Source organism: Yokenella regensburgei ATCC 49455 (genome assembly GCF_000735455.1).
Classification (GTDB): domain Bacteria; phylum Pseudomonadota; class Gammaproteobacteria; order Enterobacterales; family Enterobacteriaceae; genus Yokenella; species Yokenella regensburgei.
On the sequence record NZ_JMPS01000029.1, the window covers coordinates 1 to 105,508 of the forward strand.

Below are 105,508 nucleotides of genomic sequence, written 5' to 3' on the forward strand. Positions count from 1 at the left end.
GACTTTACCTTTGGCAGCAAGATCTCCTCGTGCACCAGGCAGGACGAGAACCACCGTTGCCGGGCGAAAGCACCGGGTTCGCGTTTCGAATCAGGAGCAGTTCGCCATCGCGCTCGCACTATTCACTACAGGATTAATAGGTTTCGTCGGCGCAGGTCTCTATTTCCTTGCCCAGGAAGGTTGGATCCTTTTATAGCGGCGGAATAAGCCCTTCCATGCAGCATCTCTCCTGAGCCCCGGCCTTCGCCGGGGCTTTTTTGTGTCACCCTGTTGATACTCATTTGTTAATTATTTGTAATTTAGATCACAAAAAAGAAACATTGGCGTTCGTTTTGTACGCAATTCTCAAAAATGTAGATATTTTTAGGTTATGGCTACGAAATGAGCATTCCCTGACTCTCTACCCTGAGGATTGATCCTGATGAACGCACTCTCCGCCGTTAAACCAAACGCTGATGATTTAGGCAGTAGTTTTACCGGATTTACGCTTACGCCTTCCGCACAGTCTCCGCGCCTGCTGGAGCTGACTTTTAACGCCCAGACCACCGCACAGTTTCTGGATGCCGTGGCTCAGTGGCCGGTACAGGCGCTGGAGTACAAATCCTTCCTTCGTTTTAAGGTTGGGCAGATCCTCGACAATCTGTGTGCAAATCAGCTGCAGCCGCTGCTGATTAAAACCCTGCTGGACCGCGCCGAAGGGGCGCTGCTGATTAACGCCGTCGGAGTAGACAACGTGGCCCAGGCCGATGAGATGGTGAAGCTGGCAACCGCGGTGGCGCACCTGATTGGTCGCTCCAACTATGATGCTATGAGCGGTCAGTACTATGCCCGCTTCGTGGTGAAAAATGCGGATAACTCAGATAGCTACCTGCGTCAGCCTCACCGGGTGATGGAGCTGCACAACGATGGTACCTACGTCGAAGAGCAGACTGACTACGTGCTGATGATGAAAATCGATGAGCAGAACATGCAGGGCGGTAACTCGCTGCTGCTGCACCTCGACGACTGGGAGCATCTGGAACAGTACTTCACTCATCCGCTGGCGCGCCGCGCGATGCGCTGGGCCGCTCCGCCGAGCAAAAACGTCAGTCACGATGTGTTCCATCCGGTGTTCGACGTGGATAGCCAGGGTCGTCCGGTGATGCGCTATATCGACCAGTTCGTGCAGCCGAAGGATTTTGAAGAGGGGACCTGGCTCAGCGATTTGTCAGATGCCATCGAAACCAGCAAAAGCATTCTCTCCGTTCCGGTTGCGGTGGGTAAGTTCCTGCTTATTAACAACCTGTTCTGGCTGCACGGCCGCGACCGCTTTACGCCGCACCCGGATCTGCGCCGTGAACTGATGCGCCAGCGTGGTTATTTTGCCTACGCCACTAACCACTACCAGACTCACCAGTAAATGTCGCCCGGCGAAGGAATTGAGCGGATGTATGATTTTGTGATTATCGGCGGCGGCATCATTGGTATGTCGACCGCCATGCAGTTAATCGACGTTTACCCGGATGCCAGCATCGTGTTGCTGGAGAAGGAATCTGGCCCGGCCTGTCATCAGACGGGCCATAACAGCGGCGTGATCCATGCCGGGGTCTACTACACCCCCGGCAGCATGAAGGCGCAGTTTTGCCTCTCCGGTAACCGCGCGACCAAAGCGTTCTGCGATGAAAATGGCATTCGCTACGACACCTGCGGAAAAATGCTCGTCGCCACTTCGGCGCTGGAAATGGAACGCATGCGCGCGCTGTGGGATCGTACCGCCGCCAACGGCATTGAGCGTGAATGGCTGAGTGCGGAAGAGCTGCACGAGCGGGAGCCGAATATCACCGGCCTTGGCGGGATCTTCGTTCCTTCAAGCGGCATTGTCAGCTACCGCGAAGTGACCGCGGCGATGGGCAAAATCTTCGAGGCCAAAGGCGGCAGAATTGTTTACCAGGCCGAGGTCAGCGCGCTGAAAGAGCACGCCAGCGGCGTGGTGGTGCATACCCAAAACGGCCAGGAGTTTGAGGGCTCAACCCTGATTAGCTGTTCTGGCCTGATGGCTGACAGGCTGGTGAAAATGCTCGGTATCGATCCGGGCTTTATCATTTGTCCGTTCCGTGGTGAATATTTCCGCCTGGCGCCGCAGCACAACCAGATAGTTAACCACCTGATTTATCCCATCCCGGATCCGGCGATGCCGTTCCTCGGCGTACACCTGACCCGCATGATTGACGGTAGCGTGACGGTCGGGCCGAACGCGGTGCTGGCGTTTAAACGTGAGGGCTACCGCAAACGTGATATCTCCCTAAGCGACACGCTGGAAATCTTAGGCTCACCGGGCATTCGTCGCGTGCTGCAGAACAACCTGCGATCGGGCCTTAATGAGATGAAAAACTCGCTATGCCGCAGCGGTTATCTGCGCCTGGTACAGAAATACTGCCCGAGCCTGACGTTAAACGATTTGCAGCCGTGGCCCGCGGGCGTGCGTGCGCAGGCGGTATCTCCACAGGGCAAGCTGATTGACGATTTCCTCTTTGTTACCACCGCGCGCTCGATCCACACCTGCAACGCGCCTTCACCGGCAGCCACGTCGGCTCTGCCGATTGGCGCCCATATCGTGAGCAAAGTACAAACACTGCTGGAAAACCAGCATAACCCAGGACGCACGCTACGTGCGGCACGTAGCGTTGACACATTACACGCCGCATTTACCCGTTAAACACCCACAACTGGAAGCCATCATGCAACTTTACGATTCAAGCTTATTTCATCAGCAGGCCTTTATTGCCGGAGAATGGCGCGATGCAAACAGCGGCGAAGTGATCACCGTGACTAACCCGGCCAACGGCCAGAAGCTTGGCAGTGTCCCGAAAATGGGCGCGGTGGAAACTCGCGAAGCCATTGAAGCGGCTAACCGTGCACTACCCGCCTGGCGGGCACTAACGGCGAAAGAGCGAGCCAGCATTCTGCGTCGCTGGTTCGATTTGATGATGGCAAACCAGGACGATCTGGCAACGCTGATGACCCTCGAGCAGGGGAAGCCGCTGGCAGAAGCGAAGGGCGAAATCAGCTACGCCGCCTCCTTTATTGAATGGTTCGCGGAAGAGGGTAAACGCATTTATGGCGACACCATTCCCGGCCACCAGGCTGACAAACGCCTGATCGTGATTAAGCAGCCTATCGGCGTGACCGCGGCTATCACGCCGTGGAACTTCCCGTCGGCGATGATCACCCGTAAGGCAGGGCCAGCACTGGCCGCAGGTTGCACCATGGTGCTGAAACCCGCGAGCCAGACGCCGTACTCCGCGCTGGCGCTGGCGGAGCTGGCAAAACGCGCCGGGATCCCGGATGGCGTGTTCAACGTCGTGACCGGTGCCGCAAGCGCCGTGGGCAATGAACTTACCAGCAACCCGCTGGTACGTAAGCTCTCTTTCACCGGCTCAACCGAAATTGGCCGTGAGCTGATGGCGCAGTGCGCGAAAGACATCAAGAAGGTTTCGCTGGAGCTTGGCGGTAACGCGCCGTTTATCGTGTTCGATGATGCGGACCTCGATAAAGCGGTGGAAGGAGCGCTGGCCTCTAAGTTCCGTAACGCCGGGCAGACCTGCGTTTGCGCCAACCGGTTGTACGTGCAGGATGGGGTTTACGAGCGCTTTGCCGAAAAATTACAGCAGGCGGTTGAGAAGCTGCAGTTGGGTGATGGCCTGCAGCCGGGCGTGACCACCGGGCCGCTGATCGATGAAAAGGCGGTGGTGAAAGTGCGCGAGCACATTGCCGATGCGGTCGCCAAAGGTGCCTGCGTGGTGACCGGCGGTCAATCGCACGCGCTTGGCGGCAACTTCTTCCAGCCAACGATCCTCGTCAACGTGCCGGATAACGCCAAAGTGGCGAAAGAAGAGACCTTTGGCCCACTGGCGCCGCTGTTCCGCTTCACCGACGAAGCCGACGTTATTCGTCAGGCCAACGACACCGAGTTTGGCCTGGCCGCCTATTTCTACGCCCGCGATTTGAGCCGCGTTTTCCGCGTTGGCGAAGCGCTGGAGTACGGCATTGTCGGCATCAACACCGGCATTATCTCCAACGAAGTGGCTCCATTTGGCGGGATTAAAGCCTCAGGTCTTGGTCGTGAAGGGTCGAAGTACGGCATCGAAGACTATTTAGAAATCAAATACATGTGCATTGGCCTGTAACCCGAACGCAGAAGAGGATTCAAGATGGGGCAATCATCGACTTCACATGATTTAGGGGGCGGGCTGAAATCGCGGCACGTCACCATGCTGTCTATTGCTGGCGTCATCGGCGCCAGCCTGTTTGTAGGATCAAGCGTGGCCATTGCAGAGGCGGGTCCTGCGGTGCTGCTGGCTTACCTGTTTGCTGGCTTGTTGGTGGTGATGATCATGCGCATGCTGGCAGAAATGGCCGTTGCCACACCGGATACCGGCTCTTTCTCAACCTATGCGGATAAAGCCATTGGCCGCTGGGCGGGGTATACCATCGGCTGGCTGTACTGGTGGTTCTGGGTGCTGGTTATTCCGCTTGAAGCAAACATCGCCGCTATCATTCTGCACTCCTGGGTGCCGGCGATACCGGTCTGGCTGTTCTCGCTGGTGATAACGCTTGCGCTCACCGGCAGTAACTTGCTCAGCGTGAAAAACTACGGCGAATTCGAGTTCTGGCTGGCGTTGTGTAAGGTTATCGCGATCCTGGCGTTTATCATCCTCGGGGCTGCGGCCATCGGCGGCTTTTACCCCTATGCCGAAGTTAGCGGTATTTCTCGTCTGTGGGATCATGGCGGTTTTATGCCGAACGGCTTTGGCGCGGTGCTCAGTGCCATGCTCATCACCATGTTCTCATTTATGGGGGCGGAGATTGTCACTATCGCGGCGGCGGAGTCCGATACCCCGGATAAGCATATCGTTCGTGCCACCAACTCGGTTATCTGGCGTATTTCCATTTTCTATCTGTGCTCCATCTTCGTGGTGGTGGCGCTGATCCCGTGGAATATGCCGGGGCTTAAAGAGGTGGGATCGTACCGTTCGGTGCTGGAGCTGCTGCACATACCGTATGCGAAACTGATCATGGATGGGGTCATTTTGCTGTCGGTGACGAGCTGCCTGAATTCGGCGCTGTACACATCTTCCAGAATGCTCTACTCCCTGAGCCGTCGCGGTGATGCGCCAGCCGTCATGGGCAAAACCAATCGCAGCAAAACGCCGTACATGGCGGTGCTTATCTCTACCGGCGCGGCGTTTTTGACGGTTATTGTCAACTACTATGCTCCGGCGAAGGTGTTTAAGTTTCTTATCGACAGCTCCGGTGCCATTGCGCTGCTGGTGTATCTGGTCATTGCCGTCTCGCAGCTGCGGATGCGCAAGATCCTGCTGGTGAAAGGGGACGACATTAAGCTGCGAATGTGGCTCTACCCGTGGCTGACCTGGCTGGTTATCGCCTTCATCATCTTTGTCCTGGTGGTGATGTTGTTCCGTCCGGCGCAGCAGCTGGAGGTGGTTTCCACCGTGGTGTTGGGGCTGGGAATTATTTGTACCGTGCCGATTATGTCGCGCTGGAAAAAACTGGTATTGTGGCAAAAATCGCCGCTGCACAACACGCGTTAGGGGAGTATCCCGGCGTGAGCCGGGATATCACCAGATAAGCAGGAGCTTTAACCATGACCGTAATGCCTCAACCGACGGCCATAGATGGATACCGGTGGCTTAAAAACGACATTATTCGCGGTGTTTATCAGCCCGACGAAAAGCTGCGTATGAGCGGGCTCACGGAGCGCTACGCGCTGGGCGTGGGGCCGCTGCGGGAAGCGCTTTCGCAGCTGGTGGCCGAGCGTCTGGTGACGGTGGTCAATCAGAAGGGCTACCGGGTTGCGCCGATGTCTGAGCAGGAGCTGCTCGATATCTTCGACGCCCGCGCCAACATGGAGGCAATGTTAGTCGGCCTCGCCATCGAGCGCGGAGGCGATGAGTGGGAAGCTGAGCTTCTCGCCCGCGCACATCTGCTGAACAAGCTGGAATCGACGGACGCCAGTGAAAGCATGCTGGATGAGTGGGATCTGCGCCATCAGGCGTTCCACACCGCCATTGTCGCCGGATGCGGCTCGCAGTATCTGCTGCAAATGCGGGAACGACTCTTCGACCTGGCCGCGCGCTACCGCTACATCTGGCTGCGCACTACCGTACTTTCCGTCGAAATGCTGGAGGATAAACATGTCCAGCACCATACCCTTCTTGAAGCCATTCTTGCCCGCGATACCGCACGTGCCAGCAACCTGATGCGTGAACACTTGTTAACGCCAATCCCTATCATTCAGCAGGCGATGCGCGACTGAACCGCGGCCGATAAATATTAATTAATTATAATAATATAATTGAGAAATTCTAATATCGGCCTGTTTTTGGCGTTATATAAAGCGCGGGCGTTGCAACATATATCGCCTGTGTTATATTTCAGCCGTCCCGCACTTTGACTATAGTGTTAATATTGTTATTTATTTAATAAGTAACGTGCTGGCTTTAATTCATTATTTTATTCACTTTATTCATCGTGACTGCGGTGAATAAACACATAAGGTTTTATCCCTATGATGACAAGACGCTCTTTCGTCAGGCAGGGCCTGATGGCTTCCGCAGGTATGCTGGTGGCGGGAACCGTGGGCAGCAGTTTCAGCAGCATCGCGTTTGCCCGCGAGGTTAATCTCTGGCAAATGCCAGATGAAGGAGCGCCTCACACGGCTACCTGGATGGCATTTGGCGCCAGTGAAGCTATCTGGGAGCCGTATTTATTACCGGTGGTGCGCGAGAATCTGGCAACGGTGGCAAAAACGATAGCCGCATTTGAGCCGCTGAATATGCTGGTACGGGAAGAAGATTATGATATTGCGAGCAGGCTCTGCGGACCGTCGGTAAATCTTATTGAGCATCCGATAGACGATCTATGGATGCGTGATACCGGGCCGGTATTCGTAAAAAACGGCAGCGGCGGTCTTGCTGGCGTGGGCTTTAATTTTAACGGCTGGGGCAATAAGCAGGAGCACGAGCAGGATGCTGGCGTCGCAGCGTTCGTGGCGAAAGAAGCCAGCGCGACGTTTATACGTTCGTCGCTAATACTGGAAGGCGGTGGAATAGAAGTGGACGGTGAAGGGACGGCAATTATTACCGAAAGCTGTGTTCTGAACCCGAACCGCAATCCGGGCGTCAGCAAAGCGGCGTGCGAGGCGGAGCTGATGCGTCTGCTGGGGCTTAAAAAAATCATCTGGCTGCCGGGCATTGCCGGAAAAGATATCACCGACGGGCATACCGATTTTTATGCCCGCTTTACTCATCCGGGTACGGTGGTGGCCGGGCTTGAGCAGGACTCGTCGATGTTTGATTACGCCGTCACCCGGCGCCATCTGGAAATATTACGCAGCGCGACGGATGCCAAAGGCCGACGCCTGAAGGTGGTAGTGCTGGAAGGGCCTGCGTCAGTACGGCAAAAATACGCGAGCGATGACTTTGCCGCGGGATATATAAATTTCTACGTCTGCAACGGGGCGGTGATTGCGCCAGAGTTCGGCGATAAACGGGCTGATCGTAATACCCGGGACATTCTGCAGGAACTGTTTGCTGACCGCGAAATTATTCAGCTGAACATCGATGGTATCGCCGCGGGCGGCGGCGGTATTCACTGCACCACCCAACAGCAGCCCCGTTAAGCAGGGCGGGCGAGGCGGTACACCGGAACCTGCCGCGTGGTGCCGGTCAGGCTGTCGCTCACTTCGACCTCACCGGTGACGATGGTCAGACCCGACGTTCTGAGGGTGGCGACTTCGGCGGCAATGCGCTGACAGCTGAGCCAGAACAAACCGTCGAGCGCGTTGACCGCAAGCCCGGCCTCCAGCGCCAGCCTTAACCGTTCTCGCGGCAGCTTGCTCTGGGTGGCAACCTGCTGGAAGGGCGCCGCCGTAACGCCGTCTTCTGCAACCCGGCGGATGCGGTGAGAAAAGCGGTAGCGGAATTCGTCAGGCACGGTCTGAAAGTCTTCATTCAGGCTGTAGACGCAGCCGCGTTTGCTGGTATTAATCACGGCGTTTTTCTGGTTCAGCGCGAACTCGCCGCGTAGCTTATCGATTAACTGCGGGGCGCGAACCAATAGCAGGCGGAAAGGGAGTTCGAAACTGGTAACGTAATCGACGTTCAGCAGGGCGATGCGCAGACGTGATTCGCTGCCGGCCTTCTCCTGGCGACACTCCTCCAGCACCTCTTCCCACTGGCGGGTCAGGCGGGGAGCTTCATCGATGGCGGTGAAATGGTACTTCTCAATCTGGTAGTCGATGCGTCCGGTCATCAGCTTCCTCGTGGATAAGCGCTTTTCATCGCTCACCATACCCTGATATGTGCCGTTCTGAAATCCCGTCGTAGCGCCAGTAAAAAAATAACCCAGCCGGAGGGCTGGGTTATTCTGGTGTTTTGCGGTTAACCGAGGAATTTGCCTTTCAGCAGGTTCATTCCCGCAGACAGCAGGTCAGACTGCGGGGCTTCGCCGTCAGGTGAAACGCCGTCGACAATCTTAGGCAGGTATTCGGCAATCATCGACGATGCGGCGTCGGTATCAATCCCGAGCTTCGCCGCCAGTTCCTGAATAGCAGGAGAACCGAAAACGGAGGTGATTTGATCGGCGGAAACCGGCAGATTAGCCCCACCGCTAATCCACGATTCGACCACGCCACCCAGACCTTCGCTCTGGAACTTCGCCAGGATCCCCTGAATACCGCCCTGGTTTTCGATCCACGACAGAATGGCCGTTATCTGTGACCCTTCGCCGGTTTCACCACCCAGCATGCCAGTGAGTTTATCAAATAGTCCCATGATGGGCTCCACGTAGTGTCAGTATGAAAAAAGCGTTATTTCGCTGGAATAATCAGCACCTGGCCGGGATAAATTTTATCCGGGTGCTTCAGCATCGGTTTATTGGCTTCGAAGATCCGCTGATAGTCGTTGGCATTGCCATAAACATGTTTTGAGATGGCGCTGAGGGTATCGCCGGATTTCACCGTATAGTAGGTGCTTTCGGCACCACTTTGCGCGACGCTTGCGCTGTCGTTGACTTTGCTTATTCCTGCCACGTTGCCAATGGCAACCAGGATCTTCTCTTTGAGCTCCTGAGAGGCGATATCGCCGGTCACCGTTGCAGTGCCGTCGTCCGCCACCTGAATATTCGCTTTTTCTGCCCCCGGCAGGCCGAGGTTATCGATATGCTTTTTCAACTCATCGGCCTGAGATTTCGTGTCTTTGCCTGACACCGCATCCCAGAGCTTCTCCCCAGCTTCTTTCACAAAGTTAAACAGTCCCATATTTTCTCCTTACGTGATGAGTCTCTCAAACAGAAACATCATAAGGGTAGCCCAAAATCAGCGTGATGCTTTGCGGAAATAAAAAAGCCGGGAAATCCCCGGCTTAGCGTCAGCGTATGGTGAAGTTACCGCTGCGTACATCCTGCACACTGCCGGTTCTGGATCTGCTGGAAGAAGTCGTTGCCTTTATCATCCACCAGGATAAATGCCGGGAAGTTTTCGACTTCGATTTTCCATACCGCTTCCATGCCAAGCTCCGGCCACGCCACGCACTCCAGGCTCTTGATGCTCTGCTGCGCCAGTACCGCCGCCGGGCCACCGATGCTTCCCAGATAGAAACCGCCGTGCTGGTGGCAGGCGTCGGTCACCTGCTGGCTGCGGTTGCCCTTTGCCAGCATGACCATGCTGGCGCCATGGGACTGCAGCAGGTCGACATAGGAGTCCATGCGTCCTGCCGTGGTTGGGCCGAGTGAGCCAGAAGCGTAGCCCTCCGGCGTTTTCGCCGGGCCAGCGTAGTAGATTGGATGATCTTTGACGTACTGCGGCAGCGCCTCACCGTTGTCGATGAGGGCTTTGAGTTTGGCGTGGGCAATATCGCGCGCCACGATGATGGTGCCGGAAAGCGACAGGCGGGTCGAAACCGGGTGCGCCGACAGCTGCGCCAGGATAGCCGACATCGGCTGGTTCAGATTGATGCTGACCGCGTCGCCTTCGCCCTGCTCGCGCAGGTGTTCGGGGATGAGGCGGGCCGGATTGTGCTCCAGCTTTTCAATCCAGATCCCTTCGCGGTTGATCTTCGCCTTAATGTTACGATCCGCAGAGCAGGAGACGCCCATGCCCACCGGGCAGGATGCGCCGTGGCGCGGCAGGCGGATCACCCGAATATCATGGGCGAAGTATTTGCCGCCGAACTGAGCGCCAAGCCCCAGGTTCTGCGCTTCCTGCATCAGCTCATGCTCCAGCTGTACGTCGCGGAACGCCTGGCCGTGCTCGTTGCCTTCCGTCGGCAGGGTGTCGTAATAGTGGGTGGAGGCGAGCTTCACGGTCTTCAGCGTAGATTCCGCCGAGGTGCCGCCAATCACGAAGGCGATGTGGTACGGCGGGCAGGCTGCGGTGCCGAGCGAGCGCATTTTCTCGACCAGGTAATTTTTCAGTTTTGCCGGGGTAATGAGCGCTTTGGTTTCCTGGTACAAATAGGTTTTGTTGGCGGAGCCGCCGCCTTTGGCGATGCACAAGAACTTGTACTCGTCGCCGTCGACGCTGTAGAGGTCAATCTGCGCCGGCAGGTTGGTGCCGGTGTTCACCTCGTTGTACATATCCAGCGGCGCGTTTTGCGAATAGCGCAGATTGTCTTCGGTATAGGTGTTGTACACCCCACGGGCGAGGGCGGCTTCGTCACCGCCGCCGGTCCATACGCGTTGGCCCTTTTTACCCATGATGATGGCGGTACCGGTATCCTGGCAGGTTGGCAGAATGCCTTTGGCGGCAATCTCCGAGTTGCGCAGGAACTGCAGCGCCACGTATTTGTCATTTTCGCTGGCATCGGGATCGTGAAGAATAGCTGCAACCTGCTGCTGGTGTGCCGGGCGCAGCATAAAGGAAGCGTCGTGGAAGGCTTGTTGCGCCAGCAGGGTCAGCGCTTCAGGTTCAACTTTTAGTACCGGCTGTCCGTCAAACTCGGTGACGGAAACGTACTCATTGCTGAGCAGATAGTATTCGGTATCGTCTTTCGACAGCGGGAACGGATCCTGGTAAACAAAAGGTTTATTCGACATTGTCACATACTCCATAAAAGAAAAGCCGCCGACGGTTGCCCGCCAGCGGCTCTGAATCAGAACATCATGCTCATCCACGGATAGCCAATCAGCAGCAGCGCGGCGAGGAAGATGGCGCCAAAGATGGTGCCGAGCCGCCAGTAGTCTTTGGTCGGCAGGTAGCCGCTGCCGTAGTAAATCGGGCTTGGGCCGGTACCGTACGGGGTGATAATCCCCATCACGCCGAGCGAGGTCACCATCAGCAGTACGAAGACTTCCATATTCATGCCCGGAATGGTGGCGGCGATGGTCAGCATCGCAGGCAGCAGGGCGGTGGTATGCGCCGTGGTGCTGGCAAACAGATAGTGCAGCAGGTAAAACGCCAGCAGCAGGACGATGGTTGCGGTACCCGGTGAGATGCCGCCCATCAGCGCACCACCTTCTTTACCGAGCCAGGCAATAAAGCCGGTAGAGGAGAGGCCATCGGCAAGGGCAACCAGGGTGGCGAACCAGACGAAGGTATTCCACGCCGGTTTGTTGCCGGTGATATCGCTCCACTCCAGCACGCCGGTCCACAGCATCAGCACAATAATCAGCAGGGCGGCCATTGCCGGTTCAATCCACTCGGCGGCGAAGATCCACATCATCAGCGCACAGCAAACGAAAATCAGCAGCAGGATTTCGTTACGCGACAGTTTCCCCAGTTTCTCCAGCTCACGGCTGGCCCACAGCGGCACTTCATCATTCACTTTTACTTCAGGTGGGTAGAACCAGTAAGCCAGCAGCGGCATGGTCAGCAGCAGCAGGATCCCAAGCGGCAGGAAGGCGATGAACCAGGTCCCCCAGCTGATGCTGATCCCGACGATGCTTTTAACCAGCGCCAGCGCCAGCAGGTTCGGCGCCAGCGCCGAGAGGAACATGGAGCTGGTGATACAGGCGGCGGTGATGGCAACCCACATCAGGTAAGAACCAATACGGCGCGCGCTCGGATCGTTAGGTTTAGAACCATACAGCGGTGGCAGGTTGGCGATGATAGGGTAGATAGTCCCACCGCTACGCGCGGTGTTAGACGGCGTAAACGGTGCCAGCAGCAGATCCGCGAACATGATGGCATAGCCGAGCGTCAGGCTGCGACGACCGAGGTATTTCACCAGGATCAGCGCCAGACGGCGACCGAACTGCGTTTTGTCGTAGCCCGCCGCGAACATAAAGGCACCAAAAATCAGCCATACGGTTGAGTTACCAAAGCCGCTGACCGCCCACTTAAAGGAGGCGCCTGCCAGTTTAAAGTGCGGGTCGGCGAGTTGCTCCGGGCTGAACAGCAGCCACTGGCTACACAGCGCGATAACCACGACGCCGGTAAGACCGATAACCGCGCCGGGCAACGGCTCAAAGATAAGACCGACAATCACGCCAACAAAGATGGCGAAGTAGTGCCAGGCGTACGGCGGTAACCCTTGCGGAACCGGGACGAAGAGCAGAAGCACTGCCACGATGATGGGCAGCGCCATCATGATAAGCCGGGAAGATTTTCCGGCTGTGCCTGACGCAGGTGCAGGTGTTGCAGTTTTTAGTTTCATAATACACGTCTGTAAGTAGTTAAGAATTCGGTTGCGATGCGAACATGCCTTATTGCTTTCTTTAGTTACAATAGCTTTTTTAATTAATTTTTAAGCGTTAAAGGTGTTCGATAAATAACGGTTTAAGCTGATTTCATAATCGGCTTAAATATAAATTCTGGTTAATTCTATAATGCATTTTCAGACGCCGTTTCATTTGATCTGGATCACAAAGTTACCGCTAATAACGATTTTTAATGTAAAAAATAATACCCACAAAGATTGGTATGGTTATGGCCTATAGTCGTACGGTTTTTAGTCTTATGGCGTCGTGCATATATAGGGTTTTCCTGCATAAAATTACTTTAATATATTGATTGTAATCATTTTTGTTGTGCATTGATTCCAGCTTGCTGTTTTGTGGTAAGTAATGAAGATGTTGCATGTTTTTAATTTTTGGTAAACGTAATGCGCAGATATTAATAATGCTTTGTGGGTACTGGTGTTATTGCTGGTATTAAATAGTTTAATAACTAGAGTAACTACTTTGGTAACTAAAAAAAGCCTTATATTAATATCATGAGATCGGAAAGAAATATAACGAGAGTAAACACCGATAACGAATTCTGAATTTCAATTTTAAATTTTCTGGAGTTTTTATTATGACCAGTGACGAACGTATTCTGAGTCCATTTACGCTACCCAACGGGGTTATGCTGAAAAACCGTTTGTTAATGGCACCAATGACCACCTGCACCGGTTATTACGATGGCACCGTCACCAGCGAACTGGTGGAGTATTACCGTGCCCGTGCGGGCAGCATCGGAACCATCATTGTGGAATGCTGCTTTGTCGATAACGATGGTCTGGCGTTCCCGGGCGCTATCGGTATCGATAACGATGAGAAAGTCGCAGGCCTGGCGAAAATCGCCGAAGCCATTCAGGAGAAAGGCTCAAAAGCGATTCTGCAGATCTATCACGGTGGCCGGATGGTCGACCCGCAGCTTATCGGCGGCCGCACCCCCGTTGGCCCAAGCGCGGTCGCGGCACCGCGTGATGGCGCTGCGACTCCGCGAGCGCTCTCGGCTGCAGAAGTTGAGGCAATGATTGGCAAATTCGGGGACGGCGTTCGTCGCGCTATTCAGGCCGGCTTTGACGGCGTGGAGATCCACGGCGCGAATACCTACCTTATCCAGCAGTTTTATTCACCAAATTCTAACCAGCGTGATGATGAGTGGGGCGGCAGCCGCGACAACCGCGCAAAATTCCCCCTCGCCGTGCTGGATATCACCCACAAAATGGCGCGCCAGTACGCTGACGATGCGTTCATCATCGGCTATCGCTTCTCGCCGGAGGAGCTTGAAGAGCCGGGTATCCGTTTTGATGACACCTTGTATCTGCTGGAAAAACTGGCCGCGCGAGGCGTTGATTACCTGCACTTCTCCCTTGGCGCTTCCCTGCGCCCGTCGATTGTTGAAACCGAAGACCCGACGCCGCTGATTGAAAAATACTGCGCACGGCGCTCGGCTACCCTCGCTGAAGTACCGGTGATGGGCGTGGGCGGAGTGGTTAACGCAGCCGACGTGACTTCCGGTCTTGACCATGGCTATGACCTGATGGCCGTTGGCCGTGCCTGTATTGCGTATCCGGACTGGACCGATCGTATCGCCAGCGGCGAGAACCTCGAACTGTTTATGGACAGTACCCAGCGTGAAGCGCTGAACATCCCGCAGCCGCTGTGGCGCTTCTCGCTGGTAGAAGCGATGATCCGCGACATGAGCATGGGCGATGCGAAATTCAAACCCGGCCTGTTTGTCGAAACTGTCCAGGACGATAGCCGCGAGCTGGTGGTTAACGTTAGCCTTGAAAACGATCGTATTGCCGATATTGTTCTGGCCGGGGAGCCTGCTCAGAGCGTGGAGTTCACCACCAGTTTTGAAGAGATCCGTGAGCGTATTCTGACCGCCAACACCCCGCATGTGGATGCGATAACCGGTGCGACCAGCCAGAGTGAAGCCGTTAAAAAAGCGGTGGCGAAAGCGATGGTGAAATCGAGCAAAGCGCTGGCCGCAGAAGAGGGTTGTGCAACGGATACGCCGAAACCGTATGACGTGGTCGTCATTGGCAGCGGCGGGGCAGGTTTATCGGCGGCGATCCAAGCCCATGACGACGGCGCCCGCGTGCTTATCGTTGAGAAAATGCCGACCATTGGCGGGAACACCATTAAGGCTTCCGCCGGGATGAACGCCGCAGAAACGCGCTTCCAGCGGGTGAAAGGCATTGAGGACAGCAAAGCGCTGTTCTACGCCGAAACCCTGAAGGGCGGCAAGAACAAAAACAACCCGCAGCTGCTGCAGCGCTTTGTCGAGAACGCGCCAGAGGCGATTGAGTGGCTGGCGACGCGCGGCATTATGCTGAACGACATCACCACCACCGGCGGGATGAGTATCGATCGCACCCACCGTCCGCGCGACGGATCCGCGGTGGGTGGCTACCTGATTAGTGGCCTGGTGCGTAACGTCACCCGTCGTGGTATTGACGTGATGCTTGATACCAGCGTGGATGAGATCCTGCTGACCGAAGGTGAAGTCAGCGGCGTGCGGCTGCTGAACGATGAGCAAGAGCAGATTACGGTACAGACCAGAAGCGTGGTGGTAGCCACCGGTGGATTCAGTGCTAACAGCGCCATGGTGGTGAAATACCGCCCGGATCTGGCGGGGTTTGTTACCACCAACCATAAAGGCGCTACCGGCGGCGGTATCGCGCTTCTGGAGCAGATTGGTGCCGGAACCGTGGATATGGGCGAGATCCAGATCCACCCGACCGTGGAGCAGAACACGTCGTATCTGATTTCCGAATCTATCCGCGGCGGCGGCGCTATTCTGGTGAATCAGCAGGGGAACCGTTTCTTCAACGAGATGGAGACCCGTGATAAGGTCTCGGCGTCCATCATCGCGCTGCCGGAGCACTACGCTTACATCGTGTTTGATGAGCACGTGCGTGCCAAAAACAAAGCAGCGGATGAGTATATCGCGAAAGGCTTCGTCACCAGCGCCAGTTCGCCGCGTGCTCTGGCGGCGAAACTGGGAATGGACGAACATGCTTTCCTGGCAACGCTCGAGCGCTACAACGGCTTTGTGGAAAAACAGCATGATGATGACTTTGGTCGTACCACCGCGCTGCGTAACCCGATAAACGAAGGACCGTTCCATGCTATCCGCATTGCGCCGGGCGTCCACCACACCATGGGCGGTGTTACCATCACCACCGAGGCAGAGGTGCTGAACACTGAGCAGCAGGCTATTCCGGGGGCGTATGCCGCAGGTGAAGTGGTTGGCGGTATCCACGGGGGCAACCGTATCGGCGGCAACGCCGTCGCGGATATCATTATCTTCGGCACTCTTGCAGGACACCAGGCCGCGCTGCGCGCCCGGAACTAAATGAGGAAGGACTTCGCGATGCCAACCGACTCTCGGGTATACAGTTATTCCGCCGTGCTGATGGGTTCTCCCATTCTGCTCAAGCTGTTTGTCCACGATGAAGCGCTGGCTTCGCGAGTTTTCCAGCTCATTAAACGCTATGAAGATTTGCTGACCGTTAACCGCCAGAGCTCGGAGGTGATGGATATCAACCACGCCGCCGGGCTGCATCCGGTGAAGGTGAGCCGCCCGGTGTTCGAGCTCATCCGCTGTGCGAAAGCGGCGAGTATGCTGCCGCAAAGCGCGTTCAACCTGGCGATTGGGCCACTGGTCAAACGCTGGCGGATTGGCTTTAAAGGCGATGAAGTGCCCCCAGCGGCGGAGATAGCCGCGCTGCTGGCGCTGACCCGGCCGCAGGATGTCATTCTCGATGATGCCGCAGGCAGCGTGTTTCTCACAAGGCCTGGCATGGAACTCGATCTCGGCGCCATCGCTAAGGGCTACATTGCCGACCGCGTGCGCGATTTCCTGCGCCGTAGCGGCGTGGAAGAGGGGCTGATTAACCTCGGGGGTAACGTGCTGACCCTGGGCTCTCCCGTGGGTGAATGGGGCATTGGCTTAAAGAAACCCTTTGCCGCCGCGCAGGAGACGCTGGGCACTATCACCGTCAACCATCAGTCGGTGGCGACATCCGGCACCTATGAGCGCTTTTTCGAGCAGGACGGCCGCCGCTATCATCATCTTCTGGACTCGCGCAGCGGCTACCCGCTGGATAACGAGCTCGACAGCGTCACCGTGGTTTCCGCTGATTCTCTGGATGGCGATATCTGGACCACGCTGCTGTACGGGTTGGGCGTGGAGAAGGGATGTGCGGCGCTGGAAAAGCGCCACGATCTTGAAGCGATTTTTGTCACCAAAGACAGGCGGGTGGTGCTGTCGTCGCAGCGGAATTTTCATTTCACGCTGCAGGACGACAGCTACCGGCTTACTGACAGAACTGCTTAAGCAACCCGTACTGTTCGGCCAGCAGGCGATAGCGATACACCGGACGGCCGGTCGCACCATAGTGAATGCTGGTGAACAGGATATTGATCTGCGCCAGCCAGATAAGATACTTACGGCATGATACCCGTGAAATATTCACCGCATTCGCCAGATCGTCGGTGGAAAACTCCACTCCCGGATGAGCGTCAATCCACTGGCAAATAGTGCGCAGCGTCTGTGGTGTGAGCCCCTTCGGCAGACGGCGCGCGTCAGCCACTTCCGGCGCTCCACCGTGCAGCAGGCGATCGACATCCGACTGCTCATGGTATTTGTGCGCACCCAGCAGATTCTTCTTTTCTTTCCACGTCGTCAGCGCCTCTTCAAAGCGCGGGAACTGGAATGGTTTAATCAGATAATCCACCACGCCATAGTGCAGTGATTTCTGGATAGTGGCGGCATCGGCGGCGGAGGAGATCATAATCACATCAATGGGCCGACCGCTGGCGCGCAGGGTTGGCAGAAGATCCAACCCGTTATCCTGCTGCATATACACATCCAGCAGGACCAAATCGATATTCTGCGCGGGATCGGTCACTATCTCCTGTGCCTGGCGCAGCGTAGACGCGGTTGCCACACACTGAAATCCGGGCACCCTGGCAACGTAGCAGCGGTTCAGTTCTGCCACCATGGCGTCATCATCGACGATGAGTACATTTATCACACGATATTCCTTACTGTGGTCCCCAGGGGAGATGTACAAAAAATTGGGTAAAGACGCCGGGTTCAGACTCTACGGCGAGCGTACCGCCGAGGTTTTCGACCTGCTGACGGGCGAGGAACAGCCCCACGCCGCGGTTTTCGCCTTTGGTTGAGTAGCCTTTATCAAAAATAGCCTGAATATGCTCAGGCGAAATGCCGGGGCCATCGTCGCTGACTTCCACGCTAAGCCAGCCGTTCTGATAGTGCATGAGCACGCTCACCTCACCATCTTCCTGCCCGCTCATCGCGTCCAGCGCGTTTTCGATTAGATTGCCGAGCGCGGTAATCAGTACGGTGACCTGCTCTTCGTGCTCGTTATCCGGCACCATGCAGTCGTCAGAGAGCGTCAGAGTAAACCCGGCCTCTTTGGCGCGGTTCATTTTGCCCAGCAGGAAACCGGCGATCACCGGCGATTTCACCCGCAGCTGAATGGCGCCAATGTCGGTCTGATAGTTATGCGCTGTCTGCAGGACATACTCTTCGAGCTTGTCATAACGCTTCATGTGCAAAAGCCCCAGCACGACGTGGAGCTTGTTCATAAATTCGTGGGAGTGGCTGCGCAGCGCGTCAACGTAGTTCACCATGCCGTCGAGACGCTGCAGCAGTTGGCTGACTTCGGTTTTATCGCGGAAAGTGCTGATAGCGCCGATCACCGTGTTCTGATTGCGCACAGGGACGGTATTGCACAACAGCAGTCGTCCGTTGCAGCCAATTTCGCGGTCCTGCTGGGCCATCCCACTCTCCAGCACTTCTTTAAGCGGAACCAGCAGGGGAGTGCTGGCGTTATCCGCCGGAGCGGCCCCGGGAGCGGCGAACAGCATCTGCCGCGCCGCATGGTTAATCAGTGTGACCCGGCCCTCTGCATCGACCGCCATCACGCCTTCTTTCAGCGACTGCAGCATGGCCTGACGCTGCTCGAACAGGGTGGAAATTTCGTAAGGTTCAAGGCCGAATAAAATACGTTTCAGCACGCGTACCAGCGCTAAAGTCCCGAGCGTACCGACCAGCGCGCTGAACAGCAGGGTCCAGAAAATGCTCCAGCGCGCGCGGTCAATCTGTCCATCGACTTTGCTGAGTGAAATCCCAACGGCCACCACGCCAATCTGCTGGTGGCGAGCATCGTACACCGGGGTGAAGGCGCGTAACGCCTCGGCGAGCACTCCGTGGTTCACCGCCACGTTCTCGTGGCCTTCCAGCGCCGGGGTGATGTCATTACCGATGAACCGTTTGCCAATCTGTTGATTTTTCGGGTGTGAGAAGCGACGGCCGTTCATGTCGGTGACGACCACAAACAGCAGGTCGTTGCGCTGCTGAGTCGCGAGAGCGATGGGCTGAATGATGTTGCTGTCCGGGGGCAGGGTGAGCCCGCGCTGTACCTCCGGGCTGTCCGCCAGCGTCCGGGCGATAGCCAGTGCCGTCTCCTTGACACCGTCACGCGTGGCATTGCCGAGCTGCAGAAAATAGAGCACGAATACCACCAGCAGCACGGAACCGGTAACGCAACCAACCATCAGCGTCACGGCAGTACTGAGCTTCATCGGACGCTTTTGAGGGGTCATCAGGATCTCAACGCTTTATCATAAAACGGTAATTATCGCCGATGACGAGAAATTCTTAAAGCCATGCTGAAAGCGCGTGAATAATCCGGGTTGTCCCGGCGTTTCGTGACCCCATTCGCAGGTCAATCATAAAAATAACTTTATAGTAGGAAAGAACCCATACAAAGGAGGTTGTTATGAGCATTGAGCTAACCGGTTCAGTCACGGAACGACGCAACGTCAGCACGGTTGATATCGACCGTTTGTCCACAGAAGACATGCTGGCCACCATCAATAAGGAAGATAAGCACATTGCTGACGCGGTTGCCTCCTGTCTCCCCGCTATTACCCGTTTAGTTGATAACGCTGCTGCGACGCTGAGCCGTGGCGGTCGCGTGGTGCTGGCCGGTGCGGGTATTTCAGGCCGTGCTGCGGTACTGGCCGCCAGCGAGTACGCGCCGGGCAATCATCATCAGGTGCTGGGGCTGATTGCCGGGGGACCGCAGGCGATGCTGGAAACCCTCGAAGCCGCAGAAAAAGACTACGATCTCGGCGTGCAAAACCTGAGTGAAGTGGATTTTACCGCCAACGACATGCTCATTGGGCTTAGCGTGAGCGGAAAAACGCCGTGGACGTGGGGCGCGCTGCGCCATGCCTGGTCGCTGGGCGCTCGGGTCGCGGTGATCTCGCCTGATAGCGAAAGTGAAGCGGCGCAGCTTGCAGATATTGTGGTGGCGGTGCCAGCCGGTGCGGAAGTGATTGCCGGTTATGGTAATCCGAAAGCACACCTGGCGCAGAAAATGGTCCTCAATATGCTGATGACCGGGCTTGCCATCCGCTCTGGACGGGTTTATAGCAACCTGCGGGTGGATGTGGAAGGCGACAGCATGCGCTGGCAGGAGCGGCAGATTGCCATCGTGATGGAAGCGGGCGGTTGCCAGCGGACCGAGGCGAAAAATGCGCTGGAGAGCTGCCACTACCACTGTAAAACCGCCATTCTGATGGTGCTGACCGGGCAAAACGCCTGGGAGGCCAATGCCTTACTCGCTGGGCACAACGGTTTTGTGCGCCTTGCCCTGCGTGACGCCCCGGTAATGACAAATTAATGCCGCATACTGGCGCGGTCTGCAGCGGCCGCGCCAATCATTTGACTCGCCTCCTTGCGACATTCTCCCCTAAGTGTTAAAAGGTGCCCCTTCGAAAAAAATGACAGGGGAAAGACGTGAATAACGCGTCATCAGCATCTGACCAGACGTCAGCGGATGCGTCGTCGTCGCAAGAGCCGACGCTTCATCGTGGATTACAGAACCGCCATATTCAGCTTATCGCCCTCGGCGGCGCCATTGGTACCGGGCTTTTCCTCGGGATTGGGCCCGCTATTCAGATGGCGGGACCAGCCGTACTGCTGGGTTACGCCATCGCCGGGATCATCGCTTTCCTGATCATGCGCCTGCTGGGCGAAATGGTGGTCGAAGAGCCGGTTTCCGGGTCATTTGCCCACTTTGCTTATAAATACTGGGGCCCGTTCGCCGGCTTCCTCTCCGGCTGGAACTACTGGGTGATGTTCGTGCTGGTTGGCATGGCTGAGCTTACCGCCGCCGGGATCTACATGCAGTACTGGCTACCTGACGTCCCCACCTGGGCGTGGACCGCGATTTTCTTTGTGCTGATTAACGCCGTTAACCTGGTCAACGTGCGCCTGTATGGCGAAACCGAGTTCTGGTTTGCGCTGATTAAAGTGCTGGCGATCATCGGTATGATTGGCTTTGGCCTGTGGATGCTGTTCTCCGGCAACGGCGGCGAGCACGCCAGCGTCGACAACCTGTGGAAGTACGGTGGCTTTATGGCAACCGGCTGGCATGGGCTGATTCTTTCCCTCGCGGTTATCATGTTCTCCTTCGGTGGGCTTGAGCTGGTGGGCATTACTGCCGCCGAAGCCTGTGACCCGGAAAAATCGATTCCAAAAGCGGTAAACCAGGTGGTGTACCGTATTCTGCTGTTCTATATCGGCTCGCTGGTGGTGCTGCTGACGCTCTACCCGTGGGTAGGCGTACAGTCAGACAGCAGCCCGTTCGTGATGATTTTCCATAATCTGAACAGCAGCGTGGTGGCTTCTGCGCTGAACTTTGTCATTCTGGTGGCATCGCTGTCGGTGTATAACAGCGGCGTTTATTCCAATAGCCGTATGCTGTTCGGTCTCTCCGTACAGGGTAACGCACCGAAGTTCCTCACCCGTATCAGCCGCCGCGGCGTACCGGTAAATTCGCTGCTGCTCTCGGGGGCGATTACGTCGCTGGTGGTGCTGGTGAACTACGTGCTGCCGAAGGAAGCTTTTGGTTTGCTGATGGCACTGGTGGTGGTGACGCTGCTGCTGAACTGGATAATGATCTGTATGGCGCACCTGAAGTTCCGCTGCGCCATGCGCCGCAAAGGTCGTGAGCCGAAGTTTAAGGCGCTGATGTCGCCTGCCAGCAACTATCTGTGCATTGCGTTTCTGCTGATGGTGCTGGGGCTGATGTGCACCATCGACAGCATGCGCACCTCGGCGATGCTGCTGCCGGTGTGGGTGCTCTTCCTCTTCGCGGCGTTTAAACTGCTGCGCCGTAAGGCCTGATGAAAACGGGCGCTTCTCGCGCCCGTTCATTTATCTCACCATACTTCCTGCCAGCGCCCGGATATCGTTGCCGGTTGGCGACTGATGGATCCGTAAACCAAACTCATCCACGACCGCGAAAATATGGTCGAAGATATCGGCCTGAATGCTCTCATATTCCGCCCATACCACGGTGTTGGTAAACGCGTAGATCTCGATCGGTAAACCGTTGTTATCCGGCGCCAGCTGGCGAACCATCAGCGTCATATCTTTACGAATGCGCGGGTGGTTGCGTAAATATTCGTTCAGATAGGCGCGGAAGGTGCCCACGTTGGTCATTTTGCGCAGGTTAAGCACCGACTCGCCGAGGCCGTGCTGCGCATTCCACTGGTTAATTTCCTCGTGGCGCGAATCCATGTACGGCTTCAGCAGGCGCGCCTGAATCAGTTTCTGCTGCTCTTCGGCATCAAGAAAATGAATGCTGGTGGTATCGAGGTTAATGCTGCGCTTAATGCGGCGACCGCCGGAGGCCGACATTCCGCTCCAGTTTTTAAAGGAATCAGACACCAGCGACCAGGTGGGAATGGTGGTGATGGTGTTGTCCCAGTTGCGCACTTTTACCGTGGTCAGGCCGATATCGGTCACGGCCCCGTCAGCGCCGTACTTCGGCATTTCCAGCCAGTCGCCGAGGCGCAGCATGTCGTTTGCCGACAGCTGGATCCCCGCCACCAGCCCGAGTATAGGGTCTTTAAAGACCAGCATCAGCACCGCGGCCATCGCGCCGAGGCCGCTAATCAGAATGGTCGGTGACTGTCCCAACAGCAGCGAGATAATCAGGATCCCGACCAGAATGGCGCTCACCAGTTTGATGCCCTGGAAGATCCCCTTCAGCGGCAGCTGTGATGAGAACGTCAGCTTCTGCGACAGGTTAAACACGACGTCGAGTAACGAGAAAAACGACAGCAGCGCGTAGAGCATGATCCACAGCTGAGCGCAGGTGATAAGGATACTGGCGGCATCACTGCCTTTTTGTAGCCACAGCATGGCCTGGATCTGGACAATAATCCCCTGCAGGGTAAAGGCCAGGCGGTGGAAGAGCTTATTCTGGGTGATAATCTGCAGCCACAGATGCTGGCTGGCCTGAGCCCGTTTTTCGAAGGTCCGCAGCACAATCCGATGCAGTATCAGATGCACAATAATCGCGGTGAGAAAGATGATGCCAAAGATAATCGCCAGCGTACTGGTGTGATTAATTTTAATGCCGAGTGCTTCAATCGCGGATATCAATTCCTGCATAACGTCTCCTGTTCAATCAGCATTTATCATGACCGTTGAGCGCTTATTATGCAAACCAGGCCCGGGCGGGCCTGGTCAGGTGTGCTACTTCGCGGTTGCACCGATTAACACCCGGCAGTTCAGACGCTGGCGTTGCCAGAGCCCGAATCCCCCCAGCACAACCATCATTAACACCTCGACGCCGAGGAAACCGACAATCGCCTCGCGGTAGCTGCCGCCGCTGTGCTGCTCGAGGGTCAGAAACAACGTGCCTAACACCGCCGGGCCGAGCCCCAGCGAGGATTGTTGCAGAGTGCTCAGCAGCGCGCTGCCCGCACCGGCATCGCAGGCGGAGATATCGCGCATACCGATGCGATAAAAGGTGTTCACAATCAGCGCCTGACCATAACCGACAAGCGACGTTGCAGGCACCAGCGTCAGGGTGGAAGTACGCTGGCCGTAATACCAGAACGTAAGCATCAGAAGCAGCAGGCCGCTAATTTGTACCGTAATGCCGGTCAGCAAAATGCGCCCCATGCTGTAGCGTGCGATCAGACGCGGGGCGTACAGCGCAGAGACAAAATAAGCCACGCCAAGGGCGATGAAGCTATTGCCGGATTGCCACGGAGCCATCCCGAGACCAGCCTGCATGGTCAGCGCCATACAGAACATAAATCCAGACCAGGCGCTGAAAAATAGCAGCGCAATCACCGTTCCGATACGTACGCTGTTCATGCGCAGCAGGCGAGGCGGCAGCAGCGGCTGTTCGCCACGCTGTTCTTTACGTTGGGCGCTCGCCCACATCAGCACCAGCAGCGGTGCGGTTGCTGCCAGCATCAGCTGCAGCGTCAGCGGCCAGTGCATCTCCGGGCCCAGCGCCAGAGGAAACAGCAGGCAGCAAAGAAGGGCCGCCAGCAACAACGTTCCCTGCCAGTCAATGCGTGCCGGTGTCTCCCGGCGCGTTTCCGGCACATAGCGGCGGCTTAGTGCCAGCACCAACAGGCAAATAGGCACGTTGATAAAAAAGGCGTTACGCCAGCCGAGGCCACCGATATCCGCTGATACCAGCCAGCCGCCGCCCATCTGCCCCACGATAAACGCGATGCCGCCGATACCGCCGTACAGGCTGATGGCGCGGGCATGAGCGCTCCCCCGCAGGGTGACGTGCAGGGTGGCGAGTATTTGCGGCACGATGAGCGCTGCACCTGCGCCCTGCAGCGTGCGGGCAGCCAGCAGCTCGTTCACGCTTCCCGCCATCCCGCAGAGCAGCGAAGCAATACCGAACAGCGCTACGCCCCACATAAACAGGCGACGACGGCCAAAGTTATCGCCAAGTTTGCTGCCCATCGCCAGGCACACGGCGAAGGCGACCCCGTAGAGGGCGACAATCAGCTCCAGTTGTGTGGCAGAGGTGTGTAGTGACAGGGTAATGGAGTCCAGTGCGACGTTGGTGATTGAGGTATCGATAAGCGGCAACATCTGCCCGCTGAGCAACAGCAGCAGGCCCGCTTTTCCGGGAGAAACAAGGGGTGAAACAGCAGATGAATTCATGTTAGCTCCATTGCGTCATTCTGATAATGGACGTAGCATCGCTGAACTATAAAACGGGTACCAGTTCCTGCTTATACTGGTACTGGCACTACTATGCTGGGGGGAGCGATGAGCATAATGATCCCAACGGAGCCGCACACAACGGCACAGGACGATCGCCGTAAACAGTTAGGGGCATTTTTACGCGCCCGGCGTGAGAGCCTCGACCCGCAGCGCCTCGGGCTACCGCGCAGCGGGCGTCGTCGCACGCCGGGACTGCGGCGGGAAGAGGTCGCGTTTCTTGCCGATGTCGGCGTGACCTGGTACACCTGGCTTGAGCAGGGCAGAGAAGTGAATCCGTCGGCGGCGGTGATGGAGGCGGTGGCGGCGGCGCTGAAGTGCAGCCCGCTGGAGACTCGCCACCTGTTCGTGCTGGCGGGTTTGCCCCCGGTGGAGTCGCTCAACGTGCCGCAGTGCGAAGGTATCAGCGCCGGTACCCGGCGCATGCTCGACAGCCTGATGCCACAGCCGGCGAGTATCCAGAAACCTAATTTTGATATCGTGGCGTGGAACGACAGTTTTTGTCATCTGATGGGCGTTGATTTCAGTACGTTGCCGGAAGAAGACCGCAACTGCATCTATCTTTATCTTACTCACCCGGCATGGCGTAGCCGCCTGGAGAACCGCGACGTGCTGCCGACCTTCGTCTCTTACTTTCGCGCGGCGATGGCGGAGCATCGCGGAGACGCGGCGTGGGAAAACCAGCTGGCGCGCTTTTTTGCCGCCTCTGCTGAGTTTGAAGCGCTGTGGCATCAGCGTTATGAGGTGCGTGGCGTAGAAAACCAGATCAAAACCTTTAATCATCCGCAGCTTGGCGTATTCAACCTGCAGCAGATGTACTGGTATTCCGCACCGCGAAACGGTTCGCGGCTGCTGGTCTATTTACCGGTGGATGATGCCGGAGAGAACGCGCTTGCGTGGCTGGCGCAGCAGGCTCAATAACTTATTGTGACACAGGGAATCAGGATGAACGTTACCCGTAAGCAGGACCGCATTATCCGTCGCGCGCTCGACGAATGGGAACAACAGGGGCAACTGACCGCCGAGGATAAGCAACGGTTGACCGGTTCACTACACCCGGCAACGTTCGACTGGCAGCGCCTGAGCAAATACGCCTTCTGGACGGCGCTCGCCTGCCTGCTGATAGCGCTGGCAAGCCTGTTTGCCGACAGTGAACTGATGGCCTGGTTTATCGGCCTGTTCTACTCCACCGATCTCGCGCGGATTGGCGTTCCGTTGCTGCTGGCGGTGGGTTGCTACGTCTGGGGATTCCGCCGTCAGCGGCGAGAAACGCAGTGGCACTACAGCACGGAAGCTATCCTGTTTCTCGGCGTTGTGTTTACGGCGGTAATGCTCTGGCAGGTGGGGGAAAAGCTCGATAACGGCAGCGGTCATGTCGCGCCGCTGTTTCTGCTGGGCTGCGCCATCTATGGTCTTATCGGCTTTTTTGGCCGTTCCGGGTTGGTATGGCTGTTCTTTCTGCTCTCGCTGGGCAACTGGTTTGGTGCCGAAACGGGGTATATGTCTGGCTGGGGAGCCTACTGGCTTGGGATGAACTACCCGATTCGCTTCGTGCTGTTTGGCGCCGTGCTGCTGCTGGCCTGCTACCTGCTGAAAGGCTGGTTGCAACAACGCAGGTTATTCACCGTCAGTAAAGCGATGGGGCTGACCTGGCTCTTTATCGCCCTGTGGATCATGTCGATTTTTGGCAACTATGATATCGATAGCTGGAGCGCGGTCACCCGCGAAGCGCTGCTGCCGTGGGCGCTGCTGTTTGCCGTAGCGGCAGGGATTTGTCTGTGGATTAGCTTCAAAACCGACGACGGGATGCTGCGCGGTTTCGGTCTGACCTTCCTTGCCATCAATCTCTATACCCGCTTCTTTGAATACTTCTGGGATAGCCTGCACAAGGTGCTGTTCTTCCTGATCCTCGCCGTTTCGCTGGCAGTGCTGGGCCGCTATGCGGAGAAAATCTGGCATGCGGGGGAGAAGCGATAATTTTCTGAAGCGCGGTTCAGGAACGACAGCCGCATTCGGACTTGTTTCATCTTTTTGTTTACGCTCTGCTCTGACGAGGTAATTTAGCTTTTAATCTAAATTGCCTTATATGTTAATATTGTCAGGGAAGAAGAGATATGTTCAGGCTTATTGTGCATGAACGCGTCAGGGCAGAGCTACAAAGCCTGCCAGCTGTCGTACAGGCGAAAATGATTCACCTGTTGGATAAGCTGCGACAGGATCCACTGGTCCTGCGAGAGCCTTATAGCAAACCGCTTCGCGATGGGTTGTTTGAGGTTCGAACGCTGGGGGCGATACAGAGTCGTGGCCTCTACGCATTTCAGCGTGGCAGAGTCATTTTTCTCCTGCGCGTTTTTGTAAAAAAGAGCCAGAAGATGCCTGCAAGCGAAATAGCGCTGGCGTTGAAGAGACTCAGGGAGATGCTAAATGAGCAAGAAAATCATTGAGTGGGATGTATTACGCGCGGATCTGCTGGCGCAAAGCGATGTACAAGTTGCTTTCGATGCACTGGAGCGAGAAGAACGGTTGCGGAAAATGTTATCCGAATGGCGGGCTCACGCCGGACTTACCCGTTCTCAGGTCGCGCAGCGGATGGGAGTCAGCGCTCCCACGGTGTCAAGAATGGAAGCCAATGTGACCCGAGCCAGTCTCGATACGCTAACGCGCTACGCCATTGCTTGCGGCATCAAACATCCGCAGATCCTGCTGTATTAGTACCGCACGCCTTGTGGCGTGCGGCCGCAGATTAAACCTCAGTCAGCGTGACGCTTTGTGGCAGACGAGATTTCGGCAGTGCGGCGTTGAAATCTTCCACGCTGTGGTGTCCCACCGGGACGATAACCACGCTGGTGAAGCCTTTTGCTTTCAGACCGAACTCTTCATCCAGCACGGCGGCGTCGAAACCTTCGATCGGCACGGCGTCCAGACCCATTGCTGCCACACCGAGCAGGAAGTTACCCACGTTCAGGTAGACCTGTTTTGCCATCCAGTGCCCGTCATCTTTTAAATCTTTACGATGCAGATCGGCAAAGAAGGTGCGGCCCTTATGGTTGCCCGCTTTTGCTTCCGGGGTGGCGAAACGACCATCGCGGTCTTCCTGGTCGACCACCAGCTCAAGCCAGGCGTCGTCCATTGCGGTTTTAGCCGCAAACACCACCACGTGAGAAGCATCAAGAATTTTACGCTCGTTGAAGGAGAAACCACCGGCGGCGGCTTTGGCCACGCGCGCTTTACCGGCGTCTGTGCTCGCCACGATAAAATGCCACGGCTGCGAGTTGGTGCTGGACGGGCTGTATTGCAGCAGGGTCTTCAGGTTTTTCTCCTGCTCAGCAGTCAGTTTTTTGCTCGGATCGAAAGCCTTAGTCGAGTGGCGTTTCAGGGCAACAGACACGATATCCATAACGATTCCTCAATATTTTGTGCACCCGGGGTGCGATTCGTTTACGCAGATTACAGGGCGAAGGGGGGCATGATAAGGGGCAAAAAAACGATAACACTTATCGTTTTACCAACAAAATCAGCCCGGGCGTAGCCGTTTCTGATCTTTTTTTGGCAGTTTATCCACGACCAGATGCCAGGAGTCGGCGATCAGTTCGGCGAGCAGATCTTCGCTGATATCTTCCCCCGGCGTCACCGTTATCCAGTGCTTTTTGTTCATGTGATAGCCGGGTTCGATACTGCGGTAGATCTGCTGGTTAAGCAGGGATTTTTGCGGGTCGGCTTTGAGATTAATCAGCGTACGCCCGCGGACGGTCATCGTCAGCATGAAGATGCGGTTGCAGACTTTAAACACGTCATACTCCGGCCCGAACGGCCAGCAGTGCTCGGTGAAGGGATGCTCCAGTGCCAGGCGGTGGGCGATAGCGTGGAAGGTGCTGGCCTCCATCAGGGATTCTCCTCTGCCAGCGCCAGCCACATGGTCTCAAAACCGACGGCGATAAAATCATCGGCGCGCTGCGGCTCGTTGCTCGCGTATTCAATGGTGGCTTCCGCAAGCGCCAGAAACAGCGCATCGCCAAAGGCCTGATACTCTGCCGTCAAGAACAGTGGGCGCACCGAACGCTCACAGAGCTGGTGCAGCTCCGGGAACATGCTATTTACCTGCTCTTTGGTGTCTTCGGTGATTTTTTCACTGAGCGCCATGCGGCGGATCGCCTTATGGCGCATGGGGTTGCGGATCCCCCAGTCGATGTAGCTGTTCCAGATATTGCGGGTATGCTCTTTAGAGCTGGTGGCGTTAGGATCGAGACGCGAAAGCATCGCCTCAATCAAATCGGCTTTGATATGCAGATAAAGTACGTTCAGCAGGTCGTCTTTGGTGGCGAAATAGCGAAACAGGGTGCCTTCGGCCACGCCAGCGCCGCGGGCGATGGTCGCGGTTGAGGCCGCAATCCCTGACTGGGCAAACGCGGCGGTAGCCGCCTCCAGCAATGCTTGTTTTTTATCTTCACTTTTCGGACGAGCCACTACACTTTACCTCTCTGACGCCTAAACCCCAGATTGAAACATGCAGGATACTTACACTTCAACGGGGAATGTCAAAAATTGAAAATCGGCTTGACGACTTTCGCTCTCTTTCTATAATGAGTGCTTACTCACTCATAATCAAGTCTTACTCAGACGTTCCAGGTGGATGGAACGGTTTTTGCTGGTCGGGAAATGAAGCGACACTATTTCAGCGTGGTTGTACTCATGTTAATTGCATCTGCAACGAGTTTACCGTTTGTGCTTAATCCCGGTTTCGGGCAAGCGCCGCAGGGCGCGCAGCGTGGGGCGATAGAGAGCTCGCCGCACTACCGTGACGGCCAGTTTCAAAATCAGTTACCCACCCCCGGCTTTACCAGCGATAAAAACATGCTGGCGGCCTGGTGGGAGTTTTTGACCGCAAAACGTGAGAACGCACGCCCGGCGCAGCCGCTGCCGATGGTGAAAACCGATCTTGCCAGCCTGCCACGTGAGCGAGAGGTGATGATCTGGCTCGGCCACTCCTCCTGGTATTTGCAGCTGGCGGGCCAGCGCATCCTGATAGATCCCGTGTTCAGCGATTACGCCGCGCCGTTCAGTTTTCTGAATAAAGCCTTTGCCGGAGAGTATCCGTGGAAAGCGCAGGATATGCCGGAGATAGACCTGCTGATTATCTCCCATGACCATTACGACCATCTTGATTACGCCACCATCAAGGCGCTGATGCCGAAGGTGCGCCGGGTGATTACGCCGCTGGGCGTGGGTTCGCACCTGCGTTACTGGGGTATGGACAGCAGCATTATTAGTGAGGCGGACTGGAACCAGCACATCACGGTGACGAATAACCTGACGGTACACGTGCTGCCCGCCCGCCACTTCTCCGGGCGCGGGCTCAAGCGCAACCAGACCCTGTGGGGCAGCTTTATGTTTGTTACCCCGGAGCAAAATATTTACTACAGCGGTGACAGCGGCTATGGCCCGCACTTTAAGGCCATCGGTGAGCAATTTGGCAAAGTCGACCTGGCGATTATGGAAAACGGGCAGTACGACCAGGACTGGAAGTACATCCACATGATGCCGGAAGAGACGGCGCAGGCGGCGGTTGATCTCAATGCAGAAGCGGTACTGCCGGGGCACTCCGGGCGTTTTGTGCTGGCAAAACATACCTGGGACGATCCGTGGAAGCGCCTGACCGCTGCGAGTCAGGACAAGCACTACCGTTTACTGACCCCCGTTCAGGGAGAACCGGTAAACCTTCACGACCGTAGCCAGCAATTTCAAGCGTGGTGGGAGTAATCCACCCCGTTTTTTAGCAGAGGGGAGAGCAGTATGACCATTTCCACTCAGGTGATTGAAACCATCGTTGAATGGATAGACGACAACTTGCACCAGCCATTGCGTATTGACGATATTGCGCGTCATGCGGGGTACTCAAAATGGCATCTACAACGGCTGTTTTTGCAGCATAAAGGCGAAAGCCTGGGGCGCTATATTCGTGAACGTAAACTGCAGTCGGCGGCGCGCGATCTCCGCGACACTGACCAGAAGGTGTACGACATTTGCCTGAAGTACGGGTTTGACTCCCAGCAGACCTTTACCCGCATTTTCACCCGCGCTTACAAACAGCCGCCGGGTGCCTGGCGTAAAGCTCATCACGGCAACGCGCATTAATCTACACCCCTTTCTCACCTGGAAGGGGTGGTTTCTCTGTATCGAAAATATCTCCTGATACCAGGGGGAGCGTGAGCCTTGCCTGCAATCCAGAGGCAAAATGTACCGAGCGGGCAAGGGTGATACTGCCGCCGAGGCGCTGCACGCAGGTCTTTACAATCGATAATCCAAGACCGGATCCCGGTTGTTGCGTGCCTTCCAGCCGGTAGAAGGCGTCAAACACCCGTTCGATCTTGTTCTCATCAATCCCTGGACCATTATCCTCAACCTCAATGACCATCTTGTTCCCGTCCTGCGTCAGCCGCAAATCGACCTGCCCGTTTTCCGGGGCATAGCGCACGGCATTCTCCACCAGGTTTTTTAACGCCGTGTAGAGGGTGTTTCGATCGGTCAGGAGTTGCGTATTTACCGGTAGCGGCTCGACCACGCCAATATCAATATGCTTATCCGCTGCCAGCGGCAACAGGGCTTCGATAACCTGCCTGAATAGCGCATCGATCGCGACGTTTTCTCTGAGTGACTCCGCTGGGGCCTGCTGTTCTCTGGCCAGCGCCAGCAGTTGCTCAAGCAGATGATGTGTACGCTTTAATCCCTGACGCAGCGCACTCAAGCGGCTCTGCGCTTCGCTGGACATTTCCGAGGCTGCCAGTCGTTCGGCCTGCAGAGAAAGCGCGGTCAGCGGCGTGCGCAGCTCGTGGGCTGCATCGGCAATAAACCGTTGCTGGTTCTGCATCGCCACGTCGACTTTGTTGAGGAGATTATTGATACCGTTGACGAAAGGGCGGATCTCCTCCGGAACGCCCTGTGCTTCCAGCGGCGTCAGACATTGCTCATCCCGGCGATGCACATCGTTTGCCAGGCGAACGACCGGGCGAAAGGTTTTTCTGATAAGGTCGTGGGTGACCAGCAGCAGGATGGGCAGCAAAATAGCGAAAGGAATAAGCGTGAGGAGCGCGCTGTTCAGGGCAATTTCATTTCTCACGCTGGTCGGTTGAGCAATCGCAACCCAACGCTGCGCGGTGAGCGGATGCACCAGCACCCGCCAGGCGCCGTCGGCGGTCACAATATCCTGAAAACCTTCTTTGAACGGCGGGCGCAGGTGGAAGGTGTTGTTTGCCACCGGCGTCTGTTGAACCTGTGTGGTGAGGTACTCCACGATTATCCGGGCGTCGTTATCGCCTTCCGGTCGCGGGCTTACGCTATGTTGAGCGCCATCGTTGCCTGCGGAAGAGGTTACCAACGTGGCCAACTGCACCAGGGTGTTGTCCTGCAGCTCATGGGCTTCATCGAGCGCAAAGTAGAACGTGAACCCGCCTGAAATAAGGGCTGTTGCGAAGATGGCGACGCACAACGCGGCGGATAAGCGCCGCTGTATCGAGTGGGTTACCCGTTTTTTGAGACCTGCCATCCGACTCCCCTGATGTTTTTAATGGCTTCGCGGCCCAGTTTCTTTCTCAGGGCATGAATAAGAAACTCGACGGCGTTGCTTTCGACCTCTTCACCCCAGCCGTAAATGCTGTCCTCCAGCTCCCGGCGTGAGAAGATCCCTCCAGGGCGCATCATCAGCGCCGCGAGCAGGGCGTATTCCCGGCTCGATAAGACAAAGCACGCTTTGCTGGCGACAAGGCACACTTCATGGGTGGCGGGATCCAGCGTCATCATGCCATTGCTCATCACCGGCGAGCGGCTCCCCGTCTGGCGGCGGATGACCGCCCGGATCCGCGCCAGCAGTTCACTCATTTCGAAAGGTTTGAGAATGTAGTCATCCGCGCCGCCATCCAGCCCTTTCAGCCGATCGGGCAGCGCATCGCGGGCGGTGAGAATTAATACCGGTACGTTGGCATTTTTTTGCCGCACACCGCTCAGTACGGCAAAACCGTCTTTATCCGGTAAACCGAGGTCGAGCAGCACCGCATCGTAGGGCTGAGCGGCAAAACCGCTCAGGGCATCGTTGCCGTTTTTCACCCAGTCTACGGCGTAGGCGGCGTCTTTCAGCGAGCTTTCCAGCACTTCGCCAACCATTACATCGTCTTCAACCAGCAGTATTCTCATGGATTAGGGCTCAAGCGAATCGATTTTCATCCGGTATGTAAGGTAGCCAATCAGACTAATGATAGCCAGCAGGAACAGGACGCTGGTCCCCGTTGTGCCAAGCCCAATGCCACCGTTGGCCGGAGGCTGTGACAGCAGGTCACCACAGGAAGCGCCAAACGGGCGGGTCAGGATGTAGACAATCCAGAAACACAGTACGCTGTCGGCGCGAAACAGATAATAGCTGGTGGCGGTCATCAGGATCATCGTGCCGAACATCACTGCCGCGTTCAGATAGCCGAGGCCCAGTCCTTCCGCCGCCCAGTCGCCTGCGGCGGTGCCGAGCGAAAAGGTCACCAGAATGGCGGTCCAGTAAAACGCCTCACGTTTAAAGGTGTTGATACTATGGATGGATAAGGTTTTCTCTTTGACATACCAGATGCCGAAGACCACCAGCAGCAGAGCGGTAAAAACGAGGGTCGAGAGCGCGAGCGGTACGCCGAAATGGTCCGTCAGGTTATCGGTGACCAGCGTACCAAACACGCTGATTAACAGCACCGTCGACCAGTAGAGCACCGGAATGTAGCGATCGGAGCGCATCTGGAAAAACAGCACCACCACAAACAGCAGGCCAGTAAACAGCGACGTATTAGTCAGCCCCCAGCCCAGATTGCCATTCAGAAAGTCGGCGGCGGTTTCCCCGACGGTGGTGGACATCATTTTAATCAGCCAGAAGAGAAGGGTGACTTCCGGGACTTTGTTCATTGAAAACGATGAGGGGGTGTTAATTGTGGAAAGCATGATTCCTGCCTCAGGCATCTCTGTGCCGGTAAACTCAGGTAAATAACGCCAGAAGCGTCGTTGAGGTGGTTGAGTTTACCGGTGAAAACTTAGAGATGACTTAGGCGGCGTCGGAGAGCGAAAACCAGCGTCTCCAGATATAGCGAATGACAAAATACTCCACCACGCCCAGCAGTAAAAACCACAGACAAAACAGCAGAGTGTACAGCTGATTGAGATCCATCAGGTGGAACTGAACCACCAGCTTTTGCGCCAGCACCAGCCCGAGAGAAGGGGCCGGCAACAGCAGGCAGGAAAGAAAGGCCAGCAGCAAGATACCGGCGGCGGTCATCAGCGATTCCAGCGGGTGTTTCATCAGAGGTTAATTATCCGTTAAAGAAAACTCATGCTGCGTAATGTACCGCATAACGCAGCAGAAGTTGAGATTAGCCCATCCGGTGTTCCCCTCGCGCCAAAGCCGGGCGGTCGAAAAAACGCTGGATCACGCCTTCTGCCATAAAGGCGGCGCGGTCCGACATATGGGCGATAACGTCGGCATCGTGGCTCACCAGCAGATAGGTCATGCCGTGCTCCTGCTTGAGTTTATTCAGCAGGTTAAGGATTTCAGCCTGTACCGACATATCCAGCGCCGAGGTGGGCTCATCAAGCAGCAGGAGCTGCGGGCGCAACAGCAGCGCCCGGGCAATAGCGACACGCTGACGCTGACCGCCGGAAAGCTGGTGCGGGTAGCGCTCTTTGGCGTCCGCAGGCAGGCCCACTTCTTCCAGCGCCGTTGCCACACGCCTATCAAGGTGAGTTTCGCCCTGAATGTGCAGCGGCTCGGCGAGCGTGCGGTACAGCGTATGGTTAGGATGCAAAGAGGCGTAGGGATCCTGAAACACCATCTGCACATTACGCCGCAGCGCCCCTTGAAAACGGGTGCCGGGGACAATCGCCGAACCCAGCAGCGACACGTCGCCCTGCCACTCCCGCTGTAACCCGGCCAGCACCCGTAAAATGGTGGATTTACCGCAGCCCGACTCGCCTATCAGGCTGAAGGTTTCCCCGGCCTGCACGCTGAGCGTGGCATTTTTCACCGCAACTTTGTCGACGAAGCGGACCTGAAGCGCGTTGATATCAACGATGGTCATGCGGTTTCTCCGTGAAGCTCAGACTACGGTCAAGAGTAGGAAGCGATGTACCCCAGGTGCTGGCGCTGGGACGGCAGTTCCACAGCGTTTGGGTGTAGGGATGCGTCGCGTGCGCCAGCGCATGTGCCGGCATTTCGTCAACCTTTTCCCCCTGGTACATTACCAGCACGCGGTGGCAGTGCTCTGCTACCAGCGGCAGGTCGTGGCTTATCAGCAGCATCGCCATTTGACGCAGTTCGCACTGTTCAACCAGCAGTTCGAGGATCTGGTTACGCAGGCGGGCGTCGAGTGCCGAGGTGGGTTCATCGGCAATCAGCACCTGCGGATCGTTGATGAGGGCGATGGCAATCATCACCCGCTGGCCCATCCCGCCGGAAAGTTCGCCGGGGTAACGCTGCAATACCCGGGGATCGAGACCCACGGCGGCAATAGCCTGCTGGATTTTCTCTTCGCGCTGGGCGCGGTTCAGGCGCTGATGAAGGGTTAACGCTTCGCTGATTTGTGCGTGAATACTTTTCACCGGGTTCAGCGCGTAGCGTGGATCCTGCAGCACCATCGCGATACCGTTGCCGCGCAGCCGCTGCCAGTCGCGCCCGCTGAGCGTCAGGAGGTCGTTATCCAGCACCTGCAGCGTTTCGGCGCTGACCACACCGGGTTTACGTACCAGCCCCATCAGGGCTCTGGCGGTCATCGATTTACCGGAGCCAGATTCGCCCACCAGCGCCAGGCGTTCGGTGCCAAGGGTAAAGCTGAGGTGGTTAACCACTCGGGCACCGGGATAGTCAATATTCAGCCCCTGAACGGACAGCCGTGGTTCAGTCATGTTGTGGCTCCAGAACGTCGCGCAGGCCATCGCCCAGCAGATTAAAAGCCAGGCTTGCGAGCAAAATAGCACCGCCAGGGATGGCGGCAACCCACCACTGATCGAAAATTACCTGCATACCGTCGGCAATCATGGCCCCCCATTCCGCCATCGGCGGGCGGGCACCGAGCCCGAGGAAGCCAAGTCCGGCGGCGGCGAGGATAATGCCGGCCAGATCGAGCGCCAGGCGGACAATCGCCGAGGGCAGACACAGCGGTAAAATGTGGCCCACCAGCAGGCGCCAGCCCCGGATACCCATCATCTCGGCCGCCGCGAGATAGTCGCTATGGCGCAGGCGCTGGATCTCGCTGCGTGCCTGGCGGGCGTAGGCGGGCCAGGTGGTGAGCGCCAGTGCCAGCGCGCCGCTGACCAGCCCCGGACCCAGCATCGCGACAAAGGCGAAGGCGAGGATGAGGCGTGGCATCGACATCACTACGTCGGTAAAACGCATCAGGATCCGCTCCAGCCAGCCGCCGTAGTAGCCGGAAAGAATGCCCACCAGCAGGCCGACGGGTAGGGTGATTATTGTCACCAGCGCCACCAGACCCAGTGCCGGACGGGTGCCGTACAGCAGGCGTGATAGCAGATCGCGCCCGTAGCTGTCGGTCCCGAGCCAGTGCTGAGCATCAGGTGCCTGCAGGCGCGCGGCGGCGTCCTGCCAGTTGGGATCCTGTGGCGCAAGCCACGGCGCAAAAAGGGCGATTGCCAGCAGCAGCCCGACCAGAATCAGCCCGCAAAAGGCAGCAGGAGAGCGGCGCAGGCGCTGTAAAAATAATGATACCGGCATCAGCGCACCCTCGGGTCGGTCAGCTTCACCAGCAGATCGGTGAGATTATTGATAAGCACAAAGCAGACGCCTATCAGCAGCGTTCCGCCCATAATGGCGGTGGTGTCCCCGGCGAACAGCGCCGTGGTGAGGTAGCGGCCAATGCCCGGCCAGGAGAAGACGGTCTCGGTCAGCACCGCGCCCTCCAGCATGCCGGTCCAGGAGAGGGCTATCACCGTCAGCAGCGTGCCGCGAATATTGGGCAGGACGTGGCGCAGCAGGATCGTCATTTCCCCGGCCCCTTTGGCGCGTGCCAGCAAGATGTACTCTTTATTCATCTCACTCAGACAGGCGGAGCGGGTGAGGCGGGTAATGCTCGCAAGGGCATAGTAGGCCAGCAGCAGCACCGGTAGCACCAGGTGGCTGAGGGCGTTTTTGAACGCCTCGTGGTCGCCAGAAAGCCAGGTATCGATAAGGACAAAGCCGGTTTTTGCCTCGACGGTGAACTGATAGATATCGTCGAGTCGCCCTGGCCCCGCGCTCCACTGCAGCTTCGCGTAGAACAGCGCCAGCATCAGCAGACCGAGCCAGAAAATAGGCACTGAGTTGCCGAGCAGAGTAAAGGTGCGCACCGCAAGATCCAGCGGTGAGCCAACATAGCGGGCGCAGAGCACCCCGGCTATTACCCCTGAAAATGCGCCAATGACTAACGCCAGCGTCGCCAGCTCAAGAGTGGCGGGGAAGGCCGCCAGCAGATCGTGCAACACCGGCTGCCCGGTGGCGCTGGCGATGCCCAGATCGCCGTGGGCCAGATTCTGCAGATAGTGCCAGAACTGGACGGGCAGCGAACGGTCAAGGCCAAGCTGGTGGCGAACCTGATCGTAAGTCGACTGACTGGCGTGATCGCCGACTATCTGCAACACCCGGTCGATCGGGGAGAGCGCGGAGAGCGCAAACGTGACGAGCAGCAGCCCGAAAAGCGTCAGCAACAGGGTCAACAGACCCTGCAGCACGCGCGTCACGTGGGTGGAGAACTGTGGCATTGGGGATCTCTTGTTGCCCGATTACTTCGTCACTTTGTCATACCAGACCATGTCGGCGTTCAGCCCCTGCTGATAACCCTTCACCGCATCACGCACGACTATCTGGGTTTTGCCCTGGTCGATGAAGACGTACGGTGAACTGCGCTGGAGTTCTTCCTGCATTTTCTTGTACAGGTCCAGTCGTTTGGCCGGATCCGGCTCGGCGACGGCGGCGAGCGTCTGCTGGTTCAGCTCGGGAATTTTCCAGCCGTTAAGTCCGGCTACGGTGCTGGATTTTCCGTCGTTCCACGCAAAAGCGCTGGCGTTTGAGTGGGCATCGAAGTAGTCCGGGATCCACAGACGAATTGCCGCCTGATGCTGCTTCGCGCGTACGCGGGCATACACCTGGCTACCGGCGGCCGGGAGTAAGTCGACCTTCACGCCGCCCTGGGCAAAACTGGCCTGCATCGACTGGGCGATGGTGATAAACGGCGGTTTGTTTTCCACATCGAGAGTGAAATGGGCGTCTTTAATCCCGGCTTTTTCCAGAATCGCTTTCGCTTTTTGCGGATCGAACTTGAACGGATTGTTATCAAGCGCGCCCGGTAAACCAACCGGCAGGAAGCTCTGGTGCACAAAGTACTGACCCTTCAGCAGGTCTTTGGTGATGCCTTCGTAGTCTACCAGCCAGCGTGCGGCTTCCCAGAATGCCGGGTTGTTCAGGAGTGGGTTAGCGCTGTTGGTGGTGTTGAACGCCAGATAATTTTGCTCGGCGGAAGGAATGCTCAGCACTTTTACGCCAGGCTTGTTTTGCAGTGCCGCAATCTGATCGGCACCTAAATCGCGCGCGACATCGGCGTCACCCTGCTGGATAAGCAGGCGGCGGGAGGCCGGATCCGGCACGTTTTTGATGATGATATTTTTAAGTTTCGGCGCACCACCGGGGGCGGATTCGTTGGCGTCGAGCACAATCGCCTGGTGCGGCTGATACACGCGCATTTTGAACGCGCCGCTGCCGGCGGAGTGCATCTTAAGCCAGCTATTACCGAAGTCGTCGCCCTTCACGTTGGCGCTGACCAGCTTCTCATCGACGATAGAGGCGATGGGGGTTGAGAGAATATTCAGCGCCACCGCCGGGCTGACGTCGGCGGTCCAGTGCAGCTGTAGCGTATGATCGTCGATTTTCTTCAACTGACCGTCGATGTTGTCCGGCTGCCAGCCGAGCACGTTGAGGATAAACGCCGGTGATTTATTGAGCTTCACCGCGCGTTGGTAAGAGAAAATGACGTCTTCCGGACGCAGCGGGTTGCCGGAGGCGAATTTAGCCTCTCCCCGGAGCTTCACGGTCAGGGTTTTGGCGGCCGGATCGGCCTGCCAGCTTTCAGCCAGCACCGGGGTGATTTTTTCCGGGTTGTCGCGATCGGGTTGTACCAGGCGCTGATACAGGCTCGGGACGGTCTGAATACTGGAGAGTTCGTTTGCCTCCGCCGGGTCAAGGCTGACGATATCGTCAAGACCCTGGGCAACGACCAGCGTATTCGGGGGCGTTGCGGCCCAGGATGGGGCCGACAGCGCGGCCAATACCACGATAGATAACAGTTTTTTAGCCATGAGCAATCCCTGAAAAATGATATTGTGTGATTATTATGCTTTGCTACGTTAGGGCTCGATTGAAAATCCGTAAAGTCATAATTCAGAAATGCTTATGCGATAAATGCATAACCAAGAAGTAGAAAGCATGAGTCGCCAGATATCTCTTTAAAAGGAGCACTATGTGACGGAAATAAATGAATATGGTCAGGAGGTTGGCGCCCCGTTGCCACAATGGCAGGGGGCTGAGCAGTTGCGCCGAAAGACGCTGACGGGCCGCTATTGTCGGCTGGAAACGCAGTGTGCCCAGACGCACGCCGCAGATTTGTATGATGCCTACGCGCAGGCTGAGGATGAGCGTGACTGGACGTGGCTTGCAAGCCGGCGCCCGCAATCGGTCGCGGACACTCAGACCTGGCTATTACTGAAAACCGCCGACCCTTCTCTGGTGCCGTTTGCGGTGATCGATAACCGTAGCGACAGGGCGGTAGGGCTGGTGTGTCTGATGGCTATCGATCGCGCCAACGGCACGGTGGAAATCGGCCACGTGACCTGGTCGCCGCGAATGAAAAATAGCGTGCTGGGTACGGAAACCGTCTGGCTATTACTACGCGAAGCCTTTGCCTGCGGCTACCGGCGCGTGGAGTGGAAATGTGATTCGCTCAATACCGCCTCAAGACGAGCGGCAGAGCGTCTTGGTTTCACTTTTGAGGGGCGTTTTCGCCAGAAGATCGTGCGTAAAGGACGTAACCGTGACAGCGACTGGCTCTCCATCATTGATGGTGAATGGCCCGAGCGTGATGCGGTGCTTCAGGCCTGGCTGGAAGCGAATAATTTTACCTCAGAGGGTCAACAGCGGCGCTCGATGCATGACGTGCGCCAGGCTTTAAGCGCTACGCCGCGCACAGCAGAGTAAGTACCCGCTCCGCCTCAACCTGCCAGTGCAGCGTGAAGGCGGTGCCTTTGGGGAAGCCCGCCAGCGGCTCGGTGAGCGCCAGAGTCATGGTGAGAGGCGTCAGCGCGACCACCTCGGCGCAGGTAAAATCCAGCAGTTGGTTGACCCGGTAATGCAGCGCCTTGTACAGACTCTCTTTCGCGCTGAAAGCCAGCGTGACGGCGGTGGCGAAGGGGAGTGAGTGCAGACGCTGGCGTTCCGCGTCATTGATAACGGTTTGCCAGCACTCACTTGCTATTGATTCCTCCATGATATTTTCGATATCAATGCCGACCAGCGCCCGGTCGTTATTCACCACGACGGCGACCGCCAGACTCGCGCTATGGCTAATACTCCCGCGAACCTCACGTGGCCAGAGTGGTTCACGCTGCGGCCCGATGCCCGGAATATCGACGCGGCCGGTAAGCGCCTTCAGCGCATGGGCTGCGGCAATACGCCCGGCCAGATGTTCGGCTTTGCGTTTGATGGCGGCGTGGCTGAGCTGTGCGTGGTGCGGAAGCCACAGTAAGTCGTGCTCAAGAAAGGTGGCGGCATCGAATTCCAGTTGATGAACTTCGGCACCGGCTAGGCAAAACGTGGTGTGCTGATTTTGCATGAAGCGTCTCACAGGCCCCCTCCTCGCGGAGAGGGCTGGATTAACAATTAATAACGTATCAGAAGTGCGTGTTCACACTCATAAACCAGGTACGGCCGGATTCATTATAGGTTTCTGCACCCGCACCGTACATATAGCCGGTGTTGCCGCCGGTGGTCTGGGCATTACCTGCGCGCCAGTGGCGTTTATCGAAGAGGTTGTCCACACCCGCCGTCAGACTGACGTTTTTGGTGGCATCCCAGGTGGCGCTCAGACCAACAATGCTGTACGGGCTGACTTCGTTTGTCTCGCTGCCGGTGGCCGGTTCACCCTTGTAGTTGTACTTCTTCGGCTGCTGTTTGCCGTACCAGGTGAAGGTGGACTGCACGGAGAGATCCTGCTGGATCTGCCAGCTTAGCGTCGAGTTCAGCGTGTACTCCGGAATGATGGAGAGACGATCGCCGGTCTCTTTGTTTTTGCTCTGCAACATGTAAGTGACGTTGTTGGTCCAGCTGACGGTCTCGCTGACCGGTACGTTCAGCGTCCCTTCCAGTCCCTCTACCACCGCTTTAGGCACGTTTTCCCACTGGTAGATATCCGTTTTCGTGGTGCCTTTGGCGGTCTGACCGATTGGCGCATAGCCCGCTTCAATCTTGTTGCGGTAGTCGTTACGGAACCAGGTGATACCGGCTAACCAGCCATCACGTTTGAATTCCAGGCCAATCTCTTTGTTGATGCTGTTTTCGGCCTTGAGGTCGTCGTTACCCATCATGTAGCAGCCGACGCCGTTACCGCTGGCGTAGCAGCCCTGGCCTTTGCTGTAGAGGATATAGTTCGGGTTGGTCTGATACAGGCTGGGTGCTTTATAGGCGCGGGCGATACCCATTTTCAGCGTAAAGTCGTCACCTAAGCCCTGAGACAGGTTCAGCGCCGGGCTCCAGTTGTTGCCCACGATGCTGTGATGGTCAAAGCGCAGCGCCGGGGTCAGCATGGTGGAGTCGGTGACTTCCATGTTGTCTTCCGCGAACAGCGAGAAGATCTCGGCCTGGGAATACGGACTGCGTCCGGTGCTGCTGGAGTTCGGGATATCGCCACCCATGAAGGTCTGGGTGTTGGAGGACATATCCTTCATGCGCTGCTGGTTCCACTCGCTACCGAGGGTCAGGTTCTGATTTATCACGAAATCGAGGGGCAGGTTGACTTCGCTGTGCAGCATCAGATCGGAGAGATCGATATCTGAGAAGCTGTTACTGCTGAAGATCCCCTCGGTGCCGCCGGCCAGGCCTTCGCCTTTACGCGAGTTACGCGTGCGCTCGTATTGCACCCAGTTGCTGGTGGTGACGCCGCTGTCCCAGCCGCCGTTCCAGGTCATGGAGTAGTTCTGGCGGTACAGGCGGTTAGTCTCTTTACCGTAGTTCTCTTTCACCAGATCGTTGGAGTTGGTGTTCTGGGTATCGCCAGAGTAGAGGTTGCCCTGGCGGCTGTAGCCCGCCTGCATTTCAAGAGACTGCATCGGCGCAAAGTCCCAGTGCAGTACCCCGTTAATATTCTTGTTGGTGACCCCTTCACGCCCGGCTGGCAGGGTATCGGCGTAGATACCGGTACGTTCTGACTGATGGCCCTGGTTGATATCCCAGGCATCGGCCTGCGTTTTATCAAGGTTGCCGTAGAGGTTAAAGCTAAAGCCTTCGCCCATCGGGCCGCTCAGGCTGAAGTTGGTACGCTTGGTGGAACCTTCGTCTTTGTGCTCCGGGGCGTTGAAGTAGGTATTCCACGAGCCGTGCCACTGGCCATCACTTTTCTTGGTGATGATATTCACCACACCACCGGCGGCACCGTTACCGTAGCGGGCTGCGGCCGGGCCACGAATCACTTCAATGCGTTCAATCATTTCTGGCGGTACCCAGCCGGTATCACCGCGGGTGTCACGCTCGCCACGCCAGCCGAGGCGGATAGAGTTGCGGCTGGTGACCGGTTTTCCGTCAACCAGAATCAGCGTGTTTTCCGGACCCATACCACGGATATCGATCTGGCGGTTGTTGCCGCGCTGACCGCTGGTGGAGTTACCGGTCAGGTTCACGCCGGGCATGGTGCGGATAATTTCCGAGATATCGCGAGCGGGCGGATTTTTACGGATTTCATCGGCGGTGATCGTCGACACGCCTGGCGCCTGCAAGTTCTGCTCGGCGGCGGTCACGACCATGGTTTCTTCTGCATGCAGTGGTAATGCAACCCCGTAAATTCCCAGAGAGACCAGAACGGCCAGGGATGTGATTTTGTTATTCATTGTGTGTCCTGCTATGAAAGTTCTTAATAAAAAAACGCGCGGCATAACGCTATTGCAAATGCAAATAGTTATCAATAATATTATCAATATATTTTGCGTTGTAACACAAAACGCATTGCAAACATGGGGTTAATGTGTCTGAGTTGTTAACAACGGGTAGCGAAGCCTGGTGGGAAAGCAAAAAAGGACCGCAATGGCAGCCGGAAGGGGATGACTATCGGGTCACGTTCTGGTGGCGCGATCCTGCGGGTAGCGAGCAGACTTCCGCTATTCAGCGGGTGTGGATTTACATCACCGGCGTCACCGACCATCACCAGGGCGCCACCCCGCAAACCCTTGAACGCCTGCCAGGAACTGACGTCTGGCAGTGGCAAACTCTGCTGCCTGGCACCTGGCGCGGCACCTACTGCTTTATCCCCTCCGTGCGCGACGACGATTTTCCCCCTGAAGCCTTTAGCCCTACTCCCGAGCGCGGGGCGCTACGCAGCGGCTGGGCGAAACTGCTGCCGCAGGCGATTGCCGACCCGCGTAATCCGCAGGGCTGGAGAGGGGGGCGCGGACATGGCGTATCGGCACTTGAGATGCCTCAGGCCCCGGTACAGCCCGGCTGGAATACCCCCGCAGAGTGCTTTACGCCGCCGGTCAACCTGACCTGGCGCAGCACACGCCTGAACAACACCCGACGGGTATGGGTGTACACCACCGGCAGGAGTGATGACGCCAGTCGACCGCTGGCAGTACTGCTGGACGGGCAATTCTGGGCCGAGAGCCAGCCGCTCTGGCCGGTGCTCGCCGGACTCACCGCGCAGGGGAAATTACCCCCGGCGGTGTACGTACTGATTGATGCCATTGATATCGCCACCCGTGGGCGAGAACTTAGCTGCAAAGATGATTTCTGGCAGGCGGTGCAGCAGGAGCTGTTGCCTCAGGTGCAGTGCATCGCGCCGTTCAGCGACAGGCCCGAGCGCACCGTGGTGGCCGGGCAAAGTTTTGGTGGTCTGGCGGCCATGTACGCCGGACTGAAATGGCCGCAGCGCTTTGGCTGCGTGCTGAGCCAGTCCGGCTCGTTCTGGTGGCCGCATCGTCACGAACAGCAGGAAGGCGTGGTGCTTGAAAAGCTCAAACATGGCGAACTCTCGCCGCAGGGTTTGCGGATCTGGCTTGAGGCCGGGAAGCGTGAACCGGTTATCTATCGCGCCAATCAGGCGCTGTTATCGCAACTGCAAAAAACGCCGCAGCCGGTTTTCTGGCAGCCATTTGATGGCGGGCACGACGCGCTGTGCTGGCGAGGCGGGCTGACGGCCGGGCTGATGGCACTCTGGCAGCCGGTCATTCAGGCAGGGATATAAAAGGAGTTTGGTATGCAAGGCAGTAACCCTTTCGACGATCCGCAGGGACAGTTTTACATTCTGCGTAACGCCCAACTGCAGTACAGCCTGTGGCCGCAGCAGTGCGACCTTCCGGCTGGCTGGCAGGTGATGCTCGAACCACAGCCGCTGGAGCAGTGTAATGCCTGGCTTAGCGGACAGGTTACCACGCTGACACCCGCTCATTACGCCACCGCAGGGAGCGCCGCATGACGAAGACTTTACCGTTGGTTGCCGCACAGCCGGGGATCTGGATGGCAGAGCAGCTCTCAACGCTACCGAATGCATGGAGCGTGGCGCACTATGTGGAGCTGAACGGTGAGCTGGATGCCCCGCTGCTGAGCCGGGCGATTGTCGCGGGTTTATCGCAGGCGGATACGCTGCGTCTGCGTTTTCAGCAGCAGGAGGGCGAGGTCAGCCAGTGGATTGACGATGCCATGGTCTTCAGTACCCCTGAGTGCCTCGATCTGCGCCAGCAGGAAGACGCCGAAGCCGCGGCGAAGCGGGTGATGCAAAACGATCTCAAGCAAAACCTGCGTGCTGATGGGAATAATCCGCTGGTGACGCACAAACTGCTGCGCGTGGCCGATGACCGCTGGTTCTGGTACCAGCGCTACCATCACCTGCTGGTTGATGGCTTCAGCTTCCCGGCTATTACCCGCCAGATTGCCGCGATTTATCGTGCCTGGCAGCAGGGTGAGGCGACTCCGGAATCCCCGTTTACCCCGTTTGAAGAGGTGGTTGCCGAGTATCAGCAGTATCCACACAGCGAAGCATATCAGCGCGATAAGCGGTTCTGGGCGGAGCAGCGCGCGGCGCTACCGTCTCCGGCGTCGCTATCGCCGCTACCGTTCCCCGGACGGGCTACCACCACTGATATCTGGCGTTTTCACTTAACGGCAGACAGCCGCGACTTTGGCAAGCTTGCCAACGCGACGGGCTGTCAACGCGCGGATCTGGCACTGGCGCTGGTGGCGCTGTGGCTGGGTCGTCTGTGCGGGCGTCAGGAATATGCCGCCGGGTTTATCTTCATGCGCCGCATGGGTTCCGCGGCGCTCACCTCCACCGGCCCGGTGCTGAACGTGCTGCCGATGGCGGTGCGGCTCGACGCCGCTCTGACGGTGGCAGAGCTCGCGCAGCGCCTCGCCGCGCAGCAGAAAAAAATGCGTCGTCACCAGCGTTATGATGCCGAACAGATTGTGCGCGACGCCGGGAGAGCCGCCGGTGATGAAGCCCTGTTTGGCCCGGTATTGAACGTCAAAGTGTTTGAGTATCAGCTGGATCTACCCAACGTTTCGGCGAAAACCCACACGCTGGCGACCGGCCCGGTGAACGATATCGAACTGGCGCTGTTCCCGGATGAGCACGGTGGACTGTCGATTGAGATCCTGGCGAACCAGCAGCGCTACGACGAAGCAACGCTGCGCGGGCATATCGACAGACTGAGCGCCATGCTGCGCCAGTTGGCGGATAACCCAAACCTGCGCTGCGGCGATGTCGATCTGCTCAGTGCGGAAGAACACCAGCGGCTGGCGACCATTAACGACACCGCCGTGATGCTGCCGGAAACCACCCTCAGCGCGCTGGTGGCGGAGCAGGCGGCGAAGACACCGGACGCGATAGCGCTGGTGGATGCCCGCTGGCAGTTCAGCTACCGCGAGATGCGTGAACAGGTGGTGGCACTTGCAGAACTGCTGCGCGCCCGAGGCGTGAAGCCTGGCGATAGCGTGGCGGTGGCGCTGCCACGATCGGTATTTTTAACCCTCGCGCTGCACGCTATTGTTGAAGCCGGGGCGGCCTGGTTGCCGCTCGACACCGGTTATCCGGACGACAGGCTGCGAATGATGCTGGAAGACGCACAGCCATCGCTGCTTATCACCTCAGAGGACCAACTTTCTCGCTTCTGTGGCGTTGAGATGCTGTGCTACAGCGAACCGCTGCCGGTCACCGACGGGGCGCCGCTCTTGCTTTCCCGTCCGGAACATACCGCGTACATCATCTTTACCTCCGGCTCCACCGGGCGTCCGAAAGGCGTGATGGTGGGGCAAACCGCCATCGTTAACCGTCTGCTGTGGATGCAGGAAAGCTATCCGTTAACGGCAAACGACGTCGTGGCGCAGAAAACGCCGTGCAGCTTTGACGTCTCGGTCTGGGAGTTCTGGTGGCCGTTTATCACCGGTGCAAGGCTCGTGATGGCAGAGCCGGAAGCGCATCGTGACCCGCAGGCGATGCTGCAGTTTTTCGAACACTATGGTGTCACCACCACCCACTTTGTCCCCTCGATGCTGGCGGCGTTTGTCGCTTCGCTGACGGCGGAAAACCGCAATGGCTGCCGGAGCCTGCAGCGGGTATTCTGCAGCGGTGAAGCGCTGCCTGCCGAACTGTGTCGCGAATGGGAACAGCTGACCGCTGCCCCGCTGCACAACCTCTACGGCCCGACGGAAGCGGCGGTGGACGTGAGCTGGTATCCGGCCTGTGGCCCGGAACTGGCGGCGGTCACCGGCAACAGCGTGCCGATAGGTTTCCCGGTCTGGAATACCGGTCTGCGGATCCTGGATGGCATGATGCGCCCGGTGCCGTTCGGTGTGGCAGGCGATCTGTATCTCACCGGCATTCAGCTGGCGCAGGGCTATCTGGGGCGCCCGGACCTGACCGCCAGCCGTTTTATTGCCGATCCTTTCGTCCCGGGCGAGCGTATGTACCGCACCGGTGACGTTGCCCGCTGGCTGGATAACGGGGCGGTGGAATACCTTGGCCGCAGCGACGATCAGCTCAAAATTCGCGGTCAGCGCATTGAGCTTGGTGAAATCGACCGGGTGATGTCGGCGCTGCCGGATGTTGTTCAGGCGGTGGCGCATGCCTGCGTATTTAACCAGGCCGTGGCAACCGGCGGTGATGCCCGCCAGCTGGTGGGGTATCTGGTTTCTGAATCCGGCCTGCCGCTGTCGCTTGAGGCATTGCAGACGCAATTGCGTCTGCAACTTCCTGCTCATATGGTGCCGGTGGTGTTGTTGCAGCTGGATGCATTACCGCTCAGCGCTAACGGTAAGCTGGATCGCAAGGCGCTGCCGTTGCCGCAGCTCACGCAAAAAGCGGCGGGACGGGCGGTGTCATCTGATGAAGAAGTGGCGGTGGCTGGCGCGTTCAGCGAGCTGCTCGGCTGCCAGGTGAACGACGTGGATGCTGATTTCTTCGCGCTTGGTGGACACTCGCTGCTGGCGATGCGTCTGGCCGCCATGCTGAGCCGCACCTTCGCCCGACGGGTAACGCCGGGGCAGGTGATGGTCGCCTCTACGGTAGGGCAGCTCAGCGCGCTGCTGGCGGCTGAGGACGATGGTCGCGCGGAGCGTCTCGGGTTTGAGACCATTTTGCCGCTGCGTGAAAGCGATGGCCCGACGCTGTTCTGCTTCCACCCGGCCTCCGGCTTCGCCTGGCAGTTCAGCGTGCTGGCGCGCTATTTGAGCGAGCGCTGGAACATCACCGGTATTCAGTCTCCGCGTCCTGATGGCCCTATGCAGAATGCGGCTAACCTCGACGAAGTGTGCGAGCACCATCTGGCGACGCTGCTGGAGCAGCAGCCCCGGGGGCCGTATTACCTGCTCGGCTACTCGCTCGGAGGGACGCTGGCGCAGGGTATTGCCGCTCGTCTTCAGCAGCGCGGTGAAACGGTCGCTTTCTTAGGCCTGCTGGATACCTGGCCGCCGGAGACGCAAAATTGGGCGGAGAAAGAGGCTAACGGTCTGGATCCTGAGGTACTGGCGGAAATTGCCCGCGAGCGGGAAGCCTTTATCGCCGCGCAGCAGGGGCAGGGATCGAGCGAGCTTTTCAACGCCATCGAAGGTAACTACGCCGACGCGGTGCGTCTGCTAACCACCGCGCACAGCGTACCGTTTGCGGGTAAGGCAACGTTGTTCGTGGCGGAGCGCACTCTGCCGGCAGGTATGAACCCGCAAACGGCCTGGGCGCCGTGGGTGGAGGCGCTTGAGGTGTACCGTCAGGACTGTGCCCACGTGGATATCATCTCCCCGCAGGCGTTTGAAAAGATTGGGCCGGTGCTGCGCGAGCTGCTGGGCTAAATCAGGTTTCCCTCTCCCGCTGGGGGAGGGAATACTTAACGGTGACGGCCAAGCGGGATCACCAGCGGCGTTCCGGCAATCGGATCGTCAATGATGGTACAGCGCAGGCCGTAAATTTTCTCAATCAGGTCGGTGGTGACGATGACTTTTGGGTCACCTTCGGCAACTATCTTGCCATCGCGCAGTGCGATGAGATGCGTGGCATAGCGGCAGGCCTGGTTTAAGTCGTGCAGTACCGCCGCCAGCGTATAGCCCTTCTCGCGATTTAATTCGCTCAGCAGTTCCAGCAAATCTATCTGGTGGCTGATATCAAGCCAGGTGGTTGGCTCATCCAGCAGCATAATCGAGGTTTCCTGTGCCAGCACCATGGCAATCCATGCCCGCTGCCGCTGCCCGCCGGAGAGCGTATCGACGCTCTGCTGGGCCAGTTCGGTAATGCCGGTCGCCTGCATCGCGCGGCTGACCGCCTCGTCGTCTTCCTGCCGCCAGCGACTGAACATCGGCTGGTGGGGGTAACGCCCGCGCGCTACCAGCTCCTGCACCGTGATATCTCCCGGTGTCGTGGCGTTTTGCGCCAGCAGACCAATACGGCGTGCCACCTCTTTACTGGGGTAGTGCGAGATGTGTTCGCCATCGAGCCAGACGTGACCGCGCGCTGGCGTCATCAGACGGCTTAGGGTACGCAGCAGCGTTGATTTACCGCAGCCGTTTGGGCCAATGATCGCCGTGAAGTGACCGTCCGGAATGGCCACGTTAAGCTGCTCGGCAATGGTTTTCTTGCCCCAGGCGAGGGTTAACTGGTCGCCGCGCAGTCGGGCAGTGGTATCGGTCATTTTTTACGAGACTCCTGAATTAACAACACGATGAGGTAGATGCCGCCGAGGCTGACGGTGACCACCCCACCGGGAGCTGATACGGTAAAAAGATTTTTTGGGCGCAGAAATCGGCAAGCGACAGCAGTAGCGCGCCGCACAGCGCCGACTGGGTAAGCCCCCAGCGTGCGGTGCCGCTCAGGCGATGCGCGATATGTGGAGCGACCAGCGCAATGAAGGATATGGGGCCTGCAAGCGCCGTGGCGGCGGCGGTTAGTACCACCGCGACCAGCATCAGCAGCAGCCGCGAGCGCTCGACCCGCACTCCCAGCGCACAGGCGCTGTCGTCACCCATCTCCAGCAGACGTAAACGGCGTACCAGCAGCGTAGCGCCCACCAGCGCGAGCAGAATAAGCGGTGCAGAAGGCCAGGTCTTCGCCCAGGTGATGCCGTTGAGCGAACCGGCGTTCCACAGCCCGGCGGTCAGCGCCGTCTCAAGAGAGGCGCGCAGCAGTAGCCAGGTATTGAAGGCAATCAGCATCGCACGCACGCCGATACCAATGATAATGAGGCGGAAAGTATCGATACCGTTGCGCCACGCCAGCGCCCACACCACGACAGAGGTCAAAATACCGCCCGCCATCGCCGCCAGCGCAATGGCGGTGAGATCCTGACCGAACAGCACCATCGCCACCAGCACGCCGCTCCATGCGCCGGTGTTGAAGCCCATCACGTCCGGGCTGCCCAGCGGGTTACGCATCAATGACTGAAATATGGCGCCGCTGACCCCAAGGGCGGCACCAATCAACAGCGCCATCAGCACTCGTGGCAGACGCCATTCGGTCACCACGAGGGTAATACTGCGCGGTGCATCGCCCATCAGCGCAGCGAAAACCTGGCTGAGCTCCAGCGTCACCGCTCCGCTGCAAAGCCCCCACAGCGCGATACCGGTTCCTGCCAGCAACAGCAGCAGGCAGCTTACGACCAGCCGACGAGAAGGTGCGGTCATTGGGCACCTCCTTTCGGCTGGCGGCGTACCAGCCAGATAAGCACTGGCGCACCAATAAAGGCGCTGACCACTGATACACGCAGTTCACCCGGCACCAGCAGGCGGCCAGCAATATCGGCGAACAGCAGCAGGGCAGGTGTCGCGAGCAGCGTCACCGGCAGCGACCAGCGGTGATCGGCGCCGACTATCCAGCGTGCGACGTGCGGCATCATCAGGCCGATAAAGGCTATCGGGCCGACGAGGGCGGTGGCGCTGCCGCTCAGCACGGCAATGGCCAGCAGGCCGATAATTTGGGTTCGGGCGACGCGGCTACCGAGCGCGGTGGCGGTATCGGTGCCGAGACTCAGGCTGTTCAGCGACCGGCTCAGGCCGAGTGCGACGGCACCGGCAATCAGCGCCGGCAGCAGCACGGCCTTCAGGGTAACGAGGCTGCGGATATCAAGCGAGCCGGCCTGCCAGAAACGCAGTTGATCGTAAACGTCGGGGTTGAGCAGGGCGATCCCACTGGACAGCCCCTCCAGGACCGCACCAAGGGCAACGCCAGCGAGGGTTAATCGTACCGGGCTTAGCTGACCGCCACCCTGGCTGCCGGTAAACGCCACCAGGAGTGATGCTGCCAGCGCGCCGCCGAAGGCCATCGCCAGCTGTTCCTGCGGCGACGTCAGCCCCCAAACTGCAGCGCCGAGGACGATTGCAAAGCTGGCCCCGGCGTTAACGCCGAGGATCCCCGGGTCGGCGAGCGGATTACGGGTCAGGGATTGCATTAATGCCCCGGCCAGGCCCAAAGCACCGCCGGCCAGTAATCCGGCAAGGGTTCGCGGCAGTCGTGCGTCAAGCACGATGGTACAGTCGGCGGTCTGGCAGGTGCCTGAGAGGGCATCGTAAATGATGCTTACCGGGAGCGGTTTAGCGCCAATAAGCAGGCTGAGTGCAGCGGCAAAAACGAGCAAAAGCAATAAACCGGGAACGGCAATGGCGCGCAACGCGGTTTTAGAACACGACATAGGCAACATCCATGAGTATGATAATGATAGTACTTATCGTTATCGATCTTATTTGTATATGTTACCATGCACCACCATGAATCTGGTAAGGAATTAGCGCAAGGCGCCTCATGAATCGACAATCCTGGCTACTCAATTTAAGCCTCCTGAAAACGCATCCGGCCTTTCGTGCCGTGTTTATTGCTCGCTTTATCTCCATTCTTTCTCTCGGGTTATTGGGCGTGGCTGTCCCGGTACAAATTCAGACAATGACCCACTCCACCTGGCAGGTGGGTCTCTCGGTGACGCTGACCGGCGGGGCGATGTTTGTCGGCCTGATGGTGGGCGGCGTGCTGGCGGATCGCTACGAGCGAAAAAAACTGATCCTGCTGGCGCGTGGGACCTGCGGTATTGGTTTTCTCGGGCTGTGGCTGAATGCGCTGTTGCCTGAACCCTCACTGCTGGCGGTATACCTGCTGGGGCTGTGGGATGGCTTCTTTGCCTCTCTTGGCGTGACGGCGCTGCTGGCCGCAACGCCGACGCTGGTCGGGCGCGAGAACCTGATGCAGGCCGGAGCGATCACGATGTTGACCGTCCGCTTAGGTTCGGTGATTTCGCCGATGGTTGGCGGGCTGCTGCTGGCGACCGGCGGCGTGGAGTGGAACTTCCTGCTGGCGGCGCTCGGGACCTTCATTACGACGCTCACTCTGTTGCGTTTACCGCTGCTGCCACCGCCACCGCAGCAGCGTGAACATCCGCTGAAATCACTGCTCGGTGGGATCCGCTTTTTATTCCAGAGCCCGCTGATTGGCGGCATTGCGCTGCTGGGCGGATTGCTGACCATGGCGAGTGCTGTTCGGGTGCTGTATCCGGCGCTTGCGGAGGGCTGGCAGATGTCGGCTTCGCAGATTGGGTTGCTGTACGCGGCGATCCCGCTCGGCGCAGCGCTGGGGGCGCTGACCAGCGGGCAGCTGGCGCAAACTTCACGTCCAGGGCGGGTGATGTTGCTGACGACGGTTGCTTCTTTCGTGGCGATAGCGCTCTTTAGCGTAATGCCGCTGTGGCTGGGAGGCGTGGTATGCCTGGCGCTATTCGGCTGGCTCAGCGCTATCAGTTCTCTGCTGCAGTACACCCTGATCCAGACACAAACACCGGAGGCGATGCTCGGGCGTATTAACGGCCTGTGGACCGCGCAAAACGTCACCGGGGACGCTATCGGCGCGGCGGTGCTCGGGGGGCTTGGCGCCCTACTGACGCCGGTATCCGCCGCCAGTACCAGCGGCTGGGCGCTGGCGATCGTGGGTTTACTGCTGGTGTGGCTGCTGGGTGAGCTGCGACGTTTTCAGCGCGAAGGGCCTGAATCTCTCACCCCCGCAAAGCCGTTAGCCAAATAATTTCTCCAGCCGCTGGAGTACCAGCATGGCGCTGTAGTAGTCGAGGCGGAAGGTTTCGGTGCCAAGGGCGTATACGCGCTTGTGCTGTACCGCTGGCAGATGTGCCAGCAGCGGGTTGTCATAGATGGCATCGACGTCCTTCTGGTCGCCGGCAAACAGGAACAGTGACTCACCGTTAAGTCCTGCAGCCAGATTTTCACCGCCCAGCTGAAGAATATCGTGGCGCTTACCCTGGCTCTGGCTGGTATGCAGATCCGCCGGTAAAGGAGCAAGGGTAAAACCGAGCTGGGTCAGGAGTTTGCCCTGCGCGGAGTCGGCGGTCCACAGGTTAGCGCTGTGCGCAGCGGCGGTATACACCAGCGCGCTCACCGGCTGCGGGGGTAGCGTCATTTTGGTTTTCAGCGTCGCAAGCTGTTGGGTGAAACTATTGATCCGCGCGGCGGCCTGTTTCTCATGACCGGTAATGGTACCGAGCTGCGTCAGCAGCGCCTGCCAGCTCTTATCGTCGTAGTTGATGATGAGCGTAGGGGCAATGGCGGAGAGCTGGTCGTACAGCGCGATGGCGGAATCGCCGCCGGTGGCGCTAATGAGAATAAGATCTGGCATTTGCGCCGCTACCGCTTCTGCGCTGGGTTCGCCGATATACAGGCGCGCGAGCTGGCGAGATTTTGCTTCAGTGCTCCACTGGCGCAGAAAACCCTGGTCGTCGGCAACGCGGTTGTTTGGCGTGGTGGCGCCGCTGGCAACTATCGGCGCATCAATCGCGAGCAGGGAACCCGTCAGGGTCACGCTGGTGGAGACAATTCGCGTAGGTTGGCTTGAAAGGGTATGGGTGCCGCGGCTGTCGGTTACTTGGCGCGGCCAGTCGGCGGCATACGCTGAGGCAAATCCGAAAAGAAAAAGTGCTGAAATCAGTAAGGTACGGGACCACATAGAACAAAGTTTCACGAATTAATGTCCTGTTTTTATTGGAGTGAATGCGTCTCATTTTCACAATCCTCTCTCCGGGTTGCAAGTGTTCATCGTGCAATATGCGGGTTGAGCGGTTGACATCATACGCATTTACTTTTAGCTTACCGAACCAAAATATAAATGATAATCATTATTAATATCTTTATCGTTTCGGAGGATGATATGGAAACGTCATTGGCTGAGGATGTGCTGGACGAGACGACAACGCTGTCGCCCGATAGCTTCTTCTTCATGTCCCCGTACCGCAGTTTTACTACCTCTGGCTGCTTTAGCCGTGTGTCGACCCCCGTTGAGGGCGGCGACGATCTGAATAGCGCTTTCCAGCAAAGCATCAGTACGGCGTTCCGCGAGGCAAAAGCCGCCGGGATCCGCAAACCGGTGATGGTCGGGGCAATCCCGTTCGATACTACGCAGCCTTCCGCGCTATTTATTCCACAGCAGTGGCAAACCTTCTCCCGTACCAGCCGACAGCACGCTGCTCGTTACGCCGCGGCATTGCCGGAGATGAACGTCACCGAGCGGCAGGAAATCCCGCCTCAGGACGGGTTCATGTCGATGGTCGCCAGCGCCGCCGGGCTTACCGCTACGCCGGAAGTGGACAAGGTGGTGCTTTCCCGCCTGATAGAGATTTCGACCGATGCGCCGTTAGACAGCGGTGCGCTGCTCGAACGTCTGATTGCACAGAACCCGGCGAGCTACAACTTCCATATCCCTCTGCCGGACGGCGGTGTGCTGCTGGGGGCAAGCCCGGAGCTGCTGTTACGTAAAGAGGGCAGGCACTACAGTTCGCTGCCGCTGGCCGGTTCTGCGCGCCGCCAGCCGGATGACATGCTGGATCGCGAGGCGGGCAATAAGCTGCTGGCATCGGAAAAAGATCGCCACGAGCATGAGCTGGTTACCCAGGCGATGAAGGCGGTGCTTGCACCGCGCAGCAAAATACTGGAGCTGCCGGATTCCCCACAGCTGGTGACGACGCCAACCCTGTGGCATCTGGCGACCCCTATCGAAGGGATTGCTCATGACGAAGAGAATGCGCTGTCGCTGGCCTGTTTGCTGCACCCGACTCCGGCGCTGAGCGGTTTCCCGCATCAGGTGGCAAAACGTCTGATTAGCGAACTGGAACCCTTCGATCGTGAACTGTTCGGCGGCATCGTCGGCTGGTGCGATGACGAAGGTAACGGCGAGTGGGTGGTGACCATCCGCTGCGCCCGCGTGCGTGAGAACCAGGTTCGCCTGTTTGCGGGCGCCGGAATTGTTCCGGCTTCTTCACCGCTTTCCGAGTGGCGCGAAACCGGCGTGAAGCTTTCCACCATGCTGAACGTTTTTGGCCTGCACTGAGGAGCGAGTATGACTATTCCGTTTACCCGCTGGCCGCAGGAAGCTGCCGCTCGCTACCGGGAGAAAGGCTACTGGCTGGATCTGCCCCTCACTGACATTCTGACCCGCCACGCTGATAACGACGCCATCGCCGTGTACGATGGTGAACGCACCTTCAGCTACCGCGAGCTCAACCAGGCGGCTGATAACCTCGCGGCCCACCTGCAACGTCAGGGGATAAAATGCGGCGAAACCGCGCTGGTGCAGCTTGGCAATGTGGCGGAGTTTTATGTCACCCTCTTTGCGCTGCTGCGCCTTGGCGTGGCACCGGTTAACGCGCTGTTCAGCCATCAGCGCAATGAGCTTAGCGCCTATGCGCAGCAGATTGCGCCGACGCTACTCATCGCCGACCGCGAGCACGCGCTGTTTGCCGACGATACCTTCCTCAATACTTTTGTCGCAGAGCATCCTTCGTTACGCCTGGTGCTGCTACGTGGGGATATGGGGGAACATGCTCTCGAAGCCGCGATGGCACAGGCGAGTGACGCGCTGGTACCGACGCCTTCACCCGCCGATGAGGTGGCGTTCTTCCAGCTCTCCGGCGGCAGCACCGGTACACCGAAGCTTATCCCGCGCACTCACAATGACTACTACTACAGCATTCGCCGCAGCAATGAGATTTGTCATTTTGATGCGCAGACCCGCTATCTCTGCGCGCTGCCGGCAGCGCATAACTACCCGATGAGCTCGCCGGGCGCGCTGGGGGTGTTTCTTGCCGGCGGCGCCGTGGTGCTGGCGAGCGATCCGAGCGCCACCCTGTGCTTCCCGCTCATCGAAAAACACCAGGTCAACGTTACGGCGCTGGTCCCTCCGGCGGTCAGCCTGTGGCTGCAGGCGATCAGCGAGTGGGGGAGCAATGCTTCGTTACGCTCTCTGAAGCTGTTGCAGGTGGGCGGCGCAAGGCTTTCTGCCTCGCTCGCGGCGCGGATCCCGGCGGAAATCGGCTGTCAGCTGCAGCAGGTGTTCGGCATGGCGGAAGGGCTGGTGAACTACACCCGCCTGGACGACAGCGAGGCACGCATCCTTAACACCCAGGGTTGCCCGATGAGCCCGGACGATGAAGTCTGGGTTGCGGATGAACAAGGTAACCCGTTACCGCTCGGTGAAGTCGGGCGTCTCATGACCCGTGGCCCGTACACCTTCCGGGGTTATTTCCGCAGCCCTGCACATAATGCCGAAGCCTTCGACAAGAACGGTTTTTATGCTTCCGGCGATCTTATTTCTATCGACAAAGACGGCTATATCACCGTTCAGGGACGCGAGAAAGATCAGATCAACCGCGGCGGCGAGAAGATCGCGGCGGAAGAAGTTGAGAATCTGCTGCTGCGTCATGAGTCGGTTATCCATGCGGCGCTGGTCAGTATGGAGGACAGCCTGCTCGGCGAGAAAAGCTGCGCGTACCTGGTGACTACGACTCCGCTGCGGGCGGTTGCCGTGCGTCGTTTCCTGCGTGAGCAGGGCGTCGCGGAATTTAAGCTGCCGGATCGCGTGGAGTGCGTAGAAACGCTGCCGCTGACCCCGGTTGGCAAAGTGGACAAGAAAAAATTGCGTCAGTGGCTGGCGGTAAACGCTTCAGCCTGAAGGAGACAACAACATGGCTATTCCTAAACTGCAGGCCTATGCCCTGCCAGGCGCCGATGACATTCCGGCGAACAAAGTTGACTGGGCCTTTGAGCCTGAGCGCGCCGCGCTGCTCATTCACGATATGCAGGAGTACTTCCTCAACTTCTGGGGTGAGAACAGCCCGATGATGGAAACCGTCGTCGCCAACATTGCGGCCCTGCGTCAGTACTGCAAGCAGCACCATATTCCGGTGTATTACACCGCGCAGCCGAAAACGCAAAGCGATGAAGATCGTGCGTTGCTGAACGATATGTGGGGGCCGGGGTTAACCCGTTCCCCGGAGCAGCAGCAGGTGATTGCCGCACTGGCGCCCGATGAGGCTGATACCGTGCTGGTGAAGTGGCGCTACAGCGCATTCCATCGCTCTCCGCTGGAAGAGATGCTGAAGCAAACCGGGCGCAATCAGCTGATTATCACCGGCGTGTATGCGCATATCGGCTGCATGACCACCGCCACCGATGCGTTCATGCGCGACATTAAACCGTTCTTTGTGGCCGACGCGCTGGCGGATTTCAGCCGCGAGGAACACCTGATGTCGCTCAACTACGTAGCCGGTCGTTCAGGCCGGGTGGTGATGACGGAAAATCTGCTGCCGGTACCGCTTTCAAAAGCGGCGTTGCGCACCACCATTCTGCCGCTGCTCGATGAATCCGACGTACCGCTGGATGATGAGAATCTGATTGATTATGGCCTCGATTCGGTACGCATGATGTCCCTTGCCGCCCGCTGGCGCAAAGTGCACGGCGATATCGATTTTGTGATGCTGGCGAAGAACCCGACGATTGACGCCTGGTGGACGCTGCTCTCTCGCGAGGTGAAGTGATGGCCGGGTTTGATTTTCACGGCAAACACGTTTGGGTAACCGGCGCGGGCAAAGGCATTGGTTATGCTACCGCGCTGGCGTTCACCGAGGCGGGTGCCAGCGTTACCGGTCTCGACCTGACCTTTGACGGTGAGCATTACCCTTTTGCCACTGAAGTGCTGGACGTCGCCGATGCCGAAGAGGTGGCGCTGGTAAGCCGCCGTCTGCTGGCGCATCAGCCCCGCCTGGATGTGCTGGTGAATGCCGCCGGGATCCTGCGCATGGGCGTGACCGATGCGCTGAGCCAGCAGGACTGGCAGCAGACTTTTGCGGTCAACGTTGGCGGCGCCTTTAACCTGTTTCAGAACACCATGGCACAGTTTCGCCAACAGCAGGGTGGGGCAATGGTCACTGTAGCATCTGATGCCGCCCACACGCCGCGCATTGGTATGAGCGCCTATGGCGCCTCGAAGGCCGCGTTGAAAAGCCTGGCTTTGACGGTGGGACTGGAGCTTGCCGCCAGCGGTGTGCGTTGTAATCTGGTGTCGCCGGGATCGACCGATACCGATATGCAGCGCACGCTGTGGCGCAGCGACGACGCCGAGCAGCAGCGCATTCGTGGGTTCGGCGAGCAGTTTAAGCTCGGCATTCCGCTGGGCAAAATTGCCCGCCCGCAGGAGATTGCCAGCACGGTGCTGTTCCTGGCTTCCGACCAGGCGAGCCATATCACGCTGCAGGATATTGTGGTCGACGGCGGCTCGACGCTGGGGGCTTAGATGATCTGGAAACGTCATTTAACGCTCGAAGCGCTGAACGAAACCAGCCGCCACACCATGGTTGAGCATCTGGGGATTGTCTATACCCGTCTCGGTGATGACATGCTGGAAGCGGAAATGCCGGTGGATGCCCGCACGCATCAGCCTTTTGGCCTGCTGCACGGCGGGGCTTCGGCGGCGCTTGCAGAAACGCTGGGTTCGATGGCGGGATACCTGATGACCCGCGACGGCCAGTGCGTAGTGGGAACCGAGCTTAATGCTACCCATCATCGCCCGGTTTCTCAGGGCAAAGTGCGCGGCGTGTGCCAGCCGTTGCACCTGGGGCGGCAGAGTCAGAGCTGGGAGATTGTGGTGTTTGATGAACAGGGCAGGCGCTGCTGCACCTGCCGGTTAAGTACGATGGTGATGGGTTAAAGCATTGATATAACCCGGCGAAGCAGGCGGATACGTGGTTCAATGGACGCAATATCCAGCCACTCCGCCGGACTGTGGAAACCTGCGCCGACCGGGCCAAACCCATCCAGCGAAGGGATCCCCAAAGCGGCGGTGTGGTTAGCATCGCTACCGCCGCCTACCGCCTGCCAGGTCACTTTTACGCCTTCTTCCTGACCTGCAAGCTCGACGAGGCGCATCAGCAGCTGTGTCTCTTCGCTGGCTGCCATCGCCGGTTTGTGGTTAATACGAGTAAGCGATGTGGTGACCCCGTCGAGGAATCCTTCGGCACACAGCGCTTCCAGCGCCTTATTCACCCGCTCATACTCATCGTTTTCCCAGAAGCGTACGTCCAGCTCTGCGACGGCGTGGTCTGCAACCACGTTGGCAACGCTGCCGCCAGAGATAACGCCCACATTCAGCGTGGTGCCGCGTGGGATATCACTTAACGCATTGATGGCGAGAATACTGTTAGCCAGCGCGGTTACCGCAGAACGGCCTTTCTCCGGCTCGTTACCGGCATGTGCTGCGACGCCGCTGAAGGTGAGACGATAGCCCGCCATACCTTTACGTGCTTTAACCAGTGAGCCGTCGGCGCGTGCGGCCTCGCAAACCAGTACGCAGCGGGAACGTTTGGCGATTTCCCCTATCCACTGGTGTGAATGGACGCTGCCGGTCTCTTCATCCGGATTCATGGCAATGGCGATAGATAATCTTTCCAGATGAGTGTTGCTGAGGCTGCGCATCGCCCACAGAATATTGAGCAGACCGCTTTTCATATCGGATACGCCCGGCCCGTACAAGCGTTCGCTATCCTGAGTAAGCGGGCGTTCAGCCACGGTACCCTGCGGGAATACAGTATCCAGATGGCCAACCAGCAGCACGTCATACTCTTTGGCTTCTGGCTTGTTGGTGACAAACACGCCTGGGCCAACTTTATCTCCAAGATCAACACGCTGGGTGTGCCAGCCTTCCTTCTGCCATAGGGTTTCCATGACGCCCGCGACGGTAGCAACACCGGAGAGGGTTGCGGTGCCGCAGTCGACGTTGACCAGTGATTTTAGCTCTTCAATATAGCGTTCAAGATTCATATTGCGTCCTGTTCTAGATAATAATGCGCATCAGCAGCATGGCTAAAAAGGCGTTGATGACTGAGATAACAATCATCAGTGGGATCCGTTTGGCGCGGGTGCCGATGACACCGAGAATGCGGCCGATATACTGCACCTGCGAACCCATCAGGTAGATGGCGGGAGCGAGGATCGCCAGATGTTCGCCGGTGAGAATGCCTTTATCGAACAGACCGATAGCGACCCCGATCCCGCCTCCCATCGACATCCAGCCGCCGATTAACACCGCAGCCGCTTCGCCCGGCAAACCGAAAAGCCCCATCAGCGGAGCGAAAATCATGCCCAGGCCCTTCAGTGCCCCGGTGATCTCCAGAGCTTTAATAATGATGAATGCCATCACGACGTTGGGCAGGGTACTGCTGGTGGCTATCCCCCAGCCTTTACGCGCGCCTTCAACAAAAACATCGGTAATGACCGGTTTAGATGGCGATACGCTCATGAGGCTTCTCCTTTTGCCTGAGTAGGGGCGGGGGCATCTTTGGCGCTAAAACGCACAACCAGACGCAGCATATTGGCGCCGACAATTTTCATGATGAACATGACGGCCACGCAGGCGCCGATAGAAGTAGGAACGGCCGCGGTGCCATCAATGGCAACCAGGGTGAAGAGGATTGCACCGGAGGAAAAGAAGTTGGTGATCATTGCTCCCGCTGAAAACTGAAACATGGCGAAAACGTCTTTTTCATTTTCGCTGATTTGCCCTTCATCAGACAGGTTGCGGGTGAGAGAGGCTCCGACATCGGTGCTTTGCAGGCTGCCGATCAGTGCAAGCCCGGTGGTGCCCGGAATACCAAGCAATGGTCGTAATAGCGGCGTGAGCAAACGACGTGCGGCGCGCAGGGCACCATAGTGCTCGAGAACGTTGATCATCCCGAGCGCAAACATCACCGCCGGGATCAGACCAAGAGCAAACAGAAAACCATCCATCGCGCCGCTGCCGCCGGTTCCGCGGAAGGCGCTGGTGGCGGTGGTCAGGGTGCCATCATCAAGCGATGCTTTACTGACGACTTTGCCGAAAGCACCGTTGAGCGTGGTGAAATCAAATACGCCGTACCACTCTTTTCCTCCCAGCAGGCCGGAAAAGAAGACGGCAGCAAACGCCAGGGCGAAGTACGCGCCTGGCCCAACCTTGTAGTCCTCAGGTGTTGAACTTTTCATATCCATGTCCTTGTTTATATGCGGATCCGCCTGCTTATTCTGGCGAGGATGGGAACAAAAAAAATGATACAAATCATTTCGTGACGGTATTAGATCGAGCAAAAGCAAAAACTGTGACAGGGAGAGCTTGTACAGTGAAAGGCGTTGCTACGGCGTGAAAGTGATCGACTTAACAATGTGATGTAAAAAGATGGTGATATGTCTGTTTTAATTGGTTGTTGTGTTGTTAATTTTTGACCGAATGTTATAGATACAAAATGTAACAACTCACCTCTCCACTCATGGAAACAACACAATGAATAACTCAGGGAAATACCTTGTCTGGGCATTGCTTTCCGTTGTCGGAGCCTTTGCCCTCGGCTATATCGCCCTCAATCGCGGTGAACAAATCAGCGCATTGTGGATTGTCGTGGCATCGGTTTGTATTTATCTCATCGCCTACCGTTTTTATGGCCGCTACATTGCCAAAACCGTGCTGGCGGTAGATCCCACGCGCATGACGCCCGCCGTGCGTCACAACGACGGTCTGGACTATGTGCCGACCGACAAGAAAGTGCTGTTCGGTCACCATTTTGCCGCCATTGCCGGGGCAGGCCCGTTAGTCGGCCCGGTGCTGGCAGCGCAGATGGGCTATTTACCAGGGATGATCTGGATCCTCGCCGGCGTGGTGCTGGCCGGTGCGGTACAGGACTTCATGGTGCTGTTTGTCTCCACGCGCCGCGACGGGCGTTCGCTTGGTGAGCTGGTGAAAGAGGAAATGGGCCCCACCGCTGGGGTCATTGCCCTCATCGCCACATTTATGATTATGGTGATAATCCTCGCGGTGCTGGCAATGATCGTGGTGAAAGCGTTGACTCATAGCCCGTGGGGAACGTATACCGTCGCCTTTACCATTCCGCTGGCTATTTTCATGGGAGTCTATATTCGTTTCCTGCGTCCCGGGCGGATCGGCGAGGTTTCCGTTATCGGTCTGGTGCTGCTGGTTTTTGCCATTATCTCTGGCGGCTGGGTAGCAGAAAGCCCGACCTGGGCGCCGTGGTTTGACTTCACCGGAGTGCAACTGACGTGGATGCTGGTGGGGTACGGGTTTGTGGCGGCGGTGCTGCCGGTGTGGCTGCTGCTGGCACCGCGTGATTACCTCTCAACCTTCCTGAAGATTGGTACTATTGTCGGGCTCGCGATTGGCATTTTGATTATGCGCCCAACGTTGACGATGCCGGCGCTGACCAAGTTTGTTGATGGTACAGGTCCGGTATGGACCGGTAATCTGTTCCCGTTCCTGTTCATTACTATCGCCTGTGGCGCGGTTTCTGGCTTCCATGCGCTGATTGCCTCCGGTACGACGCCTAAGATGCTGGCGAGCGAAGGGCAGGCTTGCCTTATCGGCTACGGCGGTATGCTGATGGAGTCGTTTGTGGCGATCATGGCGCTGGTGGCGGCCTGTATTATCGACCCTGGCGTCTACTTTGCCATGAACAGCCCGATGGCGGTGCTGGCGCCGGCAGGCACCACTGACGTTGTTGCGTCGGCGGCACAGGTGGTCAGCAGCTGGGGCTTCACCATCACGCCAGATACGCTTAAGCAGATTGCCAGCGAAGTGGGTGAGCAGTCGATAATCTCCCGCGCAGGCGGAGCGCCGACGCTGGCGGTGGGGATGGCGTATATTCTGCATGGTTCGCTGGGCGGCCTGATGGATGTATCCTTCTGGTACCACTTTGCTATCCTGTTTGAAGCGCTGTTTATCCTGACCGCCGTCGATGCCGGTACCCGTGCGGCGCGCTTTATGCTGCAGGATCTGCTCGGGGTTATCAGCCCGAACCTGAAACGAACGGACTCACTGCCTGCGAACCTGCTGGCAACGGCGCTGTGCGTGCTGGCGTGGGGCTATTTCCTGCACCAGGGGGTGGTCGATCCGCTGGGCGGTATTAATACCCTGTGGCCGCTGTTTGGTATTGCCAACCAGATGCTGGCTGGAATGGCGCTGATGCTTTGCGCGGTGGTGCTGTTCAAGATGAAGCGTCAGCGTTATGCCTGGGTGGCGCTGCTGCCGACGGCGTGGCTGCTGATCTGTACTCTGACGGCAGGCTGGCAGAAGGCCTTCAGTCCGGATGCTAAGATTGGCTTCCTGGCAATCGCTAATAAGTTCCAGGCGATGATCGACAGCGGTAATATTCCGTCGCAGTACACCCAGTCGCAGCTGACGCAGCTGGTGTTTAATAACCGTCTTGATGCCGGACTGACCATTTTCTTCATGGTGGTCGTTGTGGTACTGGCGCTGTATTCTCTGAAGACCGCGCTGGCGGCGCTGAAGGAAGACAAACCGACGGCGAAAGAGACGCCATACGAGCCGATGCCGGAGAACCTGGATGGGATCGTAAGCCAGGCAAAAGGGGCGCATTAACGCCTCATCGTAACCCTCTCCCCTGAGTGGGAGAGGGGCTAAAAGCGAGAAATGAAAAATGTTCGACACGCTCTCTAAAGCAGGAAAATATCTGGGCCAGGCGGCGAAAATGATGATTGGTGTGCCCGACTATGATAATTACGTCGAGCATATGCGAGTCAATCATCCGGATCAGACGCCGATGACCTATGAAGCGTTTTTCCGCGATCGTCAGGACGCCCGTTACGGCGGCAAAGGCGGGGCGCGCTGCTGCTAGAGATAAAGGCTGATTTGTTGCTGGGTACAACCGTAAATCGCCGCCAGTTTTTCGCGGGTGCGTTTTTGCGGGCGAGAGTCGGTAGACTCCAGCTGAGAAATGGCAGATTGGGTGATACCAAGTTTTTCAGCCACTTCCTGCTGTGATAAACCACTGGCGATACGCCAGGCCGCCTGCAGACTCACGTTCTGGGTATCCATGATGCTAATGATATTGGCTGGAATACCGACGTTATCGTACTCATCGGCCTCATATGGGATCTCTTCCCACTCATCACTATCATTGCTCCCGGCAATAGCAGCCTGACCGAGACGCATACGGAACCACATGTCGTAGGGAATAACGACAAACTGCGGCTCACCATTTTGATCGTTAATATATTGCACATCCATAAGTGACACTCTCCTCATGCAGATACGTGGTGGAGGTTCGACGTTTGACTGCCACAACGTAGCAGATGTCCTGCCGCTCCCCCTGAACGGTGAAGATGATCCGGTAGTCCCCTACGCGCAGCCGAAAATGGTCTTCCGGATATGCTAACCGCTTTAGGTCAACGGGCGGCGCGCTTTGGTCGCCAATATCGAAAAGCCGTTCTTTCAGCCTGTCCCGATAACGTACATCTATCTTTGCTAATTGCTTACAGGCGGCTCTGGACCACATAAACCTCATTTCGACCTCCACGTTACAGTATAAGTAAATTATTAGATAATTAGATTTTCTAAATAACTAATGAAGGCAGAGTACTTAATGGCGCGCGGGGCCAAAAGGGAGGGATGTCGAGGCTGGGAAGCATCACGGAAAAAAGTTAACGAAGGTACTGGAAATTGCAGGTGCTATGGAAAGCCGCTCGCAGAAGCGAGCGGGGGCGCGGATGCACCCCCAACGTTATTATTTGACCGTCCAGGCCTGTGAGAAGTGGCGGTCGGCGAACAGCTCCAGCAGACCACTTACCTGTTTTAGCCGCAGGACTTCATCACTATCCATACCCAGCTCCAGGCCGATTTTTTTATCTTCCCAGCCCAGCAGCGACAGCTCACGGACGATGTCGGACATCGCGTTTATCTGATGGCGACCACGGGCGCGGTTATGGCGGATTGTCGAGGCCATGTGGGCGTCTGGTTTATCATGCTCGCCGCTCAGGCAGGTGACGGGAAGATAGCCTTTCAGCTGCTTTTTCAGCACGGGTTTTGATTTTGCCAGCTCCTGGCGATGGAAGCCGTCGATGATTTCAAACCGGTGATCGGTATGCTGAACTGCGACAATGGGCTGGGTAAAACCGTCGGTTTCTAATGATTTCTGCAGCAGCCGTTTTTCCGGTGGGGCAACGTTGTTCGGGTTGTAGTCATTAGGTGAAACCGTCTCCTGTTTGACCCACAGGACGCAGTCAATGGGCTGGTTCTGAAACGGACTTTGATGATGAAGCGCGAGACGGAAGGCGTTAATGGCTTCGATGCGTTCATTCTCAGGCAGGTTGCTGAGATACTCTTCCATCTGTTGAATTAGTCTTTGTTGCATAAAATTCCCCATTCCTTGCGTTTTTTATTAACTCGCTCGCTATAGCGCTGGTAGTTACCCGGCTTGGTGGGGCTGAAGGAGAGCATGCGGCACCAGTAATCGTTGTTTAACATGACCTTGCAGATCCGGCGCCAGGAAGGGATATCTTTCGAGCCAATATCTCCTGGTTGGGTATCTGGAATGGTTTCCCCTTTTTTCTGGTACCAGTGCAGATAGACGGCGATCTTGTTGCGGTAATGTTCGGCGGTTTTTTGCGGCATGCTGTCCAGCAAGAACAACGCATAGCTTTCCCAGCTGTGATTTTGCGGTTTCTCGAGTTTGCGGTGGCCGTAAAATTGATTGTCGAGCCCGGCATAGGTACCGCCGCTTTGTACCCCGCTGACACGTTCACACATGCTGGCCCAACGTTCGGGTTCCAGAACATGGTACAACCACAGCCCTTGTCGTTGTTCCGGGCCGAAAGGTTCACAGATGCGCATATAGCGAAAGGGGACCCCGGCCTGGTACATGAGGTCGTAGAGCGGGTTGTAGCTGCGCTTCGTTTTCGCAAACCAGGTCCAGATATCCGCCGTTTTCCAGTCGTATATTGGATAGACATACCAGGTATGTCCTCCCGGAGCGACGCTGGTCCATGGCATATCATCGGCAAAACGCTGTTTGCGTGCGCTGGCGATAGCTAAAAAGCGGTTGTAGGACTCGTCGGCACGAATCCCCACTAACATCGCGGCCGGACGTTTTTCAGCAAACCAGGCCGCAAACTCGCGGACGAAAGCTTCAAACGTCATGCCAGCGTGGTAGAAGGGAAAATAGTCTTGCCCGGTAATTGCATCTGCTGGTGGTGTGCGTACCCAGTCAGCTGCAGGATCCCAGCATTGCCATTCAGGCTGGAATTGCGAGAGAGCATTCTGGGTGGTTAGCGGTAATGCTACCCACCAGAATTTTTCTATCACATCAGCGTAGCACTCACGCATTTTCTCAATATGGGTGATGGTGCAGGAGAATTGCGCCTCCCAGTCAATAAACAGCACATGTATTTTTTTATTCAACTGACGCGCCAGCAGCGCCGTCAGGTGCAGCATGACGGTTGAATCTTTCCCTCCGGAGAAGGAAACGCAGACCTTAGGTAAATTCTCCAGAGCCCAGGTAATGCGCTCTGTGCTGCCCTCCAGAACGGTCTGGTTGAGAGGAAGTTTGTAAAGCGACATAGTCAGTTTCCGTACAGGAAAATATCCAGAATTTCATATAATATAGATCGTTTCGCTTTTAGTTGATATAAATGATTGGTCAACCGAAATCTATCAATAAAATTAATAAACAATTAGAAACACATTCAAATGTTTAATGTATTGAGAGATGTGAACTAGTGCTGATTCACCTGATTTATAAAATCTACAAATGCCTTGCTGTTGAGGGATGCACGGTTGTACATCATAAATATGTCAACGCTTGGCAGGGTGAAGGGGGTCGCTATTTCCTGTAGTTTCAGGCTGTCTTTATAATAATCGAAGGCTACTTTAGGGAGCAGGCCCAGCAGGTCAGAATGGGAAATAATATTAATAATTGAGATCAGTGAATCGCTACGGAAAGTGATTTTTCGATTCATGAACAGCATTTCGCTCTGATCCTGAAGGCGCTTAGCCCCGGGCTCAGAGGTGATATAGTAGGTGAACTCTTCTTCAAGCACCTTATCCAGCGCTAAACCGCTGTAGACCCGAGGGTGGTTTTGACGACAGGTTAGTACGGCGGGTGTCGTAACGTACAGTTCGGAAACAATGGAGCGGTTATTGATAGGAAAGAGTGAGAAAATAATATCGGCTTTGCGAAAGGCCAATAAATCTTCCGCAGACTCCTGTGTGATAAATATATCCCGATGCTCGATCTCGTAATTGTTTTGCTTACGTAATGTGGTAATAGGTTCCAGCATCCCTCCGGCGAGTAATAATTGCGAACAGTAAATAACAAAGCTCTTTTTCAGGGCAGTGGTATGCATAATATTGATAGTTTGTTCTATCTGATTGAGGTTTTCCTCAAGATAGCGGTGCAAATTGACGCCCATCGTTGTCGGGGTGATGCCTTTACCGGAACGAATAAACAAAGGGTCGTTGAATTGGGTGCGTAAGCGCTGGAGCGACTGGCTAACGGCTGAGGGCGTGATAAAGAGAGTTTCTGCCGCTTTACTAATACTGAGGTGCTGGTAAATACACTCAAAAACGATCAACAGATTGAGATCAAACTTTTTTAGATTATAGAGGTTAGCCATTGGGATTCCTTTTTCTGGCAAAGATATTAGTTAAATACAAACCATCGCCATTCCAGGCGACATGTTGTTGTTTTCTTTAATATATGCGACTAAAAACAAATGCCTTGATGAATCAGTATATTCGATAAATGAAATTTTGCTAAGGATCATTTGTAGTTAATCAGAGCAAGGGTAATGGATTCTTACTCTGATTAACTTATTGTATATTATGGTTTTTCACCAAGCATTGCTTTGAGTTGTTCGGCATCAGGCAAACCAACTACCTGCTGAAGTTCTTTTTCATTATTCATGTAATAAATAGCGGGGGTGGCGTTAGCGCCTAATGCGTCCATGAGGTGTTGATTCTCATTAAGAATTTTCATCTGTGCCGGTGGAACGGCTGCAGGGACGTTAAGGGCGAGCTTGCCGCCAGATTGTTCGTAATCGTGCCAGGTTTTGGACGGGTCTTTGGCACTCATTATGGCCGCTGCCGTCGCCGGGCTTTCGGGCTTGATTACACCCACCATCAGGGTTCTGAGCTGAACCTTCCCTGATTCCACCCATGGGCGTGCCTGTTGCCAGAACTGCTTGCAATACGGGCAGAACGGATCGGCAAACACGTAAATAATCTGCGGGGCGTCTTTTTTGCCATCGAGGATCCAGCTCGCTTTTTCCATGCGTTGCCAGAGCTCGCGTCCTGCAGGAGCGTAGATCTCTTTCTGAATGATTTTTTCGCTCAGGTTGCTGCCTTTCTCATCATACATATAGCCCGAGATGGCATGTTTGCCGTCGGGTGTGACATAAATCGTCACCCCCATGTCCTGATACTTCCCGAGATAGCCCTTCATGCCGCCCGGCGCATCGAAAGGTTTAATGATGGTTATGCCTTGCTTTTCGATGGCTTTAACCGCGTCGGGAAGCTCCTGCGCAAAAGCGAAGCCGGGGAGCAGGCTCAGAAGTAGCACATGTTTCAGCATTATCATCCTCATCAATTGAAAAGCCAGGCCTTAGCCTATCACAGTCATAGGAAAGACCAGGTTTCCAGTTATTGCCCTTTTACGGGACGAATGGTGTAATCGCTGCGCTTTTACGACCTTTGCGAAGGAAGTGGAGAGCGCAACGCACTGAACCGGTCTCACGGTTCGGGTAACGAGGCCACCTGTTTTCAGGTGGCCTTTTTACGTTCAGGGTTTCCGAACGTGTTGTTAGTCAGCGCTTATTGATTTGATAAAGGAAACGCATTAGCCGTACCCGGCAAAGTTCGTTACCTTTGCTGTCAACGAAAACACGGAGGAAGTACAGATGTCTTTAATTAATACTAAAATCAAACCTTTCAAAAACCAGGCGTTCAAAAACGGTGAATTCATCGAAGTTACCGAAAAAGACACCGAAGGTCGCTGGAGCGTCTTCTTCTTCTATCCGGCTGACTTCACCTTCGTTTGCCCGACCGAGCTGGGCGACGTGGCTGACCATTACGAAGAACTGCAGAAACTGGGCGTAGACGTGTATTCCGTTTCTACCGACACCCACTTCACCCATAAAGCATGGCACGGCAGCTCTGAAACCATCGCTAAAATCAAATACGCGATGATCGGCGACCCGACCGGGGCGCTGACCCGTAACTTCGACAACATGCGTGAAGATGAAGGTCTGGCTGACCGCGCAACCTTCGTTGTTGACCCACAGGGTATCATCCAGGCTATCGAAGTGACCGCTGAAGGTATCGGCCGCGACGCGTCTGACCTGCTGCGTAAAGTGAAAGCTGCTCAGTACGTTGCTTCCCACCCGGGTGAAGTGTGCCCGGCGAAATGGAAAGAAGGCGAAGCGACGCTGGCTCCGTCCTTAGATCTGGTCGGCAAAATCTAAGCCTGACCCCATCAGCAATCAATGGGCGCATCTGCGCCCATTTCAAGAAAACCACCATGATGCAAGTTGCGTTCAGATTGCCGACATAAGGCAATTTGCATGATGACGTTTTTAGAGAGGGAAGAATAATGCTCGACACCAACATGAAAACCCAGCTCAAGGCTTACCTTGAGAAACTGACCAAACCTGTTGAGCTGATTGCGACGCTTGATGACAGCGCAAAATCGGCGGAAATCAAGGAACTGCTGACAGAAATCGCCGAGCTTTCTCCGAAAGTGACGTTTAAGGAAGACAACACGCTGGCGGCACGTAAACCGTCCTTCCTGATAACCAACCCAGGTTCTGAACACGGGCCACGCTTTGCCGGTTCTCCGCTGGGGCACGAATTTACTTCACTGGTGCTGGCGCTGCTGTGGACCGGTGGGCATCCATCGAAAGAAACGCAGGATCTGCTGGCGCAAATTCGCGATATCGACGGTGATTTCGCGTTTGAGACCTACTATTCGCTTTCCTGCCATAATTGCCCGGATGTGGTTCAGGCTCTGAACCTGATGGCGGTGCTGAATCCACGTATTAGCCATACTGCTATTGACGGCGGAACGTTCCAGAGCGAAATCACCGATCGTAACGTGATGGGCGTTCCGGCTGTTTTTGTTAACGGCAAAGAGTTTGGTCAGGGGCGTATGACGCTGACCGAAATCGTGGCGAAAATCGACACCGGTGCTGAAAAGCGTGCGGCTGAAGCGCTGAATCAGCGTGCGGCATACGACGTGTTAATCGTTGGTTCCGGCCCTGCCGGAGCCGCCGCCTCGGTCTACTCTGCGCGTAAAGGTATTCGTACTGGCCTGATGGGCGAGCGTTTTGGTGGCCAGGTGCTGGATACCGTTGATATCGAAAACTACATTTCGGTGCCAAAAACCGAAGGTCAGAAACTGGCGGGTGCCCTCAAAGCCCACGTCAGCGACTATGACGTGGACGTTATCGATAGTCAGAGCGCCAGTAAGCTTACCCCGGCAAGCGTCGAGGGTGGCCTGCATCAGATTGAAACTGCATCGGGTGCGGTGCTGAAAGCGCGCAGTATCATCATTGCTACCGGTGCGAAATGGCGCAATATGAACGTTCCTGGTGAGGATCAGTATCGCACTAAGGGCGTAACCTACTGCCCACACTGCGATGGCCCGCTATTTAAAGGCAAACGCGTTGCGGTGATCGGCGGCGGTAACTCCGGCGTGGAAGCTGCTATCGATCTGGCCGGGATTGTTGAACACGTCACGCTTCTGGAGTTCGCGCCGGAAATGAAGGCAGACCAGGTGCTGCAGGATAAAGTCCGTAGCCTGAAGAACGTAGATATCATCCTCAATGCACAGACCACCGAAGTAAAAGGTGACGGTAGTAAAGTGACCGGACTTGAGTATCGCGACCGCGTCAGCGGCGACGTTCATCAGGTGCCACTGGCCGGGATCTTTGTCCAGATTGGCCTGCTGCCGAACACGAACTGGCTGGAAGGTGCTATTGAGCGTAACCGCATGGGTGAAATTATTATCGATGCGAAATGCGAAACCAGCGTGAAGGGCATCTTCGCAGCCGGTGACTGCACCACGGTACCGTACAAGCAAATTATCATTGCAACGGGCGAGGGTGCCAAAGCGTCACTGAGTGCATTTGATTACCTGATCCGCACTAAGACCGCATAATAAAAGCAAGTAAGGCAACACCTGCAAGATGAAGAGGCTACCGTGAGGTAGCCTCTTTTTTTGTTAGCGAACGACCAGCACCGGGATATGGGCGTGGCGAATCACGTTAGATGCGCTGGAGCCAAGAAGGTGAGTGGTGATGGACGGATTGCGTGAGCCAATGACAATCACATCAGCGTGCAGCTCTTCTGCCAGCTCGTTGACTACATCGCGGATGTTTCCTGGGCGTACGTGGATCTTGATTCTGGAAGGGTCAATGCGGAAATGCCCGACCATGGTTTTGAGCCGGGATTCGGCTTCCTGATGCAAATGCTCTTCAAAGCGACGTAGGTCAGCCGCAAAGCGGCTCATTGTCATACTGGCCGCGCCGGGCAGGACATGCAGCAGGTGAATGACGCCATTCTCTTGCGCCATAAACTCAGCGTGCTTCACTGCTTTGTCGCTCAACTCCATTTCAAAGACATCAACCGGCATAATGATCGTTTTGTACATATGCGTAGCTCCTTGTCATCGTCGTTATGTGTAGTCAAACATACTCTGCCTGATGATTGTGTCATTCAGGTCGCAAATTTGTCCAGACGAAGGGCGTGGAGTGTGACGTTGGGCGAAAGGCTGATACAGAAAGAGGATGTATAACATCCTCTGAAAACGAACGGGTTAGCGGTGAAACTCGCCTGCGGCTTCCGGTTGATACAGAAGCTCCAGCACTTCCAGGTGAGTGGTGGCACCGCCCGGCAACTGCCAGTTAATAGTGCTGCCTACGCGCAGCCCCAGCAGCGCTGCGCCAACCGGTGCCATTACCGAGAGCTGTGTGGCGCTATCCGTCATGTTCGACGGGAACACCAGCGTACGGGTACGTTCTTCTCCGCTGGATAAATCACGAAAACGCACTTTGCTGTTCATGCTTACCACATCAGCAGGCATCTCTTCCGGCGCACACATCTGGGCGCGGTCCAGTTCGTCATTGAGCGCTGCCGCCACCGGGAGGCTGGCGAACGCAGGTTGCTCAAGCAGGCGATCGATACGTTCAGCATCGAACTCATTAATAATGATGGTGGGTCTGGTCATTATCGACTCCATGTTTTTCCAGGTACCTTGTGTCCAAAAGAAAACCCTCACCGTCAACGGCAAGGGTTAATCTTTCCCCATCATACTGAGAGTTGACGGTGGTTTGAAGTGATAAAGCACACAATAACTCATGCTCATCCGGGGAGAAGGATGAATTTTTTGCTAATTCCGTCACCTTTTGTCGCTGTGGTTTATCCTTTTCTGGCGGTGTCACATTCCGTGGTGCCATTCCGTTATGGGAGAACCTATGAGCGATTTCGATAAACTCACTCTGAAAGATGGCAGCTATCTGTACTTTAAGGACTGGGGAAACGGGCAGCCGGTAGTGTTCAGCCATGGCTGGCCGCTGTCGGCGGATGCCTTTGAGGATCAGATGTTTTTCCTGGCATCGCAGGGGTATCGGGTGATTGCCCATGACAGACGAGGGCACGGGCGTTCGGCGCAGCCCTGGGACGGGCACAATATGGACCAGTATGCCGACGATCTGGCGCAGTTGACGCAGCACCTTAATCTCAAGGACGCGGTGCATGTGGGCCATTCCACCGGTGGTGGTGAAGTGGCGCGTTATATCGGTCGTCATGGCATGCAGCGCGTGGCAAAAGCGGTGCTGATTGGCGCGGTCACGCCCATCATGATCAAAACCGATTTCAACCCCAATGGGGTGCCAAAAGCAGTTTTTGATGGGATTCGCTCCGGCGTGATAGCCGATCGGGGGGCATTCTTCCACGAGCTGACGCTGGCGTTCTATGGCTATAATCGTCCGGGCGTTAAGCCTTCCGAAGCCGTACGCAACGCTTTTGTGGCGCAGGGGTTACAGGGGTCGATCAAAGCGATGTACGACTGCATTAACGCTTTTTCACAAACAGACCTGCGTGAAGATCTGAAAAAGATGACGATCCCAACGCTGGTTATTCACGGCGATGACGACCAGATAGTGCCTGTTGAAACCTGCGGTAAGGCGGCGGCGAAGATCCTGCCGAACGCTGAGCTGAAGATTTATCCAGGTGGTTCACACGGGATCTGCACTACCCACAAGCAGCAGATTAATGAAGATCTGTTAGCCTTCATCAAACGTTGATATTGAGTCTGCCGTGAAGCGAGTTTTACCGGTGGCGAAGGGCCACCGGTAAGGCGATTAATAGCCTGCTTTGTCGATCACAAACTGTTTGCCGCAGTTACCCGGATGGGGTTGTGGCAGGAATGACGTCGCATCCAGCGGGGCATTGATGGCGGCAGACTTAATAGAAATCTGCATTTCTGTGAGGTAAGCCGGGTTGCCGTCGCAGGTGAGCTTCACGGCTTTCACGTTATCCTGGCCCCAGGCTTTGGCGACGGCGGCATCAAAATCACTCCGGCTGACGGTTTTGCCGTAGTTCTGTGTGATGAAGCGGCCAATTGGGCCATTTTTCACTTCACCGTTCAGTCGCACCATGGTGCCAAAATAGGCATCCGGGTCGAAACCGAAGCAAACGCCATGTTTGGCGTATTCATAACGCTCGAGGCACGAACCCCCGCCGGCCCCGGGCATGACGCCATTAAGCTTGTTAGCCATTTCAAGCGACAGACCGGTTTCAGCAGCAGCGCATTTCCGGCTGGCACGGGCTTCCGGCATGTTGGGGATAGGGCGGGTCGCACAGCCGTAGCGCATCCAGCGGCGATCGTCGACGCCCCTGGCAGCGATAGATTTTGGCAGACCCGGCCACAGGCCATGAACGGTCAGACTGTTGATTTCGTCACCGTTTTCATGCTGGAGACGGCATTCAGCAGGTTCATTGCGGTTGCGGTCATGCTGGCTTTGGCAAAAGCCGTTTTGCCAGCTGAGGGCGAGAACGTAACGGTCAAAATCACCGTAGCGGGTGGCGGTAAGCGGGTCGGCATAAGCGCTGGCAGAACAAAACGCGGCAGCAGCAACGCAGCAGGCAACAACATCCTTCCTGAACATTTGTATTCCCAATGATAAGTATTGATTAATCACTGAAAATTATTAAAGCATAAAAAAGGCGCCATAAGGCGCCTTTTCGTGTCCAGAAACCATTATAACGCTGCGGTTGCTGGTACCAGGATCTCGGTTGCCACAATAACTACAATCAGACCCACCAGCACCGGTACCGAGGTGCGTTTAACCACTTCAAATGGCGAGATCTTCGCCATCCCGGCAACCGCCACAACCACACCCGAAACCGGGGAGATCGTGCGGCCAAGGTTGGAGGCCTGCAGCATTGGAATAGAGAGATACGCCGGGTTGATGCCGGAAGAGTGGGCAAGTTTAGGGATCATCTCAACAAAAGCATAAAACGGCGCATTACCGGAACCGGTCGTCATTGCCGCCAGCATGGTGAGCACGACCAGTACCAGCATCAGAATGATGCTCGCAGAGCCGAATGAGGTGGCGATAGAAATCAGGCTGTCGATGAAGCCAATGGTGCTGAGCCCCTGTGCAAAAACACCGGCCGCCACCAGCAGCATGACCACGTTGGCGAAGGCGTCGGCCATTCCGCGGTAGGCCACTTCCAGCCCGGAATAGACGTTCTGGGTGTTGAAACCACGGCAGAATTCCAGCACGGCGGCAATCAGCATGCACAGCACCAGAATGGTAATAATATGCAGTTCCGGCCCCCATTTTCCGTCAAAAATAAGCACACCAATAATCGGGGTAAATGGCAGGAGGGCGTAGAAGGACGGGGCTGTGGTGGTTATTTCGCTGACATCGAGCATTTCATGAGAAATATTCTCTTTTTTATCCAGATACCGCTGCCAGAAGAAATGCGCGACCGCCATGCAAACAATTGCCGCGATGGAGATAGGCAGGGTGGTTTTAAAGGCAAAGTCGATAAGCGGCATTTCAGCAGCTTTGGCAGCCAGCACCACATCGCCTGACGTTGGTGAGAGAATGAGGGCCGCAGGAGAAGCACAGATGGCCGCTGCTGCGCCACGGCTGATCCCGACGTTTACCATCACCGGGAACAGCGTCGCCATCAGTAATACGCCAAGACCGGTGGCTGAGGAGACGGCCAGGGACATCAGGCAGGCGACGAAGTAGGCAGCAATCATCAGGAGATAAGGAGAGTTGATGTAGCGTAGCGGTTTGGAGGCCAGTTTCACCACCATGTCGTTAGCACCGATATGCGTCATGTAGGCGGCAAACCCGCACAGCATCATGATCATCATACCGAGGTCGCCGCCGCGGCTCATCAGCAGAATTTTAATATATTCAACAATATCGGTCGCAGAGTACCCGGTGCTGGTGGCGCTGCCTGGCAGGATTTTGTGCCCCATGACGGCGCTGGCAATCAGCAGCGCGATACCGCCGACAAACAGCACCCCGGTCGCGGAGTAACCTTTGATGATATATCGGGCAACGCCCACAATCACCACCACCCCGATGAGGAGTTCTAACATCATTAACATCATTATCACCTGTTGCCCAAAGAATGTACTGTAAGTGCTACAATTTGAAAAAGAAGGTAAAGCAATCTGCCGAATTTGTGGGCAGAACTTGCTGATTAAAATCAATAAACGCCGTCTTCAGCACGACGTTTTCTCAGTTTGATCACTCTTATCACACTTTTGACGAGGGGATCCTGGTGCTTCACTGAGGAGAGAGGGCGTTAAAATTAACACGACGGCGGGTGAATAATTTTTTGGAATCAGTGTGTTATCGCCAGGGTCAGCAAATTCAGATTAAATCTTATTTCGTTAAGACAGTATTAATATAAAATTCGCTAAGATGATCGGCTTTGTAAATGGAAGCGGTATTAACAACGTGGTGAGTTTGAAACGATTTTTTTTATTTCTTGTGGTCATTTCCGGCCAACTGGTGTGCTCTTCTTTTGCGCAAGCTTCGCTAACTGCAACGGTTAAAGATGGATATAACACGTTGACGGATAATATTGCGCAAACGTGGAATTCGCCAGAGCATTACGATCTGTATGTTCCAGCTATTACCTGGCATGCACGGTTCGCCTACGATGAAGAAAAGATTGAGAAGTATAACGAGCGTCCCTGGGGGGCGGGCTTCGGCGCGTCTCGTTGGGATGAGAAGGGAAACTGGCACGGCTTGTATCTGATGGCCTTTAAGGACTCCTTTAACAAATGGGAACCGATTGGCGGCTACGGTTGGGAGAGCACCTGGCGACCGTTGACCGATCAGAACTTTCACGTTGGTCTCGGCTATACGGTAGGCGTGACGGCGCGTGACAACTGGAACTACATCCCTATTCCTGTCGTGCTGCCGCTGGCATCGGTTGGCTATGGCCCAGCGACGTTCCAGATGACTTACATTCCTGGTACCTATAATAACGGTAACGTTTTCTTTGCATGGCTGCGCTTCCAGTTTTAAACGTTTGCATAATGATATTTGTAAAAGTCATAAGTCATAACTTACCTTGTAAAACAATGACTAAAGTAAGTGGTTGTTGAAATATAGAGACTTTTATCACTTTTTAGCAAAGTTGCACTGGACAAAAGCCACCACAATTGATGTACTGGTACTCGACACAGCATTTGTGTCCATTTTCATGTAAAGGTAATATTGATGTCTAAGATTAAAGGTAACGTTAAGTGGTTTAATGAGTCCAAAGGATTCGGTTTCATTACTCCTGAAGATGGTAGCAAAGACGTGTTCGTACACTTCTCTGCAATCCAGACCAACGGTTTCAAAACTCTGGCTGAAGGTCAGCGTGTAGAGTTCGAAATCACTAACGGTGCCAAAGGCCCTTCTGCTGCTAACGTAACTGCTCTGTAAGAGTAAACGACAGCTGAATTTCAAAACCCGCCTTCTGGCGGGTTTTTTTATCGTGCGCCTGCCGCTGAGAACAGCCAGAATGCCAGCGCGGTCATCGCGAAAGAGCCGAGCAGATTCACCGCTACGTTCAGTAATGCCCAGCCAAAACGCCCTTCCTGCAGTAAGAACACCACTTCCGCCGAGAACGTTGAGAATGTTGTCAGGCCGCCGCAAAAACCGGTGGTGATGAGCAGTTTCCAGACCGGGTCTATTCCGGTCAGGCGGTTAAACCAGGCAAGCCCCGCGCCAATGATAAAGGCACCGAGCAGGTTAGCGGTTAGTGTGCCGATAGGGATAGCGTGATGCAGTGGGTTAAAACGCATGCCGAGGATCCAGCGCAGTACGCTCCCGGTCCCACCGCCAATAAAAACAGCCAAAAGCATTTGTAACACCGTCATTTCCTGCTAGAAAAAGAGAATGGGAAGAGTGTAGCGTTTTCACTTGCCTTCTGACTATGGCATTGCAAAGAGAGTAGCGGAACATGAAAGTTGCAGCTGGACAATTTATCGTTACCCATGAGTGGGAGCGTAATGCCGGGCAGTGCGTCAGGCTCATGCGCGAGGCGGCACAGCAGGGGGCTGCGTTGCTGGTATTGCCTGAGGCGCTTCTGGCCCGGGCGGATAACGATCCCGATTTATCGGTTAAGTCGGCGCAGGCGCTGGATGGGGGATTTATTAGCCGCCTGCAGGAGGAGAGCCGCAGCAACACGATGACCACCGTGCTGACGATCCATGTGCCGTCTTCAGCGGGCAGGGCGACAAATTCGCTGATAGTCCTGCGCAACGGTGAGGTTATCGCCCGTTATGATAAGCTGCATCTGTATGACGCGTTCAATATTCAGGAATCGCGACGCGTGGATGCCGGAACCCTTCTGCCTGCACTTATTGAAGTTGAAGGCATGCGGGTTGGGTTAATGACCTGCTATGACCTGCGATTCCCGGAGCTGGCGCTGTCGCTTGCTTTGCAGGGGGCTGAACTGCTGGTATTGCCCGCCGCCTGGGTGCGAGGGCCATTGAAGGAGCAGCACTGGGCCACGCTGCTTGCCGCAAGGGCGCTCGATACGACCTGTTATATGGTAGCGTCAGGGGAGTGTGGTTCACGTAACATAGGACAAAGCCGGATTGTGGATCCCCTCGGGGTCACCGTTGCGGGGGCGGGTGCCACACCGCAGCTCATTTTTGCTGAGGTGACGGGGGAAGCGGTGCGGCAAATTCGTGAGCAACTTCCGGTTCTGCTCAATCGCCGGTTTGCGCCACCGCAATTGTTGTGATGTTATTTTAAACTACGCTTGATTCACCTTGTTACAGATTGCTATTGTGTGCCGGCGTCAAATGACCGTTAATACGTTATGGGTTCATGGCGTGTTTTGTAGCCTGTTTTAATGAAGAAGGTATCTATGGGTGAGATTAGTATTACCAAACTGCTGGTTGTGGCAGCGCTGATTGTCTTAGTGTTTGGTACTAAAAAGCTGCGTACTCTGGGCGGAGACCTGGGTAGCGCCATCAAAGGCTTCAAAAAAGCCATGAATGATGATGATTCTGCTGCGAAGAAAAGCGCTGAGGAAGATGCACCAGCGGAGAAAATTACTCATAAAGAGCCGTAATGCTAATTGAGTGATTTGCAGCAAAGAAAAAACCGGCTGAGATGCCGGTTTTTTTATGATGTTTGTAAGTTAATGTAACGCTGTTACTTCACTTCTTCGCCTTTCGCCTGCATATCTGCGTGGTAAGACGAACGTACAAATGGGCCGCAGGCGGCGTGGGTGAAGCCCATCGCCATGGCTTCGGCTTTCATTGCATCGAACTCATCCGGGCTTACATAGCGCTGTACCGGCAGGTGGTGACGGCTTGGCTGCAGGTACTGTCCCAGCGTCAGCATGGTCACACCGTGACGACGCAGATCGCGCATCACTTCGATGATCTCTTCGTTGGTTTCACCGAGACCAACCATCAGACCGGATTTGGTCGGGATGTTCGGGTGCGCTTCTTTAAAGCGCTCCAGCAGCTTCAGCGACCAGGCGTAATCCGCGCCAGGACGAACCTGACGATACAGGCGCGGTACGTTTTCCAGGTTGTGGTTGAACACATCCGGCGGCGTGGCGGTCAGGATCTCCAGTGCACGATCCATACGACCACGGAAATCAGGCACCAGCGTTTCAATTTTGATGTTCGGGCTCTTCTCACGAATCGCGGTGATGCAGTCAGCGAAATGCTGAGCGCCGCCGTCGCGTAAGTCATCGCGGTCAACGGACGTGACCACAACATAGCGCAGCGCCATGTCGGCAATAGTCTGAGCCAGCTTCAGCGGTTCGTTGGCATCAGGCGTAACCGGGCGGCCGTGTGCCACGTCGCAGAACGGGCAGCGGCGGGTACAGATGGCGCCCAGAATCATGAAGGTAGCCGTACCGTGGTTGAAGCACTCTGCGAGGTTAGGGCAGGAAGCCTCTTCACACACGGAATGCAGACCATTTTTACGCATTGCTGCTTTGATTCCCTGGATGCGGGAAGAGTCTGCCGGAAGTTTGATTTTCATCCATTCCGGTTTACGAAGCAGAGCTTCTCGCTCTGTGACCACGTTTTTAACCGGGATAAGGGCCATTTTATCGGCATCGCGGTACTTAACACCGCGTTCCATCACAATGGGTTTACTCATAGCGTGCGTGTTCCAGTTGCGAGAAACAGAAGGAAAGCGTTGCAATTCAAGGGAATGTTGTATTTATCAACTATTTTTGAATTCATGACAGGCAGTATACCATTGAAACGGGTGACAAAGCAGCCCGCTCACCCGCAAATTGTAAAATAGTTGTTGTTCTTTAATGCGCTTTAACCTGCATCCCGCAGCAGTATGCCTGCGGGTAGTGTGCTAAAAGGTCTGGCGAATAACGGTGATCAGATTCTGCAGTATCGGGTCGCGCAGACTGAGTTTGTTATAGTGCAGTGAAAACTCGATCTGTTCTTCCTGCAGAGGCGGGTAGTGGATCTTCTTCAATGGCCAGCACTTTTCAAAGAGCGTGAAGAAGCGACCCGGCATGAGTCCCAATAAGTCGCTGGTACCCACGAGCGCGGCAACGGTAAACAGATTGTAGCTACTGAAGCTGACCTGGCGATCCGGGAACATATCCTGCATTCTTCTTCGCAGGTCTACCTGCGTTTGCCCTTCCAGCATCAGCAGCGTGAACTCGTAATCGTTAAGCGTCTCCGGCGTGGCTTTGCGCGCAAGGATAGGATGGTTTTCACGGCATGCCAGCACCAGGCTGTCGCTGTAAAGCGCATGGTGGCTAATGGTGCGTGCGCTGTGGATGCAGCTGTCGATGATTAAATCGGTCTGGAACTGTCCGAGCTGGTTCGGCGCATCGGTGACAGCAACGTTCCTGATAAGCAACTGTGGAAAATGCTGTTTGACGGTTTGGTAGATCTCAGGCATGACCACAGCACCCACAGAAGGGGGCGTGCCGATGGTAATGGTACGCTGCTTGTCATAGCTTCCGGTGAGGTCAAGTGCGCCAAGAATCGACTCCAGCCCCTGGCTGATGTACTCATGCAGATGGGTAGCATACGCCGTTGGCGTTACCCCCTGACCTTTGCGAATAAATAGCGGGTCGGGAAATATGGTGCGTAATTTCTGAATTGACTGACTAATAGCCGAAGGGGTGAGATTCAGAATTTTCGCAGCGTTAACGATACCTTTGTGTACATATACTGCTTCAAAAATAGTCAGCAAGTTCAGGTCAATATTACGCAACGTGCGAAAGATTTGCGGCGTGTCACTCTCACGTCGCTGCGTTATTCTGTGTTCCGGAAGATCGTTATATTCCACACTGTTGCTCCGTATTCATTCACAATATGAATGATAGTTGAAAATCTATTATTTGTTATTATCTATTTGGCGATGGTGTGTTGCAGAGGTAGACATTTTTTGCTTTTTTGTCAATGGATTGAGTGAGTGTAAATATACGTCTATCCCGGCTTGACTGCTTCGATTGTAAAGATTTCTTAGCCCACGCTTTTTAAACGGCAGACGGGCGGAGAAAAAATATAGAAAGTCTCGAGGGAAGTAAAGGGGTTACAGGCTAAAGGAAGGCGGACCCGACAAAATATCGGGTCGTTATGTATGATATATTAAGCAGTAATATATTCGTGCGGTGGATTGTTTAGCAGAGCTAAAAAATTAGAAACCAGTACCGGGGCGATATTTTCCACGCTGGCATCAGGCTTCCATTGTAACATTTGTACCATCTGCATCCCGGCATAGCCGCAGGGATTGATGCGCAAGAAGGGCGTAAGGTCCATAGCAATGTTCAACGCCAGACCGTGGAAAGAGCATCCTTTACGTATGCGCAGCCCCAGCGAACAGATTTTATCATCACCGACGTAAACGCCCGGTGCGTCAGCACGTGGATGTGCTGCAATCTGATACTCTGCCAGCGTATTGACTACCGTCTGCTCCAGAAGTGTAACCAGCTCGCGTACGCCCAGTTTCCGTCGCTTCAAATTCAGCAGCACGTACATCACCTGCTGTCCTGGCCCATGATAGGTTACCTGACCGCCGCGGTCGCTCTGAATCACCGGGATATCGCCCGCAGCAAGAACATGCTCGGCTTTGCCCGCCTGGCCCTGAGTAAACACCGGAAGGTGCTCTACCAGCCAGATTTCGTCCAGCGTAGATTCATCGCGATTATCAGTGAAGTCGTGCATCGCCTGAGAAACGGGTTCGTAGGGTTGCAGCCCGAGTTGGCGGATGAGGATTTTAGCGTGGTCCACAGCAGTATCTCGCAGAGGAGGAAAAACAGTGGCCGGGAGTATATCACAGGGAAGGGGGAAGTTACCCGGCAGGGCCGGGTAACAGCGGTATTACAGCACCATACGTACGATTTCGATGTTGCCTAACTCTTCGTACAGTGTCTCAACCTGCTCAATATGCGTGGCCGTAATGGTGATGGAGACAGAGTGGTAATTGCCTTTGCTGCTTGGCTTTATCTGCGGAGAGTAATCACCTGGCGCATGGCGCTGTACCACTTCCACCACCTGATCAACCAGCTCAGGCTTCGCCAGACCCATTACCTTGTAGGTAAACGGTGTAGGGAATTCAAGCAGTTCGTTAAGTTTGGTTTTCATGTCAGCTCCGATGGTATAAAGAATTACTCCCGCGTCAGGCGCGGGAGTAATGTTTCTGATAGGTATTATATGGGGATGGAAATCACACTTTCAAGTGTGCAATTTTTAACCAAACCAGTGATGGAACATTAATTTAATGTAATCAATGATTTTGCCGAAGAAGTTCCCTTCCGGGATCTCCTGCAGTACCACCAGTGGGCGCTGGTCGATGGTTTTACCATCCAGCTGGAAGTTAATCGTACCCACAACCTGGTTTTTCTGCAGCGGTGCGTGCAGCTCGGTGTTGTTTAACACGTAGCTGGCTTTCAGATCTTTCATACGGCCGCGCGGGATAGTCAGGTAAACGTCTTTATCCACGCCAAGAGAGGCACGATCGCTGTCACCAAACCAGGCCGGTTCAGAGGCGAACTCTTTACCTGCTTTCAGCGGGCTTACGGTTTCAAAGAAACGGAAGCCCCAGGTCAGCAGTTTTTTGCTCTCGGTCTCGCGGCCTTTGTAAGTGCGACCACCCATCACGGCGGAAATCAGGCGCATCTGACCTTCGGTAGCGGAAGCCACCAGGTTGTAACCCGCTTTATCGGTGTGACCGGTTTTGATGCCGTCAACGTTCAGGCTGTTGTCCCACAGCAGGCCGTTACGGTTGAGCTGACGAATACCGTTGAAGGTAAATTCCTTCTCACGATAGATGTTGTACTCGTTCGGAACATCGCGGATCAGAGACTGACCGATGGTGGCCATATCACGGGCTGAACTGTACTGACCATCGGCATCCAGGCCATGAACGGTCTGGAAATGGGTGTTTTTCAGGCCGAGGGCGCTCACGTAGCTATTCATCAGCCCGACAAAGGCGTCCTGGCTGCCGGCAACATAGTCGGCCATCGCCACACAGGCGTCGTTACCAGACTGCAGGTTGATCCCGCGAATAAGCTGGGAAACCGGCACCTGCATGCCAGGTTTCAGGAACATCAGGGAAGAGCCTTTGAACACCGGGTTACCCGTTGCCCAGGCATCGTTACCCACGGTGACCAGATCGGTTTCTTTAAATTTGCCGGCTTTCATTGCCTGGCCGATAACGTAGCTGGTCATCATTTTGGTCAGGCTGGCCGGGTCGCGGCGCTCGTCGGCGTTCTGTTCAGCCAGGACTTTACCTGAGTTGTAATCGATCAGGATATAGGATTCAGCATCAATCTGCGGGACGCCTGGGATCATGGTTTTGATATTCAGGTCATCAGCGTGGGCAGCGGAAGAGAGCGCTGCAACGGAGAGTGCCGTAATGATGAAACGAGCAAAAAAAGTGGTCTTCATGGTATGGAAAACGACATCCGTGATGGAGTTAAAAAAAGTGCCTTACTATAACAAATGCCCTATGGGCAGGCATCCGACATTGCGCACGAGATTGTTAATGACTTTTACATGCGCGAAGACGGTGGATGCCTGTTCGGGCGTGAGTTTAGTTGGCTCGAGTAATAAATGATTGCAGTTGAGCCTCACTCTGTAAGCGTTGCTGAAGCGCGCTGGCTTCGCTTTTGCTACCGAATGGTCCCATCTGAATACGCCAGACCGCACCGTTTTGCGTGACACGGCCTGGGGCGGAAAACTGTTGGCTCAAACGCTGCTGGTACTGCTGCGCCCGGGTCTGGTCACTAACAGCACCAACCTGAACGACATAGCTGCCAGCGGCGGACGTGCTGCTGCTGGTCACCGCTGCGGCGGCGACGGCGGTGGCCGCAACCGGCGCTGCGCTTTGCGCGACCGGAGCACTGACCGGCGGTGTTGCCGGAGCGGCTGGTGGTTCGCTGCCTTCCAGTACGCCATTATTCAGCGGCGTCGGCGCACCGAGGAAGCCACTGCTGTTGACCGGCGCACCGGTACTATCTTCAGGCGTCAGCGTTGAGTTACTGATCGCTCGCACGTCGCCCTGAGGAGACTGAGCCTGCGGTGCACCAGAAGCACTTCCCATTCCGCCGCTGAGGTCCGGGCGGGAGGGCAGGGCATAGGTCTGTTTTGCTACCGTCGTACAGGCCATACCCGGGCCGGAAAGCGAACCGTCCGGTGCAACCACGATTGGGTCGATCCGCACTTTGGTGTTGTTCGACGTGTTCAGGCGATCGGCGGCGGCGCGGGAAAGTGAAATCACACGGTCGTTGCCATATGGCCCGCGATCGTTAATGCGCACCACCAGCATACGCCCGTTAGCCAGGTTAGTGACGCGAACATAGCTTGGAATTGGCAGCGTCGGATGTGCGGCAGTTAATTGCATCGGATCAAACGCTTCACCCGAGGCGGTCAGGTTGCTGCCCGGCTCTGCGTCATAAATCGCGGCGAAGCCGGACTGGGTAAAACGGGACGGATCCTGGACGATTTTGTAGCTTTTACCGTCACGCTGGTAGTCCTGGTTTGCCGTGGCGTTCAGCGGTTCAAAACGCGGGTCAGCGCCGCTAATTTCTACCGTTGGGCCATTACACACGGCAGGTTGCGGTGTGGATACGCTCTGCTGTTGAACATCATCACTGGTGCAACCCGCCAGCAATCCCGCGGCGATGCAGACTCCGAGCCAAATCTTACGCATTGCGTACCCCTTACACACTTTTCGACAACATTTTTCTGTGGGTGTGGATAGACATGACTATACCAAACCCGGCCATGAGTACTATCAGGGCTGAGCCCCCGTAGCTGACGAGCGGTAGCGGAACGCCAACCACCGGCAGAATACCACTCACCATACCAATATTTACGAACACATAAACGAATAAAATCAACATTAAACCACCGGCCATAACGCGGCCAAAGGTGGTCTGGGCCTGAGCGGCGACCCACAGCCCGCGCATAATCAACAGCACATACAGCGCAAGCAAAATAAGAATACCGATGAGTCCCAGCTCTTCAGCAAGAACCGCGAAGATAAAGTCGGTATGACGCTCGGGTAAGAATTCGAGCTGCGACTGGGTGCCGTGCAGCCAGCCTTTACCACGTAAGCCGCCGGAACCAATCGCAATTTTAGACTGAATAATATGATAGCCCGCGCCGAGCGGATCGGTTTCCGGATCGAGCAACATCATCACGCGCTGGCGCTGATAATCGTGCATCAGGAAGAACCAGAGTATCGGGATGAAGGCGGCTATCAGTACCACCGCAATACCAATCAGGCGCCAGCTAAGCCCGGAGAGGAACAGCACAAACAGGCCGGACAGGGCGATAAGAATCGAGGTCCCAAGGTCAGGCTGTGCGGCAACCAGCAGCGTAGGCAGGAAAATCAGCACCAGTGCGATAGCGGTGTTTTTGAGCGAGGGCGGACAGACATCGCGGTTAATAAAGCGCGCCACCATCAGCGGTACGGCGATTTTGGCAATTTCCGAAGGCTGGAAACGCACAATACCGAGATCGAGCCAGCGCTGCGCACCTTTAGATATCGCGCCGAAGGCATCTACCGCAACCAGCAGAATAATACAGAAGATGTACAGCCACGGTGCCCACCCTTCGTAAACGCGGGGGGGAATTTGCGCCATCACCACCATGATGACAAGCCCCATGGCTATCTGGCCAATTTTACGCTCCATCATGCCAATGTCCTGACCACTGGCACTCCAGATAACCAGCGCGCTGTACACCAGCAGCGCCAGCAGGATCAGTAACATCGTCGGGTCGATATGAATCTTATCCCAGAACGATTTTTTGTTCGGATTATCCGTCATGATTATTGGTCCTCCCCGGCGGCGGCTGCCGGGTTTTCCGCAGGCAGTGAGGTATTGTTATCGCCAAGCATGATGTGATCGAGGATCTGACGCATGATGGTCCCGACCGCCGGGCCAGCACCACCGTTCTCCAGAATCATCGCCACGGCGACCTGAGGGTTATCGTAAGGGGCGAAAGCCGTCATGAGCTTGTGGTCACGCAGACGTTCAGCAATGCGGTGCGCGTTATAGGTTTCATTCGCCTTCAGGCCAAAGACCTGGGCGGTACCGGATTTCGCCGCAATTTTATAAGGGGCGCTGGCAAAGTACTTATGCGCTGTACCGTTACCACGGTTCGCTACACCATACATCCCATCTTTGGCAATTTCCCAGAAGCCGGAGTGAATATCTCCCACCGGTGCTTCCTGCGGCTGCTGCCACGGTACTTTTTTACCTTCTTCAACGGTGCTCATCAGCAGGTGCGGCACTTTCACCACCCCGTCGTTGATTAGGATCATCAGCGCTTTGCTCATCTGAATCGGTGTTGCGGTCCAGTAGCCCTGGCCGATACCAACCGGAATGGTGTCACCCTGATACCATGGTTTCTTAAAGCGTTTGAGCTTCCATTCGCGGGTGGGCATGTTCCCGGAGCGCTCTTCGGAGAGATCTATACCGGTATATTTGCCGTAGCCAAATTTGCTCATCCACTGCGAAAGGCGGTCAATCCCCATGTCATATGCCACCTGGTAGAAGAAGGTATCCGCAGATTCCTCCAGCGCCTTAGTGACGTTCAGATGACCGTGTCCCCATTTTTTCCAGTCGCGGTAGCGTTTATCTGACCCCGGTAACTGCCACCAGCCCGGGTCAAACAGGCCGGTATTGCGGGTAATTACGCCAGCGCTTAGCGCGGAAACGGCGACGTACGGTTTCACCGTCGAAGCCGGTGGGTACACGCCCTGGGTTGCACGGTTCACCAGCGGGGTGTTCGGGTCGTTCAGCAGCCCGGAGTAATCTTTGCTGGAAATACCATCGACAAACAGGTTCGGGTCATAGCTTGGCATGGAGACCAATGCCAGTACCCCGCCGGAGCGCGGATCGGTTACCACCACGGCGGCACGGCTGCCCGCGAGCAGCGTTTCAATATACTGCTGCAGCTTTAGATCCAGCGTCAGGTAGATGTCATGTCCGGCCTGCGGCGGGACTTCTTTCAACTGACGGATGACGCGCCCACGGTTATTGACCTCGACCTCTTCATAACCGGTCTGACCGTGCAGCACATCTTCGTAATAGCGTTCGATTCCCAACTTACCGATATCATGCGTCGCGGCATAGTTGGCGAGTTTGCCGTCTTTATCCAGACGTTCAACGTCTTTATCGTTGATTTTGGACACGTAGCCAATGACGTGGGTTAACGCGGAGCCGTAAGGATAATAGCGGCGTTTATAGCCTTTTACCTCTACACCCGGGAAGCGGTACTGATTGACGGCAAAACGCGCGACCTGAACTTCCGTAAGGTTGGTTTTGACCGGAATGGAGGTGAAGCGGTGCGAGCGCGAGCGCTCTTTTTTAAAGCCAGCGATATCGTCGTCAGTAAGATCAACGACACTGCGCAGGGCATCAAGCGTCTGCTGTACGTTATCGACCTTCTCCGGCATCATTTCCAGCTGATAGATGGTGCGGTTGAGCGCCAGAGGTGTCCCGTTGCGGTCATAGATAATGCCGCGACTGGGCGGGATCGGTACCAGCTTGATACGGTTTTCGTTAGAGCGGGTTTGATAATCGGTAAAACGGACAATCTGCAGATTATAAAGGTTGGCAATCAGCACACCGGTAAGCAGCAAGATCCCGGTAAAAGCGACCAGTGCCCGGCGCACAAACAGCGCGGACTCAGCCGTATAGTCGCGAAAAGAATTCTGTAGTTTCATCCGCTGCTTAATCTACCCTGGTCATCATTACTCGCGGTGGTAAGGGTGGTTGGTGGTAATGCTCCACGCCCGGTACAGGCTTTCTGCGACCAGCACCCGAACCAGCGGATGAGGGAGCGTCAGGGTGGAGAGAGACCAACTTTGCTCGGCGGCGGCTTTGCAGGCGGGAGATAACCCTTCCGGGCCCCCGATAAGCAGGCTGACATCGCGGCCATCCTGTTTCCAGCGTTCCAGCTCGCGCGCCAGCTGGGGCGTATCCCAGGGCTTACCCGGGATATCAAGGGTCACAATGCGATTTTTGCCTGCAGCTGCCAGCATCAGCTCACCCTCTTTTTCGAGGATGCGCTTAATATCTGCGTTTTTACCGCGTTTTCCGGCGGGGATCTCCACCAGTTCGAATGGCATATCTTTCGGAAAACGACGCAGATACTCGGTAAAACCCGTCTGAACCCAGTCCGGCATTTTGGTGCCAACGGCGACCAGCTGCAGCTTCACGCATTAACCCCAGAGTTTTTCCAGTTCATACAGGCGACGACTCTCTTCCTGCATGACATGGACAATGACATCGCCTAAATCAACAACGATCCAGTCGGCGACACTTTCGCCTTCGGTGCCAAGCGGGAGCAGGCCAGCTGCGCGGGATTCCTGAACAACGTGGTCCGCGATAGACATGACGTGGCGTGTAGACGTGCCGGTGCAAATAACCATGCAATCGGTGATGCTGGATTTGCCCTTAACGTCGATGGCGAGAATATCCTGACCTTTCAGGTCATCAATTTTGTCGATCACAAAATCCTGGAGTGCTTTACCCTGCAAGAGTTCCCCCTGGTAACTAAAAAAATAACAGCAGTAAACAGCCGAACAGTATACCTGAACTGGCGGCGATGTCGGGACAAATGTCACCAGACGAATTTTAAGGTTGGCTATCATCCCATCCATCGGCAATGAATGCATCGCCATTTTTGTAAAACAATTTCTGTAAATCAGTGTGAGGGGATAGCCCGGCTGCGGAGAATAGCAGCCTGTCCCGGCGTGTCAATGGTCCAGGCGTGGGCGGCAGCAGAAAATAACGTTAACTTGCCGCTTTCTCATAAATTGCACGACTGTTGAGCACCTTAAGCGTGGCGAAATCGTCGTGAATATCGATTCGGCTCCAGGCTCCCTGGGCAATAGGGAAGTGCCACATTGAGGCGGCGGGCATGTTGAGGAGCAGGGCGGTCAACAGGCTTAATACGCCCTGATGGCTGACCACCAGTACGTTCTGATGCGCACGATACTCACTCAGTGAGGTAATAAACTGACTCACCCTCGCGGAGAACTGCTGAAAACCTTCGCCGTTAGTGGGAACAGCGTGCTGCCAGTCCGCACACCAGGCGGCATAGTTGTCACTGTCCTCAACGGTAAGATCGCGGTGATGGCGCATCTCCCAGTCGCCAAAATACATTTCATTTAACAGCGGAGTGAGGCTCAGGGCATAGTCACGACCAGCGAGCGCAAGCTCCGCCGTGTGCCGGGCGCGAGCAAGCTCGCTGCACAGGACGCTATCGAAGGGAATGTTGTGCAAAAGCTGGTTAAGTTGCTGTGCCTGGGCAATGCCGCGTGGTGTTAACGCGGTGGGAGCGTGGCCGCTGTAAACCCCTGCCACGTTAGCGTCGGTTTCTCCATGACGGATCAGCCACAACTTCATTATTGCCTCCTGGCAGAGCATCAACCGTGCTGGTATAGCCCCTGTTGATGAATATAGGTGAGTACCGCCTCCGGCAGCAGCGCCTCGCAGGGTTCACCGCGCTGCAGGCGTTCGCGAATAAGCGTAGCGGAAATATCAAACCACGGGGTTTCGGCAAGGTAAATCTTACCGGCGGGCTGCGTATGCAGGTTTTCCGCATTGAAGGTCAGATGTTGTTCCAGCCAAAGCTGATGCTGTTCTTCTTTCATCGCCAGCGGATAGCCCGGACGGCGACAGACGATAAGGTGGGCATTATCGAGAATGGTTTCATACTGATGCCACGTCGGGAAATTCAGTAGTGAATCCTGACCAATAATAAATGCCAGTGGTGCGTCGGGGCCCTGCTCTTCGCGCCATTCGGCCAGCGTCTGCGCGGTCCAGGAGGGGGCATTGCGTTTGAGTTCACGCTCGTCGAGGACAAACAGCGGTTTATCGGCGATGGCCAGTTCCAGCATGCGTTTTCGCTGCGCGCTACTGGCTTCCGGCTGGGGCCGATGGGGAGGAACGTTGTTGGGCATGATGATAACTTTCGTCAGCCCAATCTGGTTAGCGAGGATCTCAACCGGTTTGAGGTGCCCGTAGTGCACCGGATCGAAGGTACCGCCGTACATCGCCTGTAATGAGGTCATATCAGCCATTAATAAAAACGTCTGCCAGTGCCTTATGACAGAGTAGCAGAGAAAGGCTTTCCAGTTCAGACCACACCGACTGTCCGTAGTCCTGCTTCAGTGTCAGCTCCGTGCGGCTGAGCAGGGTAACGGCCTGGCGTAGTTGTTCGGCGCTCATACGGTTGACCGCGTCGGTCACCAGTGGACGACGGTTCTGCCAGACCCGGTGTTTATCGAGCAATGTGCGCAGTGGGGTCTGGGTAGAATGGCGTTTCAGCGTGACCAGCAGCAACAGTTCTCGCTGCACGGTGCGCATCAGAATCACCGGCTCACTCCCTTCAAGACGCAGTTGCTGCAGGATATGCAACGCGCGCTTACTCTTGCCGGCCAGCAGGGCATCAACCCAGTGGAAGGGGGTAAAGTGGGCGGCATCGTTTACCGCTTGCTCAACGCGCGGCAGAGTCAGTTTGCCGTCCGGCCAGAGTAGTGACAGCCGCTCCAGCGCCTGGGCAAGCGCCAGCAGGTTGCCCTCGTAGCAGTAACACAAAAGCTGGCTTGCGGCGTCGTCAAGCTGAAGGTTCATCTGTTTTGCTCGGGAACCCAGCCAGCGTGGCAGCTGCGCCTGTTCCGGTGTCTGACAGCTCACCTGAACCGCGCGGTTAGCCAGCGAGGTTACCCAGGCGGCATTTTCCTGCGCTTTGGTGAATTTGTTACCCCGACAAATCAGCAGTAAATCGTCATGCAGCAGGCTGACAAGGGTGGTCAGTTGCTCGTTAATCGCCGCGTTTGGGCCGTTCTCCGGCAGCAGTAACAGTATGGTTTGCCGACTGGCGAAAAGGCTCATCGCCTGGCACAGAGAAAATAACGCGTTCCAGTCGGTGCTGATATCAATCGTGACGGTGTGGTGCTCGTCAAAGCCCTGTGTAGCCGCCACCTGACGGACCGCATCCTGGCTTTCCTGAAGAAGTAGAGGATCGTTACCAAGTAATAGATACGCCGCGCGCAGCCCTTCGGAGAGCTGCGCGCGGAGTTGTTCAGGGTAGAGCCGAATCATCAGTTACCCAGGGTGGTAGAGACACGTGAAGCCGGTTTTGCGGGTTCAGTGACCTTAACCGGGGTCTGAGTTTTGCTCTCTTCGGTATCCGCAATGCGAACGCTCGGGAGCTGACGAATCAGCTGCTCAGCGGCTTTATCGTACATTTCCTGAATGATTATCTGCTGCTCAGCATCTTTCGCCAGCGCGGCCTGCGGGTTATCGAAGAATGAACGATAAACCCTGGTGCTGATTGGATAGATGTCGTGACCCGGGATCAGCACGCTTGCTGAAGCAATCATCACCATCTGGTATTCCGCGGTCTGACCGTTCTGGAAGACTGACGCGGTATCCTGAGAGATGATTGCAGTACCAAGACGCAGTGACGGAATGTCTTTACGCGTAGCGCTGCTCTCGACCAGTTTAATGTCGTTCAGGCGCAGCTGGTTGCGTACTGCACGGGTAAACGGACCGTTCGGATCGCCTGAGTCCAGGATCATGGTTTTCATGTTTTCCGGGACCTGCGTAGTGCTACGCAGGTGCCAGCCACACCCGGCGGTGACCAGCACCGCCAACGTTACCAATAATGTTGCCAGATATCGCACGCTTCCTCCCGCGCTTAGCCAACGACCAGGTTGAGCAGTTTACCTGGAACGTAAATCACTTTACGTACGGTAACACCCTCAAGATATTTCGCCACCAGATGTTCCTGGCCTGCGCGCTCACGAACCTGTTCTTCGGTTGCATCAACCGGAACGGTAATTTTACCACGAACTTTACCATTTACCTGGACCACAACCAGCGTTGAGTTTTCCACCATCGCTTGTTCGTCTGCGACCGGCCACGGCGCGTTGTCGATATCACCTTCACCGCCCAGTTCCTGCCACAGCGTGAAGCTCGCGTGCGGGGTGAACGGGTTAAGCATACGTACGACCGCCAGCAGCGCTTCCTGCATCAACGCTCTGTCCTGCTCGCCTTCAAGCGGGGCTTTAGCCAGCTTGTTCATCAGCTCCATAATCGCCGCAATGGCGGTGTTGAAGGTCTGACGGCGACCGACGTCATCGGTCACTTTGGCAATGGCTTTGTGGACATCGCGGCGCAGAGCCTGCTGGTCTTCGCTCAGCGCAGCGACGTTCAGTGCTGCAACCGGGCCCCGGGAAGTGTGCTCGTAAACCAGTTTCCAGACACGCTTCAGGAAGCGGTTGGCCCCTTCAACGCCAGATTCCTGCCATTCGAGCGTCATATCTGCCGGGGAAGCAAACATCATGAACAGACGAACGGTGTCTGCGCCATAACGTTCAACCATCACCTGCGGGTCGATGCCGTTGTTTTTCGACTTCGACATTTTGCTCATGCCGGTATACACCAGCTCATGGCCTGCCGCGTCTTTCGCTTTCACGATACGGCCCTTTTCGTCGCGCTCAACGATGGCATCAACCGGGGAAACCCAGTTACGCTCGCCGTTGACGCCGACGTAGTAGAAGGCGTCTGCCAGTACCATGCCCTGACACAGCAGCTGTTTAGCCGGTTCGTCAGAGTTGACCATACCTGCGTCGCGCATCAGTTTGTGGAAGAAGCGGAAGTAGAGCAGGTGCATGATGGCGTGTTCGATACCACCGATGTAGATATCGACCGGCAGCCAGTAGTTGGCGGCATTCGGATCCAGCATTCCGTCGTTGTACTGCGGGCAGGTGTAACGCGCGTAGTACCAGGAGGACTCCATAAAGGTGTCGAAGGTGTCAGTTTCACGCAGCGCAGGCATGCCGTTCACGGTGGTTTTCGCCCACTCAGGATCGGCTTTGATCGGACTGGTGATACCGTCCATCACTACGTCTTCCGGCAGAATCACCGGCAGTTGGTCTTCCGGGGTTGGCATTACGGTGCCGTCTTCCAGGGTGACCATCGGGATCGGTGCACCCCAGTAGCGCTGACGGGAAACGCCCCAGTCACGTAGACGGAAGTTCACTTTACGCTCGCCCACGCCCATCGCTGCCAGTTTGTCAGCAATCGCGTTGAAGCCCGCTTCATGGCTCAGGCCGTCAAACTCACCGGAGTTAAACAGTACGCCTTTCTCGGTCAGTGCCTGCTCGGAGAGGTCCGGCTCAGAACCATCGGCGGCCAGAATAACCGGCTTGATGTTCAGACCATATTTGGTCGCAAATTCGTAATCGCGCTGGTCGTGACCCGGAACGGCCATCACCGCACCGGTGCCGTATTCCATCAGCACGAAGTTTGCCGCCCAAACCGGAATTTCTTCACCGGTCAGCGGATGAATTGCTTTAAAGCCGGTGTCGATGCCTTTTTTCTCCATGGTCGCCATGTCGGCTTCGGCCATTTTGGTATTACGGCATTCATCGATAAACGCGGCCAGCTCTGGATTGTTTGCTGCAGCCTGCTGCGCCAGCGGGTGACCCGCAGCTACCGCCAGGTAGGTGCAGCCCATGAAGGTATCCGGGCGGGTGGTGTAAACAGTCAGTTTGTCGGCGTAGTTGTTGACGTTGAAAGAGATTTCAACCCCTTCAGAACGACCAATCCAGTTACGCTGCATGGTCTTCACCGTATCCGGCCAGTGATCCAGCTTATCCAGGTCGTTCAACAGCTCGTCAGCGTAGGCGGTGATTTTAATAAACCACTGCGGGATCTCTTTACGCTCAACTTTGGTATCGCAGCGCCAGCAGCAGCCGTCGATGACCTGCTCGTTGGCGAGAACGGTCTGGTCGTTCGGGCACCAGTTGACCGAAGAGGTCTTCTTGTACACCAGGCCTTTCTTATAAAGCTCGGTGAAGAATTTCTGCTCCCAACGGTAGTATTCCGGGGTACAGGTCGCCAGCTCGCGGCTCCAGTCATAGCCGAAGCCCAGCATTTTGAGCTGGTTTTTCATGTAGGCGATGTTGTCGTAGGTCCACGGCGCAGGCGCAGTGTTGTTTTTCACCGCCGCACCTTCTGCTGGCAGACCAAACGCATCCCAGCCGATCGGCTGAAGAACGTTTTTACCAAGCATTCGCTGGTAGCGCGCAATCACATCACCGATGGTGTAGTTACGCACGTGGCCCATGTGTAGTCGGCCAGAAGGATAAGGTAGCATCGACAGGCAATAGTATTTTTCTTTGCTGTTGTCTTCGGTCACTTCAAATGTGCGCGCGTCTGTCCAGTGTTGCTGGACTTTCGATTCTATCTCTTCCGGGCGGTATTGCTCTTGCATGGCAGCCAGTGGTCCTGTTTCAGTACAGCTACAAATGTAGCCAATGGATATGATATTTCAGATCGGCATAGCATAGCCCAAACGTGCCCGTCAAAACAGTCTTTCACGACATTAAGCCGCGGCGAATATTTACGTAGTCTGTGTGTTGGCTGACAAAGCGCTGAGTAAATAACGTCTATTATTATCAGACGTTAACCGCCCGGGAGATGAAACAATGAACAAGGTTGCTCAATATTATCGTGAACTGGTGACGACGTTGACCGAAAGACTGCGTAACGGCGAGCGTGATATCGATGCGCTGGTGGAGCAGGCGCGCGCGCGGGTCATCCAGACCGGAGAGTTAACGCGCACGGAAGTGGAAGAACTCACGCGCGCCGTGCGTCGCGATCTCGAAGAGTTCGCTCGTAGCTATGAAGAGAGCCAGGAGGAGCTGAACGACAGCGTTTTTATGCGCGTCATTAAAGAGAGCCTCTGGCAGGAACTTGCGGATATTACCGATAAAACGCAGCTGGAGTGGCGCGAAGTGTTCCAGGATCTCAACCATCACGGGGTATACCACAGCGGAGAAGTGGTGGGGCTTGGTAATCTGGTATGCGAGAAGTGTCACTACCATCTGGCGGTGTACACCCCGGACGTGCTGCCGCTGTGTCCGAAGTGCGGGCACGATCAGTTCCAGCGCCGGCCGTTTGAGCCTTAAATAAAAACGCCCCTCGCGATGAGGGGCGGCTAGAGTGGATCAGTGCAGGATCTTGGCGAGGAAGTCTTTCGCGCGATCGGATTTCGGATTGGCGAAGAAGGCTTCTTTTTCGACGTCTTCGACAATTTTCCCTTCATCCATAAAGATAACGCGGTTTGCCACTTTGCGGGCAAAGCCCATCTCGTGGGTGACCACCATCATCGTCATCCCCTCGTTTGCCAGTTCGACCATCACGTCCAGTACTTCGTTGATCATCTCCGGATCCAGCGCTGAGGTAGGTTCGTCGAACAGCATGGCAATCGGGTCCATACACAGGGCGCGGGCAATGGCGACGCGCTGCTGCTGACCGCCGGAAAGCTGCGCCGGGTATTTATCGGCGTGAGCCGAAAGACCAACACGCTCCAGCAGTTTTAACCCTTTCTGACGTGCTGCCGTTTTATCACGGTTAAGCACTTTCACCTGCGCCAGGGTCAGGTTCTCGATGATGGAAAGATGCGGGAACAGCTCAAAATGCTGGAACACCATACCCACCTTAGAACGCAGCTTAGCGAGATCGGTTTTTTTATCGTTAACGGTCGTTCCCGCCACAATAATTTCACCTTGCTGCACCGGCTCGAGACCGTTCACGGTTTTGATGAGCGTTGATTTCCCGGAGCCAGAGGGACCGCACACCACCACGACTTCGCCTTTTTTGACTTCCGTGGAGCAGTCGGTCAGCACCTGAAAGTGACCATACCATTTTGAAACGTTTTTCAGGGTAATCATTGTACTGTCCTTTTCTTCAACCAGCTGACCAACAGCGATGCACTTAAACTAATCACGAAGTAAACCGCACCCGCAAACAAGATCATTTCAACCTGAGTACCGTCACGTTCACCAATGGTAGAGGCGGTACGGAAGAAGTCCGCCAGACTCAGCACGTATACCAGTGAGGTATCCTGGAACAAAACGATGCCCTGAGTGAGCAGCAGCGGCACCATTGCACGGAACGCCTGCGGCAGAATAATAAGCCGCATTGACTGCCAGTGGGTCATCCCCAGCGCCAGTGCAGCACTTGATTGTCCGCGCGAAATACTCTGGATCCCGGCGCGGATGATTTCGGAGTAGTAGGCTGCTTCAAACATGGAAAATGCCACCATCGCCGAGATAAGACGGATATCCGTCTTCGGCGACAGGCCGAGCACGTTTTGCAGGAAACCCGGGACAATCAGGTAGAACCACAGCAGCACCATCACCAGCGGGACGGAGCGGAAGATGTTGACGTAGGCCTTCGCAAACCAGGCAATCGGTGTGAAGGTCGACAGACGCATGACGGCAAGAATCGTGCCCCAGACGATCCCGATGACGATCGCGGTCAGGGTAATCTTGAGCGTAATGACCAGACCTGCCAGCAGGTAAGGCATCGAAGGAACGATAGAACTCCAGTCGAAATCGTACATTATTTGCCTCCCAGATTGCCGGGCAGGCGAATCTTACGTTCGACCAGGCTCATGACCAGCATAATGACCGCGTTGATGAGCACATAAGCCAGAGTGATGGCGGTAAAGGACTCCCAGGCATGCGCCGAGTAATCCAGCAGCTTTCCCGCCTGAGCGGCCATATCCACCAGACCAATGGTCGAAGCGATGGCCGAGTTTTTCACCAGGTTCATCATCTCAGAGGTCATTGGCGGCACGATAACGCGATACGCGTTCGGCAGCAGCACATAGCGATAGGTTTGTGGCAGCGTCAGCCCCATCGCCAGGCCAGCATTCTTTTGCCCACGCGGTAGCGACTGGATGGCGGCGCGCACCTGCTCGCAGACGCGGGCAGCGGTAAACAGCCCCAGGCAAAACAGCGAGGAGAGGAAAAACTGAATATTCGGATCGAGTTCTGATTTAAACCACGTGCCGATGTTTTCCGGCAGCAGTTCAGGGATAACCAGATACCAGGTAAAGAACTGAACAATCAGCGGAACGTTACGGAAGAGTTCAACATACAGCGTGCCGAGGCCTGAGAGAAAGCGGTTCGGAACGGTACGCAGAATGCCAAACAGTGAGCCTACAAGAAATGCGATAATCCATGCCGAAATGGATAGCGCGACGGTGACCTGAAAGCCGCTCCATAGCCAGCCCAGGTAAGTGGTGTTGCCGAACGGGGCCTGTTGCAGGAAGATCCCCCAGTTCCAGTCTATAGACATAAATCTACTCCAGAAAAAAAAGGGTAGCAGAGCTACCCTCGAAGACTGCTAAGGAAACCTTTCCCCTTCATACTTCAAGCCGCAGGCGCGTTGGCTTTCCTCGTTCACCCCAGTCGCTTACTTGAGTAGGCTCCCGGGGATTCACTGTGTCGCCGTGTTACTGCAACTCGAACTATTTTGGGGAAACACGTCGTCTTTCACCCTGCTTTGTTGCAGCTCAATGTGAAGAACGCTGTGTCATTTTCGTGCTGAATGGGGAACGACCATTCAGCGTATAGTCTGTCCGTGTTTCCCGGCAGTCGAGAGGGCAGGCGAACCCGCCCTTATTGTTTTTGATTAGTTCAGTGCTTTGTCGTTCGGTTCTTTGAACAGCGCTTTCATGTCGTCGGACAGTTCAAAGTTCATGTTCAGGTTTTTCGGTGGAATCGGGTTCTTGAACCATTTTTCAAACCACTTGGCTGCTTCGCCTGAGGTCTGCGCCTTCGCGATGGTGTCATCCATCAGCTTCTTGAACTGCGGATCGTCTTTACGCAGCATGCAGCCGTAAGCCTCTTTAGACTGCGGTGTGCCGACGATCTCCCAGTTGTCCGGTTTCTTCGCTTTCGCGCGCTCGCCAGCCAGCAGGGCATCATCCATCATAAACGCCACAGCACGACCGCTTTCCAGCGTACGGAACGAGTCACCGTGGTCTTTCGCGCTGATGATGCGCATATCCATTTTCTTCTCGTCGTTAAGCTTATGCAGCAGAACTTCAGAGGTCGTCCCGGAGGTCACTACAACCGCTTTGCCTTTCAGGTCCGGGAAATCTTTGATATCGCCACCTTTCTTCACCAGCAGACGAGTGCCGACGACGAAGATGGTGTCAGAGAATGCAGCCTGCTGCTGACGCTCGACGTTGTTGGTGGTGGAGCCACACTCAAAGTCAAAGGTGCCGTTTTGCAGCAGCGGAATACGGTTCTGCGAGGTAATCGGGATCAGTTTGACCTGCAGATCCGGTTTGTTGAGCTGTTTTTTAATCGCATCAACGATAGCGTTGGAGTAGTCCTGAGAATAACCAACAACCTGCTGCTGATTATCGTAATAAGAGAAGGGAACAGATGACTCACGGTGCCCCACGACAATCACGCCGTTTTTGGCGATTTTATCCAGGGTGCTGCCCGCAGCAGGTGCGTCTTCAGCATGGGCCAGACCGGCGGTCACACCCATGACCAGCATTGCCGCAGCCAGTTTACGTAATTGCATATCCTACTCCTTATCATCAGCGCCGGAGACGCTCGTGATACCCATTGTGATGTTGTTATGGTCTGCCGCTTTAGTGGGCAGTGTTATGTGTGTTTGTTAGCATTTAGTTTGGCTTAATGTAAATATTTTGCTGCGATATTGTTTGTTTTTGCGAAGTGCGCCGCACCGTTTCGAGGCAAAAAAGTCTGTTTGCACTCGAATGGTGCTACCTGTGTCCCGTGCTGGTGCAACCCGGTTGCGCTTATGCGTGTTACGCAGCAGCCTGATTTATAAAAGCAATTGCTGTGCCAGAATGGCGAGGAAGGGAGAAGGCGCGAATCCCCCCTCTCCCGTGGGGAGAGGGGGTTAAACTTAACGTCGGTTACGCAGGCTCATCAACAGCGCACCAAAGCCGAACAGGGCGGTAATTAGCCACAGTGGCCAGTTGCCGGTTCGGGCATACGGTGTAAGCCCGCTGGTGGGGGTGACTTTGGTGGTCAGCACCTCGCGGGTGAACTGCGGGATCATCGCCTGAATTTCGCCGCGCGGGCCAATCACGGCGGTAATCCCGTTGTTGGTGCTGCGCAGCAGTGGACGCGCCAGCTCCAGCGCACGCATTCGCGCCATCTGGAAATGCTGCCACGGGCCGATAGACTGACCGAACCAGGCATCGTTAGAGATGGTCAGCAGGAAGTCGGTGTCCGGACGGAAGTTATCCCGCACCTGTTCGCCAAGAATAATCTCGTAGCAGATAGCGGCGGTCAGCTTCAGGTTGTGTGCACTCAGCTGAGGCTGAACGTAGGCTCCACGGCTGAAGGATGACATCGGCAGGTCAAAGAACGGCGCCAGCGGACGCAGAATTGACTCCAGCGGCACAAACTCGCCGAACGGCACGAGGTGGTTCTTGTTGTAGCGGTCGGCGGAGTTGTAGCTGTACGGATTGTCTTTGCCAAGCGTGATAATGGTGTTGTAGGTATCGTAGCGATTCTTGCTGTTAAGACGTGAATCGACAATTCCGGTAATCAGCGAGCTGTTTTTGGCGCGCAGCATATCGTCCATCATGCTGAGCAGACGCTGCTGGTTGATTTCGAGATCCGGAATGGCGGATTCGGGCCAGATAATCAGCTGCGACTTGCCCATGACCTTCTCGGTGGCGTCGAGATAAATTTTGAGCGTATTGACCAGTTGGCCTTCGTCCCACTTCAGCGACTGCGGGATATTGCCCTGCACCATCGATACCTGTGTTGCACGTTCCGGCAACAGCTGATACCACTGGATATAGCGCAGCGGGAAGGGCAGTGCGAACAGCACCACGGCAATGACCAACGGATGCCAGCAACGGCGTACGACCGCCAGCGCCAGCAGGCCGCTCACCATCATCAGCAGGAAGTTAATAGCCTCCACGCCCATTACCGGTGCCAGCCCCTTCAGCGGGCCGTCAATCTGGCTGTAGCCAAACTGCAGCCACGGGAAGCCGGTGAGCACCCAGCCGCGCAGAAACTCGGTGACCTGCCAGACGACCGGTGCGGCAATCGCCACCCGCAGCCAGCTGGTTTTCGGCCACAGGCGCGAGAGCACACCGGCAAACAGACCGGTGTAGAGCGACAGATATGCCGCCAGCAGCACGACGAGGAAGATGTTAACTGGCCCAGGCATACCGCCGAACTGGGCGATACTGACGTAAACCCAGTTAATGCCGGTGCCGAAGAGGCCAAATCCCCAGGCATAGCCAATCCAGGCGCTTTGCAGCGGACGCCGGTCGAGGGTTAAGGCCTGTAGCCCGAAGAGCGAAACCAGGGCCGCAGGCCAGAAATCGTAAGGTGAAAAAGCCAGCGTACCGCTGGCCCCGAAAAGTAACGCCAGCAGTAAGCGCACGCGCTGGCGTTGAAGAAGAGAGGCAAATGCCATTTAGATTTGTCTTCCCGTTAAATTAATCTTCCAGCTTCGGTTGTGGTGCGTCGTCCGGAAGTTTGACATGAACCTGAATAATACGGCGACTGTCGGCCATCGCGACCTTAAACTGGTAACCATCGATGTCAATCGACTCACCGCGTGCCGGAAGATGCCCGAATGCCTGCATCACCAGACCGCCGATAGTGTCTACCTCTTCATCGCTGAAGTGGGTGTCGAAGGTGTCGTTGAAGTCTTCAATGGAAGCCAGCGCGCGCACGGTCCAGGTGTGGCGGCTTAGCTGACGAAAATCGATATCTTCCTCTTCGTCATACTCATCTTCAATTTCGCCCACGATAAGCTCAAGAATGTCTTCAATGGTCACCAGACCAGACACCCCACCGAACTCATCGATAACGATAGCCATATGATAGCGCTGCGAACGGAATTCTTTCAGCATGCGGTCAACCCGCTTGCTTTCAGGTACAACCACCGCCTGGCGTAACACTTTATCCATGCTGAAGGCTTCGGCATCGCTGCGCATAAACGGCAGCAGATCTTTAGCCATCAGAATCCCTTCAATGTGATCTTTATCTTCACTGATCACTGGGAAACGAGAGTGGGCAGACTCGATGATGACATCAAGGCATTCGTCCAGCGTCTGGTTACGTTTCAGGGTAATCATCTGTGAGCGGGGGATCATGATATCGCGAACGCGTTGTTCGGCGATGTCCATTACCCCTTCGAGCATATCGCGCGTATCTTCGTCGATAAGGTCGTTCTGCCCGGAGTCACGGATCAGCGCCAGCAGATCGTCACGGTTTTTGGGTTCGCCGTGAAAGAGCTGGCTCAGGAGCAGGGAGAAGAATCCCTTCTTACTGTTCAGGGTGTCGCTACTGTGTGAATTGTCGTCGCTCATGGCGTCGTTTGGGTTCTCATGTTGATATAAAATTCGCCGCCTCGCGTAAATTCAGCGCAGACGGCATGACGGACTATTCTTTCTCGGAAATGTACGGATCCTCATAGCCCAGAGCAAGCATTATCTCTGTTTCGAGGCTTTCCATTTCTTCAGCTTCTTCATCTTCAATGTGGTCGTAGCCCAGCAGATGCAGGCTACCGTGCACTACCATGTGCGCCCAGTGGGCTTCAAGCGGTTTACCTTGCTCTTTGGCTTCCTGTTCAACAACCTGGCGACAGATGATGAGATCGCCCAGCAGCGGCAGCTCGATACCCGGCGGGGCTTCAAACGGGAAAGAGAGCACGTTGGTTGGCTTGTCCTTTCCACGGTAGGTCAGGTTTAACTCGTGGCTTTCGGCTTCATCCACCAGGCGGATAGTCACTTCTGACTCCTCCTGGAACTGCGGGATCACCGCGTTAAGCCAGGCCTGAAACTGGGCCTCTTCCGGCAGGCCATCGTTGTTTTCACAGGCCGGTTGTAGATCGAGGATCACCTGACTCATTTTTGCTCCTGTGCCAGCAGGGCTTCGCGTTTACGCTCGGCGGCCTGCTCGGCTTTACGTTTTTGGTCGGCCTCTTCCCACGCCTCATAGGCGGTCACGATACGGGCCACGACCGGATGGCGCACCACGTCTTCGCTGTGGAAAAAGTTAAAGCTAATTTCATCGACTTCAGCCAGCACTTCAATGGCGTGGCGCAGGCCGGATTTGGTGCTGCGCGGCAGGTCAATCTGCGTCACGTCGCCGGTAATCACTGCTTTCGAGTTAAAGCCGATACGGGTCAGGAACATCTTCATCTGTTCGATGGTGGTGTTCTGGCTTTCATCAAGAATGATGAAAGCATCATTTAACGTACGACCACGCATGTAGGCGAGCGGGGCAACCTCAATCACGTTGCGCTCCATCAGCTTCTCGACTTTTTCGAAGCCCAGCATCTCGAACAGTGCGTCGTACAGCGGGCGTAAATAAGGGTCGACTTTCTGGCTCAGGTCACCCGGCAGGAAGCCGAGCTTTTCACCGGCTTCAACCGCCGGGCGAGTCAGCAGGATACGACGAATTTCCTGACGCTCCAGGGCATCTACGGCCGCTGCAACCGCGAGGTAGGTTTTACCGGTTCCCGCAGGGCCAACGCCGAAGGTAATGTCGTGGTCGAGGATATTGGCGATGTACTGCGCCTGATTCGGCGTGCGCGGTTTAATCACGCCACGCTTGGTCTTGATGTGGATAGCTTTGCCGAACTCCGGCACGCTGTCGGCGCTTTGCTCCAGCACGCGCGCTTCTTTAACCGCGAGGTGGATTTTCTCCGGCTCAATATCCTGAATCTGTCCGCGCATCGGGGCGGTATCAACGTACAGACTGCGCAGAATGTCCGCCGCGGCGTTGACGCAGATGGCGCGCCCAGTCAGTTTGAAGTGGTTGTCGCGGCGGTTGATTTCGATACCAAGACGTCGTTCCAGATGTTTGATGTTGTCATCAAACGGGCCACAAAGGCCCAGCAGGCGTTCGTTGTCCGCTGGCTCCAGGCTAATTTCTCGGGTTTCTATGTTCAATCTGTTCCTCTTTTATGGGTATTGCCAGATACGAATCGCATTTCTGGCTCTCGGGCGACGAGCCTCTTAAGGGAATTATTCACGGCACCTGGAAAAGGTGCAAGCAACTCTCTGCAGATGGGGGCAGGGTGGGGGAAATGCAAGGGCCTGCCCGGGACGGACAGGCCGCTGGGATCAGGGCTGATAGGTTCCCACGCCCAGGTCGTTCTCTTTACGGGTGCGGGCAATAACCGACTCCGGCGTTTCCACAACGCGCAGACCCATTTCATCCTCGGTACGCACCAGCTTGCCGCGCAAGGAGTTGGTGTAAACGTCGACAATCTCTACGTCCACAAACTTGCCGATCATCTCCGGGGTGCCTTCAAAGTTCACCACGCGGTTGTTCTCGGTGCGTCCTGAAAGCTCCATGATGCTCTTACGCGAGGTGCCTTCCACCAGAATACGCTGGGTGGTGCCGAGCATACGACGGCTCCACGCCATCGCCTGCTGGTTGATGCGATCCTGCAGAATATACAGACGCTGCTTTTTCTCTTCTTCAGGCACATCGTCCACCATATCGGCAGCCGGCGTCCCTGGACGGGCAGAGAAGACAAAGCTAAAGCTCACGTCGAAGTTGATCTCGGCAATCAGCTTCATGGTCTGTTCGAAGTCTTGGGTGGTTTCTCCCGGGAAGCCGACGATGAAGTCAGAGCTAATCTGAATATCCGGGCGCGCTTCGCGAAGCTTACGGATAGTGGCCTTGTACTCCAGTGCGGTGTGCGTACGGCTCATCAGGTTCAGTACGCGGTCGGAACCACTTTGCACCGGTAGATGCAGGAAGCTCACCAGCTCCGGGGTATCACGATAGACATCGATAATGTCGTCGGTAAACTCGATCGGGTGGCTGGTGGTAAAGCGGATACGGTCGATGCCGTCGATAGCCGCGACCAGGCGCAGCAGTTCAGCGAAGGTGCCGATGCTACCGTCGTAGTTTTCGCCACGCCAGGCGTTGACGTTCTGGCCAAGCAGGTTAACTTCGCGCACGCCCTGTGCCGCCAGTTGAGCGATTTCAAACAGGATGTCGTCACTTGGACGGCTCACTTCTTCACCACGGGTGTAGGGAACCACGCAGTAGGTGCAATATTTGTTGCAGCCTTCCATGATTGATACGAATGCGGTCGGGCCATCGGCGCGCGGTTCCGGCAGACGATCGAATTTTTCGATTTCCGGGAAGCTAATGTCGACGACCGGGCTGCGGGTGCCGCGCACGGCGTTAATCATCTCCGGCAAACGGTGCAGGGTTTGCGGCCCAAAGATGATATCGACGTAATGGGCGCGTTGCCGAATATGCTCGCCTTCCTGAGAAGCCACGCAGCCGCCAACGCCAATAATGATCTCCGGATTCTTCTCTTTGAGGAGCTTCCAGCGACCCAACTGATGGAAGACTTTCTCCTGAGCCTTCTCACGAATGGAGCAGGTGTTAAGCAGCAGCACATCCGCTTCTTCCGCCACTTCGGTGAGTTGGTACCCGTGGGTGGCATCCAGCAGATCGGCCATCTTTGATGAATCGTATTCGTTCATCTGACAGCCCCAGGTTTTTATGTGGAGTTTTTTTGTCATCGACTTGCTCGTGCTCAGTTAAAAGCCAGGAATGCAGGCCGCATAGTGTAATGCTTTGCGGCGGGTGTGACCAGTCGCGGCCCGCCATTGATCGCGATGTCAGGTCACACTCTGGCCTCAAGCGAGTAAAAATCCGGTAAACTTAAGGTATTCGGGTTTAAGGACAAGTCACCATGAGTAATCAACTAACGGATGTCGCCATTGTTGGGGGCGGGATGGTCGGGAGCGCACTGGCGCTGGGGCTGGCACAGCATGGTTTTGCGGTGACGGTTATCGAGCAGAGCGCGCCGCCGGAGTTTGACCCGCTGGCGCCGCCGGATGTGCGGATTTCGGCTATCAGCGCCGCCTCGGTCTCTTTGTTGAAAAGTCTTGGCGTGTGGGAGGCGGTGCGAGAGATGCGCAGTCACCCTTATCGCCGCCTCGAAACCTGGGAATGGGAAAATGCCCATGTGGTGTTCGACGCTTCCGAGCTCAAGCTGCCGCTGTTGGGCCATATGGTGGAAAACCACGTTTTGCAACGCGCACTGTGGCAGGGACTGGCAGAACATCCGCAGGTGACGTTAAAAACGCCGGCTACGCTCACTTCGCTACTGCACGATGGCGAAATGCACCAACTGCTGTTTGCTGATGATACCGACCTTGCCGCGAAGCTGGTCATCGGCGCCGATGGCGCAACGTCTCAGGTGCGGCAGATGGCGGGGATTGGCATTCATGCCTGGCAATATCAACAGTCATGCATGCTGATTACCGTGCAGTGCGAAGAGGATCCGGGTGACAGCACCTGGCAGCAGTTTACGCCGGAGGGGCCCCGGGCTTTCCTTCCGCTCTTTGATAACTGGGCATCGCTGGTGTGGTATGACGCGCCTGCACGCATCCGCAAGCTTCAGACGCTGTCGATGGCGCAGCTGCAGCAGGAGATAGAACATGTCTTCCCGGCGCGTCTGGGACACGTGACGCCGATTGCCGCAGGTGCCTTTCCTCTGACCCGCCGCCATGCGCTGCAGTATGTCCAGCCCGGGCTTGCGCTGGTGGGGGATGCGGCGCACACCATTCACCCGCTGGCCGGGCAGGGCGTTAACCTTGGCTACCGTGACGTGGATGCTCTGCTGGACGTATTAACCAGCGCGCGCAGTCACGGAGAGGCCTGGCACAGCCATCATGTGCTTAAGCGCTACCAGACCCGGCGCATGGCAGATAATTACCTGATGCAGTCGGGGATGGATCTGTTCTATGCCGGGTTCAGTAATGATTTAGGTCCGGTGCGGGTTTTGCGTAATATCGGCCTGATGGCGGCGGAACGTGCGGGGGGACTGAAGCGTCAGGCGCTGAAGTATGCGCTAGGGCTGTAGCTCACCGATCCCCCTTACCTGATGTGTGAGGGGGAATTGAAAGCACAAATGCTAAAAACAAAAAAGCCCGCCGAAGCGAGCTTTTTGTTTTTAA

General features: G+C 56.0%; 101 protein-coding genes and 1 pseudogene. 37 read left to right on the plus strand and 65 right to left on the minus strand.

From position 1 onward, the window contains the following. The first annotated feature begins 421 nt into the window (after nucleotides 1–421). The 6 genes from glaH (at nucleotide 422) to GYRE_RS08490 (ending at nucleotide 7,681) form a co-directional block, all read left to right on the plus strand. Nucleotides 422–1,399 carry a glutarate dioxygenase GlaH gene (gene glaH / locus GYRE_RS08465; RefSeq protein WP_038254600.1) on the plus strand — a complete coding sequence of 326 codons (978 nt, stop codon included), beginning with the start codon at nucleotides 422–424 and terminating at the stop codon, nucleotides 1,397–1,399. A gap of 27 nt (nucleotides 1,400–1,426) precedes the next feature. After that, entirely contained in the window at nucleotides 1,427–2,695 is a 1,269-nt protein-coding gene (lhgO, locus tag GYRE_RS08470; protein ID WP_038254602.1) for an L-2-hydroxyglutarate oxidase, read from the plus strand. 22 nt (nucleotides 2,696–2,717) lie between these two features. Beyond that, nucleotides 2,718–4,166, plus strand: a complete 1,449-nt coding sequence (gene gabD, locus GYRE_RS08475) for an NADP-dependent succinate-semialdehyde dehydrogenase (RefSeq protein WP_006818927.1) — start codon at nucleotides 2,718–2,720, stop codon at nucleotides 4,164–4,166. A 24-nt stretch (nucleotides 4,167–4,190) separates the two neighbouring features. Beyond that, nucleotides 4,191–5,591, plus strand: a complete 1,401-nt coding sequence (gabP, locus tag GYRE_RS08480; RefSeq protein ID WP_038254604.1) for a GABA permease — start codon at nucleotides 4,191–4,193, stop codon at nucleotides 5,589–5,591. A gap of 53 nt (nucleotides 5,592–5,644) precedes the next feature. Beyond that, nucleotides 5,645–6,316 carry a DNA-binding transcriptional regulator CsiR gene (gene csiR, locus GYRE_RS08485; protein ID WP_038254610.1) on the plus strand — a complete coding sequence of 224 codons (672 nt, stop codon included), beginning with the start codon at nucleotides 5,645–5,647 and terminating at the stop codon, nucleotides 6,314–6,316. Between the two features lie 252 nt (nucleotides 6,317–6,568). Continuing rightward, on the plus strand, nucleotides 6,569–7,681 hold the full coding sequence (locus GYRE_RS08490; protein WP_038254611.1) for an agmatine deiminase family protein: 1,113 nt from the start codon (nucleotides 6,569–6,571) through the stop codon (nucleotides 7,679–7,681). Here the strand turns inward: GYRE_RS08490 and GYRE_RS08495 are convergent. The 5 genes from GYRE_RS08495 to GYRE_RS08515 all read right to left on the minus strand — a co-directional run bounded on the left by GYRE_RS08495 (nucleotide 7,678) and on the right by GYRE_RS08515 (nucleotide 12,653). Beyond that, nucleotides 7,678–8,313, minus strand: a complete 636-nt coding sequence (locus GYRE_RS08495) for an ECs1377 family protein (protein WP_038254612.1) — start codon at nucleotides 8,311–8,313, stop codon at nucleotides 7,678–7,680. The genes GYRE_RS08490 and GYRE_RS08495 overlap by 4 nt on opposite strands. A 128-nt stretch (nucleotides 8,314–8,441) precedes the next feature. Beyond that, nucleotides 8,442–8,834: a YidB family protein gene (locus GYRE_RS08500; RefSeq protein WP_006818932.1), complete on the minus strand. Its 393-nt coding sequence runs from the start codon at nucleotides 8,832–8,834 to the stop codon at nucleotides 8,442–8,444. A gap of 35 nt (nucleotides 8,835–8,869) precedes the next feature. Further along, nucleotides 8,870–9,319: a peptidoglycan-binding protein LysM gene (lysM, locus tag GYRE_RS08505; protein ID WP_006818933.1), complete on the minus strand. Its 450-nt coding sequence runs from the start codon at nucleotides 9,317–9,319 to the stop codon at nucleotides 8,870–8,872. A gap of 125 nt (nucleotides 9,320–9,444) precedes the next feature. Beyond that, on the minus strand, nucleotides 9,445–11,094 hold the full coding sequence (gene fumA / locus GYRE_RS08510) for a class I fumarate hydratase FumA (RefSeq protein ID WP_038254613.1): 1,650 nt from the start codon (nucleotides 11,092–11,094) through the stop codon (nucleotides 9,445–9,447). A 56-nt stretch (nucleotides 11,095–11,150) separates the two neighbouring features. Further along, the gene (locus tag GYRE_RS08515) at nucleotides 11,151–12,653 is read right to left on the minus strand and encodes a DASS family sodium-coupled anion symporter (protein WP_071777520.1); all 1,503 of its coding nucleotides are present in this window, start codon (nucleotides 12,651–12,653) and stop codon (nucleotides 11,151–11,153) included. Between the two features lie 641 nt (nucleotides 12,654–13,294). Here GYRE_RS08515 and GYRE_RS08520 point away from each other — a divergent pair. Both GYRE_RS08520 and GYRE_RS08525 read left to right on the plus strand, forming a co-directional pair. Further along, entirely contained in the window at nucleotides 13,295–16,072 is a 2,778-nt protein-coding gene (locus GYRE_RS08520; protein ID WP_038254616.1) for a flavocytochrome c, read from the plus strand. Between the two features lie 18 nt (nucleotides 16,073–16,090). Continuing rightward, a complete protein-coding gene (locus GYRE_RS08525) occupies nucleotides 16,091–17,056 on the plus strand; it encodes an FAD:protein FMN transferase (protein ID WP_038254619.1) in 966 nt (321 codons plus the stop codon). On the opposite strand, the gene dcuR is transcribed toward GYRE_RS08525, so the two are convergent. Then, nucleotides 17,037–17,756, minus strand: a complete 720-nt coding sequence (gene dcuR, locus GYRE_RS08530) for a two-component system response regulator DcuR (protein WP_006818939.1) — start codon at nucleotides 17,754–17,756, stop codon at nucleotides 17,037–17,039. The genes GYRE_RS08525 and dcuR overlap by 20 nt on opposite strands. Nucleotides 17,757–17,766: 10 nt before the next feature. Then, entirely contained in the window at nucleotides 17,767–19,353 is a 1,587-nt protein-coding gene (locus tag GYRE_RS08535; protein WP_038254623.1) for a sensor histidine kinase, read from the minus strand. A gap of 176 nt (nucleotides 19,354–19,529) precedes the next feature. On the opposite strand from GYRE_RS08535, the gene GYRE_RS08540 reads away from it, so the two are divergent. Beyond that, a complete protein-coding gene (locus GYRE_RS08540; protein ID WP_038254625.1) occupies nucleotides 19,530–20,438 on the plus strand; it encodes an N-acetylmuramic acid 6-phosphate etherase in 909 nt (302 codons plus the stop codon). A gap of 116 nt (nucleotides 20,439–20,554) precedes the next feature. After that, nucleotides 20,555–21,946: a phenylalanine transporter gene (pheP, locus tag GYRE_RS08545; RefSeq protein ID WP_006818942.1), complete on the plus strand. Its 1,392-nt coding sequence runs from the start codon at nucleotides 20,555–20,557 to the stop codon at nucleotides 21,944–21,946. A 30-nt stretch (nucleotides 21,947–21,976) separates the two neighbouring features. On the opposite strand, the gene GYRE_RS08550 is transcribed toward pheP, so the two are convergent. Together GYRE_RS08550 and GYRE_RS08555 are read right to left on the minus strand one after the other, a co-directional pair. Beyond that, the gene (locus GYRE_RS08550) at nucleotides 21,977–23,221 is read right to left on the minus strand and encodes a mechanosensitive ion channel family protein (protein WP_006818943.1); all 1,245 of its coding nucleotides are present in this window, start codon (nucleotides 23,219–23,221) and stop codon (nucleotides 21,977–21,979) included. An 84-nt stretch (nucleotides 23,222–23,305) separates the two neighbouring features. Next, complete coding sequence (locus tag GYRE_RS08555) at nucleotides 23,306–24,751, minus strand: MFS transporter (protein WP_038254627.1); 1,446 nt, start codon at nucleotides 24,749–24,751, stop codon at nucleotides 23,306–23,308. A 108-nt stretch (nucleotides 24,752–24,859) separates the two neighbouring features. Between GYRE_RS08555 and GYRE_RS08560 the strand changes: the two genes are divergently transcribed. From GYRE_RS08560 to GYRE_RS08575, 4 genes are all read left to right on the plus strand, one after another. Next, the gene (locus GYRE_RS08560; RefSeq protein WP_038254630.1) at nucleotides 24,860–25,732 is read left to right on the plus strand and encodes a helix-turn-helix transcriptional regulator; all 873 of its coding nucleotides are present in this window, start codon (nucleotides 24,860–24,862) and stop codon (nucleotides 25,730–25,732) included. A 24-nt stretch (nucleotides 25,733–25,756) separates the two neighbouring features. After that, a complete protein-coding gene (locus GYRE_RS08565; RefSeq protein ID WP_038254633.1) occupies nucleotides 25,757–26,788 on the plus strand; it encodes a hypothetical protein in 1,032 nt (343 codons plus the stop codon). A gap of 137 nt (nucleotides 26,789–26,925) precedes the next feature. After that, entirely contained in the window at nucleotides 26,926–27,255 is a 330-nt protein-coding gene (locus tag GYRE_RS08570) for a type II toxin-antitoxin system RelE/ParE family toxin (protein WP_038254635.1), read from the plus strand. After that, complete coding sequence (locus tag GYRE_RS08575) at nucleotides 27,236–27,523, plus strand: helix-turn-helix domain-containing protein (protein WP_051860940.1); 288 nt, start codon at nucleotides 27,236–27,238, stop codon at nucleotides 27,521–27,523. Before GYRE_RS08570 ends, GYRE_RS08575 begins: the two co-directional genes overlap by 20 nt. Nucleotides 27,524–27,554: 31 nt before the next feature. Here the strand turns inward: GYRE_RS08575 and nfsB are convergent, their stop codons facing one another. The 3 genes from nfsB to GYRE_RS08590 all read right to left on the minus strand — a co-directional run bounded on the left by nfsB (nucleotide 27,555) and on the right by GYRE_RS08590 (nucleotide 29,275). Next, a complete protein-coding gene (gene nfsB, locus GYRE_RS08580; RefSeq protein ID WP_006818949.1) occupies nucleotides 27,555–28,208 on the minus strand; it encodes an oxygen-insensitive NAD(P)H nitroreductase in 654 nt (217 codons plus the stop codon). Nucleotides 28,209–28,325: 117 nt separating this feature from the next. Further along, a complete protein-coding gene (locus GYRE_RS08585; protein ID WP_038254638.1) occupies nucleotides 28,326–28,694 on the minus strand; it encodes an MmcQ/YjbR family DNA-binding protein in 369 nt (122 codons plus the stop codon). Then, the gene (locus GYRE_RS08590) at nucleotides 28,694–29,275 is read right to left on the minus strand and encodes a TetR/AcrR family transcriptional regulator (RefSeq protein ID WP_006818951.1); all 582 of its coding nucleotides are present in this window, start codon (nucleotides 29,273–29,275) and stop codon (nucleotides 28,694–28,696) included. Before GYRE_RS08590 ends, GYRE_RS08585 begins: the two co-directional genes overlap by 1 nt. A gap of 192 nt (nucleotides 29,276–29,467) precedes the next feature. On the opposite strand from GYRE_RS08590, the gene GYRE_RS08595 reads away from it, so the two are divergent. Further along, complete coding sequence (locus GYRE_RS08595; RefSeq protein WP_038254641.1) at nucleotides 29,468–30,568, plus strand: MBL fold metallo-hydrolase; 1,101 nt, start codon at nucleotides 29,468–29,470, stop codon at nucleotides 30,566–30,568. Between the two features lie 33 nt (nucleotides 30,569–30,601). Continuing rightward, nucleotides 30,602–30,943 (plus strand): RamA family antibiotic efflux transcriptional regulator, encoded by a 342-nt coding sequence (locus GYRE_RS08600; protein ID WP_038254648.1) that lies wholly within the window; start codon nucleotides 30,602–30,604, stop codon nucleotides 30,941–30,943. Between the two features lies 1 nt (nucleotide 30,944). On the opposite strand, the gene GYRE_RS08605 is transcribed toward GYRE_RS08600, so the two are convergent. The 9 genes from GYRE_RS08605 to GYRE_RS08645 all read right to left on the minus strand — a co-directional run bounded on the left by GYRE_RS08605 (nucleotide 30,945) and on the right by GYRE_RS08645 (nucleotide 39,166). Next, nucleotides 30,945–32,351 (minus strand): sensor histidine kinase, encoded by a 1,407-nt coding sequence (locus GYRE_RS08605; RefSeq protein WP_038254652.1) that lies wholly within the window; start codon nucleotides 32,349–32,351, stop codon nucleotides 30,945–30,947. After that, nucleotides 32,327–32,995 (minus strand): response regulator, encoded by a 669-nt coding sequence (locus GYRE_RS08610; RefSeq protein ID WP_038254655.1) that lies wholly within the window; start codon nucleotides 32,993–32,995, stop codon nucleotides 32,327–32,329. Before GYRE_RS08610 ends, GYRE_RS08605 begins: the two co-directional genes overlap by 25 nt. Nucleotides 32,996–32,998: 3 nt before the next feature. Continuing rightward, complete coding sequence (locus GYRE_RS08615) at nucleotides 32,999–33,775, minus strand: COG4705 family protein (RefSeq protein WP_038254658.1); 777 nt, start codon at nucleotides 33,773–33,775, stop codon at nucleotides 32,999–33,001. Between the two features lie 100 nt (nucleotides 33,776–33,875). After that, nucleotides 33,876–34,130 (minus strand): DUF1158 domain-containing protein, encoded by a 255-nt coding sequence (locus GYRE_RS08620; RefSeq protein WP_006818957.1) that lies wholly within the window; start codon nucleotides 34,128–34,130, stop codon nucleotides 33,876–33,878. A gap of 70 nt (nucleotides 34,131–34,200) precedes the next feature. Next, nucleotides 34,201–34,905: an ABC transporter ATP-binding protein gene (locus GYRE_RS08625; protein WP_038254661.1), complete on the minus strand. Its 705-nt coding sequence runs from the start codon at nucleotides 34,903–34,905 to the stop codon at nucleotides 34,201–34,203. Further along, nucleotides 34,892–35,728, minus strand: coding sequence for an ABC transporter ATP-binding protein (locus GYRE_RS08630; protein WP_038254664.1), 837 nt, complete (start codon nucleotides 35,726–35,728; stop codon nucleotides 34,892–34,894). Before GYRE_RS08630 ends, GYRE_RS08625 begins: the two co-directional genes overlap by 14 nt. Continuing rightward, on the minus strand, nucleotides 35,721–36,554 hold the full coding sequence (locus GYRE_RS08635) for an ABC transporter permease (protein WP_038254668.1): 834 nt from the start codon (nucleotides 36,552–36,554) through the stop codon (nucleotides 35,721–35,723). Before GYRE_RS08635 ends, GYRE_RS08630 begins: the two co-directional genes overlap by 8 nt. Next, nucleotides 36,554–37,576 carry an ABC transporter permease gene (locus GYRE_RS08640; RefSeq protein WP_038254671.1) on the minus strand — a complete coding sequence of 341 codons (1,023 nt, stop codon included), beginning with the start codon at nucleotides 37,574–37,576 and terminating at the stop codon, nucleotides 36,554–36,556. The genes GYRE_RS08635 and GYRE_RS08640 overlap by 1 nt, the downstream gene beginning before the upstream one ends. Before the next feature lie 21 nt (nucleotides 37,577–37,597). Next, the gene (locus tag GYRE_RS08645; RefSeq protein ID WP_038254674.1) at nucleotides 37,598–39,166 is read right to left on the minus strand and encodes an ABC transporter substrate-binding protein; all 1,569 of its coding nucleotides are present in this window, start codon (nucleotides 39,164–39,166) and stop codon (nucleotides 37,598–37,600) included. A gap of 163 nt (nucleotides 39,167–39,329) precedes the next feature. On the opposite strand from GYRE_RS08645, the gene GYRE_RS08650 reads away from it, so the two are divergent. Continuing rightward, nucleotides 39,330–40,061 carry a GNAT family N-acetyltransferase gene (locus GYRE_RS08650; RefSeq protein WP_038254677.1) on the plus strand — a complete coding sequence of 244 codons (732 nt, stop codon included), beginning with the start codon at nucleotides 39,330–39,332 and terminating at the stop codon, nucleotides 40,059–40,061. Here the strand turns inward: GYRE_RS08650 and entD are convergent. After that, nucleotides 40,039–40,695 carry an enterobactin synthase subunit EntD gene (gene entD, locus GYRE_RS08655; protein ID WP_038254680.1) on the minus strand — a complete coding sequence of 219 codons (657 nt, stop codon included), beginning with the start codon at nucleotides 40,693–40,695 and terminating at the stop codon, nucleotides 40,039–40,041. The two genes, GYRE_RS08650 and entD, sit on opposite strands and share 23 nt — an antisense overlap. Nucleotides 40,696–40,753: 58 nt before the next feature. Continuing rightward, on the minus strand, nucleotides 40,754–42,961 hold the full coding sequence (locus GYRE_RS08660) for a TonB-dependent siderophore receptor (RefSeq protein ID WP_006818965.1): 2,208 nt from the start codon (nucleotides 42,959–42,961) through the stop codon (nucleotides 40,754–40,756). A gap of 134 nt (nucleotides 42,962–43,095) precedes the next feature. Between GYRE_RS08660 and fes the strand changes: the two genes are divergently transcribed. Genes fes through entF form a run of 3 tightly spaced genes read left to right on the plus strand, consistent with a single transcriptional unit; the run spans nucleotide 43,096 to nucleotide 48,404 of the window. Continuing rightward, nucleotides 43,096–44,310, plus strand: a complete 1,215-nt coding sequence (gene fes, locus GYRE_RS08665; protein ID WP_038254682.1) for an enterochelin esterase — start codon at nucleotides 43,096–43,098, stop codon at nucleotides 44,308–44,310. Nucleotides 44,311–44,322: 12 nt separating this feature from the next. Next, a complete protein-coding gene (locus GYRE_RS08670) occupies nucleotides 44,323–44,541 on the plus strand; it encodes an MbtH family protein (protein ID WP_038254684.1) in 219 nt (72 codons plus the stop codon). Beyond that, on the plus strand, nucleotides 44,538–48,404 hold the full coding sequence (entF, locus tag GYRE_RS08675) for an enterobactin non-ribosomal peptide synthetase EntF (RefSeq protein WP_038254686.1): 3,867 nt from the start codon (nucleotides 44,538–44,540) through the stop codon (nucleotides 48,402–48,404). Before GYRE_RS08670 ends, entF begins: the two co-directional genes overlap by 4 nt. Nucleotides 48,405–48,439: 35 nt before the next feature. Here entF and fepC read toward each other — a convergent pair whose 3' ends face one another. From fepC to fepD, 3 genes and pseudogenes are all read right to left on the minus strand, one after another. Beyond that, the gene (fepC, locus tag GYRE_RS08680; protein WP_006818970.1) at nucleotides 48,440–49,237 is read right to left on the minus strand and encodes an iron-enterobactin ABC transporter ATP-binding protein; all 798 of its coding nucleotides are present in this window, start codon (nucleotides 49,235–49,237) and stop codon (nucleotides 48,440–48,442) included. Beyond that, a pseudogene (gene fepG / locus GYRE_RS08685) lies at nucleotides 49,234–50,225 on the minus strand (iron-enterobactin ABC transporter permease). The gene fepC and the pseudogene fepG overlap by 4 nt, the downstream one beginning before the upstream one ends. Next, complete coding sequence (fepD, locus tag GYRE_RS08690; RefSeq protein WP_038254688.1) at nucleotides 50,222–51,229, minus strand: Fe(3+)-siderophore ABC transporter permease; 1,008 nt, start codon at nucleotides 51,227–51,229, stop codon at nucleotides 50,222–50,224. Before fepD ends, fepG begins: the two are co-directional and overlap by 4 nt. A gap of 110 nt (nucleotides 51,230–51,339) precedes the next feature. On the opposite strand from fepD, the gene entS reads away from it, so the two are divergent. Beyond that, a complete protein-coding gene (gene entS, locus GYRE_RS08695) occupies nucleotides 51,340–52,602 on the plus strand; it encodes an enterobactin transporter EntS (protein ID WP_038254690.1) in 1,263 nt (420 codons plus the stop codon). On the opposite strand, the gene fepB is transcribed toward entS, so the two are convergent. Beyond that, nucleotides 52,591–53,550: a Fe2+-enterobactin ABC transporter substrate-binding protein gene (fepB, locus tag GYRE_RS08700; RefSeq protein ID WP_038254692.1), complete on the minus strand. Its 960-nt coding sequence runs from the start codon at nucleotides 53,548–53,550 to the stop codon at nucleotides 52,591–52,593. The two genes, entS and fepB, sit on opposite strands and share 12 nt — an antisense overlap. Nucleotides 53,551–53,736: 186 nt before the next feature. Here fepB and entC point away from each other — a divergent pair, with 186 nt between their 5' ends. The 5 genes from entC to entH are packed head-to-tail and all read left to right on the plus strand — an operon-like array spanning nucleotide 53,737 to nucleotide 58,566. After that, nucleotides 53,737–54,912, plus strand: coding sequence for an isochorismate synthase EntC (entC, locus tag GYRE_RS08705; RefSeq protein WP_038254761.1), 1,176 nt, complete (start codon nucleotides 53,737–53,739; stop codon nucleotides 54,910–54,912). Between the two features lie 9 nt (nucleotides 54,913–54,921). After that, complete coding sequence (entE, locus tag GYRE_RS08710) at nucleotides 54,922–56,532, plus strand: (2,3-dihydroxybenzoyl)adenylate synthase EntE (RefSeq protein WP_038254694.1); 1,611 nt, start codon at nucleotides 54,922–54,924, stop codon at nucleotides 56,530–56,532. Nucleotides 56,533–56,545: 13 nt separating this feature from the next. Further along, nucleotides 56,546–57,397: an isochorismatase gene (locus tag GYRE_RS08715; RefSeq protein ID WP_006818977.1), complete on the plus strand. Its 852-nt coding sequence runs from the start codon at nucleotides 56,546–56,548 to the stop codon at nucleotides 57,395–57,397. Continuing rightward, entirely contained in the window at nucleotides 57,397–58,152 is a 756-nt protein-coding gene (gene entA / locus GYRE_RS08720; protein ID WP_038254696.1) for a 2,3-dihydro-2,3-dihydroxybenzoate dehydrogenase EntA, read from the plus strand. Before GYRE_RS08715 ends, entA begins: the two co-directional genes overlap by 1 nt. Beyond that, a complete protein-coding gene (entH, locus tag GYRE_RS08725) occupies nucleotides 58,153–58,566 on the plus strand; it encodes a proofreading thioesterase EntH (RefSeq protein ID WP_038254698.1) in 414 nt (137 codons plus the stop codon). Here the strand turns inward: entH and GYRE_RS08730 are convergent. Genes GYRE_RS08730 through GYRE_RS08740 form a run of 3 tightly spaced genes read right to left on the minus strand, consistent with a single transcriptional unit; the run spans nucleotide 58,563 to nucleotide 60,872 of the window. After that, the gene (locus tag GYRE_RS08730) at nucleotides 58,563–59,675 is read right to left on the minus strand and encodes a M20 family metallopeptidase (protein WP_006818980.1); all 1,113 of its coding nucleotides are present in this window, start codon (nucleotides 59,673–59,675) and stop codon (nucleotides 58,563–58,565) included. The two genes, entH and GYRE_RS08730, sit on opposite strands and share 4 nt — an antisense overlap. 13 nt (nucleotides 59,676–59,688) lie before the next feature. Then, nucleotides 59,689–60,153, minus strand: a complete 465-nt coding sequence (locus GYRE_RS08735) for a YjiG family protein (RefSeq protein ID WP_006818981.1) — start codon at nucleotides 60,151–60,153, stop codon at nucleotides 59,689–59,691. Beyond that, nucleotides 60,150–60,872 carry a nucleoside recognition domain-containing protein gene (locus GYRE_RS08740; RefSeq protein WP_172635575.1) on the minus strand — a complete coding sequence of 241 codons (723 nt, stop codon included), beginning with the start codon at nucleotides 60,870–60,872 and terminating at the stop codon, nucleotides 60,150–60,152. Before GYRE_RS08740 ends, GYRE_RS08735 begins: the two co-directional genes overlap by 4 nt. 295 nt (nucleotides 60,873–61,167) lie before the next feature. On the opposite strand from GYRE_RS08740, the gene cstA reads away from it, so the two are divergent. Then, on the plus strand, nucleotides 61,168–63,273 hold the full coding sequence (gene cstA, locus GYRE_RS08745; RefSeq protein WP_006818983.1) for a pyruvate/proton symporter CstA: 2,106 nt from the start codon (nucleotides 61,168–61,170) through the stop codon (nucleotides 63,271–63,273). 58 nt (nucleotides 63,274–63,331) lie between these two features. Next, nucleotides 63,332–63,529: a YbdD/YjiX family protein gene (locus GYRE_RS08750; RefSeq protein WP_006818984.1), complete on the plus strand. Its 198-nt coding sequence runs from the start codon at nucleotides 63,332–63,334 to the stop codon at nucleotides 63,527–63,529. On the opposite strand, the gene GYRE_RS08755 is transcribed toward GYRE_RS08750, so the two are convergent. From GYRE_RS08755 to dsbG, 6 genes are all read right to left on the minus strand, one after another. Continuing rightward, complete coding sequence (locus tag GYRE_RS08755) at nucleotides 63,526–63,921, minus strand: helix-turn-helix domain-containing protein (protein WP_006818985.1); 396 nt, start codon at nucleotides 63,919–63,921, stop codon at nucleotides 63,526–63,528. The genes GYRE_RS08750 and GYRE_RS08755 overlap by 4 nt on opposite strands. After that, complete coding sequence (locus GYRE_RS08760) at nucleotides 63,902–64,198, minus strand: type II toxin-antitoxin system RelE family toxin (RefSeq protein WP_038254700.1); 297 nt, start codon at nucleotides 64,196–64,198, stop codon at nucleotides 63,902–63,904. The genes GYRE_RS08755 and GYRE_RS08760 overlap by 20 nt, the downstream gene beginning before the upstream one ends. 219 nt (nucleotides 64,199–64,417) lie before the next feature. Then, nucleotides 64,418–65,044, minus strand: a complete 627-nt coding sequence (locus tag GYRE_RS08765; protein WP_038254702.1) for an IbrB-like domain-containing protein — start codon at nucleotides 65,042–65,044, stop codon at nucleotides 64,418–64,420. Next, nucleotides 65,029–66,249, minus strand: a complete 1,221-nt coding sequence (locus GYRE_RS08770) for a phosphoadenosine phosphosulfate reductase (RefSeq protein ID WP_006818988.1) — start codon at nucleotides 66,247–66,249, stop codon at nucleotides 65,029–65,031. The genes GYRE_RS08765 and GYRE_RS08770 overlap by 16 nt, the downstream gene beginning before the upstream one ends. A gap of 155 nt (nucleotides 66,250–66,404) precedes the next feature. Beyond that, nucleotides 66,405–67,304, minus strand: coding sequence for a DNA-binding transcriptional repressor CitR (citR, locus tag GYRE_RS08775; RefSeq protein ID WP_038254704.1), 900 nt, complete (start codon nucleotides 67,302–67,304; stop codon nucleotides 66,405–66,407). Between the two features lie 206 nt (nucleotides 67,305–67,510). Further along, entirely contained in the window at nucleotides 67,511–68,260 is a 750-nt protein-coding gene (gene dsbG, locus GYRE_RS08780; protein WP_038254706.1) for a thiol:disulfide interchange protein DsbG, read from the minus strand. 325 nt (nucleotides 68,261–68,585) lie between these two features. On the opposite strand from dsbG, the gene ahpC reads away from it, so the two are divergent. Together ahpC and ahpF are read left to right on the plus strand one after the other, a co-directional pair. Next, a complete protein-coding gene (gene ahpC, locus GYRE_RS08785; RefSeq protein WP_006818993.1) occupies nucleotides 68,586–69,149 on the plus strand; it encodes an alkyl hydroperoxide reductase subunit C in 564 nt (187 codons plus the stop codon). A 128-nt stretch (nucleotides 69,150–69,277) separates the two neighbouring features. Beyond that, a complete protein-coding gene (gene ahpF, locus GYRE_RS08790) occupies nucleotides 69,278–70,843 on the plus strand; it encodes an alkyl hydroperoxide reductase subunit F (protein ID WP_006818994.1) in 1,566 nt (521 codons plus the stop codon). Between the two features lie 63 nt (nucleotides 70,844–70,906). Here ahpF and uspG read toward each other — a convergent pair whose 3' ends face one another. Beyond that, the gene (gene uspG / locus GYRE_RS08795; RefSeq protein WP_006818995.1) at nucleotides 70,907–71,335 is read right to left on the minus strand and encodes a universal stress protein UspG; all 429 of its coding nucleotides are present in this window, start codon (nucleotides 71,333–71,335) and stop codon (nucleotides 70,907–70,909) included. A 165-nt stretch (nucleotides 71,336–71,500) separates the two neighbouring features. Next, nucleotides 71,501–71,911 carry a nucleoside diphosphate kinase regulator gene (gene rnk / locus GYRE_RS08800; protein WP_038254708.1) on the minus strand — a complete coding sequence of 137 codons (411 nt, stop codon included), beginning with the start codon at nucleotides 71,909–71,911 and terminating at the stop codon, nucleotides 71,501–71,503. A 247-nt stretch (nucleotides 71,912–72,158) separates the two neighbouring features. On the opposite strand from rnk, the gene GYRE_RS08805 reads away from it, so the two are divergent. After that, nucleotides 72,159–72,989, plus strand: a complete 831-nt coding sequence (locus tag GYRE_RS08805; protein WP_038254710.1) for an alpha/beta fold hydrolase — start codon at nucleotides 72,159–72,161, stop codon at nucleotides 72,987–72,989. Nucleotides 72,990–73,046: 57 nt separating this feature from the next. Here the strand turns inward: GYRE_RS08805 and rna are convergent, their stop codons facing one another. Both rna and dcuC read right to left on the minus strand, forming a co-directional pair. After that, the gene (gene rna / locus GYRE_RS08810) at nucleotides 73,047–73,853 is read right to left on the minus strand and encodes a ribonuclease I (protein WP_038254712.1); all 807 of its coding nucleotides are present in this window, start codon (nucleotides 73,851–73,853) and stop codon (nucleotides 73,047–73,049) included. A 92-nt stretch (nucleotides 73,854–73,945) separates the two neighbouring features. Then, entirely contained in the window at nucleotides 73,946–75,319 is a 1,374-nt protein-coding gene (gene dcuC / locus GYRE_RS08815; RefSeq protein WP_038254714.1) for an anaerobic C4-dicarboxylate transporter DcuC, read from the minus strand. A 355-nt stretch (nucleotides 75,320–75,674) separates the two neighbouring features. Between dcuC and pagP the strand changes: the two genes are divergently transcribed. Both pagP and cspE read left to right on the plus strand, forming a co-directional pair. After that, a complete protein-coding gene (gene pagP, locus GYRE_RS08820) occupies nucleotides 75,675–76,250 on the plus strand; it encodes a lipid IV(A) palmitoyltransferase PagP (protein WP_038254763.1) in 576 nt (191 codons plus the stop codon). Nucleotides 76,251–76,445: 195 nt separating this feature from the next. Next, nucleotides 76,446–76,655, plus strand: a complete 210-nt coding sequence (gene cspE / locus GYRE_RS08825) for a transcription antiterminator/RNA stability regulator CspE (protein WP_000034826.1) — start codon at nucleotides 76,446–76,448, stop codon at nucleotides 76,653–76,655. A 47-nt stretch (nucleotides 76,656–76,702) separates the two neighbouring features. On the opposite strand, the gene crcB is transcribed toward cspE, so the two are convergent. Then, on the minus strand, nucleotides 76,703–77,086 hold the full coding sequence (crcB, locus tag GYRE_RS08830; RefSeq protein ID WP_038254765.1) for a fluoride efflux transporter CrcB: 384 nt from the start codon (nucleotides 77,084–77,086) through the stop codon (nucleotides 76,703–76,705). A gap of 89 nt (nucleotides 77,087–77,175) precedes the next feature. Here crcB and GYRE_RS08835 point away from each other — a divergent pair, with 89 nt between their 5' ends. Next, the gene (locus tag GYRE_RS08835; RefSeq protein ID WP_038254719.1) at nucleotides 77,176–77,964 is read left to right on the plus strand and encodes a deaminated glutathione amidase; all 789 of its coding nucleotides are present in this window, start codon (nucleotides 77,176–77,178) and stop codon (nucleotides 77,962–77,964) included. A gap of 126 nt (nucleotides 77,965–78,090) precedes the next feature. Further along, nucleotides 78,091–78,297: a twin-arginine translocase subunit TatE gene (gene tatE, locus GYRE_RS08840; RefSeq protein WP_038254721.1), complete on the plus strand. Its 207-nt coding sequence runs from the start codon at nucleotides 78,091–78,093 to the stop codon at nucleotides 78,295–78,297. An 83-nt stretch (nucleotides 78,298–78,380) separates the two neighbouring features. Here the strand turns inward: tatE and lipA are convergent, their stop codons facing one another. The 15 genes from lipA to leuS form a co-directional block, all read right to left on the minus strand. After that, entirely contained in the window at nucleotides 78,381–79,346 is a 966-nt protein-coding gene (lipA, locus tag GYRE_RS08845) for a lipoyl synthase (RefSeq protein ID WP_038254723.1), read from the minus strand. Between the two features lie 210 nt (nucleotides 79,347–79,556). Beyond that, complete coding sequence (locus GYRE_RS08850) at nucleotides 79,557–80,510, minus strand: YbeF family transcriptional regulator (protein WP_038254726.1); 954 nt, start codon at nucleotides 80,508–80,510, stop codon at nucleotides 79,557–79,559. A gap of 302 nt (nucleotides 80,511–80,812) precedes the next feature. Then, a complete protein-coding gene (gene lipB, locus GYRE_RS08855) occupies nucleotides 80,813–81,454 on the minus strand; it encodes a lipoyl(octanoyl) transferase LipB (RefSeq protein WP_006819007.1) in 642 nt (213 codons plus the stop codon). A 90-nt stretch (nucleotides 81,455–81,544) separates the two neighbouring features. Beyond that, nucleotides 81,545–81,808, minus strand: a complete 264-nt coding sequence (gene ybeD, locus GYRE_RS08860) for a DUF493 family protein YbeD (protein ID WP_006819008.1) — start codon at nucleotides 81,806–81,808, stop codon at nucleotides 81,545–81,547. A gap of 105 nt (nucleotides 81,809–81,913) precedes the next feature. Further along, nucleotides 81,914–83,113 (minus strand): D-alanyl-D-alanine carboxypeptidase DacA, encoded by a 1,200-nt coding sequence (gene dacA / locus GYRE_RS08865; protein WP_006819009.1) that lies wholly within the window; start codon nucleotides 83,111–83,113, stop codon nucleotides 81,914–81,916. Nucleotides 83,114–83,258: 145 nt separating this feature from the next. After that, a complete protein-coding gene (rlpA, locus tag GYRE_RS08870) occupies nucleotides 83,259–84,377 on the minus strand; it encodes an endolytic peptidoglycan transglycosylase RlpA (protein ID WP_038254728.1) in 1,119 nt (372 codons plus the stop codon). Between the two features lie 10 nt (nucleotides 84,378–84,387). Continuing rightward, entirely contained in the window at nucleotides 84,388–85,500 is a 1,113-nt protein-coding gene (gene mrdB / locus GYRE_RS08875) for a peptidoglycan glycosyltransferase MrdB (protein ID WP_006819011.1), read from the minus strand. Nucleotides 85,501–85,502: 2 nt separating this feature from the next. Then, on the minus strand, nucleotides 85,503–87,404 hold the full coding sequence (mrdA, locus tag GYRE_RS08880) for a peptidoglycan DD-transpeptidase MrdA (RefSeq protein WP_006819012.1): 1,902 nt from the start codon (nucleotides 87,402–87,404) through the stop codon (nucleotides 85,503–85,505). 27 nt (nucleotides 87,405–87,431) lie between these two features. Continuing rightward, nucleotides 87,432–87,899, minus strand: coding sequence for a 23S rRNA (pseudouridine(1915)-N(3))-methyltransferase RlmH (gene rlmH, locus GYRE_RS08885; RefSeq protein ID WP_006819013.1), 468 nt, complete (start codon nucleotides 87,897–87,899; stop codon nucleotides 87,432–87,434). A 3-nt stretch (nucleotides 87,900–87,902) separates the two neighbouring features. Further along, on the minus strand, nucleotides 87,903–88,220 hold the full coding sequence (rsfS, locus tag GYRE_RS08890) for a ribosome silencing factor (protein ID WP_038254731.1): 318 nt from the start codon (nucleotides 88,218–88,220) through the stop codon (nucleotides 87,903–87,905). A gap of 256 nt (nucleotides 88,221–88,476) precedes the next feature. After that, nucleotides 88,477–89,091 (minus strand): adenosylcobalamin/alpha-ribazole phosphatase, encoded by a 615-nt coding sequence (locus tag GYRE_RS08895; RefSeq protein WP_038254734.1) that lies wholly within the window; start codon nucleotides 89,089–89,091, stop codon nucleotides 88,477–88,479. 20 nt (nucleotides 89,092–89,111) lie between these two features. After that, the gene (nadD, locus tag GYRE_RS08900) at nucleotides 89,112–89,759 is read right to left on the minus strand and encodes a nicotinate-nucleotide adenylyltransferase (RefSeq protein WP_087943296.1); all 648 of its coding nucleotides are present in this window, start codon (nucleotides 89,757–89,759) and stop codon (nucleotides 89,112–89,114) included. Between the two features lies 1 nt (nucleotide 89,760). Next, the gene (holA, locus tag GYRE_RS08905; RefSeq protein ID WP_038254737.1) at nucleotides 89,761–90,792 is read right to left on the minus strand and encodes a DNA polymerase III subunit delta; all 1,032 of its coding nucleotides are present in this window, start codon (nucleotides 90,790–90,792) and stop codon (nucleotides 89,761–89,763) included. Next, nucleotides 90,792–91,376: an LPS assembly lipoprotein LptE gene (gene lptE, locus GYRE_RS08910; protein WP_038254740.1), complete on the minus strand. Its 585-nt coding sequence runs from the start codon at nucleotides 91,374–91,376 to the stop codon at nucleotides 90,792–90,794. Before lptE ends, holA begins: the two co-directional genes overlap by 1 nt. Before the next feature lie 14 nt (nucleotides 91,377–91,390). Continuing rightward, nucleotides 91,391–93,973, minus strand: coding sequence for a leucine--tRNA ligase (gene leuS, locus GYRE_RS08915; RefSeq protein ID WP_038254743.1), 2,583 nt, complete (start codon nucleotides 93,971–93,973; stop codon nucleotides 91,391–91,393). A 214-nt stretch (nucleotides 93,974–94,187) separates the two neighbouring features. On the opposite strand from leuS, the gene GYRE_RS08920 reads away from it, so the two are divergent. Next, the gene (locus GYRE_RS08920; protein ID WP_006819020.1) at nucleotides 94,188–94,670 is read left to right on the plus strand and encodes a zinc ribbon-containing protein; all 483 of its coding nucleotides are present in this window, start codon (nucleotides 94,188–94,190) and stop codon (nucleotides 94,668–94,670) included. 39 nt (nucleotides 94,671–94,709) lie between these two features. On the opposite strand, the gene GYRE_RS08925 is transcribed toward GYRE_RS08920, so the two are convergent. The 9 genes from GYRE_RS08925 to miaB form a co-directional block, all read right to left on the minus strand. After that, nucleotides 94,710–95,435: an amino acid ABC transporter ATP-binding protein gene (locus GYRE_RS08925; RefSeq protein WP_006819021.1), complete on the minus strand. Its 726-nt coding sequence runs from the start codon at nucleotides 95,433–95,435 to the stop codon at nucleotides 94,710–94,712. Next, nucleotides 95,432–96,109, minus strand: coding sequence for a glutamate/aspartate ABC transporter permease GltK (gltK, locus tag GYRE_RS08930; RefSeq protein WP_006819022.1), 678 nt, complete (start codon nucleotides 96,107–96,109; stop codon nucleotides 95,432–95,434). Before gltK ends, GYRE_RS08925 begins: the two co-directional genes overlap by 4 nt. Then, nucleotides 96,109–96,849, minus strand: coding sequence for an amino acid ABC transporter permease (locus GYRE_RS08935; RefSeq protein ID WP_006819023.1), 741 nt, complete (start codon nucleotides 96,847–96,849; stop codon nucleotides 96,109–96,111). The genes gltK and GYRE_RS08935 overlap by 1 nt, the downstream gene beginning before the upstream one ends. Nucleotides 96,850–97,185: 336 nt before the next feature. Then, nucleotides 97,186–98,091 (minus strand): amino acid ABC transporter substrate-binding protein, encoded by a 906-nt coding sequence (locus GYRE_RS08940; RefSeq protein ID WP_006819024.1) that lies wholly within the window; start codon nucleotides 98,089–98,091, stop codon nucleotides 97,186–97,188. Nucleotides 98,092–98,442: 351 nt separating this feature from the next. Beyond that, the gene (lnt, locus tag GYRE_RS08945) at nucleotides 98,443–99,978 is read right to left on the minus strand and encodes an apolipoprotein N-acyltransferase (protein ID WP_038254746.1); all 1,536 of its coding nucleotides are present in this window, start codon (nucleotides 99,976–99,978) and stop codon (nucleotides 98,443–98,445) included. A gap of 22 nt (nucleotides 99,979–100,000) precedes the next feature. Next, nucleotides 100,001–100,879 carry a CNNM family magnesium/cobalt transport protein CorC gene (gene corC / locus GYRE_RS08950; RefSeq protein ID WP_006819026.1) on the minus strand — a complete coding sequence of 293 codons (879 nt, stop codon included), beginning with the start codon at nucleotides 100,877–100,879 and terminating at the stop codon, nucleotides 100,001–100,003. A 73-nt stretch (nucleotides 100,880–100,952) separates the two neighbouring features. Continuing rightward, nucleotides 100,953–101,420: an rRNA maturation RNase YbeY gene (gene ybeY / locus GYRE_RS08955; protein WP_006819027.1), complete on the minus strand. Its 468-nt coding sequence runs from the start codon at nucleotides 101,418–101,420 to the stop codon at nucleotides 100,953–100,955. Next, nucleotides 101,417–102,466: a PhoH family protein gene (locus GYRE_RS08960; RefSeq protein ID WP_038254750.1), complete on the minus strand. Its 1,050-nt coding sequence runs from the start codon at nucleotides 102,464–102,466 to the stop codon at nucleotides 101,417–101,419. The genes ybeY and GYRE_RS08960 overlap by 4 nt, the downstream gene beginning before the upstream one ends. Nucleotides 102,467–102,640: 174 nt before the next feature. Further along, complete coding sequence (gene miaB, locus GYRE_RS08965) at nucleotides 102,641–104,065, minus strand: tRNA (N6-isopentenyl adenosine(37)-C2)-methylthiotransferase MiaB (RefSeq protein ID WP_006819029.1); 1,425 nt, start codon at nucleotides 104,063–104,065, stop codon at nucleotides 102,641–102,643. 173 nt (nucleotides 104,066–104,238) lie between these two features. On the opposite strand from miaB, the gene ubiF reads away from it, so the two are divergent. Next, a complete protein-coding gene (gene ubiF / locus GYRE_RS08970) occupies nucleotides 104,239–105,414 on the plus strand; it encodes a 3-demethoxyubiquinol 3-hydroxylase (protein ID WP_038254755.1) in 1,176 nt (391 codons plus the stop codon). Nucleotides 105,415–105,508 lie beyond the last annotated feature (94 nt).

Bases quoted from the DNA above. Each gene is read 5' to 3' on its own strand.
- mrdB (WP_006819011.1), bottom strand. From the start codon at position 85,500: ATGACGGATAATCCGAACAAAAAATCGTTCTGGGATAAGATTCATATC.
- GYRE_RS08585 (WP_038254638.1), bottom strand. From the start codon at position 28,694: ATGGAGGCCAGCACCTTCCACGCTATCGCCCACCGCCTGGCACTGGAG.
- entS (WP_038254690.1), top strand. From the start codon at position 51,340: ATGAATCGACAATCCTGGCTACTCAATTTAAGCCTCCTGAAAACGCAT.
- GYRE_RS08550 (WP_006818943.1), bottom strand. From the start codon at position 23,221: ATGCAGGAATTGATATCCGCGATTGAAGCACTCGGCATTAAAATTAAT.
- GYRE_RS08625 (WP_038254661.1), bottom strand. From the start codon at position 34,905: ATGACCATCGTTGATATCAACGCGCTTCAGGTCCGCTTCGTCGACAAA.
- GYRE_RS08740 (WP_172635575.1), bottom strand. From the start codon at position 60,872: ATGAAAAGTTCAACACCTGAGGACTACAAGGTTGGGCCAGGCGCGTAC.
- lhgO (WP_038254602.1), top strand. From the start codon at position 1,427: ATGTATGATTTTGTGATTATCGGCGGCGGCATCATTGGTATGTCGACC.
- GYRE_RS08760 (WP_038254700.1), bottom strand. From the start codon at position 64,198: ATGAGGTTTATGTGGTCCAGAGCCGCCTGTAAGCAATTAGCAAAGATA.
- GYRE_RS08660 (WP_006818965.1), bottom strand. From the start codon at position 42,961: ATGAATAACAAAATCACATCCCTGGCCGTTCTGGTCTCTCTGGGAATT.
- GYRE_RS08565 (WP_038254633.1), top strand. From the start codon at position 25,757: ATGAACGTTACCCGTAAGCAGGACCGCATTATCCGTCGCGCGCTCGAC.
- GYRE_RS08635 (WP_038254668.1), bottom strand. From the start codon at position 36,554: ATGCCGGTATCATTATTTTTACAGCGCCTGCGCCGCTCTCCTGCTGCC.
- gltK (WP_006819022.1), bottom strand. From the start codon at position 96,109: ATGTACGATTTCGACTGGAGTTCTATCGTTCCTTCGATGCCTTACCTG.
- gabD (WP_006818927.1), top strand. From the start codon at position 2,718: ATGCAACTTTACGATTCAAGCTTATTTCATCAGCAGGCCTTTATTGCC.
- GYRE_RS08770 (WP_006818988.1), bottom strand. From the start codon at position 66,249: ATGTCGCTTTACAAACTTCCTCTCAACCAGACCGTTCTGGAGGGCAGC.
- GYRE_RS08805 (WP_038254710.1), top strand. From the start codon at position 72,159: ATGAGCGATTTCGATAAACTCACTCTGAAAGATGGCAGCTATCTGTAC.
- gabP (WP_038254604.1), top strand. From the start codon at position 4,191: ATGGGGCAATCATCGACTTCACATGATTTAGGGGGCGGGCTGAAATCG.
- citR (WP_038254704.1), bottom strand. From the start codon at position 67,304: ATGGCTAACCTCTATAATCTAAAAAAGTTTGATCTCAATCTGTTGATC.
- GYRE_RS08560 (WP_038254630.1), top strand. From the start codon at position 24,860: ATGAGCATAATGATCCCAACGGAGCCGCACACAACGGCACAGGACGAT.
- GYRE_RS08620 (WP_006818957.1), bottom strand. From the start codon at position 34,130: ATGAAACACCCGCTGGAATCGCTGATGACCGCCGCCGGTATCTTGCTG.
- glaH (WP_038254600.1), top strand. From the start codon at position 422: ATGAACGCACTCTCCGCCGTTAAACCAAACGCTGATGATTTAGGCAGT.
- entF (WP_038254686.1), top strand. From the start codon at position 44,538: ATGACGAAGACTTTACCGTTGGTTGCCGCACAGCCGGGGATCTGGATG.
- GYRE_RS08525 (WP_038254619.1), top strand. From the start codon at position 16,091: ATGCCAACCGACTCTCGGGTATACAGTTATTCCGCCGTGCTGATGGGT.
- GYRE_RS08670 (WP_038254684.1), top strand. From the start codon at position 44,323: ATGCAAGGCAGTAACCCTTTCGACGATCCGCAGGGACAGTTTTACATT.
- nadD (WP_087943296.1), bottom strand. From the start codon at position 89,759: ATGACCTCATTACAGGCGATGTACGGCGGTACCTTCGATCCGGTGCAC.
- nfsB (WP_006818949.1), bottom strand. From the start codon at position 28,208: ATGGATATCGTGTCTGTTGCCCTGAAACGCCACTCGACTAAGGCTTTC.
- GYRE_RS08835 (WP_038254719.1), top strand. From the start codon at position 77,176: ATGAAAGTTGCAGCTGGACAATTTATCGTTACCCATGAGTGGGAGCGT.
- leuS (WP_038254743.1), bottom strand. From the start codon at position 93,973: ATGCAAGAGCAATACCGCCCGGAAGAGATAGAATCGAAAGTCCAGCAA.
- rna (WP_038254712.1), bottom strand. From the start codon at position 73,853: ATGTTCAGGAAGGATGTTGTTGCCTGCTGCGTTGCTGCTGCCGCGTTT.
- GYRE_RS08520 (WP_038254616.1), top strand. From the start codon at position 13,295: ATGACCAGTGACGAACGTATTCTGAGTCCATTTACGCTACCCAACGGG.
- ahpC (WP_006818993.1), top strand. From the start codon at position 68,586: ATGTCTTTAATTAATACTAAAATCAAACCTTTCAAAAACCAGGCGTTC.
- GYRE_RS08490 (WP_038254611.1), top strand. From the start codon at position 6,569: ATGATGACAAGACGCTCTTTCGTCAGGCAGGGCCTGATGGCTTCCGCA.
- GYRE_RS08600 (WP_038254648.1), top strand. From the start codon at position 30,602: ATGACCATTTCCACTCAGGTGATTGAAACCATCGTTGAATGGATAGAC.
- dcuC (WP_038254714.1), bottom strand. From the start codon at position 75,319: ATGTTAATGATGTTAGAACTCCTCATCGGGGTGGTGGTGATTGTGGGC.
- GYRE_RS08925 (WP_006819021.1), bottom strand. From the start codon at position 95,435: ATGATTACCCTGAAAAACGTTTCAAAATGGTATGGTCACTTTCAGGTG.
- holA (WP_038254737.1), bottom strand. From the start codon at position 90,792: ATGATTCGGCTCTACCCTGAACAACTCCGCGCGCAGCTCTCCGAAGGG.
- GYRE_RS08920 (WP_006819020.1), top strand. From the start codon at position 94,188: ATGAACAAGGTTGCTCAATATTATCGTGAACTGGTGACGACGTTGACC.
- cspE (WP_000034826.1), top strand. From the start codon at position 76,446: ATGTCTAAGATTAAAGGTAACGTTAAGTGGTTTAATGAGTCCAAAGGA.
- entC (WP_038254761.1), top strand. From the start codon at position 53,737: ATGGAAACGTCATTGGCTGAGGATGTGCTGGACGAGACGACAACGCTG.
- entE (WP_038254694.1), top strand. From the start codon at position 54,922: ATGACTATTCCGTTTACCCGCTGGCCGCAGGAAGCTGCCGCTCGCTAC.
- GYRE_RS08575 (WP_051860940.1), top strand. From the start codon at position 27,236: ATGAGCAAGAAAATCATTGAGTGGGATGTATTACGCGCGGATCTGCTG.
- GYRE_RS08495 (WP_038254612.1), bottom strand. From the start codon at position 8,313: ATGACCGGACGCATCGACTACCAGATTGAGAAGTACCATTTCACCGCC.
- miaB (WP_006819029.1), bottom strand. From the start codon at position 104,065: ATGACAAAAAAACTCCACATAAAAACCTGGGGCTGTCAGATGAACGAA.
- GYRE_RS08640 (WP_038254671.1), bottom strand. From the start codon at position 37,576: ATGCCACAGTTCTCCACCCACGTGACGCGCGTGCTGCAGGGTCTGTTG.
- cstA (WP_006818983.1), top strand. From the start codon at position 61,168: ATGAATAACTCAGGGAAATACCTTGTCTGGGCATTGCTTTCCGTTGTC.
- GYRE_RS08645 (WP_038254674.1), bottom strand. From the start codon at position 39,166: ATGGCTAAAAAACTGTTATCTATCGTGGTATTGGCCGCGCTGTCGGCC.
- fepC (WP_006818970.1), bottom strand. From the start codon at position 49,237: ATGACCGATACCACTGCCCGACTGCGCGGCGACCAGTTAACCCTCGCC.
- entA (WP_038254696.1), top strand. From the start codon at position 57,397: ATGGCCGGGTTTGATTTTCACGGCAAACACGTTTGGGTAACCGGCGCG.
- tatE (WP_038254721.1), top strand. From the start codon at position 78,091: ATGGGTGAGATTAGTATTACCAAACTGCTGGTTGTGGCAGCGCTGATT.
- rnk (WP_038254708.1), bottom strand. From the start codon at position 71,911: ATGACCAGACCCACCATCATTATTAATGAGTTCGATGCTGAACGTATC.
- ybeD (WP_006819008.1), bottom strand. From the start codon at position 81,808: ATGAAAACCAAACTTAACGAACTGCTTGAATTCCCTACACCGTTTACC.
- GYRE_RS08605 (WP_038254652.1), bottom strand. From the start codon at position 32,351: ATGGCAGGTCTCAAAAAACGGGTAACCCACTCGATACAGCGGCGCTTA.
- GYRE_RS08555 (WP_038254627.1), bottom strand. From the start codon at position 24,751: ATGAATTCATCTGCTGTTTCACCCCTTGTTTCTCCCGGAAAAGCGGGC.
- GYRE_RS08540 (WP_038254625.1), top strand. From the start codon at position 19,530: ATGAGCATTGAGCTAACCGGTTCAGTCACGGAACGACGCAACGTCAGC.
- ybeY (WP_006819027.1), bottom strand. From the start codon at position 101,420: ATGAGTCAGGTGATCCTCGATCTACAACCGGCCTGTGAAAACAACGAT.
- GYRE_RS08765 (WP_038254702.1), bottom strand. From the start codon at position 65,044: ATGCAACAAAGACTAATTCAACAGATGGAAGAGTATCTCAGCAACCTG.
- dsbG (WP_038254706.1), bottom strand. From the start codon at position 68,260: ATGCTGAAACATGTGCTACTTCTGAGCCTGCTCCCCGGCTTCGCTTTT.
- csiR (WP_038254610.1), top strand. From the start codon at position 5,645: ATGACCGTAATGCCTCAACCGACGGCCATAGATGGATACCGGTGGCTT.
- GYRE_RS08630 (WP_038254664.1), bottom strand. From the start codon at position 35,728: ATGACTGAACCACGGCTGTCCGTTCAGGGGCTGAATATTGACTATCCC.
- GYRE_RS08515 (WP_071777520.1), bottom strand. From the start codon at position 12,653: ATGAAACTAAAAACTGCAACACCTGCACCTGCGTCAGGCACAGCCGGA.
- ubiF (WP_038254755.1), top strand. From the start codon at position 104,239: ATGAGTAATCAACTAACGGATGTCGCCATTGTTGGGGGCGGGATGGTC.
- GYRE_RS08935 (WP_006819023.1), bottom strand. From the start codon at position 96,849: ATGTCTATAGACTGGAACTGGGGGATCTTCCTGCAACAGGCCCCGTTC.
- GYRE_RS08615 (WP_038254658.1), bottom strand. From the start codon at position 33,775: ATGCTTTCCACAATTAACACCCCCTCATCGTTTTCAATGAACAAAGTC.
- GYRE_RS08755 (WP_006818985.1), bottom strand. From the start codon at position 63,921: ATGGATGTGCAATATATTAACGATCAAAATGGTGAGCCGCAGTTTGTC.
- GYRE_RS08595 (WP_038254641.1), top strand. From the start codon at position 29,468: ATGAAGCGACACTATTTCAGCGTGGTTGTACTCATGTTAATTGCATCT.
- lysM (WP_006818933.1), bottom strand. From the start codon at position 9,319: ATGGGACTGTTTAACTTTGTGAAAGAAGCTGGGGAGAAGCTCTGGGAT.
- GYRE_RS08735 (WP_006818981.1), bottom strand. From the start codon at position 60,153: ATGAGCGTATCGCCATCTAAACCGGTCATTACCGATGTTTTTGTTGAA.
- rlpA (WP_038254728.1), bottom strand. From the start codon at position 84,377: ATGCGTAAGATTTGGCTCGGAGTCTGCATCGCCGCGGGATTGCTGGCG.
- fumA (WP_038254613.1), bottom strand. From the start codon at position 11,094: ATGTCGAATAAACCTTTTGTTTACCAGGATCCGTTCCCGCTGTCGAAA.
- ahpF (WP_006818994.1), top strand. From the start codon at position 69,278: ATGCTCGACACCAACATGAAAACCCAGCTCAAGGCTTACCTTGAGAAA.
- GYRE_RS08715 (WP_006818977.1), top strand. From the start codon at position 56,546: ATGGCTATTCCTAAACTGCAGGCCTATGCCCTGCCAGGCGCCGATGAC.
- mrdA (WP_006819012.1), bottom strand. From the start codon at position 87,404: ATGAAACTACAGAATTCTTTTCGCGACTATACGGCTGAGTCCGCGCTG.
- fepD (WP_038254688.1), bottom strand. From the start codon at position 51,229: ATGTCGTGTTCTAAAACCGCGTTGCGCGCCATTGCCGTTCCCGGTTTA.
- GYRE_RS08750 (WP_006818984.1), top strand. From the start codon at position 63,332: ATGTTCGACACGCTCTCTAAAGCAGGAAAATATCTGGGCCAGGCGGCG.
- GYRE_RS08570 (WP_038254635.1), top strand. From the start codon at position 26,926: ATGTTCAGGCTTATTGTGCATGAACGCGTCAGGGCAGAGCTACAAAGC.
- dacA (WP_006819009.1), bottom strand. From the start codon at position 83,113: ATGAAGACCACTTTTTTTGCTCGTTTCATCATTACGGCACTCTCCGTT.
- uspG (WP_006818995.1), bottom strand. From the start codon at position 71,335: ATGTACAAAACGATCATTATGCCGGTTGATGTCTTTGAAATGGAGTTG.
- GYRE_RS08895 (WP_038254734.1), bottom strand. From the start codon at position 89,091: ATGAAGTTGTGGCTGATCCGTCATGGAGAAACCGACGCTAACGTGGCA.
- GYRE_RS08610 (WP_038254655.1), bottom strand. From the start codon at position 32,995: ATGAGAATACTGCTGGTTGAAGACGATGTAATGGTTGGCGAAGTGCTG.
- GYRE_RS08535 (WP_038254623.1), bottom strand. From the start codon at position 19,353: ATGACCCCTCAAAAGCGTCCGATGAAGCTCAGTACTGCCGTGACGCTG.
- GYRE_RS08940 (WP_006819024.1), bottom strand. From the start codon at position 98,091: ATGCAATTACGTAAACTGGCTGCGGCAATGCTGGTCATGGGTGTGACC.
- entH (WP_038254698.1), top strand. From the start codon at position 58,153: ATGATCTGGAAACGTCATTTAACGCTCGAAGCGCTGAACGAAACCAGC.
- corC (WP_006819026.1), bottom strand. From the start codon at position 100,879: ATGAGCGACGACAATTCACACAGTAGCGACACCCTGAACAGTAAGAAG.
- lnt (WP_038254746.1), bottom strand. From the start codon at position 99,978: ATGGCATTTGCCTCTCTTCTTCAACGCCAGCGCGTGCGCTTACTGCTG.
- GYRE_RS08500 (WP_006818932.1), bottom strand. From the start codon at position 8,834: ATGGGACTATTTGATAAACTCACTGGCATGCTGGGTGGTGAAACCGGC.
- lipA (WP_038254723.1), bottom strand. From the start codon at position 79,346: ATGAGTAAACCCATTGTGATGGAACGCGGTGTTAAGTACCGCGATGCC.
- GYRE_RS08730 (WP_006818980.1), bottom strand. From the start codon at position 59,675: ATGAATCTTGAACGCTATATTGAAGAGCTAAAATCACTGGTCAACGTC.
- entD (WP_038254680.1), bottom strand. From the start codon at position 40,695: ATGCAAAATCAGCACACCACGTTTTGCCTAGCCGGTGCCGAAGTTCAT.